General features: G+C 36.7%; 92 protein-coding genes (1 of these 92 running past the window's edge). 73 read left to right on the top strand and 19 right to left on the bottom strand.

Going from position 1 to position 115,343, the window contains the following annotated elements; translation table 11 throughout:
- Together lgt and yidD are read right to left on the bottom strand one after the other, a co-directional pair.
- Window positions 1-97, bottom strand: partial view of a prolipoprotein diacylglyceryl transferase gene (gene lgt / locus ACZ9HT_RS12910; RefSeq protein ID WP_476040901.1) — the 5' portion only. The gene continues 773 nt to the left of window position 1, outside the view; only the first 97 of its 870 coding nucleotides appear in the window; the start codon lies at window positions 95-97; the stop codon falls past the left edge of the window.
- Between the two features lie 78 nt (window positions 98-175).
- Complete coding sequence (yidD, locus tag ACZ9HT_RS12905) at window positions 176-418, bottom strand: membrane protein insertion efficiency factor YidD (protein WP_476040900.1); 243 nt, start codon at window positions 416-418, stop codon at window positions 176-178.
- A gap of 672 nt (window positions 419-1,090) precedes the next feature.
- On the opposite strand from yidD, the gene ACZ9HT_RS12900 reads away from it, so the two are divergent.
- Window positions 1,091-2,368 (top strand): replication-associated recombination protein A, encoded by a 1,278-nt coding sequence (locus ACZ9HT_RS12900; protein ID WP_476040899.1) that lies wholly within the window; start codon window positions 1,091-1,093, stop codon window positions 2,366-2,368.
- A 78-nt stretch (window positions 2,369-2,446) separates the two neighbouring features.
- Window positions 2,447-4,375 (top strand): M1 family aminopeptidase, encoded by a 1,929-nt coding sequence (locus ACZ9HT_RS12895; protein ID WP_476040898.1) that lies wholly within the window; start codon window positions 2,447-2,449, stop codon window positions 4,373-4,375.
- Window positions 4,376-4,427: 52 nt separating this feature from the next.
- Here ACZ9HT_RS12895 and ACZ9HT_RS12890 read toward each other — a convergent pair whose 3' ends face one another.
- The 4 genes from ACZ9HT_RS12890 to ACZ9HT_RS12875 form a co-directional block, all read right to left on the bottom strand.
- Window positions 4,428-6,590 carry a DUF2339 domain-containing protein gene (locus ACZ9HT_RS12890; protein WP_476040897.1) on the bottom strand — a complete coding sequence of 721 codons (2,163 nt, stop codon included), beginning with the start codon at window positions 6,588-6,590 and terminating at the stop codon, window positions 4,428-4,430.
- Window positions 6,591-6,619: 29 nt separating this feature from the next.
- The gene (gene pheA, locus ACZ9HT_RS12885) at window positions 6,620-7,459 is read right to left on the bottom strand and encodes a prephenate dehydratase (protein WP_476040896.1); all 840 of its coding nucleotides are present in this window, start codon (window positions 7,457-7,459) and stop codon (window positions 6,620-6,622) included.
- On the bottom strand, window positions 7,456-7,971 hold the full coding sequence (locus ACZ9HT_RS12880; protein WP_476040895.1) for a hypothetical protein: 516 nt from the start codon (window positions 7,969-7,971) through the stop codon (window positions 7,456-7,458). The genes pheA and ACZ9HT_RS12880 overlap by 4 nt, the downstream gene beginning before the upstream one ends.
- A 417-nt stretch (window positions 7,972-8,388) precedes the next feature.
- A complete protein-coding gene (locus tag ACZ9HT_RS12875) occupies window positions 8,389-8,832 on the bottom strand; it encodes a hypothetical protein (protein ID WP_476040894.1) in 444 nt (147 codons plus the stop codon).
- A 231-nt stretch (window positions 8,833-9,063) separates the two neighbouring features.
- Between ACZ9HT_RS12875 and pepE the strand changes: the two genes are divergently transcribed.
- A complete protein-coding gene (gene pepE, locus ACZ9HT_RS12870) occupies window positions 9,064-9,756 on the top strand; it encodes a dipeptidase PepE (RefSeq protein WP_476040893.1) in 693 nt (230 codons plus the stop codon).
- 2 nt (window positions 9,757-9,758) lie between these two features.
- Here the strand turns inward: pepE and ACZ9HT_RS12865 are convergent, their stop codons facing one another.
- Window positions 9,759-10,169 (bottom strand): acyl-CoA thioesterase, encoded by a 411-nt coding sequence (locus ACZ9HT_RS12865; RefSeq protein WP_476041004.1) that lies wholly within the window; start codon window positions 10,167-10,169, stop codon window positions 9,759-9,761.
- Between the two features lie 134 nt (window positions 10,170-10,303).
- Here ACZ9HT_RS12865 and dnaA point away from each other — a divergent pair, with 134 nt between their 5' ends.
- The 4 genes from dnaA to ACZ9HT_RS12845 all read left to right on the top strand — a co-directional run bounded on the left by dnaA (window position 10,304) and on the right by ACZ9HT_RS12845 (window position 13,562).
- Window positions 10,304-11,758 (top strand): chromosomal replication initiator protein DnaA, encoded by a 1,455-nt coding sequence (dnaA, locus tag ACZ9HT_RS12860; protein ID WP_476040892.1) that lies wholly within the window; start codon window positions 10,304-10,306, stop codon window positions 11,756-11,758.
- A gap of 91 nt (window positions 11,759-11,849) precedes the next feature.
- On the top strand, window positions 11,850-12,308 hold the full coding sequence (locus ACZ9HT_RS12855; protein WP_476040891.1) for a low molecular weight protein-tyrosine-phosphatase: 459 nt from the start codon (window positions 11,850-11,852) through the stop codon (window positions 12,306-12,308).
- Between the two features lie 113 nt (window positions 12,309-12,421).
- On the top strand, window positions 12,422-13,120 hold the full coding sequence (locus tag ACZ9HT_RS12850) for an SAM-dependent methyltransferase (RefSeq protein WP_476040890.1): 699 nt from the start codon (window positions 12,422-12,424) through the stop codon (window positions 13,118-13,120).
- A gap of 64 nt (window positions 13,121-13,184) precedes the next feature.
- Window positions 13,185-13,562: a hypothetical protein gene (locus ACZ9HT_RS12845; RefSeq protein ID WP_476040889.1), complete on the top strand. Its 378-nt coding sequence runs from the start codon at window positions 13,185-13,187 to the stop codon at window positions 13,560-13,562.
- A gap of 75 nt (window positions 13,563-13,637) precedes the next feature.
- Here ACZ9HT_RS12845 and ACZ9HT_RS12840 read toward each other — a convergent pair whose 3' ends face one another.
- The gene (locus tag ACZ9HT_RS12840; RefSeq protein ID WP_476040888.1) at window positions 13,638-14,111 is read right to left on the bottom strand and encodes an Mpo1 family 2-hydroxy fatty acid dioxygenase; all 474 of its coding nucleotides are present in this window, start codon (window positions 14,109-14,111) and stop codon (window positions 13,638-13,640) included.
- A 138-nt stretch (window positions 14,112-14,249) separates the two neighbouring features.
- Between ACZ9HT_RS12840 and ACZ9HT_RS12835 the strand changes: the two genes are divergently transcribed.
- Window positions 14,250-14,963, top strand: a complete 714-nt coding sequence (locus ACZ9HT_RS12835; protein ID WP_476040887.1) for a class I SAM-dependent methyltransferase — start codon at window positions 14,250-14,252, stop codon at window positions 14,961-14,963.
- Window positions 14,964-15,001: 38 nt separating this feature from the next.
- Here the strand turns inward: ACZ9HT_RS12835 and metG are convergent, their stop codons facing one another.
- Window positions 15,002-17,035: a methionine--tRNA ligase gene (gene metG, locus ACZ9HT_RS12830; protein ID WP_476040886.1), complete on the bottom strand. Its 2,034-nt coding sequence runs from the start codon at window positions 17,033-17,035 to the stop codon at window positions 15,002-15,004.
- Window positions 17,036-17,630: 595 nt separating this feature from the next.
- Between metG and ACZ9HT_RS12825 the strand changes: the two genes are divergently transcribed.
- The 9 genes from ACZ9HT_RS12825 to ACZ9HT_RS12785 all read left to right on the top strand — a co-directional run bounded on the left by ACZ9HT_RS12825 (window position 17,631) and on the right by ACZ9HT_RS12785 (window position 31,595).
- A complete protein-coding gene (locus ACZ9HT_RS12825; RefSeq protein ID WP_476040885.1) occupies window positions 17,631-20,357 on the top strand; it encodes a SusC/RagA family TonB-linked outer membrane protein in 2,727 nt (908 codons plus the stop codon).
- Between the two features lie 11 nt (window positions 20,358-20,368).
- A complete protein-coding gene (locus tag ACZ9HT_RS12820) occupies window positions 20,369-21,943 on the top strand; it encodes a RagB/SusD family nutrient uptake outer membrane protein (RefSeq protein WP_476040884.1) in 1,575 nt (524 codons plus the stop codon).
- Between the two features lie 11 nt (window positions 21,944-21,954).
- Window positions 21,955-23,067, top strand: coding sequence for a SusE domain-containing protein (locus ACZ9HT_RS12815; protein ID WP_476040883.1), 1,113 nt, complete (start codon window positions 21,955-21,957; stop codon window positions 23,065-23,067).
- 34 nt (window positions 23,068-23,101) lie between these two features.
- A complete protein-coding gene (locus tag ACZ9HT_RS12810) occupies window positions 23,102-24,532 on the top strand; it encodes a SusE domain-containing protein (protein WP_476040882.1) in 1,431 nt (476 codons plus the stop codon).
- 131 nt (window positions 24,533-24,663) lie between these two features.
- A complete protein-coding gene (locus ACZ9HT_RS12805) occupies window positions 24,664-26,820 on the top strand; it encodes a glycoside hydrolase family 97 protein (RefSeq protein WP_476040881.1) in 2,157 nt (718 codons plus the stop codon).
- A 94-nt stretch (window positions 26,821-26,914) separates the two neighbouring features.
- Window positions 26,915-27,514 (top strand): transposase, encoded by a 600-nt coding sequence (locus ACZ9HT_RS12800; protein ID WP_476040880.1) that lies wholly within the window; start codon window positions 26,915-26,917, stop codon window positions 27,512-27,514.
- Between the two features lie 50 nt (window positions 27,515-27,564).
- Complete coding sequence (locus ACZ9HT_RS12795) at window positions 27,565-29,475, top strand: glycoside hydrolase family 13 protein (protein ID WP_476040879.1); 1,911 nt, start codon at window positions 27,565-27,567, stop codon at window positions 29,473-29,475.
- A 137-nt stretch (window positions 29,476-29,612) separates the two neighbouring features.
- Window positions 29,613-30,134 (top strand): nuclear transport factor 2 family protein, encoded by a 522-nt coding sequence (locus ACZ9HT_RS12790; RefSeq protein WP_476040878.1) that lies wholly within the window; start codon window positions 29,613-29,615, stop codon window positions 30,132-30,134.
- 78 nt (window positions 30,135-30,212) lie between these two features.
- Window positions 30,213-31,595: an MFS transporter gene (locus ACZ9HT_RS12785; RefSeq protein WP_476040877.1), complete on the top strand. Its 1,383-nt coding sequence runs from the start codon at window positions 30,213-30,215 to the stop codon at window positions 31,593-31,595.
- A gap of 49 nt (window positions 31,596-31,644) precedes the next feature.
- On the opposite strand, the gene ACZ9HT_RS12780 is transcribed toward ACZ9HT_RS12785, so the two are convergent.
- Window positions 31,645-32,175 (bottom strand): RNA polymerase sigma factor, encoded by a 531-nt coding sequence (locus ACZ9HT_RS12780; protein WP_476040876.1) that lies wholly within the window; start codon window positions 32,173-32,175, stop codon window positions 31,645-31,647.
- 95 nt (window positions 32,176-32,270) lie between these two features.
- Between ACZ9HT_RS12780 and ACZ9HT_RS12775 the strand changes: the two genes are divergently transcribed.
- From ACZ9HT_RS12775 to ACZ9HT_RS12745, 7 genes are all read left to right on the top strand, one after another.
- Entirely contained in the window at window positions 32,271-33,365 is a 1,095-nt protein-coding gene (locus tag ACZ9HT_RS12775; RefSeq protein ID WP_476040875.1) for a FecR family protein, read from the top strand.
- 22 nt (window positions 33,366-33,387) lie between these two features.
- Window positions 33,388-36,942, top strand: a complete 3,555-nt coding sequence (locus tag ACZ9HT_RS12770; protein ID WP_476040874.1) for a SusC/RagA family TonB-linked outer membrane protein — start codon at window positions 33,388-33,390, stop codon at window positions 36,940-36,942.
- A 19-nt stretch (window positions 36,943-36,961) separates the two neighbouring features.
- The gene (locus ACZ9HT_RS12765) at window positions 36,962-38,353 is read left to right on the top strand and encodes a RagB/SusD family nutrient uptake outer membrane protein (RefSeq protein WP_476040873.1); all 1,392 of its coding nucleotides are present in this window, start codon (window positions 36,962-36,964) and stop codon (window positions 38,351-38,353) included.
- 26 nt (window positions 38,354-38,379) lie between these two features.
- Window positions 38,380-39,534 carry a redoxin domain-containing protein gene (locus tag ACZ9HT_RS12760; RefSeq protein WP_476040872.1) on the top strand — a complete coding sequence of 385 codons (1,155 nt, stop codon included), beginning with the start codon at window positions 38,380-38,382 and terminating at the stop codon, window positions 39,532-39,534.
- Window positions 39,535-39,638: 104 nt separating this feature from the next.
- Window positions 39,639-41,627, top strand: a complete 1,989-nt coding sequence (locus ACZ9HT_RS12755; protein ID WP_476040871.1) for a protein-disulfide reductase DsbD family protein — start codon at window positions 39,639-39,641, stop codon at window positions 41,625-41,627.
- Between the two features lie 190 nt (window positions 41,628-41,817).
- Window positions 41,818-44,748, top strand: a complete 2,931-nt coding sequence (locus ACZ9HT_RS12750) for a M16 family metallopeptidase (protein WP_476040870.1) — start codon at window positions 41,818-41,820, stop codon at window positions 44,746-44,748.
- A 212-nt stretch (window positions 44,749-44,960) separates the two neighbouring features.
- A complete protein-coding gene (locus ACZ9HT_RS12745) occupies window positions 44,961-45,683 on the top strand; it encodes a pirin family protein (RefSeq protein WP_476040869.1) in 723 nt (240 codons plus the stop codon).
- Window positions 45,684-45,913: 230 nt separating this feature from the next.
- Here ACZ9HT_RS12745 and ACZ9HT_RS12740 read toward each other — a convergent pair whose 3' ends face one another.
- The gene (locus ACZ9HT_RS12740; RefSeq protein ID WP_476040868.1) at window positions 45,914-46,777 is read right to left on the bottom strand and encodes a DUF808 family protein; all 864 of its coding nucleotides are present in this window, start codon (window positions 46,775-46,777) and stop codon (window positions 45,914-45,916) included.
- Window positions 46,778-47,082: 305 nt separating this feature from the next.
- Here ACZ9HT_RS12740 and purM point away from each other — a divergent pair, with 305 nt between their 5' ends.
- From purM to ACZ9HT_RS12710, 6 genes are all read left to right on the top strand, one after another.
- Window positions 47,083-48,072, top strand: coding sequence for a phosphoribosylformylglycinamidine cyclo-ligase (purM, locus tag ACZ9HT_RS12735; protein ID WP_476040867.1), 990 nt, complete (start codon window positions 47,083-47,085; stop codon window positions 48,070-48,072).
- A gap of 57 nt (window positions 48,073-48,129) precedes the next feature.
- A complete protein-coding gene (gene purN / locus ACZ9HT_RS12730) occupies window positions 48,130-48,699 on the top strand; it encodes a phosphoribosylglycinamide formyltransferase (protein ID WP_476040866.1) in 570 nt (189 codons plus the stop codon).
- Between the two features lie 442 nt (window positions 48,700-49,141).
- Window positions 49,142-50,659: a bifunctional phosphoribosylaminoimidazolecarboxamide formyltransferase/IMP cyclohydrolase gene (gene purH, locus ACZ9HT_RS12725; RefSeq protein ID WP_476040865.1), complete on the top strand. Its 1,518-nt coding sequence runs from the start codon at window positions 49,142-49,144 to the stop codon at window positions 50,657-50,659.
- Window positions 50,660-50,784: 125 nt separating this feature from the next.
- Window positions 50,785-52,023 (top strand): phosphoribosylamine--glycine ligase, encoded by a 1,239-nt coding sequence (gene purD, locus ACZ9HT_RS12720; protein ID WP_476040864.1) that lies wholly within the window; start codon window positions 50,785-50,787, stop codon window positions 52,021-52,023.
- Between the two features lie 146 nt (window positions 52,024-52,169).
- The gene (guaA, locus tag ACZ9HT_RS12715) at window positions 52,170-53,699 is read left to right on the top strand and encodes a glutamine-hydrolyzing GMP synthase (protein ID WP_476040863.1); all 1,530 of its coding nucleotides are present in this window, start codon (window positions 52,170-52,172) and stop codon (window positions 53,697-53,699) included.
- Between the two features lie 93 nt (window positions 53,700-53,792).
- The gene (locus ACZ9HT_RS12710) at window positions 53,793-55,439 is read left to right on the top strand and encodes an AarF/UbiB family protein (RefSeq protein WP_476040862.1); all 1,647 of its coding nucleotides are present in this window, start codon (window positions 53,793-53,795) and stop codon (window positions 55,437-55,439) included.
- Between the two features lie 57 nt (window positions 55,440-55,496).
- On the opposite strand, the gene ACZ9HT_RS12705 is transcribed toward ACZ9HT_RS12710, so the two are convergent.
- Window positions 55,497-56,051, bottom strand: a complete 555-nt coding sequence (locus tag ACZ9HT_RS12705) for a hypothetical protein (protein ID WP_476040861.1) — start codon at window positions 56,049-56,051, stop codon at window positions 55,497-55,499.
- Between the two features lie 138 nt (window positions 56,052-56,189).
- On the opposite strand from ACZ9HT_RS12705, the gene ACZ9HT_RS12700 reads away from it, so the two are divergent.
- On the top strand, window positions 56,190-57,542 hold the full coding sequence (locus ACZ9HT_RS12700; protein ID WP_476040860.1) for a DEAD/DEAH box helicase: 1,353 nt from the start codon (window positions 56,190-56,192) through the stop codon (window positions 57,540-57,542).
- A 55-nt stretch (window positions 57,543-57,597) separates the two neighbouring features.
- Here ACZ9HT_RS12700 and ACZ9HT_RS12695 read toward each other — a convergent pair whose 3' ends face one another.
- Complete coding sequence (locus tag ACZ9HT_RS12695; protein WP_476040859.1) at window positions 57,598-58,044, bottom strand: hemerythrin domain-containing protein; 447 nt, start codon at window positions 58,042-58,044, stop codon at window positions 57,598-57,600.
- Between the two features lie 558 nt (window positions 58,045-58,602).
- Between ACZ9HT_RS12695 and ACZ9HT_RS12690 the strand changes: the two genes are divergently transcribed.
- Window positions 58,603-60,333 carry a tetratricopeptide repeat protein gene (locus ACZ9HT_RS12690; protein WP_476040858.1) on the top strand — a complete coding sequence of 577 codons (1,731 nt, stop codon included), beginning with the start codon at window positions 58,603-58,605 and terminating at the stop codon, window positions 60,331-60,333.
- A gap of 58 nt (window positions 60,334-60,391) precedes the next feature.
- Here the strand turns inward: ACZ9HT_RS12690 and ahcY are convergent, their stop codons facing one another.
- A complete protein-coding gene (ahcY, locus tag ACZ9HT_RS12685; RefSeq protein WP_476040857.1) occupies window positions 60,392-61,705 on the bottom strand; it encodes an adenosylhomocysteinase in 1,314 nt (437 codons plus the stop codon).
- A gap of 229 nt (window positions 61,706-61,934) precedes the next feature.
- Here ahcY and ACZ9HT_RS12680 point away from each other — a divergent pair, with 229 nt between their 5' ends.
- Window positions 61,935-62,546: a 4'-phosphopantetheinyl transferase family protein gene (locus tag ACZ9HT_RS12680; protein ID WP_476040856.1), complete on the top strand. Its 612-nt coding sequence runs from the start codon at window positions 61,935-61,937 to the stop codon at window positions 62,544-62,546.
- Here ACZ9HT_RS12680 and ACZ9HT_RS12675 read toward each other — a convergent pair.
- The 3 genes from ACZ9HT_RS12675 to porU form a co-directional block, all read right to left on the bottom strand.
- Entirely contained in the window at window positions 62,522-64,783 is a 2,262-nt protein-coding gene (locus ACZ9HT_RS12675; protein ID WP_476040855.1) for an FUSC family protein, read from the bottom strand. The two genes, ACZ9HT_RS12680 and ACZ9HT_RS12675, sit on opposite strands and share 25 nt — an antisense overlap.
- Window positions 64,784-64,861: 78 nt before the next feature.
- Window positions 64,862-65,986 carry a type IX secretion system outer membrane channel protein PorV gene (gene porV, locus ACZ9HT_RS12670; RefSeq protein WP_476040854.1) on the bottom strand — a complete coding sequence of 375 codons (1,125 nt, stop codon included), beginning with the start codon at window positions 65,984-65,986 and terminating at the stop codon, window positions 64,862-64,864.
- Between the two features lie 25 nt (window positions 65,987-66,011).
- Entirely contained in the window at window positions 66,012-69,980 is a 3,969-nt protein-coding gene (porU, locus tag ACZ9HT_RS12665) for a type IX secretion system sortase PorU (RefSeq protein ID WP_476040853.1), read from the bottom strand.
- 162 nt (window positions 69,981-70,142) lie between these two features.
- On the opposite strand from porU, the gene gldJ reads away from it, so the two are divergent.
- Together gldJ and ACZ9HT_RS12655 are read left to right on the top strand one after the other, a co-directional pair.
- A complete protein-coding gene (gene gldJ, locus ACZ9HT_RS12660) occupies window positions 70,143-71,750 on the top strand; it encodes a gliding motility lipoprotein GldJ (RefSeq protein WP_476040852.1) in 1,608 nt (535 codons plus the stop codon).
- 62 nt (window positions 71,751-71,812) lie between these two features.
- A complete protein-coding gene (locus ACZ9HT_RS12655; protein ID WP_476040851.1) occupies window positions 71,813-73,087 on the top strand; it encodes a UDP-N-acetylmuramoyl-tripeptide--D-alanyl-D-alanine ligase in 1,275 nt (424 codons plus the stop codon).
- On the opposite strand, the gene ACZ9HT_RS12650 is transcribed toward ACZ9HT_RS12655, so the two are convergent.
- A complete protein-coding gene (locus tag ACZ9HT_RS12650; protein ID WP_476040850.1) occupies window positions 73,084-73,689 on the bottom strand; it encodes an NUDIX hydrolase in 606 nt (201 codons plus the stop codon). The genes ACZ9HT_RS12655 and ACZ9HT_RS12650 overlap by 4 nt on opposite strands.
- Before the next feature lie 33 nt (window positions 73,690-73,722).
- On the opposite strand from ACZ9HT_RS12650, the gene ACZ9HT_RS12645 reads away from it, so the two are divergent.
- Entirely contained in the window at window positions 73,723-74,109 is a 387-nt protein-coding gene (locus tag ACZ9HT_RS12645) for an SRPBCC domain-containing protein (protein ID WP_476040849.1), read from the top strand.
- A gap of 51 nt (window positions 74,110-74,160) precedes the next feature.
- Here the strand turns inward: ACZ9HT_RS12645 and ACZ9HT_RS12640 are convergent, their stop codons facing one another.
- A complete protein-coding gene (locus tag ACZ9HT_RS12640; RefSeq protein ID WP_476040848.1) occupies window positions 74,161-74,856 on the bottom strand; it encodes an ABC transporter ATP-binding protein in 696 nt (231 codons plus the stop codon).
- Between the two features lie 286 nt (window positions 74,857-75,142).
- Between ACZ9HT_RS12640 and ACZ9HT_RS12635 the strand changes: the two genes are divergently transcribed.
- From ACZ9HT_RS12635 to ACZ9HT_RS12455, 37 genes are all read left to right on the top strand, one after another.
- Complete coding sequence (locus ACZ9HT_RS12635) at window positions 75,143-75,553, top strand: hypothetical protein (RefSeq protein WP_476040847.1); 411 nt, start codon at window positions 75,143-75,145, stop codon at window positions 75,551-75,553.
- Window positions 75,554-75,868: 315 nt separating this feature from the next.
- Window positions 75,869-76,531, top strand: a complete 663-nt coding sequence (locus tag ACZ9HT_RS12630; RefSeq protein WP_476040846.1) for a DUF3347 domain-containing protein — start codon at window positions 75,869-75,871, stop codon at window positions 76,529-76,531.
- A 14-nt stretch (window positions 76,532-76,545) separates the two neighbouring features.
- Complete coding sequence (locus tag ACZ9HT_RS12625; protein WP_476040845.1) at window positions 76,546-77,829, top strand: efflux RND transporter permease subunit; 1,284 nt, start codon at window positions 76,546-76,548, stop codon at window positions 77,827-77,829.
- Window positions 77,830-77,831: 2 nt separating this feature from the next.
- A complete protein-coding gene (locus tag ACZ9HT_RS12620) occupies window positions 77,832-79,790 on the top strand; it encodes an efflux RND transporter permease subunit (protein WP_476040844.1) in 1,959 nt (652 codons plus the stop codon).
- A gap of 19 nt (window positions 79,791-79,809) precedes the next feature.
- Window positions 79,810-81,057, top strand: coding sequence for a TolC family protein (locus ACZ9HT_RS12615; RefSeq protein WP_476040843.1), 1,248 nt, complete (start codon window positions 79,810-79,812; stop codon window positions 81,055-81,057).
- Window positions 81,054-82,292, top strand: coding sequence for a heavy metal-binding domain-containing protein (locus ACZ9HT_RS12610; protein ID WP_476040842.1), 1,239 nt, complete (start codon window positions 81,054-81,056; stop codon window positions 82,290-82,292). The genes ACZ9HT_RS12615 and ACZ9HT_RS12610 overlap by 4 nt, the downstream gene beginning before the upstream one ends.
- Window positions 82,293-82,305: 13 nt before the next feature.
- Complete coding sequence (locus ACZ9HT_RS12605) at window positions 82,306-83,502, top strand: efflux RND transporter periplasmic adaptor subunit (RefSeq protein WP_476040841.1); 1,197 nt, start codon at window positions 82,306-82,308, stop codon at window positions 83,500-83,502.
- Between the two features lie 84 nt (window positions 83,503-83,586).
- Window positions 83,587-84,144, top strand: coding sequence for an AraC family transcriptional regulator (locus ACZ9HT_RS12600; RefSeq protein WP_476040840.1), 558 nt, complete (start codon window positions 83,587-83,589; stop codon window positions 84,142-84,144).
- A gap of 480 nt (window positions 84,145-84,624) precedes the next feature.
- Window positions 84,625-85,104, top strand: coding sequence for a hypothetical protein (locus ACZ9HT_RS12595; protein WP_476040839.1), 480 nt, complete (start codon window positions 84,625-84,627; stop codon window positions 85,102-85,104).
- Window positions 85,105-85,204: 100 nt separating this feature from the next.
- Window positions 85,205-85,423 carry an SHOCT domain-containing protein gene (locus ACZ9HT_RS12590; protein WP_476040838.1) on the top strand — a complete coding sequence of 73 codons (219 nt, stop codon included), beginning with the start codon at window positions 85,205-85,207 and terminating at the stop codon, window positions 85,421-85,423.
- Between the two features lie 17 nt (window positions 85,424-85,440).
- Window positions 85,441-85,740, top strand: coding sequence for a DUF5676 family membrane protein (locus ACZ9HT_RS12585; protein WP_476040837.1), 300 nt, complete (start codon window positions 85,441-85,443; stop codon window positions 85,738-85,740).
- Window positions 85,741-85,839: 99 nt separating this feature from the next.
- Window positions 85,840-87,189: an APC family permease gene (locus tag ACZ9HT_RS12580; RefSeq protein WP_476040836.1), complete on the top strand. Its 1,350-nt coding sequence runs from the start codon at window positions 85,840-85,842 to the stop codon at window positions 87,187-87,189.
- Between the two features lie 99 nt (window positions 87,190-87,288).
- Entirely contained in the window at window positions 87,289-87,546 is a 258-nt protein-coding gene (locus tag ACZ9HT_RS12575; RefSeq protein ID WP_476040835.1) for a heavy-metal-associated domain-containing protein, read from the top strand.
- Window positions 87,547-87,680: 134 nt separating this feature from the next.
- Window positions 87,681-88,694 (top strand): type II glyceraldehyde-3-phosphate dehydrogenase, encoded by a 1,014-nt coding sequence (locus tag ACZ9HT_RS12570; RefSeq protein WP_476040834.1) that lies wholly within the window; start codon window positions 87,681-87,683, stop codon window positions 88,692-88,694.
- 10 nt (window positions 88,695-88,704) lie between these two features.
- Window positions 88,705-89,766, top strand: coding sequence for a class I fructose-bisphosphate aldolase (locus tag ACZ9HT_RS12565; RefSeq protein WP_476040833.1), 1,062 nt, complete (start codon window positions 88,705-88,707; stop codon window positions 89,764-89,766).
- A gap of 70 nt (window positions 89,767-89,836) precedes the next feature.
- The gene (locus tag ACZ9HT_RS12560) at window positions 89,837-90,754 is read left to right on the top strand and encodes an alpha/beta fold hydrolase (protein WP_476040832.1); all 918 of its coding nucleotides are present in this window, start codon (window positions 89,837-89,839) and stop codon (window positions 90,752-90,754) included.
- A gap of 58 nt (window positions 90,755-90,812) precedes the next feature.
- Complete coding sequence (locus tag ACZ9HT_RS12555; protein ID WP_476040831.1) at window positions 90,813-91,556, top strand: HAD-IIB family hydrolase; 744 nt, start codon at window positions 90,813-90,815, stop codon at window positions 91,554-91,556.
- 31 nt (window positions 91,557-91,587) lie between these two features.
- Window positions 91,588-91,959: a phosphomannose isomerase type II C-terminal cupin domain gene (locus tag ACZ9HT_RS12550; RefSeq protein ID WP_476040830.1), complete on the top strand. Its 372-nt coding sequence runs from the start codon at window positions 91,588-91,590 to the stop codon at window positions 91,957-91,959.
- Window positions 91,946-93,016 (top strand): glycoside hydrolase family 130 protein, encoded by a 1,071-nt coding sequence (locus tag ACZ9HT_RS12545; protein WP_476040829.1) that lies wholly within the window; start codon window positions 91,946-91,948, stop codon window positions 93,014-93,016. The genes ACZ9HT_RS12550 and ACZ9HT_RS12545 overlap by 14 nt, the downstream gene beginning before the upstream one ends.
- An 80-nt stretch (window positions 93,017-93,096) precedes the next feature.
- Window positions 93,097-95,349: a glycosyltransferase gene (locus ACZ9HT_RS12540; RefSeq protein ID WP_476040828.1), complete on the top strand. Its 2,253-nt coding sequence runs from the start codon at window positions 93,097-93,099 to the stop codon at window positions 95,347-95,349.
- Window positions 95,339-96,526 (top strand): acetate/propionate family kinase, encoded by a 1,188-nt coding sequence (locus ACZ9HT_RS12535; RefSeq protein WP_476040827.1) that lies wholly within the window; start codon window positions 95,339-95,341, stop codon window positions 96,524-96,526. Before ACZ9HT_RS12540 ends, ACZ9HT_RS12535 begins: the two co-directional genes overlap by 11 nt.
- 12 nt (window positions 96,527-96,538) lie before the next feature.
- Window positions 96,539-98,923 carry a phosphoketolase family protein gene (locus tag ACZ9HT_RS12530; RefSeq protein WP_476040826.1) on the top strand — a complete coding sequence of 795 codons (2,385 nt, stop codon included), beginning with the start codon at window positions 96,539-96,541 and terminating at the stop codon, window positions 98,921-98,923.
- Between the two features lie 114 nt (window positions 98,924-99,037).
- Entirely contained in the window at window positions 99,038-100,033 is a 996-nt protein-coding gene (locus ACZ9HT_RS12525) for a 2-hydroxyacid dehydrogenase (protein ID WP_476040825.1), read from the top strand.
- Between the two features lie 68 nt (window positions 100,034-100,101).
- Complete coding sequence (locus tag ACZ9HT_RS12520; RefSeq protein WP_476040824.1) at window positions 100,102-100,395, top strand: phosphoribosylpyrophosphate synthetase; 294 nt, start codon at window positions 100,102-100,104, stop codon at window positions 100,393-100,395.
- Between the two features lie 18 nt (window positions 100,396-100,413).
- Entirely contained in the window at window positions 100,414-102,549 is a 2,136-nt protein-coding gene (locus ACZ9HT_RS12515) for a copper-translocating P-type ATPase (RefSeq protein WP_476040823.1), read from the top strand.
- Window positions 102,550-102,664: 115 nt separating this feature from the next.
- Window positions 102,665-103,354 (top strand): 2,3-bisphosphoglycerate-dependent phosphoglycerate mutase, encoded by a 690-nt coding sequence (locus ACZ9HT_RS12510; protein WP_476040822.1) that lies wholly within the window; start codon window positions 102,665-102,667, stop codon window positions 103,352-103,354.
- 77 nt (window positions 103,355-103,431) lie between these two features.
- Window positions 103,432-103,809, top strand: coding sequence for an HYC_CC_PP family protein (locus tag ACZ9HT_RS12505; protein ID WP_476040821.1), 378 nt, complete (start codon window positions 103,432-103,434; stop codon window positions 103,807-103,809).
- A 93-nt stretch (window positions 103,810-103,902) separates the two neighbouring features.
- On the top strand, window positions 103,903-104,373 hold the full coding sequence (locus ACZ9HT_RS12500; RefSeq protein WP_476040820.1) for a DUF3347 domain-containing protein: 471 nt from the start codon (window positions 103,903-103,905) through the stop codon (window positions 104,371-104,373).
- Window positions 104,374-104,666: 293 nt separating this feature from the next.
- Window positions 104,667-105,239: a DUF3347 domain-containing protein gene (locus ACZ9HT_RS12495; RefSeq protein ID WP_476040819.1), complete on the top strand. Its 573-nt coding sequence runs from the start codon at window positions 104,667-104,669 to the stop codon at window positions 105,237-105,239.
- Between the two features lies 1 nt (window position 105,240).
- The gene (locus ACZ9HT_RS12490; protein WP_476040818.1) at window positions 105,241-105,693 is read left to right on the top strand and encodes a heme-binding domain-containing protein; all 453 of its coding nucleotides are present in this window, start codon (window positions 105,241-105,243) and stop codon (window positions 105,691-105,693) included.
- A gap of 19 nt (window positions 105,694-105,712) precedes the next feature.
- Window positions 105,713-106,288 (top strand): DUF3347 domain-containing protein, encoded by a 576-nt coding sequence (locus tag ACZ9HT_RS12485; protein ID WP_476040816.1) that lies wholly within the window; start codon window positions 105,713-105,715, stop codon window positions 106,286-106,288.
- An 85-nt stretch (window positions 106,289-106,373) separates the two neighbouring features.
- Window positions 106,374-106,511: a hypothetical protein gene (locus ACZ9HT_RS12480; protein ID WP_476040815.1), complete on the top strand. Its 138-nt coding sequence runs from the start codon at window positions 106,374-106,376 to the stop codon at window positions 106,509-106,511.
- A 74-nt stretch (window positions 106,512-106,585) separates the two neighbouring features.
- Window positions 106,586-109,084, top strand: coding sequence for a heavy metal translocating P-type ATPase (locus ACZ9HT_RS12475; RefSeq protein ID WP_476040814.1), 2,499 nt, complete (start codon window positions 106,586-106,588; stop codon window positions 109,082-109,084).
- Window positions 109,085-109,094: 10 nt separating this feature from the next.
- Window positions 109,095-109,577 carry a DUF305 domain-containing protein gene (locus ACZ9HT_RS12470; RefSeq protein WP_476040813.1) on the top strand — a complete coding sequence of 161 codons (483 nt, stop codon included), beginning with the start codon at window positions 109,095-109,097 and terminating at the stop codon, window positions 109,575-109,577.
- Window positions 109,567-112,713 carry a multicopper oxidase domain-containing protein gene (locus tag ACZ9HT_RS12465; protein ID WP_476040812.1) on the top strand — a complete coding sequence of 1,049 codons (3,147 nt, stop codon included), beginning with the start codon at window positions 109,567-109,569 and terminating at the stop codon, window positions 112,711-112,713. The genes ACZ9HT_RS12470 and ACZ9HT_RS12465 overlap by 11 nt, the downstream gene beginning before the upstream one ends.
- 426 nt (window positions 112,714-113,139) lie before the next feature.
- A complete protein-coding gene (locus tag ACZ9HT_RS12460) occupies window positions 113,140-113,574 on the top strand; it encodes a DoxX family protein (protein ID WP_476040811.1) in 435 nt (144 codons plus the stop codon).
- Entirely contained in the window at window positions 113,571-114,836 is a 1,266-nt protein-coding gene (locus tag ACZ9HT_RS12455) for an APC family permease (protein ID WP_476040810.1), read from the top strand. Before ACZ9HT_RS12460 ends, ACZ9HT_RS12455 begins: the two co-directional genes overlap by 4 nt.
- The last annotated feature ends 507 nt before the right edge of the window (window positions 114,837-115,343 follow it).

Genomic DNA, 115,343 nt, shown 5'->3' with positions numbered 1-115,343 from the left:
AGGCTAAAATAAACATTAAGCTGTAATAGTGCAGCGTAACGGGGCCTAAATGTATTCCTGTAGATGGATCCCAGGTCGAGTAAAGTATTGTCAGCATATAATTTATTTCAAAAATTCAATAGTTAACGTCACACGTTCAAAAATCAATATTTCATGGATTTTATAAAATTCAAAATCAGTTTTTTACCTCTTTCTTTGGCACCGGATCGTAACCTTCGCCTCCCCACGGATGGCATCTTGCGATTCTTTTCGCGCCTAACCATAATCCTTTAATTGGCCCATAAACACGAAGCGATTCTACCATGTAACTGGAGCAGGTTGGTTCGTACCGGCAGTTATTTGGAAGTAAGGGTGAAATAAACCACTGATAAATTTTTATCAGAACAACCAGAGGAAATGTGATGATTTTGTTGAACATATTGCGTCATGTGCGGTGCAAAAATAATCCTTTTTATCTAACTGGAAATAATTTCTGTATACATTTGTTTTACAAGTCAATGGCAAAAACGTTCCCAAAGATTTGGCGCATCATCTGTTAAAAGCACAAGATTTGGGCGTGACCCTTTCCAAACCAGCGTTAACAGTGCTCGACGCACTCTTAACGCCCTCCAAAGCTGGGGTCGGTCTGCGGCAAGTCGCTTTTTTCCGCCAACGCATTTCCAGCCGCCAATAAAAAGAGCTCCAACAATTGCCTCCGCCCTCACGCAGATTACGATTTAGTACAAAAAGTATTTTTTAAAAAAGAAGAAATACTTCTCCCAAAAAACGGTTCTCAAATCATAAACAAAAGTTTCCAAATCTACTTCTATCATTCAAATTATTTAATACCATAAAAAAATTCCATCTGTGAAAATCTGTGCCATCTGTGCGAAAAAACACGCAGTAAATTTAACCATAAAATAGGATTTAAAATTCTGTATTCCTTTTGAATAAAGAGATCAAAAGAAATTATTTAGATAGAAATTACTGTAAAACATTACCAAAAAATAAAAATATTCGTGCATTCGTGGCAAAACTTAATTTAACGTATTCTCAGTTTTCTTTCCCATAAAGTTCCAACCAAGTCTGAAAAAAATCGCAATTTTGCAGAATGAATTCCAACACTCCGCTTGCCGAGAAAATGCGTCCGAAAACTTTAGATGAGGTTCTTGGGCAAGAGCATTTAACGGGAAAGACCGGCACCATTCGCAAAATGTTAGAGAATGATGCTATTAATTCGCTCATTCTTTGGGGTCCACCCGGAACCGGAAAAACAACGTTAGCAGAAATTATATCCGAAAAATCAGGACGAAAATTCTATAAATTGTCCGCAGTTTCAAGCGGTGTAAAAGATGTCCGCGAAGTTATTGAGGAAGCCAAAAAGCAAAATCTCTTTTCCGGAAAATCACCCATTTTATTTATTGATGAGATTCACCGTTTCAATAAATCCCAACAGGATTCTCTGCTTCATGCAGTAGAAAAAGGCTGGATCGTTCTTATTGGTGCAACCACAGAAAATCCAAGTTTTGAAGTTGTTTCCGCGCTTTTATCCAGAAGTCAGGTTTATGTTTTAAAATCTCTGACCTTCGAAAAACTGGAAGAGCTGGCAGACATTACCTTAAAAAAATACAATGAAGGCGAACAGACCAATTTCAAAATAAAAGATAAAGAGGCCTTTATTCAATATTCCGGTGGAGATGCGCGAAAGCTTATTAATTCTGTAGAAAATGTTTTAAACCAATTTAAAAATTCAGATAAAAAGGAGATCTCGAATCAAGATGTGCTCGATGTTTTGCAGGAGACAATGGCGCTTTACGATAAAAATGGAGAACAGCATTACGACATTATTTCGGCTTTCATTAAATCGATGCGCGGTTCTGATCCAAACGGTACGGTTTACTGGCTGGCAAGAATGTTGGTCGGTGGCGAAGATATTAAATTCATTGCACGACGAATGCTGATCTTAGCTTCCGAAGATATTGGTCTGGCAAATCCGAACGCTTTGATCATGGCGAATAATTGTTTTCAGGCGGTCAACATCATTGGAAATCCGGAAGCCAGAATTATTTTGAGCGAGACGGCGGTTTATTTAGCAGTTTCTCCGAAAAGCAATTCTACTTATTCTGCAATCAATGAAGCGATGTCTTTCGTAAAAAAAACGGGAAATCTTCCCGTTCCGTTACATTTAAGAAATGCACCAACTAAATTGATGAAAGATCTGGATTATGGCAAAAATTATGGATATGCCCATTCCCACGAAGGTAATTTTGTTGACTTAGAGTTTCTGCCGGAAGAAATAAAAGGCACTAAATTTTACGAACCCGGAAAAAATACGACCGAAAATAAAATCGCCGAAGAGTTGAAGAAAAAGTGGAAAGGCAAATATTAGTTCCCTGAATTATCAAAACAATGAAACATCTGACTGAGTGTCAGGTGTTTTTTTTATCTTTAATTTAAATTTCAGACCATGAAAAAGCTCTATTTCTTTTTAATTGCAATTTTTTTTTCCATTTCGGTAACTTCTCAAGTCTACTCAGAAAATAAAGATCTGGTCGAAAGAGAATTGGGGAATTACGAAAAAATGATCAATTATAATGTGAATCCAAACACGTTAAATTACGATCTCAAATACCAAAGAATGGAGGTGAAATTAGATCCCGCGGTTTTGCAGATTTCGGGTTCGGTGACTTCTCATTTTTTATCGAATCAGATCATGTCGGGAATTTATTTTGATTTTACCGACCAAATTCCTGTCTCCGAAGTGCTTTATCACGGAATAAATTTAAATTTTCAGCAATTATCAACCAAGGAATTAAAAATTGATTTTCCGGCTTCTTTGCCTGCGAACACGCTGAATTCTTTGACCGTGAGATACTCCGGCGTTCCCGATAATACGGGCAGAACTTCTTTCTATGTTTCTACCCACAACGGAAGTCCTGTTTTGTCGACTTTATCTGAACCTTACGGCGCCCAAAACTGGTTTCCCACAAAGCAAAGTATGAACGATAAGATTGAAAAATTCGATCTAAAAATTACAACGCCTGATCAATACAGCGTTGCTGCGAACGGCTTGTTGATGTCGGAGAATTTACTTCCGGGAAATAAAAAAATCACGTTCTGGCGGACGCAATATCCCACAGCAGCTTATTTAATTGCGGTGTCAATCGGTGATTTCATTAAAACAAATGATGTAATTGGAACTACCTCGTTTCCTTACGTCAATTACATTTACCCAGACACGAGCGCGAATCCAACGATACAATCCAATTTAGAATGGACAAAACAATGCATGACGGTTTTTGAAACTTATTTCGGACCTTATCCTTTCTCCAGCGAAAAGTATGGACACATGGAATTTGCTGTGAACGGAGCAGCGATGGAGCATCAAACCATGTCATCTATGAATTCTTTTGCCAGATCAACGATTGCGCACGAACTTTCTCACCAGTGGTTTGGTGATAAAATTACGTGTGGATCCTGGAATGAAGCCTGGCTGAACGAAGGTTTTGCGACGTTTGCGGAACAGCTTATTTTCGAGAAAAATATGATGACGCACGAAGAGTTTTTAGCCCATTTATCGAATCAGATCAACACGATCACAAGTCTGCCGAATGGAAAAATTTATGTGAGCGACATTGATTTGGGAAGTATCCCGACGGTTTTCAGCGGAAGATTGTCTTATATTAAAGGCGGTTATGTTTTGCGAATGATAAAGTGGATTTTGGGTGATGAGATTTTTTATCAGATGATGAAAGATTATACTTCAAATCCGGCATTTGCTTACCAGTATGCAACGACAGAAGATTTTAAAACTCAGATTCTCACTTCAACAGGAAAGGATCTTTCGGGCTTTTTTAATGACTGGATTTATGGCGAAGGTTATCCAACATACAACATTAAATGGAATCAGCCAGTTGACAATCAGGATGTTAAATTTCTGGTGTCTCAAACACAAAGCGATCCGTCAGTCATTTTTTTTGAATTGCCTTTGCCGATCAGAGTTACAGGAACCAATGGAGAAACCGCAGATTTAGTTCTGGAAAATACGTCAAACAATCAGTCATTTTCAAAATTGGTCAACTTTCAGGTTGCGGGTGTTTCGTTTAATAGAGAACTGGAGATCGTTCAAAAGAATTCTACCGTAACTTTTGATCCTGCTTTGGCGATCAGTTCAGCATTGAAGGATGAAATGATTTTATTCCCAAATCCGGTAAAAAATGAATTGAACTTCAAAGGAATATCTAGAACAGAAAGTTACCAGGTATTTTCAGTAGATGGAAAATTAATTAAATCCGGGAAATATATTCCATCAAAATCAATTGATGTTTCCAGTTTCACGAAAGGAATTTATATTATTAAAATCAGCGGAAAAAGTTTCAAATTCACTAAGAATTAAATAAAATAGATTTATTCTTTCAACGAAGATTTCTACACTTTCTCGATATTTTCTATTTCAAATTTTTAATAATTCCCTTTATTTTTTGGAAGGTAAATGAACTTGTGAGCAAAATTAATCCTAGAATAATAAAGGCAATAATTCTGGAAATATTATCCATTTTCCAGACATCGTACGTATATAATTTGAGCGCCATTAAGAGAATAAGGAAGAAACCAATTTTAGTAAGTTCCGGCAGGTTTTTCTTTAAGCCTAAAAATAGATAAAAGACCGCCATGATCGTCCAGATAATCGGTAAGAAGAAGATGGTGAAATATCTTTGAATTTCAGATATGCTCTGAATTTTATCCAGATTAATCCATTGATAGAGGTGCGAAAATTCAATACTAATAATAAAAACAAGTGTTAATGCAACGAACCAGAAATCACTTTTACTTTCAAATGATCTGTTTTTAATCAACCGGTAAACCGCAAAAATTAGGGGAATTAAATAGAGCAAATAATAGCTGTAAGAAATTTCTTTATTCGATAAAACTTCCGCAAAATCTGGAATTAAAATCATGAGTAACGATAATACGAGCGAAATATAGATCAAAACCTTTTCTTCATTTATTTTCAGTAAAAACCGATTCAGCAGCAGTAAAATAAAGATGAAATATAAGGCGTACAGAACTGAAGTTACAGAAATAAAAGACAGAGCGTTATTTTGCAGTTGATTTAAAATTTCGAATAAACCCACAAGAAAAATATTGCCCAAAACCAGGAATTTAAAATAATCGGCTTCAAGAAATAAAGTTTTTTTAGGTTCTTCAATTTTTTTAAGTTGAAAGTAATTGAAGGTTAAACAAATGCTTACCAAAATCCCCGTCAGAAAAACAGGATTCAGAATTGGATTTAAATTTTCTGAGTCTGCATATCTGGACCAGGTGAAAACTTCTGCAACAAGAACCAAAATAATCAGAACATTAAAAGACTTTTGAAAAATTTTTTGTTTAGTTTTCTTCCATAAAAATAAAATCAACACACTTTCTACCGCCCAAATAGTCGTGATCAAATGCATTTTAAATTGAAGCGCAATTGCAGCCGTAATCAAACTTAAAGAAAGACCCACAAAAATTGGATGATAAAGATTATTCCTGTTTTTTCTTTTTTCGAAAAGCCAAAGTAGAATGTTTATTCCCGAAAATAAAAGCGGGAATAAAGCCAGTGGCTGCAGCTGTAAACGGATGAAAATATAGGTTATTCCAATAATGCTGATGAAATTGATCAGCACTAACAAAAGAAGATCTTGAGAGTCTAAACTGGATCGTTTGAAATAATTCCGAAGCGCAAAAGCATAAAAAATGAGATAAAAGAGGACGAAGAAATAAATGGAACGGATTTCAATTTTATCCATCATCCAAAAACCTACGTACAGATAAGTGGCGAAAAATGTGACCCAGCCAATACTTTTCCAGTTTTTGAGATAGGCGATCGCAAGCATTCCTAAATTTAAAAGAGAAAGGTAAGAGAAGAGAAAAAGGTAATTAGAATGTCCTGTGCTGATCATTAATGGCGACGCAAAACCACCGATCAAAGCAAAAATGATCAGGACTTCGCTGTCATAAAAATAAGAGATCGCAACGGCGAGAATGGTGATGACTAACAAAAAGGTGAAAGCGATGTTTTGCGAAAATAAATGATATTCCTGAAACGAGATCGTAACACTTAAATAAAGCACTGCTAAACCGCCACCACTGAGGATCGCTGAAAATATTTTATTATTTTTTTTGAGGAAATATCCAAGGCTCAAGATTCCTAATCCGACGAAAATTCCGATGAGGAAACGCATGGTTTCTCCGATCCAGTTTTTATCGATGGCGTATTTTATAAAATATCCGATGCCAAGTACCAAAGTTAAAATCCCAATGATCGTAAGAATATTGTTCTTTATGAAATCAAAAACGCCATTAATCCAGTTTTCAGTTTCAGGAAAACTTTCAGTTTGTATTTCTTCTTTAGAAGTTGGAGTTTGTGTTTTTTGAAGAACAAATGTTTTCTGACCTTTTTCCAGAAAAGGAACGTTGGATTGAACAGATTTTTCTCCCGCTATTTCCAGACTTTGAATTTTCTTTTTTAAATCAAAAATCTCCTTTTCAAGATTTCTTAATTTGTTGTTGAAATAGACAAATGTAAAAAAAACTCCGATTAAAAAGAGGATAAAAATAAAGGTCATTCAATTTTTTTTTAAATTTAAAGAAATTGTTAGCTTTCTAATACGTATTCGTCGTAATGACCCAGAAATTTTACATGTGCACCAAAAGATTTCAATTCTTCCAGCGCATTTTCCGACAAAACCGGATGCCATTCATTGGCGACATTAATAAAGAAAAAGTAATTGCCTAAGCCAGTTTTTAGAGTACGGCTTTCAATTTTTGAGAGGTTCATTTTTCGCCAGGCAAAAACCGATAAAACCTGATGCAGCCCGCCTGCATGATCTTCCGGAAGCGTAATGATCAAAGAAGTTTTCTCCGAAGTTTTCGGAAAATCCAGTTTCAAAATATCTTTCTTTTTGGAGATGACAATAAACTTGGTGTGATTCTGCTCAAAATCCTGAATGTTGGCATTCATGATTTTTAAACCGTATAATTTCGCAGCATAAGAATTAGCGATCGCTGCCCATTTCTCCTGAGGATTTTCTGCAACTAATTTCGCAGAAGCAGAAGTGGAGCTGAAATCCTGTGTTTCAATGTTTTTAAAATGATCGTTTCTAAAATGGAAAGTTTGCGCCAAAGCTTGAGGGTGCGAAATGATCTTGTCGAAATATTCGTTGTTCGGGTGAACCATTAACTGATGTGCAATCGGCATTACCACTTCGGTTTCTATAAAGATATTTTTGAAGTCGTAGAGATAATCCAAAGTCATGGAAACCGTTCCTTCGATTGAATTTTCGAGGGGAACAACAGCTTTTTCAACTTCGCCAATGTCTACGGCATTAAAGCAGTCTAAAATGCTGGAGTGTGGAATAATATCGTGATCAGGAAAAATTTGGGAGCACGCCAACTGCGTGAAACTTGCGTGTGGACCAAGGAAAGCGATTTTCATTTCAGGTCTTTTTGGTTGCGCTTAATGCCGCCCGTTCGTTTTGTAATTCCATTTCTTTCGTCCTGAGAAATCGTCCAGATATTCAAAAATTTCTGACCGTTGTTTTCAATGATCTCCGTATCGATAATGGCGTCCTTTACAATTTTTACTTTCGTGTCTTTCAGTAAGATCGCGTTAATGTACACTGGATTTATTTCGTCTAATCTATGATGAATGTTGAGGCTTGATAAAGAAACAGTTTCATTGTTTTCGATCTTTGTCTTCAGAGAAATATCAATAATGCCTTCTGTAGAAAAATTGGTAAAATCGCCTAAGTTTTCCGGTAAATTATCGGATTTATAAATGCTTACCGAAGTGATTTCCGTGGAATGAATGAGCTTCATTTGAGTCTCGTTGGAAATAACTCCATCAACAATATATAAAGGATAAATCCCACTTTTCTCTTTTAAAGAGATTTCCTGTGCGAAACAGAACGTTGAAAAAAGCGTCAGTATTAAAAGGAGATTTTTCATCGTATAAAAATAGTTAATGTTTGCTAATAAACGCCAATTTTGGTCTTTAATTATTCTGCTTTAAAAATTTCGAGCGATCTGAGTAACCTTCCTGATTCTTAGAAAAAAGGAAAAGTTGGTTTGAAAATTAATAATCACAGGATTTGCTGTGGGCCATTGTTTCCCTTGAGAAGAGAAATTTTTGAAGGGCGTTTAACCGTGATCAATATTGATGCGATTGCAGTAGATCTTCTGCTGCGAAAATAAAAGATCGATAGTCAGTAGGAAAATTGCGGAAAAGAAGATCTGATTTTTATAGCAACTTTTTTGGAAGATAGTAAAGATAATACCTTAAATCGAGAAATTATTGGTGCGATTAAAGCAAAAAAAATCCATACAAAAAGTACAGATTTTATGATTCTGAAAAGCTGTGATGTTTTAACCAACCACCTCCGCATTAATTCCTGCGTGCATTGCACTGCGTGAAAGAGAGATTTGTGGCATCGCGTAGATCTGCGATTTTGCCCGTAACGCAACCACTTTCTTCACGTAATCTAAATTTTTTGCCTGCTCCAAAGTCATATTTGGAAACTCATAGATTTTTACGACATTATTTTTTTCAAAAGATTTTTTAATGGTCTGCAACTCTTCATCATTTCTACAAGCAACGCTGGTGATCAATCTTTCAACGCCTGTTTGCATTATCGGAGTGTTCAAACCTAATATCTTTTTCCAGAAATTTCTTTTTTCTTCTCTGGCGTTGCTGAGGTCTGTATTGTAAATAATATAATCTTCGTTTCTGATTCCTGATCTTTCTAAATCTGCAGAAATTTCTTTCGTAAATTCTTTGCTTGGAAATAATCCTACTACTGTATAATTCATCTTGTTGTTTTTTGTTGTTAATTTCACTGCAAAGATAAATCATATTAGTGTCATAAAAGTTAATATTTAATTAATTGGTGTGAAATTGATAAAAATCATGTAATATTTTACGAATATAATAATTATAGATAAAACATATTTAGTTTCTGCGCAATCTGATATAATTGGCGAAGGATTTTGCTTCTCCATATTAATAGTAATAACTTTGATTTTTAACAAATACTATTAATTATGAACGTACTCCTGGCTTCAACTTCTACGCTTTACGGCGGAAAATATTTAGAATATATCAAAAAAGAAATAGCTGAACTTTTTAAAGGAACCGATGAAATTATTTTTATTCCTTTAGCACGACCAGGCGGAATTTCCCACGAAGATTACACCGCCAGAGCGCGCGACTTTTTTTCTGAACTCCAGATTAAAGTAAAAGGACTGCATGAATTCGAAAATAAAATTGAAGCAGTTAATTCCGCGAAAGGATTTTTTACGGGTGGCGGAAATACTTTTGTTTTGGTAAAAACTTTGCACGAAGAAAATCTGATGCAACTTTTAAAGGAGAATGTAGAAAAGGGAAAACCTTATTTAGGAAGCAGCGCCGGATCGAATATTGGCGGCCTCAATATGAAAACTACGAATGATATGCCGATCGTTTATCCTGAAAGTTTTGAAACGATGGGATTGGTTCCGTTCGACATCAATCCACATTATCTGGATCCAGATCCGGAATTAAAACACAACGGCGAAACCAGAGAAACGCGGATCAAAGAATTTTTAACTCAGAATGACACCAAGGTCGTTGGACTTCGGGAAGGAAACTGGATCCGTAAAACCGGAAATAAAATCACGGTTGAAGGAAATGAACTGACCCGGATTTTCGAAAAAAATAAAGAGCCCTATGAAATTAAACCCGGAACAGAAGTTTAATTCTATTCTTGCCAGTTTTTTTTGATAATTTTCATTAAAAAGTCCGGACATTTTACAATCTTATTGGTTTTAGCATCCAAAAAGAAGAGCGTCGTTTTAGCTTCGGTTATTTTCTGTTTGGAACTGTTATAAATTTCATACTCAAATTCTACGCGAACTCCCGGAATTTTTTTAATGAAGGTATGAATTTCAAGAATTTCATCATACAAAGCAGGCTTCAAATACTTAATGCTGTACTCCGAAACAGGGAGCCAAATTCCCTGATTTTCAATCTCATCATACGATATTCCAAGGGTGCGAAAAAGTTCTACTCGAGCTACTTCAAAATACGTGGCGTAATTGCCATAATAGACGTATTTCATAGGGTCGGTTTCGGCGTAACGTACTCTAATTGAGTTGGTTGTGTGTATCATTTTAAGTTCTAATTTGGTCATACAAATATATTTTTAAATAATCAATAGGACAAAAATTTTTTTTAGAAATTTTAAAATTCCATCTTTGTCTTCCCGCCAAAATCAAATATTGCAGGACTAATTGCTGAAAGAAAATGAACGAAAATTTAACACTTATTTGGGAAAAATGTCTTCAGTTTATGAGGGATAACCTTAACGCCGCTGAAGATAATACCGACTTGAAAAAATTAGAAAATTCTTTCGATTTGCTGTTCGATAATGTGCAGCCGGTTTCCTTAATAAGTAACAATCTTACCCTTTTGGTCCCAAGTGATTTTTATAAGGAATACATTGAGGATAATTATTTGTCTCTACTTTCTGCAGCACTCAAGAAAAACATTGGAAAAGGCGTCAAACTTTGGTATTCCGTAATGGAAAACAGACCTAGCGGACAGGAACAGCCAATTACGGTGAACTTTAAAGGTAAAACTATTGCAACACCGAAAGTTCAGGAAACTTTGCCACCTTCATTTTCTCAGAATTTAATCAATCCTTTTGTGGTTCCGGGAATGAAGAAAGTGAATATCGATTCTAATTTGAAAGCCGATTTTTCTTTTGACAATTATGTAGAAGGGGAAAGCAATAAATTTGCTTCCACTGTAGCGAAATCTATCGCGAAAAGACCGGGTGCAACTGCTTTTAACCCTTTGTTTTTACATGGAGGTTATGGAGTTGGTAAAACGCATTTAGGTCACGCCATCGGTTTAGAAGTTAAAAATTCTTATCCGGATAAAGTGGTTCTATATTTATCTTCCGAGAAATTTATTCAGCAGTTTGTTTCAGCGGCGAAAGCTCATAAACAAACAGAATTTGCGAATTTTTATCAAATGGTAGATGTTTTAATTATTGATGATATTCAGTTTTTATCCGGTAAAAAATCTACGCAGGACAGTTTCTTCCATATTTTCGATTATTTGCACCAGAACGGAAAGCAGATCATTTTAACTTCTGATAAAGCACCGGTTGATATTTTAGATATTCAGGAACGAATTGTTTCCCGATTTAAATGGGGACTTTCTGCGGAAATTAAATCTCCGGATTTCGATACCAGAAGAAGAATTATCGTTGATAAATTAAGCCGCGACGGAATTGTTTTAACGGAAGATATGTTGGATTACCTGGCGTCGGAAGTAAAAACTAATGTTCGGGAATTGATCGGGGTTATTAATTCAGTGATTGCCTATTCGACCATATATAAGTCAGATTTATCACTGGAACTGCTAAAAGAAACCATCAGTAAGATCGCAGCGAACCAGAAAAAAGTTATCAACATTCCTTATATTCAGGATGTTGTTTGTGAATATTTTGGGATCGAAAGAGAGCAGCTTTTATCGAAAACACGTAAAAGAGAAATCGCTTTACCAAGACAGTTGGCGATGTATTTTGCAAAAGAGTTAACCAACGCAACCTTCACCAAAATTGGAGAAGAAATGGGTGGAAAAGATCACTCAACGGTGATGTATGCTTGCGATACGATTAAAGATGTTTCGAAAATCGATAAGGAGCTCAAAAAATACGTAAAAGAATTAGGCGAAAAAATTAGACAGTAATTTGCTCGTTAAATATTAAGATAAATAGAAGGGATTTTTTTAAATTCCTTTTTTTATTTGTATTTTTCGAACTTTATAAAAATAGTTTTATATGAAAATTTTAATGGTTTGTCTTGGAAATATTTGCAGAAGTCCACTTGCAGAAGGGATTTTAAAATCAAAATTACCAGATAATTTCACGGTAGATTCTGCGGGAACGCTGGAGAATAACGCAGGTAAAAGTCCGGATCACCGGTCTTTAGAAACTGCTAAAAATTATAATATCGATATTTCGTCGCAGAAGTCCAGACTTTTTGTTGCCGAGGATTTTCAGAATTACGACCGTATTTTTGTGATGGACCGCAATAATTTGAAAGATGTATTGTCCTTGACGAACGATGAAACTGAACGTCAGAAAGTTTCTTTAATTCTAGGAGATCAGGAAGTTCCAGATCCTTTCTGGAGTGAAATGGAAGATTTCGATAAAGTATATCAAATGCTTGATAAAGCTTCTGACAAGATTGCTGAAGAATTAAAAGAGTCCGTTTTGAAAGAGCCTGGTAAAAAGTAAAAAGAGCCAAGTTGATTTAGTAGTTTTAAAAAAAAAATTTATTCTAATTATTAAATTATCAAATCATCAAATCATCAAATCATCAAATCAAGTAATCATCAAATCAATTCATCATGCTTTTCCTTATTCCAGCTTATATCTCCGAAAACTCTCCTATTGATTATTTCGCACCTGCGATCAAAGAATATGTTTTAAAAACCGACTACTTTTTTGTAGAAAATGAAAAGACGGCTCGAAAAGTCATCAAATTTTTTGCGCCAGGAAAGAAGCAGGCTGATCTGAAACTATTTCTTTTGGATAAATATTCGGAAAGAAAGGATCTTCAGGAAGCGCAAATGTTGATGATCAAAGGTCAGGATTTTGGTTTGCTCTCCGAAGCTGGACTTCCCTGTATCGCTGATCCCGGAAATGTCATGGTAAAATGGTGTCATGAAAATTCGGTGCAGGTCGTTCCTGTTAATGGACCTTCATCTATTATTTTAGCGTTGATCGCAAGTGGTTTTAATGGGCAGGAATTTACCTTCCATGGCTATTTACCGATCAACCGGACGGAAAGGAAATCCAAAACTTTGTGGCTGGAAAATCAATTGAATTCAACAGGATATTCCCAGATCTTTATGGAAACTCCGTATCGCAACAATCCGCTTTTTGAGGATCTGTGTAAGTTTCTTTCCCCACAAACTAAGCTTTGTATCGCCGCAAATATTAACGATCCGGAAAATGAATTTATTAAGACCTTAACCATCAAAGAATGGCAGAAAAATAAACCGGAACTTCACAAAATTCCAGCAGTTTTTGTCATTGGAAAATAAAGTTTAACAATCATTAACAGCTTGTTTGCATCATTGTTGCCTTTAATCTCTGAAATAAATTATTATGTCAGAAAAAAAATTAGCAGGAATCTGGATGGATTCAGAAAATGCAGTTGTAGTTAAAAATCATGATATCGAAAGTGCCTTTAAATTCTTTTTGTGTGATCCTGTAAAGAGAGATGTACAGCACGGGAACTCCAGCGAGAAAAACGCAAATAATGTTGAGCAGACTAATACTGCAAAGTATTTCAAAGATCTGGAGCATTTGATCACCAATACAGAAGAATTGTATGTTACCGGAACGGGAACAATTCAAGAGCAATTTAAAAATCATCTGGCAGAAACTCCTCAATTCAAAAATTTGAAAGTGACTCTTGGTACAGACCAAAAAATGAGTGGCGAGCATTTTTTAGAAATGGTTAAAGAACATTTCAACGCTTAAGATATTTTTTTATAAAATAACAAACCGTTTCTTCACGATTGAAGAGACGGTTTTTTTTGCTTTGAAAACAAATTTTTAATATTTAATTCCAGATTTTTTTAATAAGAAATGTAAAAGCCAGATCGGACCAATTAAAAGAAATTGCAGATCTTTTAGAAAGCTTGGTTTTTTGCCTTCGATCTTATGTCCGTAAAATTGTCCGATCCAGGAAAGGACAAAAACTGCGACAAACAAAATCCAGGATTGATGTTCTAATTTAATGTTCACGAAGTAAACCAAATGTTCCATCAAAAGCAAGATAACAATCATTATTAAAGCGATTCTCCAGGATAATCTAAAATAAAAGACCGTTATCAAAAGTACTGCTACCAACGAAATGATACTTATTGCGCCAAAATAAAGCACGAAAATATGCGGTGCAGGAATTAGAGAAATGAGTCCTAAAATCGACCAAAATATTAAAGGAACACAAATCCAGTGAATCGTTTTATTGGTGTGGTTCTGGTGACTTTCGGCATATTCTGCGAAGAGTTGGTCAATTTTTCTCATGTTCTAAAACTTTAATCTAATTTATAAAATATCTTCCTGAAATCAATACTATATTTTAGTTGGATGACTTTTCCTGTAGACATCGCTTTTTTTAAATCTTATTTTGAATTTCCTTATTTTTGAAAAAATTTTATTGGAATGAAAGATTTAATGGGACAGGCAATTTGGGATTACTATCAGAATGGAACTGCAGAAAATATTTTGACAGAAACGTCTATTTCTGAAATTGATGATTTGCCGGTTGAGTATCTTTTCAGAGACTTCCAGGACATGAATTTAATTGAACAAAAAGCACTGCAATTATCGACAGGGAAAACCTTAGATATTGGTTCCGGTGCAGGTTCGCACAGTTTATATCTACAAAATGATAAAGGTTTAGAAGTTTTAGCTTTAGATATTTCTCCGAAAGCGGTGGAAGTTTCAAAATTAAGAGGATTGAAAAATGTTTTATCTTCGGACATTTTGAATTTTTCAGGAGAGACTTTTGATACTGTTTTGCTTTTGATGAACGGCACCGGAATTTTTCAATCGCTGGATAAAATTGATATCTATTTAGAAAAATTATATTCTTTACTCAACGAAAAAGGACAGATTTTAATCGACAGCACCGATATTCTTTACATGTATGATCGCGATGATGATGGTGGTGTGATGGTTCCGGCAGATCATTATTATGGTGAAGTCGATTATTTTATGCACTATAAATTAGACACCGAAAAGCCGATCAAATGGCTCTATCTGGATTTTGAAACGTTTGAAAGGGCCGCAGAAAATAACGGATTTAAGATTGAAAAAATATTGCAGGAAGAAGATTCTTTTTTAGCAAGATTAACAAAAAAAGACCTGAATTAATTTTCAGGTCTTTTTTTATGAAGTGTTTGAATTAAATATTATCCGATTTCAATACCGTTTTCAACAGTTTCGGTAGGCGTTACAAAAACTAATTTTCCTTCAGCGTTATTTGTTAAAAGCAACATTCCCTGAGATTCGATTCCTCTGATTTTACGTGGAGCCAGATTTAATAAAATCATGACTTGTTTCCCAACGCATTCTTCTGGTGTGAAACTTTCAGCAACTCCAGAAACTACAGTTCTTACATCAACTCCTGTATCTACGGAGAATTTCAATAGTTTATCTGCTTTCTCTACTTTTTCTGCAGTTAGAATTGTTGCAGTTCTTAAATCTATTTTGGTAAAATCATCAAATTGAATTTCTTCTTTCATCGGGTTGGCTTTAGAATTTGTTTTTTTGTTGGATTCTTTCGTATTCTCTAATTTTTGAATTTGAAATTCAATAGTTTCATCTTCAATTTTCGAGAATAATAATTCAGCCGGATTAATTAGATGTCCGGTTTTGATTAATACTCTTTCGTTTTTAATGTCTGTCCAGGTTAATTGAGAAACATTAAACATTTTCTGTAATTTCTCAGCGCTGAAAGGTAAGAATGGTTCGCATATTTGTGCTAACCCAACGGCGATTTGCGCTGCAACGAAAAGAGATTGTGCTGCTTTTTCAGGATTATCTTTAATTGTTTTCCAAGGTTCTTCAATTTGAAGGTATTGATTTCCGAAACGCGCTAAATTCATCATTGCAGTTAAAGCATTTCTGAATTCGTAATGTTCCAGAAAATTTTCAACTTCGGTAGCAGCTTTTGTAATTTCGTTTAATTCTTCAGCATTTTCATTTCCGGCCGGAACAACTCCGTCGTAATATTTGTGAATCAGAACTGCAACTCTATTAATAAAATTTCCGAAAATTCCGACTAACTCTGAATTATTTTTGGTCTGGAAATCTTTCCACGTAAAGTTATTGTCCTTGGTTTCCGGTGCGGAAGAAAGAAGAGAATAACGCAAAACATCTTGCTGTCCCGGAAATTCCTGAACATATTCGTGCGCCCAAACCGCCCAGTTACGGGAGGTTGAGATCTTGTCGTTTTCTAAATTTAAAAATTCAAAAGCAGGAACATTCGTTGGCATAATATAGTCGCCATGCGCTTTCATCATTGCCGGAAAAATAATGCAGTGGAAAACAATATTGTCTTTTCCGATGAAATGGACTAAATCAGAGTCTTTATTCTGCCAGTAATCTTTCCAGTCTTTTCCTTTTTTTTCTGCCCATTCCTGAGTGAAAGAAATATAGCCAATCGGTGCATCAAACCAAACATAAAGCACTTTTCCTTCTGCATTTGGAAGTGGAACAGGAACGCCCCAGTTCAAATCGCGAGTCATTGCTCTTGGTTTCAAACCATCGGTTAGCCATGATTTTACTTGTCCGTAAACATTCGGTTTCCAATCATCTTTATGACCTTCAATGATCCAGTCATTCAAGAAATCTTCGTATTCATTTAAAGGAAGATACCAGTTTTTAGTTTCCTTCAAAATCGGAACATTTCCACTTAACATGGATTTGGGATTGATCAATTCGGAGGGAGAAAGGGTAGAACCACATTTTTCACACTGATCGCCGTAAGCGTTTTCATTGCCACAATTCGGACAAGTTCCCACGATATAACGGTCGGCTAAAAACTCATTAGCTTGTTCATCGAAGTATTGTTCTGAAACTTCTTCGATAAACTTCTCTTTATTATATAAGGTCTTGAAAAAATCCTGACTCACATCGTGATGCCTTTTAGAAGTCGTTCTAGAATATTCATCAAAAGAAATACCCAGATCTTCGAAAGATTTTTTGATAATTCCATGGTATTTATCTACAATATACTGCGGAGTTACGCCTTCTTTTTTTGCACGAATGGTAATTGGAATTCCGTGTTCATCGGAACCACAAATAAAAGCAACGTCTTTTCCCAATCTTCTGTTGAATCTTGCATAAACATCTGCAGGAATATAAACTCCCGCTAAATGGCCAATATGAACCGGACCGTTTGCGTAGGGCAAAGCTGCGGTAATTAATTTTCTATCTGACATTTTTCTGTTCTAATTTTTGCAAAGATAAGGGTTTGAAGACTTAATTAAAAATCAATGTTTTCGTATTTAATTTTTTGTAAAATATCTTATTTCATCATAAATATTTACAGCGTTTCTGTTTTTAATTTTAATCTCACGCAAGTTCAAATAGTATTTTTCTGTGATTTAGTTTCGTGGTATTTCACACTTCTAACACCTTTTATTAAATATTTATAGTGCATCATATCTGTAGACACTGGAGTGGATCTAAATGCTATTAATTTGAAATAAAGTCTTAAAAATGGTTAAATTAAGCTCACCGAATTGAATAATATTCTTTATTTTTAAGTACTTATAGTCTTTTCAATGCTAAAATCGCTAAACGAATGTTTAACTAATTGTTAAATTTTTATAGTCTCCAAATGAGGAAATATGTTTTTAACTTATTCTTTTTCAGTATTTTAAATAAAATTGACCTTTTTAAGATATGATTTTTATCAGAAGAAATTAACAATTTTAATAAAAAATTAATAATAATTGTTTTTTTGATTAAATTGCGATACTTCCATTGATGAAGTAGTTATGTATTGAATATTAATTCTTAAATTTTATTTTTGTGAGAAACTATACTACAGTTTTGAAAATTGCGCCGGCCTTTTTACTTTTTGCCGGAACAATGTTACACGCACAAACAACAGATTCAGTTAAAACTGCTGAAATTGAGCAGGTTGTTTTGATTGGTTACGGTAAGCAGAAAAAATCGGATCTCACAGGATCTATTACCTCTGTAACCGCTAAAGATTTTAATAGTGGAGCAAATAGTCCTGCTCAGCTGATCCAAGGAAAAACGCCGGGGGTTACTATTGTTAATAATAGTGGAGCACCTGGAGCTGGAGCGTCTATTCGAATTAGAGGTATTGGATCACTTAATGGATCGCAGGCTCCGTTAATTGTTATTGATGGTGTTCCGCAGGATTTCAGTGGGATCAGTGGTGCTTCGGATCCTCTTTCATTAATAAATCCAAATGATATTCAAAGTTTTGATATCCTGAAAGATGCATCTGCAACCGCAATTTACGGGAACAGAGCTTCTAATGGTGTTATCTTAATTACTACAAAACAGGGATCTGCTGGAAGATTGAAAATTAATTTCTCTACAATGATGTCTGTATCTACGAAGATGGGAAATGTTCCTGTTCTGGACGGTGATCAGTATCGTGCTTTTGTAAACAGTTTTGCAAGCAGCACTTATAAAGCGCAGTTAGGAACTGCCAATACAAACTGGCAAGATCTCATTTACCAGGAAGCTTGGGGTACCGACAATAATTTGGCGTTGAGTGGTGGTATTAAAGGTTTGCCTTATAGATTATCGATCGGGTACAACGATCAAAATGGTATTGTAAAAACAAATTCATTTAGAAGATCGTCTGTTGCATTAAATTTAAATCCAAAATTTTTCGATAACCACTTAACTGTGAATGTTAACGCAAAAGGAACTTACACCGATAACCGTTTCCCGGCCGGTGGAGTGATTGGAAGTGCAACTTACTTTGATCCAACACAATCCGTTTACTCCGGAAACAGTAATTACGGAGGTTATTATGAGTGGCTTTTGAACGGTACTCTAAACGTGAATTCTAATGCAAACCCTTTAGCTCAGTTAGATGCTGTTAGAGATATCTCTTCTGTATATAGAGGATTAGGAAATATTCAGCTTGATTATAAATTACACTTCCTGCCTGATTTACACATTAATGTAAATGCTGGTTATGACTATGCAAAAGGCGATGGTTTTACGAGAATCAGTCCGATCTATAAATCTGGATTTAATATTTTAGGGTCTAATAGAGAATACACGATCGAGAAGAAAAATAAATTGCTCGAAACTTATTTAAGTTACACGAAAAACATTACTGCTATTGATACCAATTTGGATCTAACTGCGGGTTATTCTTATCAGGATTTTCAAACCCAGGCACCAGTAGTTAAAACTATTCAGGGGAATGGGCAACCGGGTAATATTACGCCGGAAATTGATAGAAAAGCGGTATTGCTCTCTTATTACGGTAGAGGGATTTTTACTGTTGCCAATAAATATATCCTTTCTGCATCAATAAGAAGAGATGGATCTTCAAGATTTTTTAATGGAACGAGAGATAATATTTGGGGTAATTTCCCGGGAGTCTCTGTAGCGTGGAAAGTTAATGAAGAAAATTTCTTAAAGGATAGTGGAGTAAACACTTTAAAAGTTAGAGCTGGTTGGGGAAAAACAGGAAATCAGGAATTAGGCGATAATTATTATCCCGCATTTGCTAATTATTCGGCAAGTGTTCAGGGAGCGGAATACCAGTTTGGGAGTCAGTATTATTACATGCTGAGACCCGATATTTATAATCCGCTTCTTACCTGGGAAACTACTACTACACAAAATATTGGAATAGATTACGGTTTTGCTAAAAACAGAGTATTCGGTTCCATCGATATCTATCAGAAAAAAGCTGAAGATTTATTAGTACGAGCTAATATTGCTGCGGGTGATTTAAGCAATGTAAACGTACTTAATGCCGGTGACATGGATACCAAAGGGATTGAGGGTTCAATTACTGTTGTGCCAATAAAAACTGAAAGCACTAACTGGGAAGTTTCCTTTAATGCAACCCATTATAATTCTAAAGTGACCAACCTTGTTCAGGGTGCTGATGATTCTTTTAATCTACCAGTTGGTGATATTACCGGCGGAACAGGAAATAAAATTCAGGCGCATGCAGTTGGATATAATCCGTATTCTTTCCGAGTATATCAACAAGTTTACGGTGATAACGGGAAACCGCTAGACGGTGTTTATGTTGATAGAAATGGGGATGGAATTATTAATTCAAAAGATCTTTATTTCTATAAATCCAGCCAGCCGGATCTTACACTAGGATTTAATACCAAAGTGGCGTATAAAAACTGGGACGCAAGTTTAAGCGCGAGAGCAGTTTTAGGAAATTATGTCTATAATAATGCGGCTTCTAACAGTTCATTGCAATCGGCAGCTACAAACAGTTATTTGCAAAATGTTTATTCTTCAGCAGCTGATTATCGTTTTGCAACACCAAAATATTTCTCAGACATTTTTGTGGAAAACGCCTCTTTCTTGAGATTAGACAACGTTAATCTGGGTTATAATTTTAAAGATATTTTTAATAGCGGCAGTGCATTAAGAGTTTATGCAATGGCACAAAATGTATTTGTAATTACAGATTACACCGGCGTAGATCCGGAAGTTTTCGGCGGTATTGATAATGGATATTATCAGTCACCAAAAATCTATTCTTTGGGACTTAATTTTAATTTTTAATAACAGAAAAAATGATACGTAAAAATTTTAAAATACTAACAATAGCAGCAGTCTTCGGATTAGTTTCTTTGACTTCTTGCGTAAGTGATCTCGAACAGGAACCTCGCGTAGGAATGACCTCCGCAAGTATTTTCGGTGATTACAATAATTACCCAAATGCTTTAGCAAAAGTTTACGGTGGTTTTGCAAATGGTGGACAGCAATCCAACGGGGGAGATTCTGATGTGAACGATATTGACGGTAACTTTTCGCAGTATACCAGAATGTTATTTACCATGCAGGAAATACCAACCGATGAGGCAGTAATTGCCTGGAATGATGGTAATCTTACGACTATTCATAAAATGACCTGGGATTCGTCAAATGAATTTATTGCTGGATTATATTATCGAATATTCACTCAAATCGCTACATCAAATGAGTTTTTGAGAAACGTGACCGATGAAAAATTAGCAGCTAACAATATTAGCGGAGATAATCTTACCGAAGCGAAATACATGCGTGCTGAAGCAAGATATCTACGGGCATTATCTTATTATTATGCTTTAGATTTATATGGGAATGTTCCTTTTGTTGATGAATCTTATTTGCCTGGTTCTGTGACGCCGCCAGCGAGAATTACGCGGGCAGATCTTTTTAAATTTGTAGAATCGGAATTACTGGCTGTTGCTGATCAGCTAAAAGCTCCCAAATCTAATTCTTATGCGAGAGCAGATCAGGCTGCAGCATGGTCTCTACTGGCTAAACTTTATCTTAATTCCAAAGTTTACACCGGAGTTGAACACAATAATGATGTAATTACATATTGTAATAAAGTCATTGGTGCAGGATATTCTTTGAAAGGTAAATACGGAGATTTATTCCTCGCAGATAACGATCAGAATAATCCAGAAGTTATTTTCCCGATTGCTTTTGATGGCGTTCACACTCAAACATCTGGTGGGTCAACTTATATGGTTCACGCTGCGGTTGGTGGAACAATGCCGGCTGAAGCTATGTTTGGAATCGCTGGTGGTTGGAGTGGTCTTAGAACTACTTCTGCTTATGTTGGTTTGTTTAACTCAAATGATCAAAGAGGAAATTTTTACAAAGATGGTCAAACCCTTGAGATCAATGATTTAGGAAGTTTTACTGATGGATATGCCTTTGTGAAATATAAAAATTTAACAAGTACCGGAGCTTTTGGAAGTGATGCTGCTAAAAATTATTGTGATGCCGATATCCCGGTATTTAGGCTTGCAGATATTTACTTAATGTATGCAGAAGCAACTTTAAGAGGTGGTAATGGGAATTTATCAACAGCATTAGGATTTGTAAATTCTCTAAGAACAAGAGCCGAAGCTACTCCTGTAGGTTCTATTAATTTAGATTTTATGCTGGATGAAAGAGGAAGAGAGTTAGGTTGGGAGCTAACCAGAAGAACAGATCTTATTCGTTTTGGTAAATTTACAACCGGAGCATACCTTTGGCCTTGGAAAGGTAATGTAAAAGATGGAACAGCCGTTGGAGAGTACAGAAACCTCTATCCAATCCCGGCAAAAGATATTGTCGCAAACCCTAACTTAGTTCAGAATCCTGGCTATTAATTATTAAACAAATGAAAACAAATATTTTAAATAAAATAATTTTTGCTTTTATCGCTATAATCGGTTTAATTGCCTGTAGCGACAGAGAGTTAGTAACGGTGAACAGTACCGGCGCCCCGATGGTGATGGACCTTTCTGCCGAGAATTTATTTCTGGATCAGAATTTTCCAGATAATCCAGCTTTAACCGTAACATGGACTGCAGCGCAATACTCCGTTCCTGTAGCAGTAAGTTATAACGTTGAAATCTCCGCAGACGCAGCATTTACTGCACCTTCGCAGATGAGCGTTGTTACAGAATCACAAAGAAATGTATCTTTTACGACGAGGCAACTAAATGAAGCTGCAAAAAGAATAGGATTAACGCCTAATATTGCACAAAACATGTATTTTAGAGTAACATCTTACATTGGTGCAGCAGATTTACCTGCAGTTTCGAACATAACGAGCCTAAGCATAACTCCATATGCAGCAAGCCCAACTTACGATTTCCAGGATTTATTCATCATCGGAAATGCAGCAGTAGGAAACTGGGATAACAACGCCGATAATATGACATTGGTACCCGTGTTAAAAACAGGTAACCCAAATCAATATACTTTCACCGGGTTTTTTAAAGAAAAAAGTGGTACTGAAACTGCAGGTTTCAAAATTATAAAAGTAAAAGGATCTTGGGATGCGCAATTTGGAAAAGGAGCCACAGAAGGCCAGTTGAGTACGGATGGCGGTTCAGGTAATTTTTCAGTTCCGGCAGACGGTTATTACAAATTTACTGTTGATACCGCAGCGCTTACCTATACTTTGGTTCCGGTTGCTGCACCTACAGCTGTTTACACCAGTATGTCAATAATTGGTACTGTAAACGGAGATGATTTTGTTACCGACAGACAGTTAACGCAATCTGCTTTTGATGCCCATTTGTGGTATGTTTCTGGAGCTGCATTATCGGCAGGTGAATTTAAATTTAGAGCAAACAATGCCTGGGATGATAATTGGGGCGGAAGTTCTGAATATTTCGGAACTGCAACCAAAGGTGCTGGGAATATTCCTTTAGCGTCCGAATGGATTTATGATGTTTATTTCAATGATGCAACAGGTGCTTACACGATAATTCCTGTTAAATAATCATTATGATCTTTTAATCATTAATAAAAATAAAATGAAAAATATATTTAAAATTATAGGGCTGCTAATTTTGCCATTGCTTTTAGTGCAGGCATGCAGAGATGACGCAGATAGAAACTGGACCAATCCGGAAGCGTCGTTTAAATTATATGACACCACATTAGGTGCCACCACGTTATATCCGACAATGGAGGCAAATCCCTTTATTCTTACGTGGGATAAGGTTGAAGGTGCCGGTAATTATTCTGTAGTAGTTTCTGCTACCGAAGATTTTGCAGCCAAAGCAGAGATCGGAACTTCTACAGCCAATACGCTTAAAACGACGATCGGAAGTCTTAACATGGCAATGCTGCAGGCAGGTTTAAATCCTTATTCTGCGCAAAAGGCTTTTGTGAGAGTTGAAAATGGAACGGCAGTTTCTAATGCCATATCTTTCACAGTAACTCCTTATCCATCGGCAGTACCTGTTATCACTAGTCCAACAGCAGGACAAGCGATTGTTTTAGATGCTGCAAATCCAACAGTGGTTGCAACTACCGTTACATGGACTGATTATGCTTATGGTGTTGATGTTAACTACACCGTTGAAATCGCAGCCAAAGGTTCAACTGATTTTAAAACTGCAGGTACTACTTTAAATACTAAATCATTAAGCTGGACGAATTTCGTTCTAAATGATGCAGTTCTTAAATTAAGATTTCCCGTTGGTGTTGCTTCGGATGTGGATGTTAGAGTTACTGCTACTACAGCATCTACGGGAGGTACCATTACAAAAGTATCAAAACTGACTACATTTTCTGTAACTCCATATCAACCGGCGTTTGTCAACTTCTACTTAGTTGGTGGCGGAACTTCTGTAGGTTGGGATGCTCCAAATGCGCAGCTTTTACATAACAATAACGAAATTTCCGAGATCTATACTTATTTGCTGAATGATGGTGAGTTCCGATTCCTGGGTCAACAGGATTGGAATCCAATTAATTACAGTTTAAACAGTGATGGAATTAAATCAGACTACAAATTTTTCAATACGTGGTCCAGCAATTTGGTTCCTTCAGGATCTGAAAATATGAAATTTACAGGAAACTCCGGAATGTATAAAATTACCATCGATCAAAATTCCCGTGACATTACTGTAACTCCGTCATCGTCGCCAACTTTACCGACAGATGTTTATCTGGTAGGTTCACTACAGGGCTGGAATGCAGGTACAGCAATTAAAATGACTCAGGTCAATGATGGATTGTATGAGTACAATATCGCAATTCCTGATGGTGCTGAATTCAAATTTTTGGGTCAGCAGGACTGGTCAGGTTTGGAATGGGGAAATATCCACAGTGCAGGAAACACAGGATTTTTAGGTCCTAATGGCGACAACAATAATATCCAGTTTAGTGGTGGCGGTAATATGTATAAAATTACAGCCAACGTTAAAATGGGAACTTATACCCTTACTCCTCAGTAATCAAGTATAAAATAATAATGAAACTGTTGCTTTTAGCAGCAGTTTTTTTTGTTTTTTTGAGAATAAACACCGCTGAAATCCTTGGTCAGTACTGCTATTTTCTTTAAATTTAATAATTCGAAAAAATCATTATGAAGAATTTCAAAATATCTGCGCTTTTCCTTTTGATGGGAAGTTTCGCACTCAACGCACAAACTTTAAAATCCCCCGACGGAAAATTCGAAATGAACTTTCAATTAAAATCCGGCGTGCCTTATTATAATTTAAAATATGAAGGAAAGACCGTTGTCGAAGATTCAAAATTAGGATTGCGATTGCTTAAAGATGGCGATATCCAGTTTGCTTCCGAGATCGAAGGTAAAGATCAAAAAGGAAAAGATCTGGACAATGGATTTACGAAAACCAGTGAAAAATTTGATTCCAAAAATGAAAGCTGGGATCCGATCATGGGCGAGAAAAAATCCTACATCAATCATTATAATGAACTGGCAGTTACTTTAGATCAAGCTGCGAGCCAACGGCATATCGTGGTAAAATTCCGTTTGTTCGACGATGGTTTAGGTTTCAGATATGAATTACCCGAGCAAAAAAATCTGAATTATTTCGTCATTAAAGAAGAAGATTCCGAGATCGATTTGCCAACCGATATGAAAGCTTGGTGGCTCGCCGGAGATTATGATACCGAAGAATATCAAACCCAAACTTCTAACTTGTCCGAAGTTCCTGCAAAGTGGCCAACTTCTTACGATGGAAACGCCTCTCAGACTCCAATCAAAAATGCGGTGCAAATGCCTTTAATGTTAAAAAAAGAAGGCAAAGATCAGTTATACATGAATATTTCAGAAGCTGCCGTGATCAATTATGCAGCCGCAAATCTGGAATTGGATGCAACTAACTTCAAATTTAAAACCCATTTAACTCCCGACGGACAAGGCGCAAAAGGATATATGCAAACTCCCGCAGTTTCTCCGTGGCGAACTATTATCGTTTCTCCAAAAGCCGAAGAAGTTCTGGCTTCTAAAATGATTTTTAATCTGAACGAACCGACGCAATACAAAGACACTTCCTACATTCATCCCACAAAATACATGGGCGTTTGGTGGGAGATGATCATCGGAAAATCCCAGTGGGCGTATTCAACTGCGAATAATGTCCATATCGGGAAAACAGATTTTTCTAAATTAACACCGAATGGAAAACACGCCGCCAACAATACGAAAGTAAAAGAATACATCGATTTCGCTTCAGCAAACGGTTTCGATGCTTTATTGATCGAAGGCTGGAATACCGGTTGGGAAGATTGGTTCGGCCACAGCAAAGAATTCGTCTTCGATTTTATCACGCCTTATCCAGATTTCGATATCAAAATGCTGAACGATTATGCGCATTCAAAAAATTTGAAATTAATGATGCATCATGAAACTTCGGGTTCCGCAACCAACTACGAAAGATGGGCAGATGACGCCTTTAAACTCATGAATAAATATGATTACGAATCTGTAAAAACGGGTTATGTCGGAAATATTATTCCGCGCGGCGAACATCATTATTCCCAGTGGATGATCAATCACTATTTAAGAATTGCAGAGAAAGCCAACGATTACAAGATCATGGTCAACTCTCATGAATCGGTTCGTCCAACGGGTTTAAGCAGAACTTATCCAAACTGGATCGCTGCAGAAGCGGCACGTGGAACAGAGTTCGAAGCATTCGGTGGAAATAATCCTGATCATCAAACCATTTTACCGTTTACCCGATTTATGGGCGGACCGATGGATTACACACCGGGAATTTTCCAGACCAAATTCGATTATTATTTTCCTGGCGATACCAGATTTGTGAAAACCACGTTGGCGAAACAGTTGGCGTTGTATGTGGTGATGTATTCGCCGCTTCAAATGGCAGCCGATCTACCGGAAAATTACGCTAAACATATGGACGCTTTTCAGTTCATCAAGGACGTTGCTTTAGATTGGGACGATACTAAAATTTTGTCGGCCGAACCTGGAGATTACATTCACACCGCGCGTAAAACAAAAGGAAAGGACGAATGGTTCGTGGGTGGAATCACGGATGAAAATGCCAGAACTTACACCGTAGATTTTTCTTTCCTTCCAAAAGGTAAAAAGTACGAAGCAACCGTTTATGCAGATGGCGACGATGCCGATTATATCAACAATCCGCAGTCTTACAAGATCTATAAGAAAACTGTTACCAGCAAATCCAAACTCCCAATGAAGTTAGCCAGAAGCGGTGGTTACGCGATTTCCGTAAAAGTGATCCGATAGTGGAAAAGAAATTTTAGATAAAATAAGAGATGGAATGAATATTAGGAAACCTCATAGGTTTTTAAAACCTATGAGGTTTATAAATAATTGAATCATGAAAACGAATGAACCACCTTATGAAAATTTTGAATTTGAACAAATTTATCATTTGTACACAAGGGTAAGTGGAAATGAAAATGTTTTTAGAAATGATAATAACTTCAACTTTTTCTTGAGTAAAGTTAGAAAATATTTATTGCCTATTTTAGAAATTCACGCTTATTGTTTGGTTCCAAAAAGATTCAGTTTTTTAATTTCATTTCGCTCGCAAGATGAAATATTTAAGAATTTAAAATTGGAAAATATAGAAATTTCAGAAGATAAAATTCATAAAACCCTGATGCAACCGATTAGTAATTTACTCAATTCATATTCGAAAGCGTATAATAAAATGTACGGAAGAAAAGGGGCGCTGTTTATCGATTATATCAAGCGGGAAAAAATTGATGATGTTGAACTTTTGAAAAATATTTTTAGAAAAATTCATCAAATACCAACTGAGAGTTTTTCAAATGTCGCCTTCGAAGAATGGAAGTATTCTTCAGACCAATCATATATTGATGACCAGAAATTCAGCAAAATTAATCGTGAAATGATGATGCAGTATTTTTCGGGTAAAGAGGAATTTATTTCATTTCATCAAAAATTCATTTAAAAAAATAATCCTTACAGGTTTCGAAAACCGGTAAGGATTCCTAACTTATTATGAAAAAATATTTTACATTTCTCTTTCTTTTATTGGTGGCGCTTTCTTTCGCTCAAATCCAAAAAGTAGAACCCGCTTTCTGGTGGCACGGAATGAAAAATCCCGAACTCCAAATACTGGTTTACGGAAAAGACATTTCAAAATATCAGGTTGAACTTTCCGACAATATCAAGATAAAAGAGCTTACGAAAACTGAAAATCCAAACTATGTTTTCATCACCATTAACACCGATGAAGTTCAGAAACCTTCCTTTAAAATCAATTTTAAAAACGGAAAGAAAACTGCCGATTCTTACGCTTACGAACTTAAAAATAGAAATCCAGATTCTGCCAATCGAAATTCATTCTCTTCAAAAGATGTCATGTATTTAATAATGCCTGATCGATTTGCAAACGGCGATTCTTCCAATGATTCTCAACCTAACCTCACCGAAAAAGCAAACCGTAATTTACCGAGCGGAAGACACGGCGGCGATTTACGCGGGATCATTAATCATTTAGATTATCTCCAGAATTTAGGAGTTACGGCACTTTGGTTGACTCCAGCAAACGAAGACAACGAAAAGCAAACTTCTTATCATGGTTACGCCCAAACAGATTTATACAAAATTGATGGCCGTTACGGAACCAACGAAGAATATTTAGAACTTTCCCGAGACCTTCAAAAGCGTGGAATGATGCTGATTCAGGATTATGTCACCAATCACTGGGGAATTTCACACTGGATGATTCAGGATTTACCCACTAAAGACTGGATTCATCAATTCAAAGATGGCGAAGGAAAATATGGTTTTAAAAGATCAAACTACAGAACGACTTCGCAGTTCGATACCAATGTTTCAGAAGTCGATAAAAAAGAAGCTTTAAACGGTTGGTTCGATACGACGATGCCCGATCTTAATCAAAGCAATCCTTTGGTTTTAAAATATTTAACGCAGAATGCAATCTGGTGGATCGAATATGCAGAACTCGGTGGTTTGCGCGTTGATACTTATCCGTACAATGACAAAGTTGCCATGGCAAAATGGGCAAAAGCGATTACAGATGAATATCCAAAGTTCAATATTGTCGGTGAAGCCTGGATGTATAATCCGGCTCATATTTCTTACTGGCAAAAAGATTCTAAGATTTCAGCCATCGAAAATTATAATTCTAATCTTCCCTCTGTAATGGATTTCACTTTGTTTACTGAGTTGCCAAACGCTTTGAAAGAGGAAGAAACCTGGGACAAAGGAATGATCAAGATCTATAATTCCTTTAGCAATGATTTCCTGTATCCGGATATTAATAATATTCTCGTCTTTTTTGAAAATCACGATACCGAAAGATTCAATGAGATTTTTAAAGGGGATGTTCGGTATTATAAAATGGCAATGACTTTAATCGCAACCGTTCGTGGAATTCCTCAATTGTATTACGGCTCCGAAATCGGAATGCAGGGCGATAAAAATAAAGGGGGCGACGCAGATATCCGCAGAGATTTTCCCGGTGGTTGGAAAGGCGATGCTCAAAATGCCTTTAACCCGGAAACGCAGACTTTGGGACAGAAAGAATTTCACGATTTCACACAGAGATTACTGACATGGCGAAAAGGGAAAGAAGTTATTCGTAACGGAAAGACGAAACATTACATGCCGAAAGAAAAGGTTTATGTCTATTTCAGATATATTGATAAAGTAGGGACAAGTCGCGACTTGTCCAGTCAAAATGGCGATTTACCGAATGAAAAAGTAATGGTCATCATCAATAACAATGAAAAAGACCAGACTTTTGATTTAAGCCGATTCGCTGAATCTTTGCAGGGAGTTTCCAAAGGAAAAGACGTAATATCCGGTAAAGAAATTCCGATTTCTATCCAAAATAAAATCACCGTTTCAGGAAAATCTTCACTAATTTTAGAACTTCAATAATTTAAAATAATTAATAATTATTTTCCATAAGGGAAGTAGGTTTCGACAGGCTCAAACTGACACAGTTGAAAATTATTCTCGTAGTTTTAGCGGTGTCATGCTGAGCTTGTCGAAGCATCTTTAATAACAAAATACCAATGAAAAAAAATACAGTATTCGCCGTAATCACCTTTCTTTTACTTTTCTCCAATTCCCTTTTCTCGCAGAAAAAAGGTTTTTATGAAAATGTACAGAAAAAAAATGTCAACAAAGTTTTAGATGATCTGAATTTATATGCTTCAACTGCAGATTTTAAAAATTACTTTAATCTTTACGCGGAAGAATCTACTTTCATAGGAACCGATGCCAATGAAGTCTGGAACAAAAAAGAATTCATGGATTATTCTAAACCACATTTTGATAAGGGAAAAGCCTGGACTTTCACTTCTTTAAAAAGAAACATCTCTTTCAGCGCCGACGGAAAATATGCCTGGTTTGACGAATTACTCGATACTCAAATGAAACTCTGTCGCGGAAGTGGCGTTCTGGAAAAAATTGGAAACCAGTGGAAAATTAAGCAATACGTTCTCTCCATGACCATTCCAAATGAGGTCAACAAAGAAATTATCAAAATAAAAACACCCATCGAAGATGCAATAACTTCTGATTTAAAGAAATAATTTTCATCCAACATCCAACATCCAACATCCAACATCCATCATCCATCACCCAACATCCAACATCCAACATTCAAAAAAATGGCTAAAAAAATAAAACCAAATCTCTCCATTCCGCAGATCATCAATATGAGTATGGGTTTTCTCGGAATCCAACTGGCTTTCGGTTTGCAAAACGGGAATGCAAGTAGAATTTTTGCGAATCTTGGGGCAAACGTTGAAAACCTTTCTCTCTTTTGGTTGGTCGCACCAATTATGGGTCTCATTATTCAGCCAATTATTGGCCATCTTGGTGATAACACCTGGAGTCCGCTCGGCAGAAGAAAACCTTATTTTCTCATCGGTGCAGTTTTGTGTGCGATCGGTTTAGTCTTACTTCCGAATGCACCATCAATGTCTCATTTTCTTGCAGGAAATGCATTAATGTTAGCAGTCATTTTTATGGCAATGATGGATGGTTCTGTTAATATCGCCATGGAACCTTTTCGCGCTTTAGTCGGTGATATGTTACCGAAACATCAGGGAACCTTAGGCTTTTCCATACAAACCATTTTGATCGGAATCGGAGCGGTAATTGGATCTTATCTGCCGAGTATGCTTACGAATTTCGGGATTTCAAATGTGGCGCCAGAAGGTTTTGTTGCAGACAATGTGATCTTTTCATTTTACGTCGGTGCGGGAATTTTGATCCTCTCCATTCTCTACACCATTTTTACGACCAGAGAATATTCTCCCCAGGAATTTGCAGATTTCTCAGATGATGAAGCACCTCTGGAACATTCTAAATTCTCCGATATTTTTGCCGATTTTGCGAAGATTCCTTCTAAAATGAAAAAATTAGGAGTTGTACAATTCTTTTCCTGGTTTGCCTTATTCACGATGTGGGTTTTTACAACAAGTGCTTTAGCAACACATCATTTTGGACTTTCTCCCGAAGATACGCACTCAGAAGCTTTCAATAAAGCAGGTGATTTAACGGGGAAACTTTTCGGGATGTATAATTTTTGGGCAATTCCTTTCGCTTTTCTGTTAACGCCGATCGCAACGTATATTGGTAAAAAGCAGACGCATGCTTTAGCACTTTTGTGTGGAGGTTTAGGTCTGATTTCTATGTTTTTTATTAAAGATATTAATATGCTCTGGATCTCCATGATCGGACTCGGTTTTGCTTGGGCGAGTATTTTGGCAATGCCTTATGCAATGTTGATCGACGTAATTCCTCAAAGAAAAATGGGCGTTTATATGGGAATTTTTAATTTCTTTATTGTGATCCCACAAATTGTGAATGGCCTTTTCGGTGGGATGATCGTTTCTAACGTTTTCGGGAAAATGGCAATCGATTATGTGGTAGTCGGTGGAGTTTGTATGCTGATCGCTGCTGCAGTGACCATGTTTCTCATCAAAAATGATAAAGATGAAACTCCGCAGGAATTGGGAGAAGAAATTAAGACTGTTCACTTTTAAAGATAACTTTTCATCAAAAAATTTAAAACCCCAGATCTGATTTGGGGTTTTATTGTTTTAGCGCTTGACGAATCGATTTCAGAGCTTTTGTCATGTGAACTTCGATTGTTTTGGTGGAGATATTGAGTTCCTCTGCGATTTCTTTATATTTCATTCCTTTCACTTTACTGAGGATAAAAACTTCACGGCATTTTGGGGGGAGTTTATCAATTTCCTGTCGGATTTTTTCTAATAAGATCTGATTGTCCTGTTCATCCTCGATCTCATCAATGGCCTCGATCACCGTATTTTCGATATTTGGGAATTTGCTTTTTTGCCGCAAATACATTAAATACTCGTTGTAGGAAACCTTATATAAGTAGGCTTTTAAAGAAGTAGTTAAAACAATTTTATCCCGCTGTTCCCAAACTTTCACCATAGTACGCTGCACAATTTCTTCCGCAAGATCTTTATCATGCGACATTCTGGCTACAAATTGAGTGAGCTTAAAAAAATACTCTTCGTAGACCACTTTGAATGCAGTCTCGGAATTGTTCTTTATCGCGTCAAATAGCTTTTTGTCGTCTACTATGCCAAACAAAATAGGAAAATTTTAAAAAAAAATTAAAAAAATTGCAAAATGACTAGGGGATTGATAAATGTTATGCATCATACCAATAAGCAAATGTACTTCTTATGAGCGAAAATCCTGAAATTTTTAAAATTATTACCGATTATTTCTCCGGTGAAATTTCTGAGAGCGACAAACAAAAACTCGATGAATGGCTGAAAGAGCCTGCAAACAAAAGGGAATTTAAAGCCTATGCGAAAGCGAATTATCTTTATATCGCAGAACCAAATTACAAATCGGAAACGCGAAGAAAAGACATTAAGTTGTTTAACCCAACCTTATTAAAGATCGCAGCCATCTTTATTCTTTTGTTAGCAGTTGGAACTATTTGGAAGTTTAATTCTCCAGACAAGACGTCGCCAAGTTCGGAATTTATCAGCATCGCGGTGAATGGTGATTATAAAGTTTTTGAAAATCTTGCGCCGCAAAAATTTCTGACGAATAATGATGATGTGCAGCTTGCAAGTTTAGAGAACGGAACGCTTCGTTTGCTTAAAAACACAAGCTCCAATAATTTGATCATTAACGTCCCGAACGGTAAAAATTTAAAAGTTCTTTTAACAGACGGAACTGAAATTTTATTGAACGCGGGAACACAGATCAGTTTCAATTCGGATTTTATTAAAGATCATTCGAGAAAAGTAGATTTAAAAGGACAGGCTTTCTTTGAAGTTGCAAAAGATAAAGCAAATCCCTTTTATGTAATTACAGATCAGTTTACGACCAAAGTATTGGGAACTAAATTTAATATTTCGTCTTACAAAAACGAAGATCAGGCTTTTGTAAATCTTGTAGAAGGTAAAATTGAAGTGAGCGGTACAAAAATTCCGGCTCATAAAATTTTAACACCGGGACAAAAAATCAGTTTCAGTTCAGAAATTAAAACTCCGGTGATAGAAGCTGCAAAACCCAATCAGGATATGGACTGGCTGAATAAGGAGATCGCTTTCGAAAATAATACAACCGACGAAGTATTAAGTAAGATCGAACGGGTGTACGGATTACAAATCATCAGAAATAGGGTAGAAGTTGAAAATTTTCACTTTTCCGGAACTTATAAGATCGAAAATCTGGATCAGATCACGAACAGTCTCGAAATTCTGTTGAATTGCAAGATCCGGAAAGACGGGACGAAACTTATTCTTATTTCTAAAAATTAAACCAAAACTTACCAAGTATATCATGAAGAAAAACAAACTTTGTATCAAAGGCTTTCCCAACGTGCGTTTGGGTATTGCCGCCAGTTTTTTAATCTTTGGGCTTTCTCAGGCGCAGGTTTCCGGCTCCGAGCGGACCATGACGATTGAAAATGCTTTTAAAACCATCGAACAGAAAACAGGTTACAATATTTTTTATAAGAAAGAACTCCTTAATACTGATACTAAGATCAATCTTGAAAATCAGGATGATAACATTCAAACTTATCTTACAGAATTAACGCGGAAAACTGGTTTAAAATTTACGGTCGTTGGTAAGCAGATCATTGTAAGCGAAATTGCAGAAATGCAGGTTTCGGGAAAAATTTCTGAACCCGGAAATATTACCGCTGCAAATGCACAAATTAGCAATCTGAACAGAACCGCTACCGCAGTTGCAGATGAGAATGGAAATTTTACGATTGCTGCTAAACTGGGCGATATTCTTCAAATTACAAGAGGACCGCTTTCCGAAAAAGTGACCGTTCAAAGCAATACTTTAAATTTTACTTTAGAACCACTAGTTTCAGATTCCACAAACGAAGCCATTATTGATGCCGTGTTGATCACAGGTTACCAGATCGTTGATCCAAATAAAGCTGCAGCTTCTTTCACCAATGTGAATATGGAAAATTTCCAGAGAAGGGGAAACAGCGATATTGTGAGTTCGTTAGAAGGTCTTACGCCGGCACTTTTGGTGTACGCAGATCCTTCAAATCCAGGTTCTAAACTATTTAATCTTCGTGGAGTTGCCACACTTTCAGGAAATACAAAACCTTTGATCGTTGTTGATGGATTTCAATATGATGGCGATATCAACAGTTTAAATCCTTATGAAATTGAAACGATCACCTTGTTAAAAGATGCCGCTTCTGCCTCAATTTACGGTGCAAAATCCAGTAATGGGGTAATTGTTATCACCACGAAAAAAGGAAGGAAAGGAGAAACGGTTTTCCGTTACACCACCAATTATTCTATGAGTCAAAAGGTTGATTTAGATTATGCGATGAACCGTGTAAATTCTTCTCAATTGGTTGATATTCAAAGCGTTTATCCTAAATCGATCATTGATTCTGGCGGTTTACTTTACGATTATCAGAGTGATGCTCAGGATCCGTATAGCTTTTACGGTAATTTATTTTCTTATTCTAAGAATGAGGTTTACTTGTTACACGCAGATTTTCAGCAGGGAAGAATTACGCAGGAACAGTTGGATTCTAAATTAAATATGCTTCGTGGTTATGATAATACGGAGGATATGCGAAGACTTTATCTTCAAACTCCGATGATTTCTCAGCATAATATTTCTGCATCTGGCGGGAGTGATCAGTTCAAATACAGAACCTCTTTAAATTATACCAAAGAATACGGAAATATTAAAGGCACCGAAAATAATAAAGGAATTTTTGATTTCGTAATGGAAGCCAAATTAACTCCAAAATTAAAACTGGAGTTGCAGACGAATTTTACCTTAAGAAATGACGAAACAACGCCGATCGATTTCTATAGTGATAATCCGAGCGATTTAAGCAATGTCTTTAAAATAAGTTCTTACCAGAAATTTTATGGACCAAACGGAGAGGCTTTATCAGTTTACAAACCATTAAATTACGATTATACCAACAGTTACGGTGGTAAAGAACCTTACGAAATTCAGAGATTAAAAGAACTGGGTCTTTACGACGAAACTTTTTATCCTGTAAATGACTTTAATAAATATTCCAATACGACCGACAGCTGGATCTCCAGAGTTCAGGGAATGTTTACCTATAAATTGACTTCGGATATTAATTTGAAATTTGGCGGTCAGTTTACAAAAAGCAGTGTCGACAATCAAAGAATTGCAGATGGCGATTCCAACGAAATGTTTTCATTCCTTAACAACACCACTTCTCTTTTTGAAACGACGGGTGGTGTTCGAAAAAATTTAATTCCATTAGGAGGTAGAAAGATCGAAAACAAAACCGATTACACAAATTATCTATTAAGATTTCAGGCCGATTACGACAAAAAATTTGGCGATCATTTTGTTAACGCAATCATAGGTGGCGAGGTTCAGCGAAACCACACTGTTGGTTCTGTTACAGATTTATTTGGTTATAACAGAAACAGCAACACTTTTGTACAGGCAGATAAATTATTTACAAATTCACTTTTGTTTGATGTTTATAATCCAGGTGGTTTTCTGGAAGGGGTGAACTTTTTTGATGAATTAACGGATATTGATGACCGATTTGTTTCTATGTATTCAAACATTAATTATTCCTTCAAAAATAAATATATCCTTACCGGAAGTGCGAGAATTGATCAGTCGAATTTCTTCGGAACCGATCCTCAATACCGTTTTAAACCTTTCTGGTCAGCTGCTGCAAAATGGCGTGCCGGAGCAGAGGATTTCTTGGGTAATAATGAAAGAGTCCTGGATTTACGGGCTTCTTACGGAGTTAATGGTAATATCGCCAATAAATACGGTCCATACGATGTGGGTCGAATTGTTCAGGGTTATGTCACCGATTACAACGCCGGACTGTCTATAGAAAATTATAAAGTTGCCGATCTAAGATGGGAACGTACGAATATTTTGAATCTTGGTGCAGATGTTTCTTTCTTTAAAAAACGCGTCAATTTAAATTTAGATTATTATAAAAAAGATTCTCACGATCTGCTTTCTATCATTGCTTCTGATCCTACTTTGGGTGCGCCAACTTTAATTAAAAACAGTGCATCGATCATTAATAATGGGTACGAAGCTTCATTCACCTCCCGAAATATCGATAAAGATGATTTCCGTTGGGATACGCAGATGAATTTCCGTTACAATAAAGGGAAAGTAACAGAATCTTATAGCGATCAATCCTCTGTAAATCAGATTTTAGGAAGAGTTCAAAATATTGAAGGATTTGAACCGAATTCAATTTTAGTTCTTGATTATGCAGGATTAGATGCTGAAGGTTACGGTTTGATCAGAAAAAATGACGGTTCACTTGTTCAGGTGAATAATGATTCTTTCAGTGTTAAATTTTCGCAAGCTGATTTGGTTTCCGGTGGAACAACTTTACCGAAATACACGTCATCTATCAATAATAATTTCTACTACAAAGGATTCGGACTTTCATTCATGTTTATTTACCAGGGCGGTTTCTCTTTATTAAAAGACAGTTATAATGGCGAATCTTTGATGGATGAGATTTCATTGGTGAACAGTGATGCGGCTCAAGCGTGGCAAAATCCTGGCGATGAACTGACTACCAATATACCAAGAATCAACAGTACAAGTCCTTATTCCTATGTGAAATATTCCACAAAAAATATTATCGACGGAGATTTTATCAGACTTCGGGATGTGATTTTGAGTTATACCATTCCACAGCAAATGAGTAAAAACTTTGGCTTTAGTGAATTTACATTGAACCTTAGAGCCAATAACCTTTATTTATGGACGAAAAATAAAGAAGGGATCGATCCTGAAGCGCACGGTTTAGGTTTCAGATATTACAAAACACCGAAAACGGTTAGCCTTGGACTTAATGTTAGCTTTTAATCAAAATAAATTTAAGAAAATGAAAAAATATATGTTAATGCTGGTAGGCGCTCTTTTGCTTTTTTCCTGCCGCGATTATTTAGATGTGGTGCCGAAAGGCTATATCATTCCTTCTACAGTTGCAGATTACGAACTGTTGCTGATCGGTGGCGATTCCGGTCCCAATGTTACTGCGAATGAGCAGTTATTGCACTTAAGTAATGATAATTTCTTCTTCTCTGCTGGAGAAATCGGAAATGTAAATAATAATTTGAATCTGAATTTTGCACTGTATTCCTGGAGTCCTTTCCGGTATTCGGATCAAACAGTAGCTTGCTCTGCCTGGAATAATGCGTACAGAAACATTTACACATTCAATAAAATTATCGAGGAGATCGATGGAGCAGCTTTAGCAGCAGGCGATACCGAAGCTACCCGTAAAAAAGTGAAAGCACAGGCTTATTATGGCAGAGCTTACGAATATTTATTTCTGGTGAACACTTTTGCGAAACAGTACAAAGAATCTTCAGCCGGAACAGATCTCGGAGTGCCATTGGTTTTAAAAGCTGATGTTACGCAGACATTACCTTCCCGCGGAACAGTTGGTTCAGTATACTCTCAAATTCTTGAAGATTTAAACATAGCAATACAAGATCTGCCTGAAACAGCTTCTATCCAGGCTTTACCAACAATGGGTGCTGGTTACGCACTTTTGGCAAGAACGTATATTTATAAAAGTGATTTCGAAAAGGCTAAGACAGCTGCCGAAAAAGCTTTGCTTGAAAACTCTACTCTTGTTGATTATACAGATCCGGGATTTTCAAATTCAACACTTTCCATGAAAGCTAATGAGCAGTATGCCGTACATTTTATGTCACAACCTGGAAATGGTTTTTTAAGTGATGATGCGGTGGCTTTGTTCCCTGCAGATGGCAGTGATATTAGATTAACTGAACAGTTTAAGAAAAATCCGGTGCTCGTTGATGGTGAGGTTGTAGGTTACCGATTTCAAATGGGTTCTAATGATTACAGTTTCAAAGGAACAACTTCGGTTTCTATCGGAGAAATGTACGTGACATTGGCAGAAGCTGAGGCCCGACTTGGCAACAGCGGAGTTGCAATTAATCTGCTTAACACCTTGCGTGACAAAAGAATTCTGGATAACGTTGCGCTAACCGATGCAGATTTCGCAAGTCAGAATGCATTGATCGCCTTTTGTTTAAACGAAAGACGACGGGAAATGATTTATACCAACACGCGTCTTTTCGATAAGAAAAGAGAGAATCTGGAAACTGCTTTTGCTAAAACTGCGGTGCATCAGGTTCAGGGTATAAACACCATAACATATACCGCAGAACCGAATTCAGGTAAACTGGTACTGCCAATTCCGGCGCAGGTTTTAAAATTTAATCCGGGAATGCCTCAAAACTAAAATTAAAAATTATTTAAAGAAGAAGTATGAAAAAATTAATAGGAAGTGTGATCCTTTCCATGGCATTTGCCGCCACGTCAATATCTTGCTCTAAAGAGAAATCTGAGTATAAGGTAACGGTACAATTACCTGTAGAAACAAAAGTAGACTCACTTTATCTTTTAGATTACAAAGGTGATAAACTGATGGGAGTTAAAGCGGATAAAGAGGGTAAATTTACTTTCACAGGAAAAGCTACAGAAGCTTCTCCAGCAGGTGTTAGCAATGAGAAAGCGCACTTGTATATTCCCTTTATTTTAGAAAATGACGACATCGCCATCAATGTAAAAGACACCGATATGAATACCGATATCAAAGGTGGGGAAATTCAAAAAATCGTTTACGGTTACGAAAGCGATCCTAATTATGCCAAATTAAATATCGAACGCAGAAAAATTTCAAAAGAGCAGTTCACCAATTTAGATATGACCGATGAACCGAAAGTGGAAGAAGCGCGTAAAATCGTAAATAAAGTGGGTGATCAGGTTTATAAAATTAAAAATGATTATCTGAAAAAAGTCGTGGCAGATGACAATCCACCCATGGCAAAAGCGATCGCATCGACTATGATCAGCGATAAAGATTATACCGCAGAAAAAATTCTTACGAGATTAGATAAGTATAAAAAAGAAATTGGCAAAAGCGATTACATCACATACTACGAAAAAATGATGAATGAGTTTAAGACGATGGAAGATAACGCCAAAACTGTAACTGTTGGCAGCACTTACAAAGACATCATCGGAAAAGACAGAAATGGTAACGACATCAAATTATCTGATCTGGTAGCGAAAAACAAATACACCATTTTAGAATTTTGGGCAAGCTGGTGTGGACCTTGTCGTGGTGAGATCCCAAATTTGAAAAAAGCCTACGCTAAATATCATGGTAAAGGTTTAGAGATTTTTTCGGTTTCTTTAGATGCGAAAGATCCTGCCTGGTTGAAAGCAATGGATGATGAGAAAACAATCTGGCCTAACGTAAAGATCGATGGTGAATTCCGAAGTCCTCAAGTTGTGAATTATGGAATTACAGGAATTCCTGCTAGTTATCTAATTGATGCAAATGGAAAGATCGTAGCCTCAAACTATGAACTTCGTGAGTTCGATTTAGACAGAACGCTTTCTAAATTTATAAAATAAATATATTAAAACTGCTGGTAGTTTACAGATCTGGTTTCCTTCATATCAAATTTTTTATACCGGTTCTTCGCCAGCAGTTTTTTTAAAATAAGTTCCTCCACTTTATGAAAAAGTTTTTTTTCCTATTTATAGGACTTTTCAGTCTCTTTTTTACCGCTCAGGTTAAAGATCCCGTAAAAGTTGATTTTAAGATCAATGCGTTGGGCGATAATGTTTTCGAAGCCGTTTTTCATACGACGATCGATCAAAACTGGCATATTTATTCCAAAGATCTTCCTCCAAACTCCGGTATTCCCACTGAAATCAAGGTTTCTGGTGAAGATGTTGAGATGATCGGAGATGTTGTAGAAGTAGGCGAGAAGCACGATGAATATTCGAAAGCTTTTAAAGCACGAATTATTTATTACTCTGAAAAAGCTGACTTTAAACAAAAATTTAAGGTTAAAGATCCTTCGAAATTAGCCAAAGTAGAAGCTGAAATTTACTACCAAACATGCGACGATAAAATTTGTTTAGCGCCAAACACTTTAAGTTTCGAAAAATCAATCGAAAACGGAAAAGTTTTAGAGGAGGCAAAAACCGACGTGCAATCGTCCGCTTCAGATCAAGGCGACCAGTTAAAAGTGGCGACCATCGATTTACAAAATCCTTTAACAGATTGCGGAATTGCGGCAGAAACACCGTCCGAGAATTACTGGTCTTATCTTTTACTCGGATTTATTGGTGGATTAATCGCGTTATTGACGCCCTGCGTTTTTCCAATGATCCCCTTAACCGTTTCTTTTTTTACAAAAGGAAATAAGGACAAATCAAAAGGAAAAAGAGATGCATTTATCTACGGATTTTTTATTCTCTTGATCTTCGTTTTGCTAAGTATTCCTTTCCATATTATCGATGGAATTGCGGGAAATATATTTAATGAGATCTCGACTTCAGTTTGGCTGAACGTTGCGTTCTTCATCATTTTTATATTTTTTGCCGGAAGTTTCTTCGGCTATTACGAGATTACTTTGCCGAGTTCCATCGCCAACAAATCTTCCAAAGCAGAAGAAGCAGGCGGAATGATCGGTATCTTTTTTATGGCTTTAACTTTAGTCATCGTGTCCTTTTCTTGTACAGGTCCAATTTTAGGAAGTTTACTCGGAAGCGCCGTAACAGGTTCTGCAAATGTTCCCATGTTATTGACTTTCGCTTTAGCCGGATTTGGTTTTGCCTGGGCGATCGTTTTCGGACTTCTCGCATTGTTTCCACAAGCTTTACAAAGTTTACCAAAATCTGGTGGCTGGATGAATACCGTGAAAGTTGTTTTAGGTTTCATCGAACTGGGATTGGCTTTAAAATTCCTTTCCAAAGCAGATCTCGTAACCAAAACATTCTTACTGAAAAGAGAATTGTTCATTGCTTTATGGATCGTTATTACAATCGGTTTAGTTCTGTATTTATTCGGAATTATTAAATTTCCGCATGATGATAAGAAAGCGAAAATTTCCTGGACAAGAAAAGGTTTCGGAGTTTTAGGATTGGCGTTTATCGTCTATTTAATTCAGGGTTTAATTCCTTCTGAAAGACCGCGACTTCAATTACTATCAGGGATTTTGCCTCCCGTAAATGTGAGTTATTTCCACAAAGAATCAGACGGGATTTATGGAATGCATCCCGAACATGATTTCTTCACCGCCTTGGAATTAGCCAAGAAAGAAAACAAACCAATTTTGATCGACTTCACCGGTTATGGTTGTGAAAACTGCCGTAAGATGGAAGAGTTTGTCTGGAACGAACCCGATATTTTACCAACGCTTCAAAATGAATTTATTCTTGCGTCCTTGTACGTTGATGATAAAGAAGCTTTGCCCGCAGATCAGCAAAAAACAATCGATATGGGCGCCGGCAAAATGAAGAAAATTAAAACCATCGGTGACAAGTGGAGCATGTTCCAGCAAGTCAACTTTAATAACAATTCCCAACCGCATTATGTTTTAGTAACGCCGGACGGACAAATTATTAACAATCCTGTTTCAGGCTACATGCCAAAACAAGATTTCAAAGACTTCCTCGAATGTGGTTTAGATTATTTTAAAAAGAATAAGAAATAGAAATTTTCCGTGGTAGATTTTAAGAAATTTACTCTAAAGCATTGGCTAAGTGAACGCCTTTGCGCCCTTAAATAGCCACAATGTTTACAGTAAAAGTAAAAGACTTTGCGTCTTTGCTTTAAGAATTTTCATTTTAGTTACCACAGAAATTTAATAAAGAAATTAAAAATAAAAATAAATAAAAAGTTAAATGAAAAGAAGTAAGAGTTTATTTATTCTACTGTGTGCACTGGGAACTTCGGTTCTCAGTAACGCGCAGGAACATGTTTGGAAAACGGAAACCGCAAATGGTTACACTTACAAATATGTCACAAATGATCCGATGCAGGCACGTTTTTATACTTTGAAAAACGGTTTGACGGTGATCTTAAGTCCAACCCCAAAAGAGCCAAGAGTTCAGGCGTTCATCGCAGTAAAAGCCGGAAGTAAAACTGATCCTTCCACGAACACAGGTTTAGCGCATTACCTCGAACACATGATGTTCAAAGGAACCGATAAATTCGGATCCCTGGATTATGCGAAAGAAAAACCGGAACTCGATAAGATCGATGCGCTCTACGAAGTCTTTAATAAAACAAAAGATGAAGCGAAAAGAACAGCCGTTTATCATCAAATTGATTCTATTTCTGGCGTAGCGTCGAAATATTCGATTGCGAATGAATACGATAAAATGATGAGTTCTATGGGAGCGCAGGGAACGAATGCCTTCACCAGTTTTGAAGAAACAGTTTACACTGATGATATTCCTACGAATTCTCTGGATAAGTATTTAGCGGTTCAGGCAGAACGTTTCAGAAATCCGGTTTTACGAATTTTCCATACGGAACTGGAAGCAGTTTACGAAGAGAAAAACAGAAACTTAGACAATGACGGCGCTCAGGCTTTCGAAACTTTACTGGCAAACCTTTTTGTCAATCATAATTACGGAAAACAAACCACAATTGGAACGGTTGAAGATTTAAAGAATCCTTCCTTAGTAGAAATCCGTAAATATTATAACAATTATTACGTGCCCAATAATATGGGATTAATTCTTTCGGGAGATTTTAATCCGGATGAAGTCATTAAAAAAATTGATCAGGATTTTTCATATTTAAAGAATAAAGAAATTACGCCTTATAAATTTGTTCAGGAAACTCCGATCACAAAACCAATTATCAAAGAAGTTGTTGGTCCAAATGCAGAGAAAGTAATGATCGGTTACCGTTTGCCAAACAATAAGAGTAAAGATATTTTGATCGCAGAATTGGTTGGTGATATTTTAAGCAACGGTAAAGCTGGTTTACTAGATCTGAATCTGGTTAAAAAACAGAAATTATTGTGGGCTTCAGTTAGCGTTTTACCGTTGATTGACTACGGAGTTTTCACTGTTTCAGCCGCACCAACTTCCGGACAAACTTTAGAGGAAGTGAAAACTTTAATCTTCCAGCAAATGGAACTTTTAAAGTCGGGTAAATTCGATCAGGAATTGTTGACTTCAATTATCAATAACAGAAAGAAGGCTGAAATTATGCAGAGTGAGCGTTATGGCGAACGTGCAGATATTTTGATGGAGGCTTTTACTGATGAATTAGATTGGCAAACCCAGGTTGCAGCAACGGATGCTTTATCTAAAATCACCAAGCAACAGGTCGTAAATTTTGCAAATAAATATTTTGCCGATAATTACGTGGCAGTTTACAAGCGAAAAGGAGAATCTCCGGAAACCGCAAAAATTGTAAAACCAGTGATCACACCAGTAGAAACAAATGCCGATAAGCAAAGTGGTTTTGTAAAAATGATCGACGAAATGCCTTCGAAAGAAGTTAAACCCGTCTTTTTGAATTATGATAAAGATATTCAGCGAGCGAAAATTGGTGGAGCAGAAGTACTTTATGTTCAGAATAAAGACAATCAGTTATACAGACTTCGTTACCGTTATAAAATCGGAAAGAATAACGATCTTAAACAGGAACTTGCGGCGAAATATTTACAGTTTTTAGGAACAGATAAAAAATCGTCGGAAGATATTTCGAAAGAATTTTATGAGATCGCAAGCAGTTTCAGTATTGGTACGGCCGAAGATTTTACCATGGTGACCATTGAAGGTTTGCAGGAAAATTTCGATAAAGCAGTAAAGTTGTATGAAGATCTTGTCGTAAATGCAGTTCCAAATGAAGAAGCTCTTACCGCATTAAAAGCCAGGTTAACGAAATCCAGAACGGATATGAAGAATAACAAAGGCGCGATTCTTCAGGGATTAATAAGCTACTCATCTTACGGAAAAGACAATAAATTTAATTATAATTATTCTGATGAAGCTTTGAATAAAGTGACAGCGAAAGAATTGTTAGAGACCATTAAAAAATTGAATAGCTATGATCAGACGATCATTTATTATGGTCCGGAAAGTTTGAATGCTTTAACTTCAAAATTAAAGAATCTTCATGCAATCCCGAAAAAGTTTGCAACGCCACCAACTCCAAAAGTTTTCACTCAGATCATGACTGAAAAACCACAGGTTTTGTTTGCTGATTATGATATGGTTCAGGCAGAAACGCAGTGGACAAGAAATGCAGGAGTTTATGATGCGAAAAATCAACCGTTGATCACTGTTTTCAATAATTATTTTGGAGGTGGAATGGGAACGATTGTGAATCAGACTATTCGTGAGAGTAAAGCTTTGGCTTACAGTACTTACGCACTTTATGTAAGTCCACGTAAAAAAGACGATCATTATTTTGTGACGGCTTATGTCGGTTCGCAGTCTGATAAGTTTACCGATGCGACGAAAGCGATGAATGAATTATTAACAGACTTGCCAAAATTCCCGGAGAATCTTTCCCTAGCGAAAATTCAAACTAAAAAAGATATCGAGAACGAAAGAATTATGCAGGATGATATCATCTTCGATTACATGGCAGCACGTGATCTTGGAACGAACAAAGATATTCGTGAGGATATTTATAATCAAGCCGGAACTCTCGAATTTAGCCAGCTGAATGATTTCTACAAAAAGAATATTTCCGGTAAATCTTATACTTATTCGGTGGTAGGTTCAGAAAAGAATCTGACCGAAGCCGATTTGAAAAAGCTCGGAGATTATAAAAAATTAAATCTGAAAGAAATTTTCGGATATTAATTATTGAGGAATTTAAAAAACTTCATATTATATAATTGTTTTTTAGTTGTTTGTGTTAGAAAAAGTTCGGTATTTTACTGGACTTTTTCGTTTGTTTTAATGATTTCATTTCTAAATTTCAGTAGTTCACTTCTTATCTTAAATCAATGTTTTTCAATCGGTAACGCCCTACTTTTGTTTAATAATTAAAGACTTAAATAATAACAAAAGATATGAAAACATTTATTCACAAATCAGATTCCAGAGGTTTCGCAGATCACGGTTGGTTAAAATCTCATCACACTTTTAGTTTTGGAAATTATCACAATCCTGAGAGAATGCATTTCGGTGTTTTGCGCGTTTTGAATGATGATCAGGTCGCCTCCGGAATGGGTTTCGGAACTCATCCGCACCGCGATATGGAAATTATTTCTATTCCACTGGAAGGTGATTTAGAACACAAAGATTCCATGGGAACAACGTCCGTCATCAAGAAAGGGGAAATTCAGATAATGAGTGCTGGAACCGGAGTAAAACACAGCGAATACAATAAAAATAAAGAGGAGGTCGTAAAGTTTCTTCAGATCTGGATCATTCCAAATAAATTGAATGTTGATCCTCGTTACGATCAAATCAGTATTAAAGAAGGTGAAAAGTTAAATGATTTTCAACAGATCCTTTCTCCAAATCCAGATGATGAAGGAGTTTGGATTCATCAAAACGCCTGGTTTAATTTAGCAAAATTCGAAAAAGGCAATGCAAAAGAATATCAATTACACGATCCGAAAAATGGCGTTTATTCATTTGTTTTGAAAGGTTCCGCAAAAGTAGGTGATCAACATTTAGAAACCAGAGATGGCTTCGGAATATGGGAAACGGAAGCTTTCACTTTAGAAGCAACAGAAGATTCCGAAATATTAATAATGGAAGTTCCAATGGATCTACCAAAAATGTAACATCAATTTTTTTGTCGAAAATTACGAGCAGAAGAAACTGAATCTTTGCTAAGTGAAAAGCCTTTGCGTCCTTAATTATTCAAAGTAATAAGAATAGTAACTTCGCGTTCTCCGCGTTTAAATTCTTCAGTTTTTTCTATAATTACAAAGTTATCCTTACGACTATAAAATTATCCAAAAAAAAAAGGGTTGCAGTTAATGCGACCCGTTTTCTCTATGATTCTAAAATTTTATTTTTTTACTAAGCTCCATACTTTTTTTCCACCTAAAACTATCGCAACCATTATCAATCCTGCAATGATCCCGTAAATAAACTGCTTTGGCATTTCAGGAAATGTTGGTAAGAAGTGATGGATCACTTCAATATTATGATCAAAAATTCCGCCTGAAACCAGCAATAAAGCAAGAGTTCCAATGATTGATAGTGCTTTAATAATGATCGGTAGAGACTTTACCAAGACTGTTCCAAGCATTTTCAAGAATCCTTTATCGTTTGATTTCTTGATCAGTTTATAACCGGCATCATCCATTCTCACGATCAGTGCTACAATTCCGTAAACACCTACGGTTGCTATAATCGCAACGATCGTAACGGTTATGATCTGAATAGGCAAGCTTTTTTCAAGAACAGAACCTAAAGCGATGATCACAATTTCTAAGGACAAGATAAAATCCGTTGTGATTGCAGATTTCACCTTAATTTTTTCAGCTTCTGCGTCATCTTTGATCTCTTCGATGATTTCTGCATGTGCATCTTTTTTATGAAAGAAATATTCGATGATCTTTTCTACACCTTCATACGCCAGATAAAGTCCACCAAGAATCAAAATAATTTTAATAGCCGGCGGAAAGATAAACTGTAACAAAAAAGCGATCGGAATAATAATTAATTTGTTGATAAACGAACCTTTCGTAATCGACCAAAGCACCGGAATTTCCCTGGAAGAAAGAAAACCTGTGGCTTTTTCGGCATTTACAGCCAGATCATCGCCCAAAATTCCCGCGGTCTGTTTGGTTGCTACTTTCGATGCAACTGCTACATCGTCCATCAATGCTGCAATATCATCTAAGATCATAAAAAATCCGGAAGCCATATTTTATTATTTGTCGCAAAAATAGAGAATTCCGCAACATGTTATTGGAAAAATTTAACGTCAATGAATTTCTATTGCTAAAATTGTGGAAAAATTATGGTTTATAATTTTAGAGTCACCTTAAAAATCATTATTTTTGCACAACAAAATTTTCAAAGTGAAACTGCATCAATTACATTCACCAAAAAAGGTAATCCAAAAATTTGGAAATGTAAACGACGCTGAAAAATAAAGAAAAAGCCGCCGGTCCGTAAGACTGTCGGCTTTTTTATTAACCGAAAGTCATAGTCCAGAAAAATAAAAAAATGAGCAATACCTACAAATCCGCCGGAGTTGATAAAGAAGAGGGTTACAAAACCATCGATAAAATAAAAACTGCCGTTGCAGAAACGCATAATTCAAATGTCCTGAACAATTTGGGAAGTTTTGGAGCTTTTTACGAGATCGCTGGTTACAAGAATCCCGTTTTAGTGAGTGGAACTGATGGCGTTGGAACAAAATTGAAAGTCGCTTTAGATGCGAAAAAATACGATTCTATCGGTGTTGACTGTTTTGCAATGTGTGCAAATGATATTGTTTGTCATGGCGCTAAACCTTTATTTTTCCTTGATTACTTAGCGTGTGGAAAACTGGATTCCGATATCGCTGCAGAAATTGTAATGGGAATGGTGAAAGCCTGTAAAGACAACAACTGCGCATTAATTGGTGGCGAAACTGCTGAAATGCCCGGAATGTATAAACCCGGCGATTATGATGTTGCAGGTTTTTGCGTCGGTATTGTAGAAAAAGATCAGATCATCGATGGTTCTGGAATTAAGAAAGGTTGTAAAATTATTGCCATTCCAAGTTCAGGATTTCACTCCAACGGATTTTCCCTGGTTAGAAAAATCTTTACTGATTTTAACGAAGAATTTGAAGGGAAGCCTTTGTACGAAACATTGCTCGAACCAACACGATTATATTATCAGCCGATTCACAAGATCTTAGAAGAAGTTGCATTGTGTGGAATTGCCCATATTACAGGTGGTGGAATCATCGAAAATATACCGCGTATTATTCCGGAAAATCTTTGTGCGACTATTGATGCTTCAAAAATTAAAATCCCTTCCGTTATGCTCGAATTAGAAAAACGCGGAAATATTGATAGAATGGAAATGTACGGCACTTTCAATATGGGAGTTGGAATGGTAGTTGTGATCGACGATAAACATGCACAAAAAGTGCTGAATCTAGTTGATGACGCTTACGAGATCGGAGAGATTACAGAAGGACCAGAGAAAATAAATTTAATTTAATATTTTAAAATATCGATAAGCAGATTGCTCATTACTCATTATGAATTGTCAGTATAAATGAAAAATATTGTTGTTTTAGTTTCGGGAAGCGGAACCAATTTGCAAAGAATCATCGACTGCATCAAAATTGGAGAAATTCCCAACGCACAGATTTCTATGGTTATTGCCGATCGCGAATGTTTCGGTTTGGAACGTGGAAAGAATCATAATATCAAAACGCAGTTGATTCCAAGAGGAAAATCTTTTTCTACAGATTTGAAAAATAGTCTTCCAGAATATACCGATTTAATGATTCTTGCAGGATTTCTATCAATTTTGTCTAAAGAATTCTGCGAATCATTTTCAGGGAAGATCATCAATATCCATCCTGCTTTATTGCCCAAATTTGGTGGAAAAGGAATGTGGGGAAGTCATGTTCACAACGCGGTTTTAGAAGCAAAAGAGAAAGAGAGTGGTGCGACTGTTCATTACGTAACTTCCGGAATTGATGAAGGGGAAATCATTCTACAAAAATCATTTCCAATAGTTGAAGATGAAACCATAGCAACATTAGCCCAGAAAATTCACAAAACAGAATTTGAAATTTTCCCTCAGGCAATCAACATCATCCTAAATAAAATCCAGTAATAAAGCCCTGAAATGGCGCAATCAAAAGCACAGGGTAAAGTCCTATGAAAAGAGATATAAATATCAAAAAACGAATTCCGAAGGAATTCAACAATAATAACCGTCGGTGAAACCTACGGAATTCTAGTATCAAGCCACAACGTGGCGCAATCAAAAGCACAGGGTAAAGCCCTACGAAAAGAGATATAAATATCAAAAAACGAATTCCGAAGGAATTCAACAATAATAACCGTCGGTGAAACCTACGGAATTCCAGTAATCAAGCCATGAAATGGCGCAATCAAAAGCATAGGGTGAAGCCCTATGAAAAGAGATATAAATATCAAAAAACGAATTCCGAAGGAATTCAACAATAATAACCGTCGGTGAAACCTACGGAATTTAGAAAACAAAAACCGTTGGTGAAAGAACGGCATCTAATAAAAAGTAAAAAAGAAAGAAAATGTCAAAAAAAAGAGCGCTCATCTCCGTTTCCGATAAGTCCGGACTCACAGATTTTGCTAAGTTTTTAGAAGCAAATAATTACGAATTGGTTTCTACAGGCGGAACATTTAAACATTTAAAAGGAGCAGGTTTAAATCCTATTCAAATTGATGAAGTTACCGATTTCCCGGAAATGTTAGATGGACGTGTAAAAACGTTGCATCCAAAAGTGCATGGCGGTTTATTGGCTGTTCGTACCAATGAGGAACACATGAAAACCGTTCAGGAACATGGAATCGGTTTGATCGAAATGGTGATCGTCAATTTATATCCTTTTTTCGAAAATGCAAACTCCGATATTTCTTTAGATGAAAAAGTAGAGTTCATCGATATTGGCGGACCTTCCATGCTTCGATCTGGCGCGAAAAATTATAATTCGGTAACCGTTCTTACGGATGTTGAAGATTACGCAAAAGTTCAGCAGGAAATTTCTGAAACTGGCGACACGACTTTAGAAACAAGAAGAAAACTCGCCGGAAAAGTGTTCAACTTAACTTCTGCTTATGACGGAGCGATCTCTAAAATGCTTTTAGAAGATGAATATCCACAATATTTAAATGCTTCTTACAAGAAAGTTTCAGACTTAAGATATGGCGAAAATCCTCATCAAACCGCAGCTTATTATGTTTCTACCACAGACAATGGCGCGATGAAAGATTTCGAAATTCTGGGTGGAAAAGAATTGTCGTACAACAATCTACGTGATATGGATCTATGTTGGAAAGTAGTTAACGAATTTAAAGAAGAAATGGCGTGTTGTGCGGTGAAACATTCCACACCTTGTGGAGTTGCAGTTGGAACTTCAGCTTTAGAAACGTACAAGAAAACTTTCGAATGTGATCCGGTTTCCATCTTTGGTGGAATTATCGGAATGAACTTCAAGGTAGATGCATCAACTGCGGAAGAACTCAATAAAACCTTCTTAGAAATTGTCATGGCTCCGGATTTCGACGATGATGCCTTAGAAATTTTAAGAAAAAAGAAAAATTTAAGAATTATCAAAATTAAAAATCCTGTATCCGACGCTCAAACCTGGGTGAAAGTAGATGGTGGGATTTTAGTGCAGGATAATGACAATCAGTTTTCAGAAAAAATAGAAACCGTGACCGTTTTCAAACCAACCGAAGAACAGGAAAAAGCTTTATTGTTTGCGCAACGTGTTGTAAAATATGTGAAGTCAAACGCAATCGTTGTTTCCAACGGATATCAAGCTTTAGGAATCGGCGGCGGACAGGTAAACAGGATTTGGGCAACAGAACACGCCATAGAAAGAGCCAAACAAAAATTCTCCGGCGATCTGGTTTTAGCTTCAGATGCATTTTTACCTTTCCGTGATGTTGTAGATTTCTGTGCAAAAGAAGGTATCAAAGCCATCATTCAACCCGGCGGAAGTATGCGCGACGAAGAAAGTATCGAAGCCGCAAATGAACACGGAATTCCAATGATGTTCACCGGTATGCGTCACTTTTTTCATTAATTAAATTACCGGAAGTTCAATTCATCTTAGTTTTAACTTTAATTAAGAAAATTTTCTTCCAACAAAATTTGAAATCCATTTACAAATCAGTAATTTTGTAAAATTCTAAATAAGCAAAAAAAACAATGAAAATATTAATCGTAGGAAACGGCGCCAGAGAATCTGCAATCGCTTTGAAATTAAGTGGTGATCACAGAATTTCTAAAATGTACTTTGCAAAAGGCAACGCAACCACCGCAAAATTGGGACAAAATGTATATGAAGACAGCGTAGAAGGTTTACGTGATTTTGCGATCAACGAAAGAATCGATCTTACTATTGTTGGCCCGGAAGCGCCTTTGGTAGAAGGTATCGTAGATGTTTTTAAAGATAACGGTCTTAAAATTTTCGGTCCCCGAAAAAGAACTGCAGAACTGGAAGGCAGCAAAGCTTTCTCTAAAAAATTCATGCAGACCAACAATATCAAAACTGCCAAAGCCGTTGTTTTCGACGCTTATCAGGATGCGATGGATTATGTAAAAGTTCAAAATTTCCCTATCGTGATCAAAGCCAGCGGACTTGCCGGTGGAAAAGGAGTGGTGATCGCCGATGATTTAGCAGAAGCAGAATCTACGATCCACAAATTTATGATCGAAAGGATTTACGGTGATGCCGGAATTCAGTTGGTGATCGAAGAATATTTACGGGGTTTCGAGGCTTCCATTATCGCTTTTGCGAATGGCAAAAAATTATTCCCTTGTATTCCTGTAAAAGATTATAAAAAAGTCGGAACGGGAGATAAAGGAGCAAACACTGGTGGAATGGGAAGTGTAGCGCCAAGTCCGGAGTTTACAGATGCGCATTGCAAAGATTTCGAAGATCATATTTTAGCCCCAACTTTAGAGGGTTTAAACGCTGCCAATATTCACTTCAAAGGATTTATTTTCTTTGGTTTAATGGTGACGAACGAGGGAACTTACCTTTTAGAGTACAATATGAGACTGGGCGATCCCGAAACTCAGGTGATTCTTGCTTTGATGGAAAATGAGCTCTACGACGTGATCATGGACTGTATCGAAGGAAAAGAGATCGAACTAAAATTCAAAAACGAAAAAGCAGTTTGTCTCGTAATGTGTTCCGGCGGTTATCCACACCGTATAGAAACCGGATTTCCCATCAGAAACTTAGATAAAGTAAAAAACAGCCAGGTTTTATTCGCTGGTGCAAAATATTTCGGCGATAAAGTTTTAACAACGGGCGGCCGCGTTTTGAGCGTAGTTGCCACGGGCGAAACTTTAGAGGAAGCACGTAAAAAAGTGTACGAAGATGCTTTGAGTATCAAATTCGACTACGGATTTTATAGAGAAGACATCGGCAAATTTTAAATAAATAAAGGGCGTGATTTTTCACGTCTTTTTTTTTAGGAGCTATTTCCCGCTTTCCACTGCAATCTTTTTTTTCAAAAAAGGATTTCCGTTTCAATCGGGGCTAGTATAGACTCCTTTTCATCCCAAACCTATAACATACAAAAATGAATAACGGTATAATTATTTTAGATTTCGGTTCCCAGTATAATCAGCTTATTGCAAGGCGAATTCGGGAGCATGGCGTTTATTCGGAAGTCATTCCTTTCAATACGCCGCTCGAAGAAATTTTAGCCAGAAATCCATCCGGGATTATTCTTTCCGGCGGACCAAGTTCTGTAAATACGGAAAATGCCAATCTTGTAGATAAAGCTTTGTTCGAACAAAATATTCCAATTCTAGGCATCTGTTACGGAATGCAGCTGATCACGCATTTATTGGGTGGAAAAGTAACAAAAGGCATCAAAGGCGAATATGGAAAAGCAAAACTTGAGATCCAAAAATCCAACGCTGTACTTTCTGGGGTTAGTCGTTTCTCTACAGTTTGGATGAGCCATTTCGATGAAGTAGAAACTGTTCCCGAAGGATTTTATGTGAATGGAATGACCGACGTTATTTCAGCGATTTCCAATGAATCCAAAAAAATATATTGTGTTCAGTTCCATCCCGAAGTTTCCCATACTGACGAAGGCGCTAGAATGCTCGAAAATTTTATCTTCAACGTTTGTAAATCTCCAAAAGACTGGAAACTGACCAATTATATCGATGAAACCATTGCGGGAATTAAAGAAAAAGTGGGGGATCAAAAAGTGATCTTAGGACTTTCCGGTGGCGTAGATTCTTCTGTTGCTGCGGTTTTAATTCACCGTGCGATCGGCGATCAGTTGCAGTGCATCTTCGTTGATACCGGACTTTTACGAAAAGACGAAGGCAACAAAGTAATGGAAAACTACGGCGAACATTTTAATTTAAAAATTAAGATGATCGATGCATCCGAACGGTTTCTGTCTAAATTAAAAGGAATTTCTGATCCGGAACAAAAACGAAAAGTCATCGGTAACGAATTTGTAGCTGTTTTCGATGAAGAATCTCATAAGATTGAAGGCGCTAAATTTTTAGCTCAGGGAACCATTTATCCAGATGTTATTGAAAGCCAGTCTGTAAAAGGACCGTCTTCTGTCATAAAATCTCACCACAATGTTGGCGGATTGCCGGAAGAAATGGGTTTTGAATTATTAGAACCTTTGCGCGAACTTTTCAAAGATGAGGTTCGTAAAGTAGGAGAGGAACTAGGAATTCCACATCATTTAGTACATCGTCATCCTTTTCCAGGTCCTGGTTTAGGCATCAGAATTTTAGGTGAGGTTGATGAAGATAAAGTCAGAATCCTACAGGAAGCCGACGATATTTTTATTGAAGAACTCTACAAAAATGATTTATACGATAAAGTTTCTCAGGCATTCGTCGTTTTACTTCCCGTGAAATCTGTTGGCGTAATGGGCGATGAAAGAACCTACGAATATACCGCAGTAGTCCGTTCGGCAAATACGACCGATTTTATGACGGCAACGTGGAGCAGACTTCCGTACGAATTTTTAGATACGATTTCGAACAGAATTATTAATGAAGTGAAAGGAATTAACCGCGTAGCCTATGATATTTCGAGCAAACCACCAGCAACGATCGAGTGGGAATAATTTAGAATTCTCGATATAAAAATTACCAGATAAAAATTCCCCTTTTTTAGATAATTGGGGAATGCTTTTTGCCAAACCCTCTAAAACTATTTTATGTTTAATAAGCAGCAACGGAAATTAAAACGGTCAGCAAAATTGATCTCTATTTTTAGTAAATATGGTTTCAAAGATATTTTAGCACGAATGAATCTTGCGAAAAATAACGAACCTTCCGTTGACGAAAATGAAGTTGTTCTAACGAATTCTGTGTATGAAAGAATCAGAATGGCTCTGGAAGAATTGGGACCAACTTTTGTGAAATTAGGTCAAACATTCTCCAGTCGCGAAGATCTGCTTCCACCGGAATTAATTACAGAATTACAGAAGCTTCAGGACAATGTGGAAGAAGTTGACCTGAATGTAGAAGAAATCTTAGAGCAGGAATTCAATATTTCTCCGAAGGATCATTTTCAGGATATTCAGAAAAAACCGATGGCAACGGCTTCAATTGCGCAAGTTTATAAAGCCGTTTTGAACGATGGTACGGAAGTAATTTTGAAAATCAAAAAACCAAACGTTCAGGAAAATATTCAGGATGATCTGTTGTTGCTGCATGATTTGGTAAAGGTCATTACGAATTATTCAGAAATTGGTGGAAAACTCGATTTAAAGCAGGCGATCTCGACCTTCGAAAAATCTTTGCTGGAAGAGATCTCTTTGATCAACGAAAAAAATAATATTCAGCAGTTTGCCTTAAACTTCAAAAATAATAAAGAAACTTATGTTCCAAAAGTCTACGAAGAGTTTTGCAGCAATAACATTCTTTGCATGGAATTTATTGATGGCATAAAGATCACCAATAAGGAAGCACTTTTAAGCCATGGTATTGATCCCGTAAAAATCTCAGAAGTTGGTTTGCGGGTCTTTGTTTCTCAGATTTTAGATTATGGATTTTTCCACGCTGATCCTCACGCGGGAAATATTTTGGTGAAGAAAGATGGTAAAGTCGTTTTCATTGATTTTGGTGCCGTCGGAAAGATTCAACCCAACGATAAAGAAATTCTGGAACAGTTGATCGTGGCTTTTGTTTCCAAAAACGCCCCGAAGATCGTAAAGAATCTGAAAAAAATGGCGGTGAGTTATGAAATTCCAGATGACAAAGCTTTTCTAAATGATGTTGAAGACGTGCTTGATTTTGTGCACAGCGGTTCGCTTCAAAATATTGATATTCCGAAACTCGTAGCAAAAATGGCCAATACTTTAAAGAACAATCGGATCAATATGCCTGAATATCTCTATCTGCTTTTGAAAGGAATTAGTTTAATTGAGGGCGTTGGCAGAAGTATAAATCCAGATTTAGATATCGTAAAAAGTCTGCAGCCGTTCACTAAAAAGATCATCTTTAATAAAATTTCACCCAAAAAATTAATGAAATCCGGCTCTCAGAAATTGCTCGAATTGACCGATCATATTGAAGAGATCCCGAAAGAGTTGCGTTCGCTACTTCAGAAATTAGATGACAATAAATTTACGGTGACGAGCGAAATCAAAAATATGGATAAGACGCATCAGCTCATTAAATCGAGCATTGTGAATCTGATCTTAACCATGGTTTTGTGCGCGAATATTATTTCCACCGCTATACTCTGGAATATGGAAAGTGACTTTAATGTAGCAGGAATTCCCGTTTTGATCCTCTTCAGTTTTAGTTTTTCAATCCTTCTGGTTATCGTTCTTTTTTTAAGACTATTGAAAAGATAGTTACGCTGAAATCTACAAATTATCAATCTGGAGGTCTTAATGTTTGCACTTCATCTTTTACTCCGCTTTAATTCCTTTGCTTTGCAATCTTATTTTTGAATACGGAGTTTCAAATTTTAAGATATCCGGATAAGTAAAGTTCTTCTTTGTGTTTTTTTCAAAATTGTATTCCAGTATAAAAGGAACTTTTTCGTATGTGTTTCCCAGTAGAACTGCGACAGAGTCTCCTTTCCAGTAAGCATCTTCAATCCAGAACGATGGGCCGAAAAAGGCGATTTGTTTTGCAGATTTCTTTCTTAAATCAACAAGGATTACGGCCTGATCAGCTTCAAATCCGGCACTTCCATCAGGAAGCAGATCCCACTGATAACTGTCGAAATCCAGATACTGGTTTCCACTTTTATTAAAGACGAGGAAAGGTTTATAGATTTCGTTAAATCCCTTTTCATTCATAATAATAACTGTAGTTTTTTGATAGGTAATTGGTGATGTTTGCCCCAGTTCAAATTTCCCCCTTTCAAAGCCCGGGTTTTCATCCTGATAGTATCTGAACCAGGAATGAGTATTTTCAGTATCATTTTTATCAGCTTTTGCAGAAATTTCCTTATTCATCTCTTGATTCTGTGGTGAAGAAACTTTTTATCGTTTTCCCCGCAGGAAAAAAGTGATGTAAGAAGGACAAAAAATAGACCTTTCATTCTTCCAAATTACAACATATTCTAATCTTATCAAAAAACCTATCTTTGCAAAATGGAAAAAACCACTTTTGCCGATTTTGATTTACCTGAAAAAATTCTCGATGTTTTAGCAGATTCAAATTTATTTGAACCAACTCCGATCCAGGAGAAAAGTTTAGGTCCGATCCTTTCTGGTCGCGATGTCATGGGAATTGCTCAAACAGGAACCGGAAAAACATTGGCGTATTTGTTGCCGGTTTTAAAAAGCTGGAAGTACAATAAAAGTGGAAATCCTACGGTTCTAATTCTTGTTCCAACAAGAGAGTTGGTTGTTCAGGTTGCAGAAATAGTGCAAAACCTCACCCAAAATATCACCGCCAGAGTTATTGGGATCTATGGTGGTAAAAATATCAAAACGCAAAAACTTCTTTTTAACGATGGTTGCGACATTTTAGTTGGAACTCCCGGTAGAGTAATGGATCTGGCGATTGATAATGCAATTTCCCTGAAAGAAGTGCAGAAATTGATCATTGATGAGTTTGATGAAATGCTGAATCTTGGTTTTAAAGCACAACTGACGCATATCTTCCAGATGATGAAAGAGAAAAGACAAAACATTCTTTTTTCTGCAACCATGACAGAAGCTGTTGATGCTTTATTATATGAGTACTTTTCCGGACCAATGGAAATCTCTCTGGCAAAATCAGGAACGCCGCTTGAAAAAATTGAGCAGGTTGCGTACAAAGTCCAGAACTTTAATACCAAAATTAATTTACTGGAACACTTGCTTAAGAAAGATGCAGATTTTTCTAAAGTATTAATTTTCTGTAATAATAAAAGACACGCCGATCTTCTCTACACTAAAATTGAAGAGCTTTTCCCCGATGAGTTTGATGTTATTCACTCCAATAAATCTCAGAATTACCGTTTGAATGCGATGCGCAGTTTCGAAAAACAAGAAGTTCGCGGATTAATTACGACCGATATTATGGCAAGAGGTCTGGATATTTCAGACATTACACATGTTATTAATTTTGAAATCCCTGAAGTTCAGGAACAGTATATTCACAGAATTGGTAGAACCGGCCGTGCTGACAAAGAGGGAATCGCAGTTTCATTCGTGACGAAACTGGAGGAAACGTTATTGTTGGATATTGAACTTTTGATGAACAAGGAAGTTACCTTCAAAGAATTCCCGACAGGCGTTAAAACCAATCCTGTAAAAATTGCTTCGGAGAAAGATGAAATAGTGATGAAAAATGCGAACGTCATCAAGTTAGAAGAAGGTGGCGGTGCATTTCACGAGAAAAAAGACAAGAACAAAAAAGAAAACTGGGGTGGTCCACACGCTAGAAAACTTCCGAAAAAAATCGGAGCGAACAGAGCACAGGAAAAAGCAAAATCAAAAGCAAAGCGAAAAAAATAAAAATAATCCGGAATACATTTCCGGATTATTTTGTTTTATGCAATTCAGGATTTTTTTATTTCCAGAAAATATCGTCGTACTCCGGTTCTTTTAATTCGGGATGATCAAATTTTAAAAGCTCCTCTAACTGTTCATCAGTTGCTTGTTTTTCAATTTCGGGAAAAATTTCTCTTTCCTCTTTTCGAATATGAAGTTCTAATAAATCCTTAAAAGTTTCGATTTCTGCCGGAGTTTTAAAACCATCTTCGATCATCTTGCGAAAAGTTCTGTGCTGTGAGATCGCTTCCTTTATTAAAGGATGATCTTCTCCCAAAACTTTAAAAATAGATTCCTCTTCTTCTAAAAAATGAGGTTTTAAATTCTGAAGATAGAAAAGTCCAATATATTTTGACATCCTTTCTACGGAGATTTCTCTCTTTAATCCTTCTTTTAATTTCCAGCAAAGGAGCAAACCAAAGTGATGGTCGCGACTTAGCTGGACGAGTGCTTCATGTCTTTTCATTAATTTATTTTAAATAGATTTCAGATCATTATTTACTGCTTATTTTCAAATTACAATAAGACTGAGATCTTGTTAATACAAATTTACAAAATAGGGTCAGTTATCTCTTTAAATAGGTGCTAAAAATTAACAGGATTAGTTACTAAAAAAAAGCTCCCCAAACTTTCGTTTGAGGAGTAAAAAAAAATCATTTGTGTTTTTAAGTCTGGTGAACCTTCCGTTTAATTTGAAGTTTCAGGGTATTACCATTTTTTTTCTATAACAAATGTAGATCTTCCCTGGAATGAAAACGAATTTAAGGGGTGGACAAAGGGAGGACAAATCAATAAAAGACACTTTAAAAAGTACCAACTAAAAGTCTGTTATGTATAAGTAGCTGACAAACAAATATTTAAAATTAAAACTTTGATTCTTACTCATTTTGAAAATGACAAGTTTTATTGATGCATATTTTAAAATTAAAAAATAAATGGGGGCGTCTTTAATAAATATTACATGTTATAATAGCTTTAAATTTAAAATTGTTACCTTCATATCAGTCATTTCTTAAAAGAATTTATGCAAATAAAAAACTATTTTTTTTCTTTCTTTTTACTTTTCTCCCTGTTAATTTCGGCTCAGCAGATCAAGATAGGATCCTCTGCAAATACGATCTCTGAGTGGGAAAGTATTATTCGTCAGCAAGATAATAGAGCAGGAGATATTATCTCATCAAAGCATTTTTTACAACCCTTAATAAACCGGAATTCTAACACCGATAAAATTTTATACGATGTGCTTCTTGCGAAATCGTATGCTTTTGATTTAGATCGTGTTAATGAAAACAGTAATCAACTTTACTCGCAGTCAATCCTCAATGCTAAAAATTTAAAGAATGAAAGTTTAGAGATCTGGGTCCTTCTTAGTTATGCAGAATATCTTTACCATTTCCGGCAAATTACAAAAGCCTTACCTCTTTATATTTCGGCGATTGATAAGATCGATCAAGCAGGTTCGCAGCAGATGTTATTTCCTTCGACTTCATTTATGATCATTGGATTCTACATGGGAACGATCGGAGATAATGATGAAGCCATTAAATACTTAAAAAAAGCCCTTCAATTCACCGAACCTGGGAGTAAACAGTTTGCGAAGGTGAGTGATAATATCGGAATGTACTATTTGAAAATCGGAGAAATTGAAAATTCTAAAATATATAACGAAGAGGCTTCTAAAGTTTCAAAAGCGCTTGGAGATAACATTCGGTATGCGAAAACACTAGGTAACCTGGCGCAGATCTATGAAAGAAATGAGGATTATGCGACTGCGATCAAATTGCTGCTTCGGGATATAAAAATTTCAGAACTGGAGGAAGGTCAACAAAATACGATGTATGCCTACACTGTTCTTGCACGGATTTATATCGCAGACGGACAGATCAGTAAAGCCAAAGAATCAGTAGAAAAAGCGGATGAAATCGCAAAATCGAGATCTTATTTTAAAATTAATGAATTAGAAATTTTAAAACTTAAATTACAGATCATCAATAAAGAGCAGAAAGATAGCGATGAGTTAGGAGTGAGAAGGCGAATTGGAGTTCTGGAGGATTCTTTGAACAAGACAGATGGCGTTCTTCCGCTTAACCAGGCGAACTGGATGATGCAAAAGAAGAGATATCAACAAAATATTGCCGCCACCAATCAAAAATTATCTAGGGAGGCTTTCTGGAGAAATATAATTTTTGGTGCTGCAGGTTTCTTTATTTTAGTGATGATTATAATTTTTTTGCGATCAAAACATAAAGAGAAGAAGAAGCAAATTGAAAACGAAAGAATGCTTTTGGAATATGAAGATGCAAATTTTGAAATAGAAGAGCAACTCCTGAACGCTACACGTGCGATGGATTCGCAGATCAGCTTTTTAAAGAAGAAGAATATACAGATCCAAAAGTTATATCGGGAAATTGAAAATGTAAAAGAAACAAGATCAAGTTCAACCGAAGATGAGCATGGCAAACTCGATGATCTGCTTCAATCCCATTTAATGACGGAGGAGAACTGGCTCAATTTTCGGCGGGAGTTTCGGAGAGAATATCCAGATTTTTATCAGACTTTAAAGGAAAGTTTCCCGGAAATCACCGATTCTAATCTTCGGATTATCTTGCTTCAAAAATTAAAATTTACCAATACCGAGATCTCGGGATTATTGGGAATAACGGTTGACGCTGTAAAAAAATCCAAACAACGTTTAAAGCGGAAGTTAGGGGAACGGTATGATCTGCTCTTTTCGATGCTATTATCGGAAAAATAAAAACGCTCTGGGTTTTCAGAGCGTTTTATTAAGGATAAAATTCAGGTTCTGAATTCTATTAGTATCTGTAATATTCTGGTTTGTAAGGTCCTTCAACCGGTACACCAATATATTTAGCTTGTTCCGGTGATAAAGTTTCTAACTCTACGCCTAATTTTGCAAGGTGTAAATAAGCTACTTTTTCATCTAAATGTTTTGGTAACATATACACTTCATTTCCGTAAGCTGCTGAATTAGTCCATAATTCAATTTGAGCCAAAGTCTGATTGGTGAATGAGTTACTCATTACAAAACTTGGGTGTCCTGTTGCACAACCTAAGTTGACCAAACGACCTTCTGCCAAAATGATGATCTCTTTTCCGTCGATATTGTAAACATCAACCTGTGGTTTTACTTCATATTTGGTATCACCGTAATTTCCGTTCAACCAGGCCATATCTAACTCATTATCGAAGTGACCGATGTTACAAACAACTGTCTTGTCTTTCATTCTTTTGAAATCCTCTCCTTTAACAATGTTGAAGTTACCTGTTGTAGTAATTATAATATCTGCATTTTCGACTACAGAACTTAGTTTTTTAACTTCAAAACCATCCATTGCAGCTTGTAATGCACAAATCGGGTCGATCTCTGTAACGGTAACGATTGATCCAGCTCCTTTGAAAGAGGCCGCAGTTCCTTTACCAACATCGCCATAACCACAAACTACGACTCTTTTTCCGGCCAGCATTAAATCTGTCGCTCTTCTTACTGCATCTACTGCAGATTCTCTACAACCGTATTTGTTATCGAATTTTGATTTTGTTACCGAATCATTTACATTGATTGCAGGCATTACCAAGGTTCCGTTTGCCATTCTTTCGTACAATCTGTGAACTCCTGTGGTCGTTTCTTCAGAAAGACCTTTAATTCCAGCGGTTAATTCAGGATATTTATCAAAAACTAAGTTAGTTAAATCGCCACCATCATCTAAGATCAGGTTTAATGGTTTTCTGTCTTCACCGAAAAATACGGTTTGCTCGATACACCATTCGAATTCTTCTTCAGTCATACCTTTCCATGCATAAACAGGAATTCCTGCTGCTGCGATCGCTGCTGCTGCGTGATCTTGAGTGGAGAAAATATTACAGGAAGACCAGGTAACATCTGCTCCAAGCGCTACTAAAGTTTCAATTAAAACTGCAGTTTGAATCGTCATGTGAAGACAACCTGCGATTCTTGCTCCTTTTAAAGGTTGAGACGGACCGTATTCTTCGCGAATAGCCATTAATCCAGGCATTTCTGCTTCAGCTAAATTAATTTCTTTTCTGCCAAATTCTGCTAAAGACATATCCTTAACTTTATAAGGAATGTATTGTGTAGTTGTTTCCATTGATGTGAATAAAAAATTTTTACAAATATACAAAATCTCTTTCTTTAAGTCGAAAGGCCAGTGAAAATACCTGTGATGGAATCCATCTATTACTCAAGATCTATTTGCGAATTTCTAAAAAAATAAAAAAGTGTAATTAAAACTTAGTGATTTTAGAGACATAATGTATGAACCAAATAAATATCATCTAATCAAAGAATTGCTTAATTTTACGCTATAATAATTTTGAATGCCACTTTACAGAGATTTTTCTGATGACAGCGCCACGATTCTTCTATGGAAGTTTGATGAGAAGGAAGAATTAAACCCGGAAATTCTGCTGGAAAAAGCAAATTACGAAAAGGTAAAAGATTATCATCCGACAAAATTGAAAGAACTGTTACTCGTTCGAAAAATTTTAAAATCTGTGCTTCCCGAACATCAGATCCTTTATAAAGAAAGAGAACCTTATTTGTTTCCACAAGATTACGAAATTTCGGTCACCCATTCTTTTCCATACGCTGCACTGGCGATCTCGAAGCATAAAATTGGGATCGATATTGAACCTTTCAACGATAAAATAGTAAGAATTCAACATAAATTCCTGCAGGAAAATGAAAAGGATTTTATCGAGGAAAGTAAAAAGGTAGCTTATCTCACCATCATCTGGTCGCTGAAAGAAAGTTTATATAAGATTCATCATTCGAATTACTGGTCGCTGAAAAAACATTACGAAGTGAAACCTTTCAGTCTGGATTTTCCATTTAATATTCAGTGCAGAGTGCACGATGAGAAAGTTTCTGATCTGTTCAGCGCCAGAGTAGAGTTTTTCGAAAATTACTGCTTTACCATCGTGGACTGAATGTCCAGCTCCAGTTTTTCAGCAACTTTTCGCTGTTCTTTTGCCACGTCATAAATTAGTTCCAAAATTTCCTGCAAATTCATTAACTCTGTTAAATGCGTTACTCTGTTTGGGTCGCGACGGTCAGAAATTTCATTCTCCAGAATTTCTTTTTTACGGATTTCGATTAATTTCTCTACAACATCTTCTGGCTCCAGTTCACTTTCTTCTTCGATATTTTGGATGAATTTTTCCTGATCCAGAATTAAACCTGTTCGCATTAACTCCGCAGAGATTTTTCGGTTCCACCGTTCGAAATTAATTTCCGGGTAATCTGTTGCCGATCTGGAGTATTGAGAAAAAGAAGCAATGTAAGCCGTTATTAAATGGGCAGTATTCACGAACTGATGAATGTGCTGCATTTTTTTCTGCTGATTTTTTGGATCCGAGATCATTCGCTGAAAATTATCGGACAGGTTTGCCAGATCGATAATGGCGTCTTTTCTTTTCAGTTTATATTCTTCCAGAACCCGATTTTGATGGGTGAAGAAATTCATCACCGCTTCAAAATATTTTAAATTGCTTTTTGCGGCTCTCTTCATTAGATCTAAATTCTGCGTATGTTCCCAAACGGGTAAAATAAAGTAAGAAACGCCGAAAGCCACAATTCCGCCAATGATCGTATCCAAAATTCGATCTTTAAAAATCATGTTTACATTTCCCGGTTTCAGGAAGTTGAAACTCAAGAAAATATAAATGGTCATAAAGAAGACGGCCCAAAAATAATTGGCCTTCAAAAAGCTGAAGCACAAAATCATACTCAGCATTAGAAATGCAAAAAGCACGGCGCTGCTCGTTATACCAAACAAAAGTAAATAGGCTACGACAGCACCGGTAACGGTTCCGTACAATCGTAAAAGATTACGGTGCTTGGTCGTGGAGTAAGCCGGACGCATAATCGCGAGAACTGTAATTAAAATCCAGTAGGAGTGACCGATCCCCAGAAATTCTAATTTTGAAAATAAATACCCGATGAGTAACGCCAGAACAATTCTGACTGAATGCCGGAACTGCGATGATTTTAAGGAGAAATTATTCCAAAAAACTTTGACATTTAATTTCTGATTATTCGGTAAAAATTTTTCCAGATCTAATCCTGTCGAAAGGCTTTTTGCCAGTTTCTGATCCTGAATAAAAACTTTGTAGATGGTCTTAACTTCATCTGTAATATGCGTGATACGAACTAAGATGAGTCGCATTACCATGAAATTTTCCAGATTTTCCGGATTAAGTTTTCTGTTTCGCAGATCGAAATATTCGTCAAAAAGTTTATTAAGTTCCGCTTCAATATTTAGAATTGGTTTTGCTTTGGAACCACTTTGTAATGCGATTCCTATGTTGCTGAGTTCCTCGGAAAGCTTTCCGAGATATTCGCTGATCGATCTTAAAAAACCAGTGTCACCGAAACTTTCCTGAATTTTTTTGTAATCACTGTCTGAAGTCATTAATTTTTCGTGCAGATCAATGGAATTCAGAAACATCAACATCAGCAACCGACTGGTGGTCGTAGATTCATTTACAATTTTCCGGGTTTTGAAAACCATTTCCCGCGTATCTTCCTGCAGATTTTTAATTTTGATCTGCTGCGCAATAACCTGGGAATAAAGATTCGGAAAATCTGGATTCTTAAGGTAAAATTTAGATTTTATATTGAGATAGTCTGCGAGCAATAAGTAATTTTCGCCGATCATTTGTCCGGCCAGTTTATAAGGCTGAATTCTGGAAACGACGAGGAAAATAAGAAGGTAACAGATAGAACCTCCTAGAAAGATCAGGGAACTTTTAATAATATTCGTTCCGGTTAAATGACCATCAATAAAAATGGCCATTACCACGAGTGACAGAGAACCAACTGCAGCTAATCGCTGTCCGTAAACGCCAAGCATTGAGAAAAAAAGTCCGAAGACAATAATTTCAACATAAATCAGAGGCGGATAATCTTTGATAAAACTCGCAATAAGTGCGACAGAAAAGAAACAGACGATCGCTAAAATTAAAGAATTACGCCGTCTGATAAAAGGTCCGGGTTGATCTGTAAGACCCACAAAACTCGTGGCAAGTGGGAAAAGGAAAAACTCTTTCAATAACCCGAAATGCACTAAAATAATGCTGGGAACTACAATAGCCAGAGTAATTCGCACTGCCGAGAAAATGTATTGGCTGGTTGCAAATTTTTTAAGTTCTGTAGCGTAGTTCATGTCGTAAATTTACGGGAATTTTTGCATTAAAAAAGTCTCAATTTCTTGAGACTTTGTGATATTTTTATTAAAGAAATATTAATAATCCTGTGCATTAGAAGATTCCTCTCCAATATTCCAGGTTAAGCCGAAACGTAAAGTGTTATCTAAAGCTGAATTCACTTTGGAAGTGTTGATCAAATAAGACATATCCAAACCAAATGACTGGTATTTTAATCCAACACCAACAGTTGCATATTGTCTTGCTCCTTGCTCTTCACTTTCATGAAAATAACCACCTCTCAGTGCAAATGCATTATCGTACTCATATTCTACAGCACCACTTAACATCGTACTTTTTTGATTGCTGAATGATTTTCCGATCCCTTCGATCACGCCAACATTTGGAACATTTCCTGTATTGTCTGGTCCTGGAACCAAAATTTTAGATGCTTCAAAGTTTAATCCAACACGGTTAAGATCATCAATAAATAAATCGTAACCTGCACCAAGTCTCGCCATTGTTGGAAGATAAGATCTGGATTCATCATCGCCGGTATAATCCAGTCGCGGTCCTAAGTTTTGAATTGCAAAACCACCTCTTGCACGACCTTCAAAATCATTAATACTGGTGTGTTTAGGAGACATGAAATATCCGGATACATCTACTGCGAAAGAGTTAGCAGGTTTCAGAGTGTTATCGGAGTTAAAACCTCCAGACAAATCGGAACGGATAAATCTACCGGTAACAGCCATGGAGTAGGTGTCTGTAAGTTTTAAACCGTACGCAACATCAATGGAAAATTCGTTAGGTTTTGCAGTTCCTAATTGTACTACTTCATTACCAACATAATCGGTAAGATCTACAGATCCCATATTAAAATAATAGATACTTGCAGAAATTGTTGCTCTTTCTTCATCGCCTAAAAATTGATGATAAGCACCGTAAAGCAAAAATACATCATTGGTTAATTTCCCCATGTATGGAGTATAATTAACTCCAATTGCCGAAGTTGTTTTGCTGAAAGGGTATTTTGCAGCATTCCAAAATTGAGAAAAAGCATCTGTAGTTGTGGCTACACCTTGATCTCCCATTCCGCCCGCTCTTGCGTCTGGAGAAATCCTTAGAAAAGGAGCGCCGGTAAGTACGGGCTGAATCTGCGAATACGCGGCCATACTTATTCCCAGGCCTAATCCTAAAAATAGTTTTTTAGTCAATGTCATAAAGTAAATTTTTTATCGTTATTTATTATTTTAATAATACCATTTTTTCTACTGCGGTCGCGCTTCCTTTGCATTTATCCTGATTCTGGCTTTTTGCAAATATTTTGAAGATGTAAGTTCCTTTTCCAACTGCATCGCCGAAATCATCTTTACCATCCCATTCAATCGCTGTTCTTGGTGTGCGAAAACCCTGGAAGAAAGGTTCTGCAGTTACCGTAGTGCTTATTGTTTTTACTAATTTCCCGGTGATGGTGTAGATTTGCACATTCACATCTAACATATCATCGCAGTTGTGTTCAAACTGAACGTAAGTCTTGTTGGTGAAGGGATTTGGCCAGTTTAACAGTTTAGTTACTATTAAGTTTTGGTCAGTTTCGTCCTTAACTATAAAGTTTAACGTTTCTGTTGTTGAATTATTGTTGATGTCCCAAACTTTAAAAGTAAGCTGATGAGCACCTGGTTCTAAATTGCGGAAGGGATAATTTACATTTCCTTTTTGATAATCTTTTAAAGTAGAATTGGAACACCCATTTCCATCGCCGGAAAAGTAAAAATCGTTCAACACTGTAGTATTGATGATTTTACCATCCAGAATTACGGTAATGTCGTGACCAATACCGGAACCGGTTGAATTGATTCCTTTATCATCTGTCACGCAGGCCAGAAGTAAAGGGTTTTGATCGGTAATTCCGCCATCAGCAAAATTAGTGTTGTTCATGTATAATTTCACCGTTGGTGGCGTATCATCATTAATTCCGTCTGGATTAATACCACCAACTTTTTGAATTTGATTATTGAAAACATCAAAAACCTTATTATCTGCATATACTAAAACTCTACCTTCGCCCAGTTCGTAATTGATATCTTTCGGAACATAAAATTCTACGGAAAACACTCCGTTTACTGCTAAACCGGACGATTTTACGATGGGTCCGTTTTCTTCAGTATAATTCAGGACCGGATTCATTTTCGGCTGATTATCATTATTGAGTGTCTTTTTGTTAAGACGCTTATCAAAGATATTAATGGCAACTCTTCCGTTGAAGGTTTCATCAATTGATCCACCGGCTTTATTAATGTGACCTTTCACAGTCACAAAATCCAAAGCGCGAAGCTGTCCTGAAACCGGAGAGTCGATTGCATCGATGTTAAGCAATCTTTTTGGACGGCTCAACTTTGTGGCGGGATCACCTAATAAGTTAACTTTAAGATGGTTTGCGTCTGCCTTTTTTTCAATTTTTGCTTTAAGAAATGCATCACCAAAATTAATAAAATCGTCGTTCACCAGCTCAAATACATGTTTTGTGAAAATTTTGGTAAACTCTTCACCATAACCAACTCCAATTGCACGGCTAGATGTTAACATCATTGCAGCACCACCTTGCTTCGATTTAATTACTCGCTCGCCGGCTGAAAAAGTAGCAGGATCATCCCACAAAGTAAATTCACAAGTAATTGTAGATATTAAAGGGAAACGGGTATAAACATTATTGAAATTATTAAAATTTTCAATTTGATCAATTGTTAAAACTCTTTCCTGTGCCCACCCATTGATTCCACCATGACCAAAATAAAATAAATACAAACTGTTTCCTACATCATTCGAAATCGCCTGATTTACCTGTGGATATCTTTGTCCACCCGCCGAGGTTTGAGCTGTGAATGAATCTAAATATAACTTCCGAATGTTATATTCTGGTTTATTATTTTGATACAGCGTCGTGGATGGTGGAGTATTTGGCGGAACAGTTATATAACCTTTTTCCATATTTGCCGATATGATTGCATTGTTCATGGTGTTATGAAAAGGAACAACATTATCTGCATCATCATCTACCACAAAATCCAGTTTCATCCGCCATTCACCAAAAGGCGTCGACTGTCCCGGAAGTGCATTATTATAAGCGAGCGTTTTATCAATTAAAATTTTTGCTTCAGAAACATTTGCAGCGGGTAATCTGCCAATTGGTAAATCGGGTAAAGTTGCAGACAAAGATGTGGCCGAAATACTTTGTGGCGCTGTCATTACATAATAATCATCGCTAACGAATGAGGAGGCATAATCGCCGCTTTCTTCGCTTTCGAAGGAGGGTACAATGTCTGAACCCGGGTGATTCTTGCCTTTATAATCATAAGAGGTATCGCCCAGAATAAAAACATATTTTAATTTTCCAGACGGAGTATTTAGTTTGGTTGCAAAGTCCCGAATTGCCGTAATGTCTTTACTACCGCTGCTGAATTCATTATAAATTTTATTTACATCAACAACCGCAACATTATATTTATCCTGATAAAAATTCGCGAGCCTCTGTGCATTTCCCATCATCTGGGGAACAGTGATCATTAAATAATCGATGTTTTGAAGACCCGATAAATCCTGATTTTCAATTTTACCTACAAATAAAGGGGCAAAAGCTTCACTGCTTTTAAAGGCAACAAATTCGTTTACGAAAGTGTTATTATTAGCAATATAACCAAAAGTAAAATTGGAGGTGCTTCCGGATTTATTTACTTTTTTAGTCACATTCGTTATGTCTGAAACTTGCCAGATTTGGTCAACCGAAGTCGCATCGGCAACGTTAAAGGTGTAGGTGTTTCCGCCACCTTCTTCAATTCCATAACTCCGAAAATTCATTTGAGTATTATTGAATTTCAGATCTTCTTTATACTGAACTTCGGCAAAATCAAAATAGAATTTTCCATTAGGATTGCTTCCACTATTTGGAATATAGTTGAAACTAAGGGTATTTCCCTGTAAATTTGTTGCGGTACCGGAATTATTAGGGTTTGGGTAACTTATCGTGATAAATTCTTTTTTTGAATCGGCCGCAACTGAATATGTACCGGAATTTGTGTTGTTGAGATTGATGGTGATACTGTTACCATTACCCTGATAAGCAATAACTCGGGTCTTATACCTGATTACATCGGTAGGCTGAATGGGTGACTTTGTTGTAAAAGTAACCGTTTTGTTATCAGAAAAGGAATCACCAGTCCAGATTCTTCCAATTTTTATTAAATTAAATTTTTCTTCATTAATGTATTGATATTCATCATATCTGTTGATCACCGTCGCATTTACTCCTTCATCAACTTCCTGAATTCTTTTTCCGGGACCCAGATCGAAATTGATAAAATAATAGGCAAAATCATCATATATATTAATGAAGTTGTTCGATTTTTCGGTTCGCGTTTCTATCCTTCTGTTTCCATTTCCGTTTGGATCACCGGAACTTTTATAAAGATTGTAACCATTTGGACCTTGCGCATAAAAAAGGGCGTAATCTTCTTCATTCCAGATTCCATCATTTTCTCCGATCACCTGAATCGCGTTCTCCTGAAGCGCAGAAAATCGGGTGTCGCGATTATGTTCCGGCAGCATTAAACCACCATTTCCGTAAATTCTAAAATTTTTCGGATTAATATTGGAGGGATTGATACCGTTATCCCGAAGAAATTTAGCAGTGATCTTGAAAACTCCGCTTTTGTCGACTTTAATCTTGTAGAAATTTCCTGATTTCAAAGGATTGTCTGTTGTTCCAACCTTTCCGCTTACCTGCAGAGAAGTTGGGGCAGTTCCCGCATTAACGATGCTGAAAGATACCAGTCTGTAAATATTATCTTTCTCCAGTTTTAAAGCAGAAACTCTTAAATTGGTACTTTTTTCCTGAGTATATGGATTGGTATAGTAACTTATCTCACCTTTTTCCTCTGATGGAATACTGTAAGTATTAACATCAAAAATTTCTTTCGGGGAAATCTTTTCCCAAACTAAATTGGAAATTTTTTGATTTGTGCCAGAATATTTCTCGGTAGAGCGAAAATAAACCGAACCTTCTTCGTAAGCAAAGCCCTCATTTGTAAAAGACGGAACAGTAGTTTTGTAACTTCCAAAATCAATTATTTTACTGCCTTCCCACTGTATGTTAGTAGTTTGCGCTGAAGTAATTGTAAAAAATAAATTGATTAGGACAAGAGTTAAAATGCGTTTCATTTGGTATAAAATTTCACGGTTACAAATTAAACGAAAAATAATATATAATAATATGATACAATAAAATTTAATTGTTAACGTTTTCCAAAAAAATCAATATTTTAATTTGATTTATTAGATTATTTCTTTTTTCTTTGTACTTTGATAAATTCTTGATAGACTATGAACAAAATTAAGTTGTTTTCGATAATATTGCTGAGTTCTACCCTTTTACTTATGAGTTGCGGCGGTGGCGGTAACAGTAAAAAAGGTGGTGGCACAAAGCGTTTCACCAGTAAAACAGGGTGGAAGCCAAATGATCAAAAAGGTTGGTTTTTTACCGGAAAGCAACAAAAACAGAAAGGCTGGCCCGGAATGGTTTACGTTGAAGGCGGAACCTTTACAATGGGCGCGGTAAAAGATGATGTAATGCATGACTGGAATAATACGCCAAGAAGAATGCAGGTCAGCTCATTTTTTATTGGAGAAACCGAAATCACCAATTACGAATACAGAGAATACGTTACCTGGTTGAAATTTGTATTTCCTCCATCTGACCCTAGCTTTAAAGACATCTATAAAGGCGCGCTTCCAGATACTTTGGTTTGGAATAATAAATTGTCCCGAAATGATTTTGCAGAAACTTATTTTAGAAGACCGGAATATGATTATTATCCGGTAGTTGGAGTTTCCTGGTTGCAAGCTTCAAGATATTGTGACTGGTTAACAGACCGCGCCAATGAAAAAGCCTTAATGGAACAAGGCGTGATCTCGAAAGATTTCTATAGCAACGATGCTAATAATCAAGGTGCTAATTCATTCAGTCTTGATAAATTTAAGGCCAACGATCCGGAAATGGAAGCTTATGTAAATACCCAGAGATTACAACAGAAATCAGGCATCAAAACTTCTAACCAAAGAATTATTTCGGCAAACCGAAATGCAGCAGCTGGTGTTGTAGAAAAGTTTAGACTTCCAACAGAAGTTGAGTGGGAATTTGCAGCTTTAGGAATGCAAAAAGAAAGAGAATATAATCTTTACACTAATAAGCAACCTCAAATACAGCAGCTTAAAGGTAAGAAAGGACGGGATCGCGGAATGTATCTTGAAAATTTCAAACAGGGTAGAGGCGATTATTCCGGTGTTGCAGGTTGGAAAAACGATGGTTCTCCTACCACTGCCGATGTTAAACAATATCCTTCTAATAATTTAGGAATTTATGGAATGTTCGGTAACGTTGCCGAATGGACCGCAGATGTTTACAGACCAATTATTGATGAAGAAGGAAGTGATTTTAATTACTACAGAGGAAACATGCCACAGGAAGTTGTGAAAAATGCCGATGGTACTTCTAAGAAAATTGAAGCAGCTAAATTTGATACGCTTGCCGATGGAAGGTTGGTTTATAAAGGTCTTCCTGGACAATATGAAAGAGAGACAGTTGAAGATAACAGAAACTTTAGAGACGGAGATTTCCAGTCTTCACTTGATGCAGGATATGGCAGAGCAGAAGACAGCAGTACTGCTGGATACAACATGTATAACTCTAAAACAAAACGATTTATCGTTGACGGAAGAGGTAGAGTAGTAATGCAAAAAGATCCTGTTTCCAGAACAACCCGAATTTCTAACGAGGTTAGAGTAATTAAAGGAGGTTCCTGGTTAGATGGAGCTTACTGGTTGGATCCGGGCCAAAGACGATTCCGCGACGAAGCGAAAGCTTATGGTTGGGTTGGATTCCGGGTTTCGCAAGATGCTAAGTCCACCGGAAAAGGCCGAACAAAAAGATAATTTAATTTAAAATATTCCTATAATCCTTCTGTATTTGCAGAAGGATTTTTTATTTTTGAAGAATGAATGCAGCCTCCTTTTATCCGCTTTTTTTACAATCCGAAAAAGTAACCATTGATCACAGAAAAGTTGAAAGAAATGACCTCTTTTTTGCCTTCTCCGGAGAGAACTTTAATGCTGCTGCTTTCGCGGGAGAAGCCATAAAAAAAGGCGCATTGGCCGTAATTGTGGAGCAGAAAGAATTTGAAGAGGTAGAAAAAAATATTTTTTATGTTTCTTCTACTTTAGTATTTCTGCAGGAACTAGCTGTCTTTCACCGCGAGCATCTAACGATTCCAGTAATTGCCTTAACGGGCAGCAATGGTAAAACAACGACCAAAGAGATCATTCACGCTGTTTTATCCCAAAAATATAACGTTCAGTATACATTCGGAAATCTTAATAACCATATCGGAGTTCCATTAACATTGCTTTCTATAAAGCCTGAACATGAAATTGCAGTCATAGAAATGGGTGCAAATCATCAGAAAGAAATTGAACTGCTTTGTAAAATAACTCAGCCCAATTTAGGCTACATTACCAATTTCGGAAAAGCGCATCTTGAAGGATTTGGAGGGATTGAAGGTGTTATTAAAGGAAAATCGGAGATGTATGAATATTTGATCAAAAATTCAGAAACTATTTTAGTGAATGAAAATGATCCAATTCAGGTTGAGAAGACAGAGAACTATTCGAAGAAAATTTCTTTTGGGACAGAAATTTCTAATTATTATTTTCAGGAGTTTTCAGATCAGAATTTTGTAGGATTTAGTTATCAGGGAAATAAAGCACAGTCTAAGTTAACAGGAAATTATAATTTTACGAATCTTTGTGCAGCTGCAAGTTTAGGATTTCACTTTAATATTGAATTTGAAGACATTAAAAAAGCAATCGAAAACTACGTTCCTACCAATATGAGATCACAGATTTTGGAACAGAATGGGCGGGTTTTTGTGCTTGATACGTATAATGCAAATCCGAGTTCTATGGCGGAATCTCTCAAAAACTTCAGTCAGTTTAAAGGCGATAAAACAATAATTATTGGCGATATGCTGGAGTTAGGCGAGGAATCTGAAATGGAACACCAAGCCATTCTCGAATTGGCAGAAAGTCTTAATTTTGATGAAATTATCACGGTTGGAATGCATTTTAAAAACGTAAACAGGATTCACCATGCTTATAAGAATTCCGCGGAACTATCGGCTGATCTGCAAAATTATAGAATAACGTCAAAAAATATTTTATTAAAAGCTTCCCGTGGAATTGCGCTGGAACAGATTTTAGAATTTATCCATTAAGCCAGATCCCAGTAATCGTGAAGAATAAGTTTGATGTTGTTGAAAGTCATGGGAAAAACATCGGTTCTAACTTCTTCAACGGTTTTCCAGGCAACCTCCGAAATTCCTTCCTCAACCTGCGGTTTCGGCGTTTCGTTACCCACATAATTAATTTGAAACCAATATGTTGTTTTTAGAATTTTCTCTCCGTTCCGTTCTGTATAAATGTGAAAAGTATTGTTTAAAAATTTTTCAAGGATCAGCTCTTTTAAACCGGTCTCTTCTTCAATTTCCCGTAAAGCGGCATGTTCCAGAGAATCTCCTAATTCCACTTTTCCTTTCGGTAAATCCCATTTACCCATTCTCCGAATAAATAAGAATTCTTCTTTTTGATTTTTCACAATTCCACCGGCAGCTTCGATTACTGTAAACATGTGCGTAAAATCTTCCCACATTTCATCAATGTTATCAGCATAAACATTCATTTGGGGACAAGAAGTATTCTCTAAAAGATCAACCGCAATCTCCAACGTAGCAAATCCCTCGAAACGCATGTTTTTTTCTATGTCTTCGGGATATTTACTTAAACTTAATTTTTTTTCATTCACAAAAACTTTATACATTTGTAACGTTTTAATTAATACAAAAATATAAAAATGAATTTAGAAGGACGCAAAATTGTTGTAAATAAATCTGTAAATGAACTGGTTAATTTGTTAAAAAATCCCGAAGATTATAAAGCATTAATGCCGGAGTCCTTGCAAAGTTTTGAAGTTCGTGATAACGGCTTTAAATTCAGCTTGAAAGGAATGCCCGAAATTGCTTTAAAAATTGAAGAAGTAACAGAGAATCAAGTTCTTTTAAAATCAGCAAGTAGCAGTTTAGACTTCACTTTGAAAGGCGCAATGAATGCAATAAACGAAAAACAAACTGAAGTTCAGTTGCTTTTTGACGGTAATTTTAACCCTTTTATAAAAATGATGGTTGAGAAACCATTGCAGAATTTTATTAATTCACTTACGGATAATATTGAGAAAATTTAAAATTCTTAATCGATCTAAAAGCCCTGAAACATTTCGTTTCAGGGCTTTTTATTATTGGGTGTAACTGGCAAAAGCTTCTTCTAAAGTTCCATACTTCCCTTTAAAATCTTCGATATTGGAGTCTTGTATGATATTGCCCTCATGGATCAAAATGACTCGGGAACAAAGGGCTTCGACTTCCTGCATAATGTGAGTAGAAAGAATAACGGTTTTTTCTTTGCCAATTTCTTTAATTACGTTTCTAATTTCGATAATCTGGTTAGGATCTAAACCATTTGTTGGTTCATCTAAAATTAATAAGTCGGGAGCGTGTAAAATTGCCTGCGCCAAACCAACCCTTTGTTGATATCCTTTTGATAATTCTGATATTTTCTTTGATTTTTCTGGAGTAATTCCAACCAGCTCTATCACTTCAGTAATGCGTTCTTTTGAGATCTGATGAAGATCTGCTACGAAATTTAAATATTCCTTTACATACATTTCGCGGTATAAAGGATTGTTTTCCGGCAGAAACCCCATTTTTTTCTTGACTTCTATTTCGTCTTCGCGAATATCTTTTCCATTAAATAGAATTTGGCCTTCATCAATTTTCAAGGCACCAACAATAGATTTCATCAGCGTCGATTTTCCCGCTCCGTTTGGACCTAACAAACCGATGATCTCCGTTTTATTGATTTCAATATTAATATCGTTTAAAGCAGTTTGCGCTCCGAATTTCTTCGATAAATTGATGATGTGTAATGACATGATTTTATTTGATAGACTGCAAATCTAAGAAATTAGAAAGAATTTAGTGGAAGTTTAAGATCTCTGGAAATATTTTTGAGAATTGAGTAATAAATAAACGGGAAGTGCTCTGAAACAAACCTGACTAAAATCACGATGCTTGATTAGATTGATATCTACAGTTTGTTGAGCATCATATTTTTTTTTTTTATGTTCTCATTTCAATTGTTTACAGAAATAATAAACACCCAATAACTTATTTTATCCAAGTTTATTAGTAGCTTTGTAGAACTATTGACTGTAAAAGGTGGCAAATTATTACAAAATATTAGCGTTTTTCTTCGCATTAGGATTATTCCTTGTGCCGGCTTCTTATGCTGCGTGTTCCACCACTGATAAAAAGATTGACCTCACCGAAAATACGGATGTCAAATTTACCTATACATTTTCTAAAATAGAAGATTCCTGCAAAAGCGGAGACTGTGAAAATAAGTGTTGTCAGAAAGAATCCACAAGTTGTACTCATGAAAATTGTAATGGCAACTGTAATTCAGCTTCTTCCAACATAGGTGGATCTACCTTTCTGGGTAATTTGCCACTTTCAGAAGTTAAAAGTAACCTGCTTTTTTTAGCATCGAAGAAAGATGGTTTCTATTATTTAAATACCAATTATTCTTTTGGTTTTTATCCCATTTGGCAACCGCCAAAAATAGGTTAAATTTCTTTGTACAGCCGTACTTGTGTTCTTTCGAGATTACCAAATTTTCATCTTACATTTTAGGATAAAAAGATATTTCAAATATTTATTTGAATGTTATTTTCATCGCATGTTAAAAAGAATATGAAGAAGCAATCCTTCAAAAAAGGCTGTCCTCGAAATATCAAAATCCAATTATCAAACTTTTACGTTCCAATTTCCTATTCATTTTCACAAAATTGTGTTTACGATTGGAACTAGAAATCCGTAAAAATTTATGAGGTGGAATATCCTAACTCACTTTTTTAGAAAATTAATTTTATAAATTCAATCGAAATGAAAACGCTCTTTTCAACACTCTTCGTCCTTTCTGCCCTTTTTCTAACCTCGTGTAAAGAAAATAAAGAATCCAGAACAGAAACCGCTATGTCGTCGGACATGCAAGGTATGGATCACAAAAGTTCTGATAGTACCGATATGCAAAACATGCAGCCTATGGGAAATAACGATATGAAGAACACCAGTTCTTCGGCAGTTTCGGTAACTGATTCCCCAAAAAATTCGAAAGCAGATTTTTCGGATCTTTTTGCTAATTATCAGCAGATGACCAATGCTTTATCTTCAGATGATGATAAGAAAGCAGCGACTTTCGCCACCAGTTTGTTGACTTCTTTAAATAAAGTAGATAAAACTACAATTCCTGCTGATCAGAAAAAAGATTACACACATATGGAAGCAGATATAAAAGAACATGCTGAACATATTAAAGCAAATGCAGGAAATATAGAGCACCAACGGGAACATTTTGATATGCTGAGTAAAGATTTTTATGACTTAACGAAATCATTTGCATCCGCTAAACCGCTTTATAAAATTTATTGCCCAATGTACAACGATAACAAAGGCGCCTATTGGTTAAGTGCTACGAAAGAGGTGAAAAATCCGTACTACGGAAAAGCAATGCTCACCTGTGGAGAAGTGCAGGAGGAAATTAAGTAAACTGATACAATATCATGATTCAAAATTTAATAAAATTATCTCTTAAAAACCGATACTTTGTACTGCTGATTGCAGCCGGTTTATTTATCTGGGGGATTTTTGCCGTCCGAAATAATCCGATTGATGCGATTCCTGATTTGAGTGAAAATCAGGTTATCGTCTTCACTGAATGGATGGGAAGAAGTCCGCAGATTATCGAGGATCAGGTTACTTTTCCTTTGGTCAGTAATCTGCAGGGAATTCCAAAAATTAAAAACATTCGGGCGACTTCCATGTTTGGGATGAGTTTCGTCTATGTCATTTTCGATGATGATGTCGATATTTATTGGGCACGAACCAGAGTTTTGGAACGCCTCAATTATGCACAACGATTATTGCCGCAGGATGTTACCCCAACTCTCGGACCTGATGGAACTGGTGTTGGTCATGTTTATTGGTATCATCTAGACGCACCGAATATGGATCTGGGAGATCAGCGCGCTTTACAGGATTGGTACATAAAATTTGCTTTGCAAACCGTTCCCGGTGTTGCAGAAGTCGCCTCTTTCGGTGGCTTCGAAAAACAGTATCAACTCGTAATTGATCCTATAAAATTGCAGTATTACAATATTTCTTTACTGGACGTGATGAAGTCGGTAAAAACCAATAATAATGATGTCGGCGGCCGGAAATTCGAAATGGCAGATATGTCTTACATCATTCGCGGTCTAGGTTACATTAATAATATTGAAGATATCGAAAATATTGCCGTGAGTAATAATCAGGGTATTCCGGTTCGTGTAAAAGATGTTGCCTCCGTACAAATGGGTGGCGATTTGAGACTGGGTATTTTCGATGTTGATGGCGAAGGTGAAGTGGTCGGTGGAATTATTGTTGCGCGCTACGGAACAAATGCTGATAAAGTCATTAACGATGTAAAACGGAAAATGAAAGAGGTGGAAAAAGGACTTCCGGAAGGCGTAACCTTAAAAACTTCCTATGACAGAAGTACCCTCATAGAAGCCGCCATAGATAATATTAAAACCAAACTGGTGGAAGAAATTATTGTGGTCGCAATTATTGTTATTCTTTTTCTTTTTCACTGGCGCAGTGCTTTGAGTATCATCATTCAAATTCCGGTAACTATCGCCATTGCCTTCATTTTGCTCAATGCATTCGGACTGTCCTCCAACATCATGTCCCTTACAGGAATTGCCTTAGCAATTGGAGTCATCGTAGATAACGGAATTATCATGTCGGAAAATGCGTACAAAAATCTGTCGGATTGGCAGAATCACAACCAAAACAAAAACTCCTAATAATGAAGACCAATTGGTTCAGAAATATATTCCGGAAGAAAAGCGACAAGCCGGAAAGCTATAAAAAAATACCCGAAGATATTCGGATGAGTATCATTGAAAAATCGTGTAAACAGGTATCAAGAGGAGTGTTTTTTTCTACAGTGATTATTGTGGTTTCATTTCTTCCCGTATTTATGCTGACCGGACAAGAAGGAAAACTTTTTCATCCTTTGGCTTATACCAAGAGTTTCATTTTGGTAGTTGATGCATTTTTGGTCCTTACTTTGGCACCGGTGCTCATTTCTTTTTTCATGAAAGGAAAGTTTAAAGATGACAATAAAAATCCCATTAACAGAGGTTTGGAAAGATTTTACGAACCGTTGATCCGATGGTGTATAAAATGGCGAAAAACAACACTAGGCATCAATCTTTTGGCGCTTGTCATCAGTATTCCGCTCGTGCTTAATCTTGGCCGGGAATTTATGCCACCTTTAGATGAAGGTTCCATTCTTTTTATGCCGGTAACGCTTCCCGATATTTCAAATTCGGAAGCCAAAAGACTGTTGCAGGTTCAGGATAAAATAATCAAAAGCGTTCCAGAAGTAGATCATGTTTTAGGAAAAGCCGGAAGAGCGAATACGGCTACCGACAATTCTCCGATTTCGATGATCGAAACCATAATTTTATTGAAACCTCAGAAAGAATGGCGCGATGGAACGACCAAAGAAAGTTTGATCAATGAACTAAACGCTAAACTTCAGATTCCGGGCGTAACCAATGGCTGGACAATGCCTATTGTCAATCGGATCAATATGCTTTCCACGGGAATTAGAACTGATGTCGGTGTGAAGGTTTACGGTGAAAATTTAGACAGTATTTATGCCTTGTCTCAGCAAATTAAAAATGAACTCGTCGGTGTTGAAGGTATTAAAGATATTTACGTAGAACCGATCACCGGTGGTAAATACATCGATATTGAGGTAAAAAGAGATGAAATTGGCAGATATGGTTTAAGTGTAGATGATGTGAACGCCGTAGTAGAAAGTGCTTTAGGTGGCATCAAACTCACCACAACCATTGAAGGAAGACAGCGTTTCTCCGTGAATGCACGCTACGGCCAGGACTTTCGAAATAATATAGAATCGCTCCGTAGATTGCCTTTACAAACCATGAAATTTGGGTCGATCCCTTTAAGTACTGTTGCAGATGTGAAGCTCTCCGAAGGTCCACCTATGATTAATTCAGAAAACGCCATGTTGCGTGGTGCTGTTTTATTTAATGTGCGTGACCGTGATTTAGGAAGTACTGTAGAAGAAGCCAAAAAAAGACTGGATAACAAAATGACCAAAATGCCAAAAGGATATTATGTGGAGTGGAGCGGTCAATACGAGAATCTCATCCGCGGCGAACAAACCTTGAAAATGATCATGCCGATCGTGCTGATCGTTATTTTTCTCTCCATGTATTTTGCCTTTAACTCTTATCGCGAAGCCTTTTTCAATCTGATCAGTATTCCATTCGCCTTAATTGGCGGCGTCTTTATGATTTCGATTTGGGGCGTAAATCTTTCCGTCGCCGTTGCCGTTGGATTTATCGCACTGTTTGGTCTGGCTGTAGAAACAGGAATTGTAATGGTCATTTATCTGAACGATGCTATGGTGCAATTGGTAGCTGCGAAAGGGAACTCCCGGGAAACCATCACCAACGAAGATTTGCGTGAATACGTAATTTATGGTGCGGCTAAACGGTTGAGACCAAAAATAATGACGGTTTGTGTAACCCTATTTGGATTAGTCCCGATTCTTTGGAGTCATGGAGTCGGAAGTGATATGATGAAACCCATTGTTTTACCAATGGTAGGTGGAGTTTTCACTTCTGCGATTCATATTCTTTTGGTAACGCCGATCATTTTTTTAATGCAGAAAGAATGGGAATTGAATAAACTGGGGAAAATAGATGTGCTTGATGCTTCCCATTAAAACTTTAATGATATTTAAAATGAAGAAAATAACACTCCTAATAATAAATGCAATTTTTTCCGGGAATTTGGGAGCACAGCAAATGCCTTTGTCTGAAATTTTAGACAGTATTGCCGCAAACAATCCGGTGGTAAAAATGTATGATGCAGAAGTGAGGTCATTGGATGCTGCTGCCAAAGGTTCCAGAAGTTGGATGCCTCCGACTGTGGGTGCAGGTTTTTTAATGACCCCTTACAATGTTCAACGGTGGAGCAGAGATGGAGACATGCTCGGAATGGGATCTTTTGCAGTTTCGGTAGAACAAATGATGCCGAATAAAAAAAAGCTGGATGCCAATGAAAATTTGATGCTTGCGATGTCCTCTGTAGAAAGAGAAAAATTGACTTACACTTTAAATGAAAATTTTCAGGATGCAAAAAAGCTCTACTATGACTGGATCGTTTTGGACAAAAAAATCAAAGTAGTTAAGGATAATAAAAATATGCTCGACTTCATGATTCGGAATGCAGAAATCAGATATAAAAACGGACTCGGAAAAATTTCCGCCTACTACAAAGCCAAAGCAGCACTGGGTTCAGCAGATAATATGCAACTCATGTATGATAATGATATCCGCGTAAAAAGAATTCGCCTGAATGCTTTGATGGGAAGAAACGCAATGGAGGAATTGGATGTGCAACCTGATTTCACTTTAAATGAATATGGAATAGAACTTTTCGATCCAGAACTTTTTTATCAAAACAGGAGCGATCTGCGTGGTATTAATAAAGAAATCAATATCGCAAAATTAAAACAGGATCTGGAAAAACAAAATGTGCGACCCGAATTCGGCGTAAAATTCGAAAACATGTTCGGATTTGGAGGAAAGCCTATGGAGTTTACATTGATGGTGATGGCGAAAATTCCGCTGGTTCCCTGGGCTTCAAAAATGTACGACGCCAATATCGAAAGTTTACAGATCAAAGAAGAAGCGCTGCTTGCCAAAAAAGCCGTGATGGTGAATGAATACAGTGGTCGAGCTTATGGAATCCGCAATGAACTGGAATTGAATAAAAAACAAATTCAACTGTATGAAAACACCATTATTCCGGCTTTGAAAAATAATTACAAATTAATGCAGTTGGGCTACGAGCAAAACACAGAGGATCTTTTCACGCTTTATGATGCCTGGGAAAAACTCAATACAACACAATTAGAGTACTTTGATATTTTGACAAAAGCGCTCCAGGCTCAAACCGAATTAGACCGATTACTTGAAAGAAGATGAAAAAAATAATACTATTCACGATGATGCTGTTCACTTTATCAGCGTGTGAAAAATTAAAGTTCTGGGAAGACACCAATTCGCAAGCAGCAGAATTGCATACTTATACGTGCCCGATGCATCCTGAAATAATTTCGGATAAACCCGGAAAATGCCCGAAATGCGGGATGGATCTGGTGCTGAAAGAGGCGCCTGCAAAAAAAGCAGAGGGCATCAAGCTGGAAGATCTTTTACAACCTACCAATAATTTTGTGGTTTCTCAGTTGCCCGTTATCCGTATATCAAAGGAAAATGTCCCAACAATGGTAGAAGCTTTAGGAATTGTAGATTACGACACGCGGCAGATCGGAACTATTTCTTCCCGAATTTCCGGAAGGATCGAGAAACTATACGTCAGGTATAAATTCCAGAAAGTTTCCAAAGGTCAACGTATTTTAGATATTTATAGCCCGGAACTTCTTACAGCACAGCAAAATCATTTGTTCCTGTTGAAAAATGACCGTTCCAACGCCATGATGATCAATGCCTCCCGTCAAAAATTATTGCTTTTGGGAATGCCATCTTCCCAGATTCAAAGCATCAGCAGAAATGGCAGACCAGATCTGATCGTTCCGGTCTTTAGCAATTATAGTGGATATATTCAATCAGCCGGAGGTATGGCGAACTCATCACAACCGAATGAAGTAATGCAGGCGAGTTCCGTTACGGCAGAATTGCCGCTCAAAGAAGGCATGTATCTTCAAAAAGGAGAAAATATTTTCACCATTTACAATCCCAGCCGAAGTTGGGCGCTTCTCAACATTTTTGCCGAAGATATTGCTTTGGTGAGCAAAGGGCAGTCGGTTGCAGTTATTCCACAAAACGATCCATCAAGTAAATTTAAAGGAACCGTCGATTTTATTGAACCCTTTTTTCGCCCCGAAAGTAAAACGGTTACCGCACGAGTTTATTTTGACAATAGCGTAGCAAAAATACCGATTGGTACTCAAGTTAACGCCGAAATTGCAAGCCATTCCAAAGTAGCCGAATGGCTCCCAAAAACAGCCGTAGTTTCTTTGGGTATGGATAAAATTGTCTTTAAAAAAGCACCGGGAGGTTTCACGGCACACAAAGTCGGAACCGGCGCTATTGTAAAAGATAAAATTGAAATTACAAGCGGGCTAAAACCCGAAGATGAAGTTGCAGAAAATGGCCAATACCTAATGGACAGCGAAAGTTTCATTAAAGTAAGCAAATAAAAAAAAGAGAAAAATGAAATATAATATTTTAATAATGGCGCTTTTGGTTTTTCTTTTTTCCTGTAAAAAAGAAGAAGATCCACACGCGAACCACGATATCTATTACACCTGTTCCATGCATCCACAAATTGTGGCAGACAAACCAGGAAAATGTCCTATTTGTCACATGGATCTGGTGCCTGTCGAAAAGAAAAAAAATGCAGACCCGAACGCTCTTGTCCTAAATGATGAGCAGATAAAACTGGGCAATATAAAAACAATCAGTCTCACGAATGATGACCTTTCAGACAAACTGACGATCACCGGAACACTTAATTTTGATCAATATAAAATGCATTCCGTCAGTTCACGCGTCATGGGCAGAGTGGAAAAATTGTATTACAAAAATATCGGAGAATACGTTCCGCAAGGTTCACCGCTAATTGAAATTTACAGTGAAGAACTGAACAATTCAAAACAGGAATATCTTTTGGCTTTAGAGCGGCAACATCTTTTTAAAGGAAATACGTCCATCGATTTTGATCAGTTACTGCAAAGTTCCCGCAATAAACTTTCATTGTGGGGAATGACTAAAGGTCAGATCAGCCAGTTGGAAAGAACCCGGAAAGCACCGTTGACCACAACAGTTTTTAGCACTGGCTCTGGATATATCACTGATTTAAATATTTCAGAAGGTGCTTACCTTTCAGAAGGTGGAACAATATTAACACTCGCTGATCTTTCTACGCTTTGGGCAGAAGCACAGGTTTATTCCTCTCAAATGGCACTGATCCATCGGGATACAAAAGTGGTTGTTTCCATTCCTGATCTGGACAATTTGAAAATTGAAGGAAAAATCGATTTTACCAATCCCGAAATAAACTCCGCCAGCAGAATAAATCTGGTGCGGGTTTCCATTCCCAACAAAGACAATTTGCTAAAACCCGGAATGCCGGTTTATGTTTTAGTAGAAAATGAGTCCCGTAAGACGCTCATTTTACCAACAGATGCGGTGATCCGCGATGGAAAAATGGCGACGGTTTGGGTAAAAACTGCAAAAAATACCTTCGTCAATAGAATGGTAAAAACTGGCCTGGAAACGGACGACCGCATCGAAATTTTATCGGGTATAAAAGAAGATGATGAGATCGTAATTTCAGGAACTTATCTGCTCAACAGCGAATATATTTTCAAAAAAGGAGCCGATCCAATGGCGGGTCACGATATGTAAAGTTGACCAGCATTAAACGTTAATTATCACCGTGGAAAAAAATTATAAAAAACTATTAAAATTACTAACTATTAAAACACCAAAATGAAAACAACTTTATATATAAAAAATATGGTCTGTGATCGCTGTAAATCAGCGGTGATGCGGGAATTAAATGCTTTAGGCTATCATGTTGATTCTTTAGAATTAGGGCAAGTTGTGCTGGATCAGGAAATCCCGATTGAGATTTCTAAGCTGGAAAAAATTCTAAAAGAACTTGGTTTTGAACTCTTGATCGAGGACACCGAGGTTTTGGTTGAAGAAATTAAAATAGCGATCATCAATAAAATTGAAAGTCAGGATCATTCTAATCTTCCGGCTTTTTTAACGGGTACTTTTAATAAATCCTATTCAGTTTTAAGTAAATTATTTAGTTTAAGTGAGGGAATAACCATCGAAAAATACAGGATCAATTTACAGATGGAAAAAGTGAAAGAATTGATACAATTTGGAGAACTGAATTTCTCCGAAATCGCCTATAGTTTGGATTATAATAACAGTGGACACTTGGCAAAACAGTTTAAACATGAAACAGGAATGTCGATGACGGAATTTAAAAATTTGCGGAAATGGGAAAGAAAATCCATAGACGATATTGTGTAAGTAATAAACCGAATTCTACCAAGGATTGGGAATTTGAGTTCCTACATTTGTGTAGTAAGAAATAGTTATCCAAAGACTTAAATATTTAAATTTCAAGGGTTTCCCTTCAAAGCAATGTAAAAAGTCTCTGCATTATATTTTTGCAAAGTCGATTTTGTTTTTAACAAAAGTAAATCTTGGAAGTAATAAAACCCAAGTTACATTGAGCATTTAAGCTCCGACATTTTTTAACAAATTTTTACGAAGGAATGTGCATTACCGAAGAGATAATGCAATATTTCAAACCTAAAAGTTTTCTTCAGAATTGATAGAATAAGTTATTGTGAGCCGCAATTCTATCATTAGTCTTTTTAATCGTGACATCATCATTAGTGATATTCTATACTGTAATCAAATTGCAGTTTGCATCACTGTGCTTTTACTTCAAGTTTTTATCGAATTTAAATTTGAAAATTACTAACAAAATCTAAAACAACTATTATGAAAAAATTAGCAATCACTTTATCTGCATTTGGACTTATCGTCTTAAGCAGTTGTGCGGAACAGTCTTCCGTAAAATCAATGCTCGAAAATCCTGCTAAAAGACAGGAAGTTATTAAAACCATTGCCCAAAATTCCGAATACAAAAAAGAGTTTATGGGAATTGCGATGGGAAATGGTGGTACAATGCCAATGATGCAGGGAAAAGAAAATATGATGGGTTCAATGATGAACGGAGATCAAATGAAAATGATGATGAAGGACAGCACAATGATGCACTCTATGATGGACGGAATGATGAAAGATACTAAAATGATGGGAACAATGATGAGCAAAATGCACGATAAAGGCATGATGAGCAAAGATTGTATGAAATCCTGCAAAACGATGATGGAAGGAAAAGGAATGGAAATGAACGGAATGAAAAAGATGAATTCTACAGACTCGCCTGTGAAAGATGATCATAGCGACCATCATTAAGATAGAAGTGAACAGATTAAAAATAGAAAGTGCGAAATTAATTTCAGCATTATTAAGTACAGTAACAAAAACAAATTATTAACGAATAAAATTTAAAATTATGCATTATTACGAAGGAAGTTTTGGAGGTATGCACCTGATATGGTGGATCCTATGGTTTTTATTTTTAGCCTGGATATTCTTTATTCCAGCAGATATCCCTTATCAAAAAAGCAAAAAAGAAAGTCCCTTAGATATTCTGAAAAAGCGTTTTGCGCTGGGTGAAATAAGCAAAGAGGAATTTAATGAGGCGAAAATACTCATCAATTCGGCTACTTAACCTTTAAAAACAAGATTATGTACAAATTAAACGTAAAAAAACTCGGATTTGCTTTAGGGCTTACTGGTGCAATTATTTATCTGGGCTGTGTCCTGGTAATGGCAACTGCTGGAAAAGAAGGCTCAATTCTTTTTTTCAACAGTTTACTACACGGTTTGGATGTCACCACGATCATGAGAATGAATGTGTCAGTACTCGAAGCTTTGCTTGGAATTATTCAAACTTTCATTTTAGGATTCATTGTGGGTGCTTTCATTGCGGCATTTTATAACGCGCAGATCAAAACGCACGATATAAAATCAGCAGAGAGTTTTTAACTTCTAATATTTAGAAGGACTAAAATTCTTATTCTGCGACTTTAAGGAAAACTCAATTGTTTTCAACTATTCATTAAATTAAAAAAAACAGATTCCAATATGAAAAATTCCCAAGCCGAAAAAAACAAACTTTCACTCATAGGTTCCATATCATTAGGAACAGGAGTGATGATCGGGGCGGGAATATTTGTATTGATGGGTCAGATCGCAGAATTAGTGGGAGATCTTTTTCCCATAGCGTTTATCGCAGGTGCAATTGTGGTGGGATTTAGTTCTTATTCTTATGTGAAATTTTCCAATGCTTTTCCCTCTTCGGGCGGTGTTGTAAAATTTTTAAATAAATCTTATGGACCGGGAACAACTACCGGAGTTTTTTCATTGCTGATGTACGTTTCGATGGTGGTTTCAGAAAGTTTGGTCGCCGGTACTTTTGGAGCTTACACACTTCGTCTGTTTCCAGATAGTTTTTCGGGATACGCCTCAATTCTTGGAATTTTACTTTTGGTGACAGCGTACATCATTAATATTTTAGGTAATAAAGTGATTGGTGCAACCGCCACTTTTACAGCAATTATAAAGGTTGCAGGGATTGCACTTCTTGCTATTGCCGGACTTATTGTTTCAGGAATTGCAGATATTAAAGGCGGTTATATTCCACAAAATGCTGCAGAATTACCACAAGGATTTGGTTTTATAGCAGCATTGGCTCTAGCGATTCTGGCTTACAAAGGCTTTACAACAATTACGAATCAAGGTGGAGATATTGTAAATCCGCATAAAAATGTCGGACGATCAATTATAATCTCAATTCTGATTTGTACTTTTATATATGTCACCTTGGCTCTTTCTGTAGCGGGAGGATTAAGTATTCCGGAAATTATTGAAGCAAAAGATTATGCTTTAGCAGCCGCCGCAAAACCGGTATTTGGAGTTTGGGGTTCCTGGATCACCATTTTACTTGCCATCATCGCCACATTTTCCGGAGTGATCGCCAGTGTTTTTTCCTCTTCAAGATTATTAGGAATGTTGAGCAATATGAAGCAAGTTCCTTCTTTGGAAAAAATGGGAAATTTTAAAAATCCTGCGCTGATTTTTACGGTGGCTCTCGCGATTTTACTCACGATGCTGCTCAATTTAACGCGGATCGCATCAATCGGAGCTATCTTTTATTTAATTATGGATATTGCGATCCATTGGGGATTATTTAAGCATTTAAGGAAGGAAGTAAAATTTCAACCTGCCATTCCAATAATAGCAATTATTATGGATGTGGCGATATTATCGGCTTTTCTCTACATAAAATATTTAAGTGATCCTTTAATATTAATTGTAGCGGCGGTTGGGATTGTCCTAATATTCATTGCCGAGCGATTATTTATGGCTTCTCATACCAATGATAAAGGGAAAATGGCGATGGGAATGGAAGACGAAGCAGACGCAGAAAAATAGTTACCAACAGAACAAAACTGAAATCGTAGAGATTTCTTTAATCAAATTAAAAAGACAAATTATTTAAACACAATTTTTTAACAATTTAAATTTAATATTATGAACCAATTAGTAGAAATTAATGGCATGACCTGCGGCGGTTGTGTAAAAACTGTAGAAAAAGCGCTTCAAACAATTGACGGCGTAGAATCAGTGAATGTTACTCTAAATCCACCAGTAGCGAATTTAGAGACCAATCACAATATCAGCAACGAGCAACTAAAAGAGGTGCTCTCAAAAGCAGGAAGCTACAGTATTGCAGGGAGCTCGGAAGGTGACAGCGCGCCAAAAAAATCCGGTGGCTGTGGTTGTGGCTAATGACAATTTGCTAAAATTTTAAAAGTGTATAAAGTAAGTAGGTTGAAGAAGTTTTAGATTTCTTTTTCCTGTTTACTTAATATGCTTTTTAATCAGATCAAATTATTGTCCAGTTAAATTTCAAATACAACTAAATGAAGAATATAGGATTAATAGGATACGGCGTCATCGGTAAAAGAGTGGCTGATGCGATCAACAAGCAAGATGATATGAATCTTGTCGGCATTTGCGATGTGATCAGTGATTGGCGCATTCAAAATGCCGTCAGAAAAAATTACCCCATTTACGCCGCAACACCGGAAGCAGAAAAAACAATGAAAGATGCCGGCATTTCTGTGGCAGGAGATATGCAGGAACTTCTGGCCAAAGTAGATCTGATCGTAGATTGCACGCCAAAGAATATTGCTGCACAGAACGTCAAAATATACAAAGAGAAAGGCATCAAATTTATTGTTCAAGGTGGGGAAAAGCACGAAACTACAGGCCATTCTTTCAGCGCTGAAAATAATTACGATTCGGCTCTAAATTTAGACGCAACAAGAGTTGTTTCCTGCAATACCACTTCTATTTTAAGAACGTTAACGGCGCTAAAAAAAGCCGGATTATTAGAATATGCCCGAGGAACTTTACTTCGTAGAGCAACCGATCCGTGGGAAAGTCATTTAGGTGGAATCATGAATACAATGGTTCCCGAAAGAGATATTCCAAGCCATCAAGGTCCCGATGCGCAAAGTGTAGATCCAGAATTGGATGTGATTACAGCAGCGGTAAAAGTCCCCGAAACTTTAAGCCATCTGCATTATTGGAATGTGAAATTAAAAAAGCCAACCACCAAGGAAGAAGTTATTGAGGCTTTCAAAAAATCGACGAGAATAAAACTCATCCACTATGATCAGGGTTTAGTTTCCAACAATACCATAAAAGAAATGTATCTGGATATGGGAAGACCGTGGGGAGATATGTATGAAGTGGCTCTTTGGGAAGATATGCTGAAAGTTGTTGGCGACGAATTATTCTACGCTTATGTGGTAGATAATCAGGCAATTGTGATCCCTGAAACTATCGATGCGATTAGAGCATTGACGGGAATTGAAACTGATGCTGCAAAATCCATTGCGAAAACAAACGAAAGTCTTGGAATAAATTAATTCTAAAAATATGAAATCACCCAATAATATATTTGCAATTTTAGGAGATAAAGCCTCCTTTTATTTGGATCACGTCTCTGAAAAAATTAAAAAAGAAAGACTGCAGATCCCAAGCAAAGGCAGTCTGTACAATGTGTTTGCCGACAGTAACAGAAATCCACAGGTTTTGCGAAGTCTCGCTCAACTATATAACCATGGAAATCTCGGCGGATCCGGTTATTTAAGTATTCTTCCGGTGGACCAAGGAGTGGAGCACAGCGCCGCATTTTCATTCTACAAAAATCAGGACTATTTTGATCCCGAAAATATTATCAAATTAGCACTTGAAGGCGGCTGTAATGGGGTCGCATCAACGTTTGGTGTTCTGGGATTGCATGCCCGAAAGTATGCTCATAAAATTCCCTTCATTGTTAAAATTAATCACAACGAAATGCTTACCTATCCAAATAAATATGATCAGACTTTATACGGAAAAGTGCAGTCTGCATGGGACATGGGTGCAGTTGCGGTAGGTGCAACAATTTATTTTGGATCCGCAGAAAGCGACCGGCAAATTAAAGAAATAGCCGATGCCTTTGAAGAAGCGCATAATTTGGGTATGGCAACTATTTTATGGTGTTATCTGCGCAATGATTCATTTAAGAAAGGTGATGAAGATTTTCACGCTTCCGCAGATCTTACGGGACAAGCCAATCATTTGGGCGTAACAATTCAGGCAGATATCATCAAACAGAAATTACCCACCAATAATTTTGGCTTTAAAGAAATTGGATTCGGGAAGTATGATGATGCCATGTATGAGGCACTTTCCACAGATCATCCAATAGATTTAACCCGATTACAGGTTGCAAATTGCTATATGGGAAAAATAGGTCTGATCAATTCCGGCGGAAGTTCCAACGGAGATTCTGACCTTCAGGAAGCCGTGATAACCGCAGTAGTAAACAAAAGAGCAGGTGGCAGCGGATTGATCATGGGCAGAAAAACTTTTCAAAGACCGCTTAAAGAAGGTATTGAATTGTTAAACACCATACAAAGCGTCTATCTGCAGGAAAGCATCACTGTCGCATAAAAATTTGCATTTCAATTGTTGCGGTATTTGCCATGTTAAAATAAAGAGATTAAAATATTAAATTATTATAATGATTTTTTTACTTATTTTTTCGATAATCATTCTTTCCATTGCAGGCATTGGCTTCTATAATTATGTCAGTGTTATGAAGTCGCCAGTTTATGAACCGGAAAGTATGCCTTTAAATTATGAAATTGCAGGTTCGGGATCTAAAAAACTCGTACTACTTCACGGTTTGACTGGCTCAAAAAATTATTGGAAAACGGATTTAGAATCAATCAGTCAAACACATCAATTGCTCTTGATCGATCTGTTGGGATTTGGGGATTCACCGAAACCAAACTGTACTTATTCGCTCAATTTACAGATGGCTGCAATTGAAAAGATTTTGATAAAAGAAGGATTTAATGATGGCAAAACTATTATTGGTGGACATTCTATGGGTGCAATTATCAGTATGGCATTGCTGGAAAAAAATCCAGAGTGGTTCAGCGCCGGAATATTTATTAGTTTGCCTTTTTACCGGAATGCTGATGAATTTAATAAAATAATGTCTTCACATTCAATGATGGATAGGCTTACCACTGGCAAATATTCAAAATATTTATGCATGTTTCATCCAATTTTTATGAATAGATTTTTTAAACCGGAAAACCTTTCAGAAGAAGTTTATATAGAGGCGAAAAAACATCATTGGCAAAGTTATTTTTACTCGCTCAAAGAAATCATTTTAAAGACAGATTTATTAAAAATTGTCGATAAAATTAAAGACAAGAAAGTTCTTTTTATTCATGGCGAACAAGATTTTACGGCGCCTAATGAAAATGCAAAAATACTTTCCAAAGAATTTACAGGTGCACGATTTTTGAGTTTTGAAGAAGGTGACCATCAGTTCTTTTTAAAAGAAGCATCTTCTGTGTGGCAGACCATTCAGGATTTTAGCAATTCATTAGAAGTTCACCAAAAAATTCTTTCCACGCATTATTAGAAAATTTAAATAAGGAAAGAATATATATTAAAAAAAATAGAAAATATAAAGTTAAAGCATGATGAAAAAACTGGTCATATTCGATTTAGACGGAACTCTTGCAGAAAGCAAATCTTCATTGGATGATGAAATGGCCGTGCTGTTAGAAAATTTGATCACAAAAATAAAGGTTGCGGTTATTTCTGGCGGCGACTGGCCACAATTTAAAAAGCAACTTTTATCACAAGTTCCGGAAAACGAAAGCCTTGTTAATCTTTCAATTTTACCAACCTGCGGAACTAAATTTTATGAATATTCCAATGGCTGGACTAAAAAATATTCGGAGAATCTTTCGCAAGAGGAAAAGAAAAAGATCACAAATGCATTTAGTGAAGTTACCAAAGCCCTAAATTTTAACATCAAAGAAACCTGGGGCGAAGTGATCGAAGATAGAGGCAGCCAGATCACTTTTTCGGCACTTGGTCAGAAAGCAGATTTAGCAGAGAAAAATAAGTGGGATCCGGATGTTGCAAAACGGAAGAAAATGAAAGCAATTCTGGACGATCTTATCCCGGAATTTTCCGTTAAATTGGGAGGCAGCACTTCCGTAGATGTTACAAGAATTGGAGTGGATAAAGCCTATGGTATAAAAAAACTGCAGGAGATGCTTTCCATTAATATAAACGATATGTTATTTATTGGCGATGCCCTATTCCCGGGTGGAAATGATTATCCCGCCAAAGAATATGGAGTTACTTCGATTCAGGTTAAAAATGTCGAGGAAACAAAAAAAATTATTGAAGCCATAAGTGCTTTTTTGTAGAAAAGAAAATTTCAATCAAAAATTTAAGATTATGAACAAATATAAAGAAGAAAGACCTTGGGGAAACTTCGAGCGTTTTACCCACAACGAGATCAGCACTGTTAAAATTCTCACCGTAAATCCAAACGAAGAATTAAGTCTGCAATACCATCATGAGAGAGAAGAATTTTGGAAAGTGATCGATGGGTCTGGAAATTTCACTGTTGGCGATGAAACAAAATGTGGCAAGCCGGGCGACGAATTTTTTATTCCAAAGGAAACTCTGCATCAAATAAAAACTACTGATTCTGAAGTTAGGATTCTGGAGATCGCCTTTGGAAATTTTGACGAAAATGATATCGTAAGAATCGAAGACAAATATAACCGCGAAGTATCAACAAGAACTCTGGATGATGGAATATAATTTTGAAACCGGCATTTCTGCACAGGTAGAAAAACTTGGGATAATTTTGAGCCCCACAAAAAACCTCTTTGAAAATAACGGCGTTTTAAATCCCGGAATTTTTCAGGAAGGCGAAATGGTACATCTATTTTATCGCGCCGTGGAAGAAGGTAATTTTTCTACTATCGGTTATGCTAAATCCAAGGGACCATTTGAAATTATTGAGCGACTTGACCATCCGTTGATCACCAGAGATTTTGAGTATGAAAAACATGGCGTGGAAGATCCAAGAATTGTAAAAATTGAGGATCTCTATTACATGACGTACACCGCTTATGATGGCGTAAATGCGATGGGAGCAATTGCAGTTGGAAAAGACCTGCAAAATTTTGAAAAATTGGGGATCATAACACCACCTTTAAATTATAATGAGTACAGATACCATCTGGAATGCTGTACCCAGGAATTGCTGAACCCAAAATATTACCATTACAACAATCTTTTTGATACCATCGGGCTTACAAATGAAGACCATCGACTTTTGAGAGATAAAGATATTGTGCTTTTCCCCAGAAAGATCGATGGCGATTTTGTAATGCTCCACCGCTTATGGCCAGGAATTCAAATTGTCCGATTCAAGAAATTTGAAGATCTGACGAAAGAATTCTGGCAGAAATACATACAGGATCTTACTGCTCATATTGTTTTGGATCCGCTGCATGATTTTGAAGTCAATTACCTTGGAGCCGGTTGTCCACCCATAGAAACAGAATTGGGCTGGCTCTTAATTTACCATGGTGTGTGCGAAACTACTGTTGGAAAAACTTATCATGCTGCGGCTGCACTTTTAGATAAAAATGATCCTACAAAAGTGATTGGACGTTTGCCTTATCCGTTGTTTACGCCTTCAAAAAAATATGAAATGGAAGGCGTCGTAAATCATGTGGTTTTTCCGACAGGAACGGCTTTGTTTGGTGATGATCTTTACATCTATTATGGCGCCGCAGACAAATATATTGCCGCTGCGAAAGTGAGTTTAAAAATGCTTTTGACTGAATTACAACATTATAAAATGTAAGATTTAGAAAATTTGTCCGGCAATCAATTGATAAAAATTATCAAGGTTTAAACGCATACATTAAATTAAAAACAGGAATTATGAAGACGAAATTAAAAATGATACTCATTTCTTCCTTCCCGCCAAGGGAATGCGGAATTGCGACTTTCTCGCAGGATCTTTCTAATGCGATAAGCAAGATATACGGACAAACTTTGCCTGTAGAAATTTACGCTTTAGAAAATGATCTGGAAAAATGTGGGAAAAGAGATAATATCACAGAAACTTTGCATACCCCTACATTAAGCGAATACCGACGGGTTGCAAATGCTATAAATGAACGCGATGATGTGGGCATGATCTGCATTCAGCATGAATTTGGTCTTTTTAGCGGCGACTATGGCGAAAATATTTTGTCCTTCATGCTCGCTCTTAATAAACCAATTATAACGGTCTTTCATACCGTTCTTCCCAATCCGGAAATCAAATTGAAAAGTGTGGTGACGGTTCTTTGTGATCTTTCCGAAAAAATAATTGTGCTCACAGAGAATTCCCGAGAAATTTTGGAAAACGAGTACAATATATCTACAGAAAAGTTAGAAGTGATCCCGCACGGAACGCACAGTGTATTATGGAAAGATAAAGAAAAATTAAAAGCAAAATATGGATTTACAGAGAACATTATATTATCTACTTTCGGACTTTTAGGCGAGAATAAAAATATTGAAACCGTCCTTTATGCTTTACCGGAAATTGTAAAAAAACACCCAAATGTTATTTATCTCATTTTAGGCAAAACGCATCCTGAAGTTTTCAAAAATGAAGGTGAAAAATACCGTCAGAAACTAACAGAAATTATAACCAACCTTGATCTTACCGCAAACGTTCAATTTGTAAATAAATATCTGGAACTTGAAGAAGTGCTGGAATATCTAAATCTTTCAGACCTATATCTGTTTTCTTCCAAAGATCCTAATCAGGCGGTAAGCGGAACATTAGCCTATGCCATGAGTACCGGTTGTCCCGTTATTTCTACGCCTTTTCCGCATGCAAAAGAATTGATAAATGATTCTAATGGTATTCTGCTAAACGATTTTAATGATCCAAAACAATTTCAAAATGCCATTATCTGCCTGTTAGAAAATAATGAAAAAAGAACCGAAATGGGTAGAAATGCATTCTCAAAAATGCGCGCAACCTGCTGGGAAAATGTAGCAATAGGATATGGAAGAATTTTCGGCAAGATCACCAACAAAAATGAAGACTTGATCTATCAATTACCGGATATAAATACCTTGCATTTCGAGGAATTGACTACCGATTTTGGAATGCTTCAGTTTTCTAAATTTGATACGCCTGATCCTGCTTCCGGCTATACTTTAGATGATAATGCTCGTGCTTTGATTGCGAACATTATGCACTATGAAAAATTTAATGAAGAAGATTCTTTGCTTTTGGCAGCGAGATATTTAAATTTTATGGATTTCGTTCAACAGGATAATGGCTGGTTTCAAAATTATGTAAATATTAAAGGTGAGATTACCGCACAAAATTTGGAGGTCAATCTGCAAGATGCAAATGGCAGAGCACTTTGGAGTTTAGGCTATATTTTGTCTAAAAAAGATTTGCTACCAATTAATATCATTGCAACGGCTGAAAATTGTTTTGTAAAAGCCCTGCCAAACATCGCCGCACTTACCTCGCCGAGAGCAATAAGTTTCGCTTTAAAAGGACTTTATTATTTCAATACCACTTCTGATAAAAGCATTAAAGAATTAACAGAAATACTGGTGCAAAAATTATTGCGCTATTATGAAGTCACCTCTGATCAGGACTGGAACTGGTATGAAGATTATCTTACTTACGCCAACAGTGTTCTGCCGGAAGCCATGATGTACGCTTACTTAATTTTAGGAAATAAAAAATACAGGGAAATAGCAGAAGTCACTTTTGATTTTCTTCTGTCTCAATATTTCATGAAAGGAAAAATTCAGGTAATTCCCAATAAAGGTTGGTTTCACAAAAGAAATGAACGTACATTTTTTGGCGAACAGCCCATAGAAGTTGCGTACACCATGTTCACCCTTGAGTTATTTTATAAGGTGACAAAAAAAATTAAATATAAAGAACAGTTGCAGATCGCATTCAGTTGGTTCCTGGGCAATAATCATCTCACGCAGATCATGTACAATCCTGTTAATGGAGGAAGTTACGACGGTTTGGAAGAGGGAAACATCAATATTAATCAGGGTGCAGAATCAACCGTTTGTTTTCTTCTGGCGAGATTGGTTATTGATAAATGGGCGAATAAAAATACATTGGAATCCATTAAAATGATGAATAATGGATCCTGAAAATTCACATATTCTTACTATTAATGGTGGCTCTTCCAGCATTAAATTTTCAATGTATCAAGTTGGCAAACCTCTTGAAAGAATGTTTTTTGGGGAGATAGAAAAAATAGGAACCAAAGAGGCAAAATTTAATTTTACCACATCACAAAGTCCACAAAAAAATAGTACAGAAATTACCGCAAACGATCACGATGAAGCGATCAACTATTTAGTAGACTGGCTGGAAAAACAACAGTATTTTGCTACACTTTCCGCCATTGGGCATCGCATTGTGCATGGAATGCAGCATACTGAACCGGAATTAATTACAGACGAGTTGTTGGTTGATTTAAAAAAAATCAGCGATTTTGATCCTGAACATTTGCCGGAAGAAATTAAATTGATCGAGGTTTTTAAGGAAAGTTTTCCAGCGATAAAACAAATCGCCTGTTTCGATACGTCTTTTCATACTACAATGCCTGTGATCGCAAAACTTCTATCAATTCCGCGCCGCTATTATGAAATGGGAATCCGGCGATACGGTTTTCATGGACTTTCTTACGCTTATCTTCTGGAACAACTTACGCATACGGAGGAAATTGACGTAATAAAAAACAAAATTATTTTAGCACATCTCGGTAACGGTGCAAGTCTCGCTGCTGTGAAAGAAGGAAAAAGTATCGATACTAGTATGGGATTTACGCCAACATCCGGTTTGCCGATGTCAACACGAACCGGCGATCTGGATCCGGGAGTTGCGTGGTATCTGATGAAACATGAAAAATTTACCCCAAAAAAATTCAGGGATTTGATTAATCATGAATCCGGTTTGGTTGGTATTTCAGAAACAAGTTCAGACATGCGGGAACTATTGGACTTAAAAGATAAGGACAGCCGTGCAGCGGAAGTGATCGAATTTTTCTGCTACCAAACAAAAAAATGGATCGGCTCATTCACCGCTGCGCTTGAAGGTTTAGATATACTGGTTTTTTCAGGCGGCATCGGGGAACATTCGCCACAAATCAGAAGTAAAATATGTGATGGTCTGGAATTTCTGGGGAGCGAACTGGACGAGGTTCATAATATGAACAATGAAAAACTTATTTCCTCGGAGAAAAGTAAGATAAAAGTGTATGTCATTCCGACCAATGAGGAATTAATGATTGCCCAGTTAGTAGATAATTTTTTAAATAATTAAAATGAAAATATCATGCAAAAAGAAACGATAAATACAACTGCTGAAACCCTTTCACCAGAATTATTGCAAAAAACAAATGCTTACTGGCGCGCTGCGAATTACCTTTCTGTAGGGCAGATTTATTTGCAGGGAAATCCACTGTTAAAAGAACCGCTGAAACCCGAAAATATCAAAAATATGCTTCTCGGGCATTGGGGAACGACACCCGGACAAAATTTTATTTATGTGCATCTTAACCGCATTATAAAAAAATATGACCTGGATATGATCTACATTTCAGGTCCCGGTCATGGCGGTCCTGCCATTGTTGGGAATGTATATCTTGAGGGAACATATACGGAGGTTTATCCAAATATCAGTCAGGATGAGGAAGGTTTACAAAAGTTGTTTAAGCAATTTTCTTTTCCGGGCGGAATTCCAAGTCATGTTTCCCCTGAATGTCCCGGTTCCATACATGAAGGCGGCGAACTTGGTTATTCCTTAAGTCATGCTTTTGGGGCAGCGTTTGATAATCCGGAATTAATTGTGAGTTGCGTCGTAGGCGACGGCGAAGCAGAAACCGGTCCTTTAGCCACGGCATGGCATTCTAACAAATTTTTAAATCCTGTAAGCGATGGTGTGGTTCTGCCTATTTTACATTTGAACGGTTATAAAATTGCCAACCCTACAATACTTGCGCGCATCGGCAACGAAGAACTTGAACAGTTATTTAAAGGTTATGGCTGGAAACCTTATTTAGTTGAAGGCGATGATCCTATGGAAATGCACCAAATTATGGCGCAAACGATAGACAAAGTAATTGAAGAAATAAAAGGCATCAAAAAAAATGCAGGTGAAAACCCTGATGGTGAACGTCCGGTTTGGCCCATGATCATTTTGAAATCCCCAAAAGGATGGACGGGACCAAAGTTTGTTGACGGAATACCGATCGAAGGCACTTTTCATGCGCATCAGGTTCCAATAACAGATCCTAAAACAAATCCTGAACATTTACTACAACTGGAAGGCTGGCTAAAAAGTTATAAACCAGAAGAATTATTTAATGAACAAGGACATTTTCTGCCTGAATTAGAAGATTTAGCCCCAAAAGGAAACCGAAGAATGGGCGCTAATCCTCATGCCAATGGTGGACTGCTACTGAAAGGTTTGCGGTTACCGGATTTTCGAGATTACGGCTTGGAATTAAAGGAACGCGGTGAAACCGGTCCCGGTGATACTAAAGTTTTAGGCAAGTTCGTAAGAGATATAATTCTGGAAAATAATGAACAAAGGAATTTTCGCTTGTTTGGTCCCGATGAAACTTTATCAAATAAACTCGATGCAGTTTTTGAAGTAACGAACCGCCAATGGGAAGCCCCGGTTATTGATACAGATGAGTTTTTGAAAAAAGACGGTCGCGTTATAGAAATGTTAAGTGAGCATCAGTGCGAAGGCTGGCTGGAAGGCTATCTTTTAACTGGACGACATGGATTATTTAATTGTTATGAAGCATTTATCCACATCATTGATTCCATGTTTAATCAGCATGCGAAATGGCTGGAAGTTACCTCAAAACTTCCGTGGCGCAGAAAGATCGCTTCCCTAAATATTCTTTTGGCTTCGCATGTTTGGCGACAGGATCATAATGGATTCACGCATCAGGATCCCGGATTTCTTGATGTGGTAATGAATAAAAAAGCATCTGTAACCCGAATTTATCTACCGCCGGATGCCAATTGTCTGTTATCTGTGATGGATCATTGTTTTCGAAGCAGGAATTATGTGAACGTCATCATTGCGGGGAAACATCCAGCTCCGCAATGGCTTTCTGTCACGGAGGCTGTTATTCACTGCACAAAAGGAATTGGGATCTGGACGTGGGCAGGAAATGATGAAGGTGTAGAACCTGATGTAGTAATGGCTTGTGCAGGTGACGTTCCTACCTTGGAAGTATTAGCGGCAGTTTCAATTTTAAAAGAAAAATTACCTGAAATAAAAATAAGAGTTGTCAATGTAATTGATTTGATGAAATTACAACCGGAAAGTGAACATCCTCACGGATTAAGTGATGAGGATTTTGATACTTTCTTTACCAAAGACAAGCCTATAATTTTTGCTTTCCATGGTTACCCGTGGCTAATTCACCGATTAACTTACAAGCGTACAAATCATATCAATATGCATGTGCGCGGCTATAAAGAAGAAGGTACTATTACGACGCCTTTTGACATGACAGTTTTAAACCAGATGGATCGTTTTGATCTCGTTCAGGATGTCATTGATCGTTTGCCACAGTTGGAGAATAAAGCAGCATATTTGAAACAGGAAATGCAGAACAAGTTGATAGAACACAAACATTACATACGTGAGAATGGTATGGATATGCCGGAGATAAGAAATTGGAAATGGAAAGAATAAGACAGCCCAAATAAACAAAAGAAAAGTAATGTTTAGTGCGCCGTAAAGAATTCGATCATCGATTCCATGTAAGATTGTACTTCAATTACATTAATGCACTACAAATTTAAAATCATGAAAACAACCGTATTCAGCATCCACCAATTTGAAGAAACCCAAATTCAAAAGGCAAATAATGGGAAGCATGAACTAAAATTATTAGAAAATCGCCTGACTATCGATACTGCTATTCTCGCTGCGGATTCTGAAGCCATAAGCATTTTTGCCGGTGATGATGCTTCGGCAATAGTCCTTCAAAAATTAAAAAAAATTGGAGTGAAATATATTGTTTTAAGAACTGCTGGTTTTAATAATGTAGATGTGGAGGAAGCGTTTAAATTAAATATTAAAGTTGCGCGGGTTCCTGCTTATTCTCCTTATGCAATTGCAGAATATACGATGGCAATGATTCTTGCCCTGAACAGAAAATTAATAAAAGCACACAGTAGAATTCGGGAACAGAATTTTTCACTCACCGGTCTCACTGGATTTGATCTTCATGGGAAAATAGTTGGCGTTATCGGAACGGGAAAGATAGGGGCAGTTTTGATAAAAATACTTCATGGTTTTGGTTGTAATATTATCGCCAATGATATTGCAGAAGATGAAGATTTAATTAAAAAATATAAAGTAAAATATACAGATTGTGAAACGCTTTGTCGCGAAGCAGATGTTATCAGCCTGCACGTTCCATTGACACCTTCAACTAAAAATATGATCAATGAAAAACATATCAGGTTAATGAAAAAAGGCGTCATGCTGATCAATACCAGTCGTGGTGGATTGATTGAAACTAAATTGATTATTAATGCGCTAAAATCAAAAAAAATTGGCTATTTCGGGATGGATGTGTATGAGGAAGAAGAGGGATTATTTTTTGAAGACCATTCGAAAGATGTAATTTACGATGATGTAATATTAAGATTAATGACTTTCAATAATGTATTAATATCAAGCCATCAGGCTTTTTTAACGGAAACAGCCTTAACCAATATTGCCGAAACAACGATTTATAATTTGGACTGTTTTGCAGAGGGTAAAGATTCAGAAAATGAAATTAAGATCAATTGATTTTAACGTAAAAAAATATTTACAGGGAAAAGCCGATTATTTTTAAAGCAAATTTTAAGTAAAAAACAATGAGATATTACGACACCCTTTCAGAGGCGATTAATGATTTAAAGACAAAAGAGTACACCTATGATTTCAACCTAAAAACTGAATCCTTGCATTGTCCTGCGCTGAAGATTGAAATTCATCCGGAAGATTTTGAGGTAGATCAATCTTACAGATTTGAAGGAATGAGCAGCACCGATGACAACAGTGTTTTATATGCAATATCATCTAAAAATGGTATGAAAGGATTATTGGTGGACGCTTACGGTGTTTATGCCGAAAATATTTCTGAAGAAATGAGAAGAAAATTACGATAACATTTAAACAATATAACTATGGATAATCACGACGAACACGAGGAAAAAAAGACCGATCATTCGAAGATGGATCACTCAAACCTGCCTGCCGGCAAGGCAGGAATGGATATGTCTAAAGAAGACCACTCAAAAATGAACATGAGTAAAAAAGACCATTCAAAGATGGATCACGACAGTATTCCTATGGGAAAAGAAGGGCACGATCACCACCAGATGATGATCGCCGATTATAAAAAGCGCTTTTGGGTCACTTTGGTGCTTACTGTTCCAATTCTGATTTTCTCGCCAATGATACAAACATTTTTTGGCTACAATTTATTACTTCCGGGGAATCCGTATATATTATTTGCACTATCTACGGTCGTCTATTTTTATGGAGGCTGGCCTTTTCTAAAAGGCTTCTTTTTAGAATTAAAGGATCGTTCAGTGGGAATGATGACCCTTATTTTTATGGCCATAAGTGTCGCCTATTTTTATAGTTCCGCAACCGTTTTCGGATTAAAAGGAGTCGATTTCTTTTGGGAACTCGCCACGTTGATCGCGATCATGCTTATTGGTCACTGGATCGAAATGAAAAGTGTTTTAGGCGCTTCCAAAGCACTGCAACTTTTGGTAAGTATGATGCCTGCAGAAGCACATCGGGTTACTGATAATAATGTAGAAGATATTAAACTCGCCGATCTTTTAAAAGACGATGTGATACTGGTAAAACCCGGCGAAAAAGTTCCGGCCGATGGTATTATTATAGAAGGAAGTAGTTATCTAAATGAATCAATGCTGACGGGAGAATCAAAACCTGTAAAAAAAGATGAACAGGATAAAGTGATTGGTGGTTCTGTAAATGGCAATGGTTCATTAAAAGTAAAAGTAGAACATACCGGGAAAGACAGTTATCTCAACAAGGTTATTACCATGGTTGAAGATGCGCAAAAAACCAAATCAAAAATGCAGAATCTTTCAGACCGTGCTGCAAAATGGTTAACTTACATTGCTTTACTTATCGGTTTCGGAACCTTGGCAGTTTGGCTGCTTTTAGGATTTCCCTTTGTATTTGCATTAGAAAGAATGGTTACGGTTATGGTAATTGCTTGTCCACATGCATTGGGTCTCGCAATTCCTTTGGTAGTCGCGATTTCAACGGCAGTTTCTGCACAAAATGGTTTATTGATCCGAAACAGAACTGCCTTTGAAGAATCCCGTAAAATTTCCGTCTTGCTTTTTGACAAAACAGGAACATTAACGAAAGGCGATTTTGGGGTTACTCGAATTGAATCTGTTGATAAGTCTTTTTCCCCGGAAGAAATTTTGCGTTTGTCCAGTGCTTTAGAGCAAAGTTCCGAACATCCAATTGCCGTAGGAATATTAAAAAAAGTGAAAGAGGATAAAATAGTAATTCCAAAACTCGAAAATTTCAAAGCCATTACAGGTAAAGGCGTTGAAGCCAGTGTAGAAGAGAAAGATATAAAAGTAGTAAGTCCTGGTTTCTTAAAAGATGAAAAAATAAACGTTCCGGAAGATGCTTTCAGCGATGCCGCAGAAACGGTCGTATTTGTTTTAGTTGATGGAAAATTAGCCGGTTATATTGCGCTTGCCGATGAAATTAGACCGGAATCTGCAGAAGCCATCAAAGTTTTTAAACAGAATAATATCAAAGTTTTAATGGCAACCGGCGATAACGAACAAACCGCAAAAGCCGTAAGCGATAAACTGGGATTAGATGGCTATTTTGCAGAAGTTTTACCAGATCAAAAAGTAAAAATTGTAAAAGATCTGCAGGCTAAAGGTGAATTCGTAGCAATGACCGGCGATGGTGTGAATGATGCACCCGCATTGGCACAGGCAAATGTCGGAATTGCCGTAGGTTCCGGAACGGATGTAGCGGCCGAAACTGCCGATATTATTTTGGTCAACAGTAATCCACAAGATATTGCAAATCTTATTTTGTTTGGTAAAGCAACTTATAATAAAATGATCCAAAATTTACTTTGGGCGACAGGTTATAATGTGGTAGCGATTCCTTTGGCTGCCGGAGTTTTATATTCTTCCGGTTTTGTATTAGGACCTGCGATCGGAGCGGTTTTTATGAGTTTAAGTACCATTATTGTCGCAGTAAATGCACAATTATTAAAGAGAAAAATTGGTGCACATAATTAAGAAGTAATGACATTCCAGAAGCATTTTCTATAATAATACAAAAAGTCAGGTCACGTCTCGTTTTTAAATAATAATAATTAATTTCATGGAAAGCGACAGACCAAAAATACAAAAAATGGGAAAATTAATTTTAGTAAGACACGGTTTAAGCGAGTGGAATTTAAAAAATATATTTACGGGCTGGACGGATATAGATCTTGCTCCAGAAGGCATCACCGAGGCAAAGAAAGCCGGGGAAATTTTGAAAAGAAATAATTTTGAAATTGATATTTGCTTTTCTTCCTATTTAAAAAGAGCGATCCGAACGGCCTGGATCATGTTAGAAATAGCCGATCAGATGCATGTTAATACTGAATATTCCTGGAAACTAAACGAAAGACATTATGGCGATTGGCAGGGTAAAAGTAAAGAAGCCATACTGCACGAAGTTGGGGAAGAATATTTTTCAAATGTTCGAAGAGGTTATTCCACACCGCCACCATTTCTTTCAGAAGAAGACAGTCGGAATCCAAAATTTGATTCAAACTATAAATTAATTTCTTCTTCATTATTACCATTGGGAGAATCTCTGCAAGACACCTCAAACAGAGTGGTAAACTATTTTTATGAGGCGATCGCTCCGCAATTGGCAAAAGGTAAAACTATTTTGGTTTCAGCGCACGGAAATTCTTTGCGTGCTTTAATAGGACATCTGGAACATATTTCTCATGGCAACATAGAAAAGGTAGAGATCGGAACCGGGATGCCGCTTTTATATGAGTTCGATTGTTGTCTCAACATACTACAGCATTCCCATTTAAAATAAAAGAAGAGGAATTATACCAATATTTTTTATAATTGTATAAATACTTTTCCTCTCATTTTGTATCTTTGTACAAGTTTATGAAAAAGTATTTAGCCATAATGTTCACAATTTTCTATTTCGGATTTTCATCCGGAATGGTTTATAATGTTCATTATTGCATGAATAAGGTTTTCACAACGTTTTCAACTTCCACCAATACTTGCGGACTTTGTGGTAAAGAGAAGATGAAAGACTGCTGCAAAAATGAGGTAAAAGTTTTAAAAACGGATGTTGCTCAAAAGGCAGATATCAGCTTTATAAATGATTCTCCTGTCGTAGCAATTCTTCCGGAATTATTCTATGCAGACTTCTTAACACCTGTTCTAGAACGCAATCAAAATTCTGTTCATGTAAAAGCACCGCCGAACAAGGCAGAATTACCTTTATTTATTTCGTACTGTAATTTTAGAATTTAAAATAAAAACCTCATTTTTCATTTGAAAAATGGTTAATTATTATGTCCAGTTTTTTGGACGATCCTTTATTTAAAACAATCTAAAATTATTACAATGAAAAAATTAATTTTCACAGCATTATTCTCAATATTTTCAATTCTAAATTTATCAGCGCAAACAACTGATGCCTCAATTTCTAAACTGTACCAAAACTACATCATTATAAAAGATGCTTTGGTCACAGATAATTCAGATGGCGCCTCAAAAGCCGCAAACGAATTTCTAAAATCTGCTTCTATGGTAGATTACAAAGTTTTGTCTGAAGGCAATTTAGACACGCTTCGACAAGATGCTTCCACCATTGCAGAAAGCAGAAGTATAGAAACCCAGCGGGAATCTTTCGCAAAATTATCTGCAAATATGATCGAATTGGCGAAAAAGTTTAAAATGGCAGATTCTTCTGTATTTGTACTCTATTGCCCGATGCAGGATGCCTCTTGGTTAAGCGCGCAAAAAGAAGTTAAAAATCCTTTTTATGGTAGCTCAATGCTTACTTGTGGAAGTATGAAATCCGAATTAAAATAATTCAGTTGAGGTCTTTTTTGCAACATTAGTACAAAATTCCTTCTTCAATTCTTAATTAAAGTAGAATGATATTCTTAATGAGTTAGTTCTACTTTAATCTCGAATTTACTGGACTATATTTTGATCAATTTCTGATTTTAATTTCTCCAAATCACAACTTTCACTGCTTTACTTTAAGCCTCTGAAAATAATTCTTTAACCGAATTGTATCAATCTTAAACCAAATTATTATATGAAAAATAGTATTCATACGTTAATTTTACAGATAAAATCAATTCATAAAATATAAAAAAATGACAAATCTAAAAATCACAGCAACAGTTGCTACAGCAGTTTTATTAAGTTTTACCGCGTTTTCCTGCAATGATAACAAATCTTCTAAAGTAACCACAATGGATAATACCATGATGAAGTCCGGCGAAACGGCAACAAATGATTCCCAATCTACAAGTGCGAAACAGGTTGTAGCAGATTACATGACGATTAAAGAAGCTTTGGTAGCGACAAATAAAGACGATGCCGCAAAAGCAGGAGTTGCGATGGGCGTTGCGTTGAACAGTTTCGATATGAGTAAATATACTGCGCCACAGCAAAAGGATTTAAAAGACATTATTACAGATGCAAAAGAACATGCAGAACATATTTCTATGAGTGAGATCGAACACCAACGTGAACATTTCAAAGCATTAACAAAAGATGTTACAGATATGATCGCAATTACCGGTGCAGATGCCAAAGTTTATCAAATGTCCTGTCCAATGTATGACGGTGGAAGCAATTGGTTGAGTTCCAGCAAAGAAGTGAGAAATCCTTATTACGGAGATAAAATGATCGATTGCGGAAAAATGGAAAAGGAATTAAACTAAAATGAAAATTGTCAAGATCATAGCACTGGTTTTATTGATCGCCTTGGTTGGAATACAGTTTCTACCAAAGCAGATTAATGAAAGCCAGACCACTTCAAAAAGTGATTTTTTGGTTGTCAATAATGTGCCGCCAACTATTAAAAATAAGTTGCTCCTATCTTGCTATGATTGTCACAGTAATAACACCCGTTATCCTTGGTACAATAAAATTCAGCCAATCGCCCTATTTTTAGAAAATCACGTGAAGGATGGAAAAAAAGAACTGAATTTCAGTGAATGGGATTCCTTATCGGTGAGACGCAAGAAAAGCAAATTCAAAGCAATCATCGATCAGATAAAAGATGACGAAATGCCCTTAAGCTCTTACACCATTATCCATAACGATGCAAAATTTTCGAAAACGGAAAAGCAGGAAATGATACAATGGATGACTCAAAAAAAAGACAGTTTATAAAAATTTAAAAAAAAATAAAATGAAAAATTTAAAAGGAAGTATAGCAGCACTATTTTTATTCGCAATATCTTTTGCCAATGCGCAGCAGAAAGGCACTATGGATCACAGTAAAATGGATCATAGTAAAATGGATATGAAGATGGACCATGGTAAAATGATGGCGATGAAAAGCGATGCAAAAGCAGAAGCAATTCTGAGCGACTATTTTAGTTTGAAAGATGCCTTAGTTGGAGACGACAGTAAAAAAGCAGCCGCTGCAGGATCTAAACTTGCAATCTCGCTAAAGGCTTTTAATTCTGCAAAATACTCGAAAGAAAATAAAAAAAATTTGGCAGATATAATAGATGATGCGACTGAGCATGCTGAACATATTTCAAAAAGCCCGATTGATCATCAAAGAGAGCACTTTAAAACATTAAGCAAAGACATTTCAGATCTCGTTGCAATTACAGGAACTAAAGAAAAATTATACGAACAGTTTTGTCCAATGTATGAAAAAGGAAGCACTTGGTTAAGTACAAGCAACGAGGTAAGAAATCCATTTTACGGCAGCAAAATGCTAAAATGTGGTAAAGTGCAGAGAACAATTCAATAAGAATAATTGAAGTCCTAATGAGAGAAAAAGTCAGTATCCTTTTAGATAATTTTAATTAACTTTCTTAGGCACAAAAATGTAAATTATGAAAGATTGTTGCAAAACAGGAAATGAAAACGCACAGAAAAAGAGCGGTTTAAAAAAATGGTCTAGTTACGGTCTGTACGCATTTATAGGTGCAATTATTATTGGAGTGATTGTCCTACAAGTATTAGGGAAGTAGTTCCCCCAAATGAATCGGTATTTGATAAAACTGATCAAATCCCGATAAATTAAAAATTTAAGTAAAGTAAAATTATGAAACACACCTATCATATACAAGGAATGTCCTGCGATGGTTGCCGGAAACACGTAGAAGAAACACTTTCAAAAGTAGAAGGAGTATCTAAAGTTACGGTCAATCTGGCGAAAGAAGAAGCCGTTATCGATACGAATGATCATCTTCACATCGAGAAATATCAGGAAGCTCTAAAAAAAGATGGTGGAACCTACAGCATTCATAATATTAATGACCTGCCGAAAAAAGATGCGATTCCCGTCTCAGTTAAAAAGGAAAAAGGAAATGGCACTTTCTACTGTCCGATGCATTGCGAAGGGGAGAAGACCTACGACAAAGCGGGCGATTGTCCGGTTTGCGGAATGGATCTGGTCGAAGAACAAAAATTAACTACGTCCAATTCTGAACAATGGACTTGTCCGATGCATCCGGAAATTATCAGAGATGAACCTGGAGCTTGTCCGATTTGTGGGATGGATCTCGTACCGATGCAACCTGATATTTCTGCGGAAGAAAAAACCTATAAGAAATTACTCCGCAAATTATGGATTGCTGCTGCTTTTACTTTACCCATTTTTTTAATGGCAATGAGTGAAATGATTCCAAACAATCCTTTGTATAATTTGATGGCGCAGAAATACTGGAACTGGGTTCAGTTTGCTTTATCAATTCCGGTCGTATTTTATGCAACCTGGATGTTTTTTGAACGTGCATATAAAAGTATCAAGACCTGGAAGTTGAATATGTTCACACTGATAGGAATTGGCGCTGGAGCCGCTTTTCTTTTCAGCGTTTTTGGAATGTTATTTCCAGATATTTTTCCAAAACAATTCAAAACCCATACTGGTGCAGTTCATGTTTATTTTGAAGCCGCCACGGTGATTTTGACTTTGGTTTTATTGGGACAGGTATTGGAAGCCAGAGCGCACAGCAAAACAAATTCTGCCGTAAAGGAATTATTAAAACTCGCACCAAATCGAGCCATCAGAGTTAAAGACGGTATTGAAGAAGAAGTAACGATCGAGCAAATCGTCATAGGTGATATCCTTCGGGTAAAACCAGGCGAAAAAATTCCGGTTGATGGCGCAATTACAGAAGGTGAAACTTCTGTGGACGAATCCATGATCACCGGTGAACCGATCCCTGTGACCAAAACAATTGATGATCAGGTGAGCAGCGGAACCATCAATGGCAACCAATCTTTTTTAATGAAAGCAGAGAAAGTGGGATCAGATACTTTACTTTCTCAAATTGTTGAAATGGTGAATAACGCCAGTCGCAGTCGTGCACCAATCCAAAAGTTAGCCGATACCGTATCTGGTTATTTTGTGCCGATCGTAGTTTTTATTTCTTTATTAACGTTTGCAATTTGGGCAATTTTTGGTCCACAACCAGTTTATGTTTACGCTTTCGTTAATGCAATTGCAGTTCTGATAATTGCTTGTCCATGTGCTTTAGGATTAGCCACACCAATGTCTGTAATGGTCGGTGTTGGTAAAGGTGCTCAAAATGGGGTGCTCATAAAAAACGCCGAAGCATTGGAAAAAATGGACAAGGTAGATACTTTGATCATCGATAAAACAGGAACCATTACGGAGGGAAAACCAACCGTTGAAAAAATAGGAGTTTTCGAAGATAGCTTTACAGAAAAAGAAGTTTTGCAGTTCATTGTTTCTTTAAATAAATTGAGCGAACATCCATTGGCAGACGCGACCGTAAAATATGGAAAAGAGCAAAATATAGAAATTATTAATGCTGAAAATTTCAGCGCAGTTACAGGAAAAGGTGTTGAAGGAAAGGTCAACGGCAAAAAAGTGGATTTGGGTAATGCCAAAATGATGCAATATGCTAAAGCTGAAATCACCTCTGAAATGGAAACTGAAGCCCAGAATTTTCAAAAGCAGGGAAAAACGGTTTCCTACTTATCTGTGGACGGAAAAGTTTCCGGATACGTTGTTATAGCTGACAAAATAAAACCGACGAGTGTAAAAGCAATTAAAGCTTTAATGGAAAAAGGGATTGATGTGATCATGCTCACCGGAGACAATCATGAAACTGCTCAGGCGGTCGCAAAAGAACTCAATCTTGTTCATTTTAAAGCCGGGATGTTACCTGAACATAAACTTCAGGAAGTTGAAAAACTGCAGAAAAGCGGAAAAATCGTAGCAATGGCGGGAGACGGAATTAATGATGCACCTGCTTTGGCAAAAAGTGATGTTGGAATCGCCATGGGAACTGGAACTGATGTCGCCATTGAAAGCGCGATGATCACTTTGGTACAAGGCGATCTGCACGGAATTGTGAAAGCAAGAAACTTAAGCGATGCCGTGATGAAGAATATTAAGCAAAATTTATTTTTCGCCTTGGGTTATAATATTTTAGGAATTCCAATTGCAGCGGGCGTCTTGTTTCCTGTTTTCGGAATTCTGTTATCACCAATGATTGCAGCCTTGGCGATGAGTTTCAGTTCTGTATCTGTGATCGGTAATTCATTACGTTTAAAAAACATTAAAATTTAAAAATAAACTTATGGAAAATTCAATGGACCACTCAAAAAGCAACAGTTACACCACTTTTATGTTAATGCTTGCCGCCTCATTTGTGGCGATGTACATTACAATGTATTTAAACACTTATCAACTGGATCACGTTTATTTCAGCTTGACCAGATTTTACATGGTTTGTCTTGGAATCTCCGCGATGGCTTTGATCATGTTTTTCTTTATGCGCAAAATGTATAAGAATAAGCAGAAAAACTTGGGAATAATAGTGGGAAGTATAGGATTGTTTTTTGCCGCGCTCGGTTTGGTTCGCGCACAAAGTCCCATCGTTGGAGATGTACTTTGGATGAAAGCAATGATTCCTCACCATTCGATCGCCATTTTAACAAGTGAAAGAGCCGACATTAAAGATCCTGAAGTAAAAAAATTAGCGGAAAGCATCATTTCTGCGCAAAGAAAAGAAATAGAAGAAATGAAAACAATGATTAAAAGATTAGAGAATGAAAAATAAAATACGCCTGTCAAAAGGATTTTTAATACTTACTTTTTTTTTAAGTGCAATATTTGTTTATTCTCAGAATACCCAAACCTATTACACTTGTCCAATGCACCAGGAAATACGCTCTTCAAAACCTGGAGATTGTCCTAAATGCGGAATGACATTGGTAAAAAAAACAATAGCAGTCGTTAAAAAAGATAAACCAGCTGTTAAGAATTTACCAGCTTCGAAAATAATCACAAAGGAGGTCTCAAAACCTGCGGTAAAGCCTGCGCCGAAAAAAGTGACTTTAGTTTCTCCTGCTAAACCAAGAATAGTTTCCACCAATGCGAAAGTATCTCCTAAAATGTCGAATGATATAAAGAAGATAGGCATTTATTCCTGCCCAATGCATCCGGAAGTGACTTCCGATAAACCGGGAAAATGTCCGAAATGTGGTATGTCATTAGAAATGAAACAATCAGCAGAAGATTCTCATGAAGATCATAAAATAATGGGTGCCGCTCGCGAACGTGAATCTGTTTCTTTTGGTGGAAAGAAGGTTCGTTATGATTTATATGTAAAAGATACACTCGTAAATTTCAGCGGAAAACCAGCCAGAGCAATTGCCATCAATGGAAAACTGCAGGCGCCCACTTTATATTTTACAGAAGGCGATACTGCAGAGATTTACCTTCACAATCAGTTAAAAGAAAACACCGGTCTTCACTGGCATGGAGTAATTCTACCCAATGAAATGGATGGAGTTCCTTATCTAACCACGAAAGAAGTTAAGCCTGGTGAAACGCATTTGTACAAATTCCGGATTTCCCAAAATGGAACCTATTGGTACCATTCTCATGAAGGAACTCAGGAGCAAATTGGGATGAATGGAATTTTAGTTTTTAATAAAAGAGACAGTCAGCCAAGCAAAAAGTTTGCTGCAGATATTCCGGTTATTTTGGGAGAATGGACAGATGAGAATCCAAAAGATATCATGCGCCGTCTTCACATGGATCAAGGAGATTATTGGACCATCAAGAAAGGAACAACGCAAAGTTATTCAGAGGCTATTAAAGCCGGACATTTCGGTACCAAACTTTTGAATGAATGGAAAAGAATGGAAGCCATGGATGTGAGCGATGTTTATTACAATAACTTTCTCATCAACGGCGCAGTTTCTACTGATTATAAAAATTTAAAAGCGGGTGATAAAGTTCATCTCAGAGTAGCAAATGGTGCGTCATCATCTTATTTCTGGCTAAATTATGGGGGTGGAAAAATCACCGTTATTGGTACCGATGGTAATGAGGTAGAACCTGTAGAAGTAGATCGTCTCATTGTCGGCGTTTCTGAAACCTACGATATTGAAGTAACCGTTCCTGAAAATAAAAGTTTTGAATTTCGTGCAACTTCCGAAGATCGACAAGGTCACGCCTCACTTTATTTGGGAGATGGCGCAAAAGTAGATGCTCCAAATTTACCGAAACTGATGCTTTTTGAAGGTATGAAAATGATGAACGACATGATGTTAATGAGCGGTGATATGAAACCGATGAGCATGACGATGGGAAATCAGGTGATGGATATGAATGAAGTGATGTATCCGGAATTATCCGAAAGCCAGCGCATGAAAACGATGCAGCATATGATGGAAATGATGGGAACTAAATCTGACATGAAGATGAAGGATGATAAAATGGACATGGATCACAGCAAGATGGACATGAAATCCGACATGAAAATGGGAGATGGAAAAATGGAAATGGATCACAGCAAAATGGACATGAAATCCGATATGAAGATGGAGGACGGAAAAATGGATATGGATCATAGCAAAATGGACATGAAATCCGATATGAAAATGAAGGATGATAAAATGGAAATGGATCACAGCGAAATGGACATGAAATCCGACATGAAAATGGGAGATGGAAAAATGGAAGTGGATCACAGCAAGATGGACATGAAATCCGACATGAAAATGGAGGACGGAAAAATGGAAGTGGATCACAGCGAGATGGACATGAAATCCGACATGAAAGTGGAGGACGGAAAAATGGACATGGATCACAGCAAGATGGACATGAAATCCGACATGAAAATGAAGGATGGAAAAATGGACATGGATCACAGCAACCATGACATGGGAACTGCAGATGAAAAAACAATTAAGCGTCTTAACTACAATATGTTGAAATCTCCTTTCAAAACTATTTTGCCTAATGATAATGTAAAGGATTTGAAGTTTACTCTGGAAGGTAACATGCGTAATTATCTCTGGACTTTAGATAATAAAACGGTGGCTGAAAGTGATAAGATCTTAATCAAAAAAGGGGAAGTCGTGAGAATTACCATGTACAATAATTCTATGATGCGTCATCCAATGCACCTTCATGGTCATGATTTCCGCGTAATTAATGCTAAAGGCGAATATGCACCTTTGAAAAATGTGATTGACATTGCGCCCATGGAAACTGTGACCATAGAATTTGCCGCAAACCAAGATGGCGACTGGTTTTTCCACTGCCATATTTTGTATCATATGATGAGCGGAATGGGAAGAGTTTTCAGTTATGAAAATTCTGCTCCGAACCCTGATCTACCAAACAAAGAAGAATCTTACAAGCAGTTTATAAGCAAGAACCGAATGATCAACACCACAGCAATGTTGGATGTAGCATCTAATAAATTTCATTTTGAAAATATGACGATGTTAGGAGCAAGATGGTTAAATGTGAATGAATTACACAGTAATTATGATTTTACACATTACGAAGGAAGTTTGAAAGTTGGAAGATTTTTAGGAAAATACCAATGGGCAATGCCTTATGTAGGTTTCAGAAGTAATAAAACACACGATATGGCAAAAACCTGGTTCGGGCAAAATGTAATGCCGCAGAATCAAAATGTAGCCATTGCCGGAGTTAGATATCTTCTTCCATTTTTAGTGATTGCCGATGCAAACGTTGATCACAATGGGAAGGTACGTTTGGAATTAAGCCGTGAAAGAATTAAAATTTCACCCAGAATCCGCGCAAATTTTGCCGTTAATTCTGATAAAGAATTTGATGTCGGACTGAAATATGTGGTACAGAAATGGGTTTCTGTTTCAACCAACTACGACAGTGAATTTGGTTTTGGAGCAGGGCTGACTTTTATGTATTAATTTCCATCATATAATTATAATTGACCTCTCATGAAAATGGGAGGTTTTTTTTATAAAAGCGAAAAAAGAAACTGTGATTATTTTTTTAAGTTTTATTGCTGGTTCAATTATTCTTGAATATTCTTCAATGAACAAGTTTTTGCCACTACTTTACACCAACTAATAGCAAGCGAAATTTCTTCCAAACTCAATTTTAAGAATGATTTCTGTTTTTCCGAATATTTCGAAAGAGATTTTTAAAACATTTCAATTAGTTTTCGAAAAGAACTCGAATTAGAACGATTAATTTTTTAAATAAACCATTAACTTATATTTTCATTATATATTTTTGTAGTGCAAAGTTGATAATCATTCGAAAGAATTGCAGAATCAAAATATTAACACAAAAATTAACTTTACCAATCAAAAGTTCAAAATAGTTAAATAATGATGTTTCAAAAAATTCTAACAACCAACCAATCAAAAACCACGATTCTCATCCGATTGATGGTGGGAACTATTTTTCTGTCTGAAGGAATTCAAAAATTTATTTTTCCTGCAAGTCGGGGAGCAGGTCGTTTTGAAAAAATAGGACTTCCCTCACCAGAAATTCTTGCCTCATTTGTTGGCGTATTCGAGATTGTTTGCGGCGTATTAATTTTAATTGGATTGTTGACCAGATTAGCAGGTATTCCCTTACTAATTATTATGCTGGTTTCCATTACAACCACAAAATTGGAAATTTTAAATAACGAAGGGTTTTGGAAAATGCTTCACGAAAGCCGAACCGGTTGGGCAATGCTTTTGGGTTGTCTATTTTTGATCATTATGGGAAGTGGTAAATTTTCAGTAGACCCTTATTTAGAAAAGACGAAAAAATGAAAAACTCGGAAGACAAAGGCCTTTTAAGATCCCTAACTTTAAAAGACGCCGTAGGCATTGGTTTAGGAGCCATAATCGGAGCGGGTATTTTTGTGGTAACAGGAATTGCGGCCGGAGTTTCGGGTCCAGCTTTTCTGGTGGGTTTATTAATCGCCGGAATTATTGCCACTTTTAATGCCTTAAGTTCTGCACAATTAGCCTCCAAATATCCACAGTCGGGCGGTACATATGAATACGGCTATATCTTGATCAATCCTGCTTTTGGATTTTCTGCAGGATGGATGTTTTTAGTCAGTAAGCTTGCAGGTGCAGGTTTTGTTGCTTTAGGATTTGGGAGTTATTTCTACCAATTATTTCCCATAGTTTCCCCATTGACCTATTCTGTTTTAGCGGTTGTTTTTGTGACCGCTGCCAATTATTTCGGTATTAAAAAAGCCGGCGTTCTCAATCTTGCCATTGTTTCTGTGACTTTATTTTCCTTGCTGTATTTAGCGTTTAGTGGGATTCCAAAAGTGAATTTTGATAACTTTAAACCTTTTGCGCCCTTTGGTATTTCAGGAATTGCGGAAGCTGCGGCGCTTTTATTTTTTGCCTTTACGGGCTATGGAAGAATAGCTACACTTGCCGAAGAGGTCAAGGAACCCAAAAAGACGATTCCTAAAGCCATTATCATCACTATTGTAACAGCAATACTACTTTACAGCGTAATTTCCGTAGTGGCGATCGGTGTTATAGGAACAGAAAGAATGGCAAACAGCACCTCTCCTTTACAAGTCGTTGCAGATTCTTTGAACACTCCTGCAATCAGCAGCATTATAACTATTGGTGCATCTGCTGCAATGTTAGGGGTTTTGTTGAGTCAAATATTAGGAATTAGCAGAGTAATGTTGGCAATGGGCAGAAGGAACGACTTACCACCGGTCTTTAAAAATATACACGGAAAGCACCGTGTTCCGCACGTTGGAATACTTTTTACAGGTCTGATCATTTTGATCCTTACGCTTATAGGTTCCTTCGAATTTATTGTTAGAGCGGCGACTTTTACTATTCTGCTTTATTACAGCATTACCAATATAGCAGCATTAAAACAGCCTGCAATCGATCGAATGTATGGCAGATTGATTCCTATATTAGGTTTAATTGGGTGTTTAGCAATGTCGATTTCCCTCCCTTTAAATGTAATATTTTCCGGTGTTGGACTTCTTTTAGCAGGGTTTTTAGTGAGGTTTTTATTTCATAGAATATATGGCAAACAAGAATGATAAAGTTTTTTTTGCCACTGTTAGCTTTAAGCAATCATTGACTAAAAAAAACTCCACAAAATAAATTTGAAGTTTAAGTGAGCGCGACAGGATTCAGGATTGTGATCGTCCCGATTAAAATCGGGATGCTCACTCCAGCAATCTTCTTTAAATAAAAAAAACTCCACAAATAATTGTGAAGTTTAAGTGAGCGCGACAGGATTCGGATTGTGATCGTCCCGATTAAATCGGGATGCACTCCAGCAATCATCTTTAAATAAAAAAACTCCACAAATAATTGTGAAGTTTAAGTGAGCGCGACAGGATTGTGATCGTCCCGATTAAAATCGGGATGCTCGTTTCAGCAATCTTCTTTAAATAAAAAAAACTCCACAAATAATTGTGAAGTTTAAGTGAGCGCGACAGGATTCGCGATTGTGATCGTCCCGATTAAAATCGGGATGCTCGTTTCAGCAATCTTCTTTAAATAAAAAAAACTCCACAAATAATTGTGAAGTTTAAGTGAGC

The sequence above is a fragment of the Chryseobacterium sp. UYP7 genome (assembly GCF_056279225.1).
Note: the sequence above shows the minus strand (reverse complement) of the source record. Positions and strands in the feature narration are given on the sequence as shown.

Coding starts and splice junctions, on each gene's coding strand:
- ACZ9HT_RS12460 (WP_476040811.1), top strand. CDS start 113,140: ATGATGTTTCAAAAAATTCTAACAACCAACCAATCAAAAACCACGATT.
- pepE (WP_476040893.1), top strand. CDS start 9,064: ATGAACGTACTCCTGGCTTCAACTTCTACGCTTTACGGCGGAAAATAT.
- ACZ9HT_RS12755 (WP_476040871.1), top strand. CDS start 39,639: ATGAAAAAGTTTTTTTTCCTATTTATAGGACTTTTCAGTCTCTTTTTT.
- ACZ9HT_RS12605 (WP_476040841.1), top strand. CDS start 82,306: ATGAAATATAATATTTTAATAATGGCGCTTTTGGTTTTTCTTTTTTCC.
- ACZ9HT_RS12655 (WP_476040851.1), top strand. CDS start 71,813: ATGAATGCAGCCTCCTTTTATCCGCTTTTTTTACAATCCGAAAAAGTA.
- ACZ9HT_RS12790 (WP_476040878.1), top strand. CDS start 29,613: ATGAAAAAAAATACAGTATTCGCCGTAATCACCTTTCTTTTACTTTTC.
- ACZ9HT_RS12890 (WP_476040897.1), bottom strand. CDS start 6,590: ATGACCTTTATTTTTATCCTCTTTTTAATCGGAGTTTTTTTTACATTT.
- ACZ9HT_RS12750 (WP_476040870.1), top strand. CDS start 41,818: ATGAAAAGAAGTAAGAGTTTATTTATTCTACTGTGTGCACTGGGAACT.
- ACZ9HT_RS12515 (WP_476040823.1), top strand. CDS start 100,414: ATGGATAATCACGACGAACACGAGGAAAAAAAGACCGATCATTCGAAG.
- ACZ9HT_RS12815 (WP_476040883.1), top strand. CDS start 21,955: ATGAAAACAAATATTTTAAATAAAATAATTTTTGCTTTTATCGCTATA.
- ACZ9HT_RS12530 (WP_476040826.1), top strand. CDS start 96,539: ATGCAAAAAGAAACGATAAATACAACTGCTGAAACCCTTTCACCAGAA.
- ACZ9HT_RS12700 (WP_476040860.1), top strand. CDS start 56,190: ATGGAAAAAACCACTTTTGCCGATTTTGATTTACCTGAAAAAATTCTC.
- ACZ9HT_RS12540 (WP_476040828.1), top strand. CDS start 93,097: ATGAAGACGAAATTAAAAATGATACTCATTTCTTCCTTCCCGCCAAGG.
- ACZ9HT_RS12575 (WP_476040835.1), top strand. CDS start 87,289: ATGAACCAATTAGTAGAAATTAATGGCATGACCTGCGGCGGTTGTGTA.
- ACZ9HT_RS12600 (WP_476040840.1), top strand. CDS start 83,587: ATGAAAACAACTTTATATATAAAAAATATGGTCTGTGATCGCTGTAAA.
- ACZ9HT_RS12805 (WP_476040881.1), top strand. CDS start 24,664: ATGAAGAATTTCAAAATATCTGCGCTTTTCCTTTTGATGGGAAGTTTC.
- ACZ9HT_RS12695 (WP_476040859.1), bottom strand. CDS start 58,044: ATGAAAAGACATGAAGCACTCGTCCAGCTAAGTCGCGACCATCACTTT.
- ACZ9HT_RS12590 (WP_476040838.1), top strand. CDS start 85,205: ATGCATTATTACGAAGGAAGTTTTGGAGGTATGCACCTGATATGGTGG.
- ACZ9HT_RS12545 (WP_476040829.1), top strand. CDS start 91,946: ATGATGGAATATAATTTTGAAACCGGCATTTCTGCACAGGTAGAAAAA.
- ACZ9HT_RS12525 (WP_476040825.1), top strand. CDS start 99,038: ATGAAAACAACCGTATTCAGCATCCACCAATTTGAAGAAACCCAAATT.
- ACZ9HT_RS12745 (WP_476040869.1), top strand. CDS start 44,961: ATGAAAACATTTATTCACAAATCAGATTCCAGAGGTTTCGCAGATCAC.
- ACZ9HT_RS12820 (WP_476040884.1), top strand. CDS start 20,369: ATGATACGTAAAAATTTTAAAATACTAACAATAGCAGCAGTCTTCGGA.
- ACZ9HT_RS12535 (WP_476040827.1), top strand. CDS start 95,339: ATGGATCCTGAAAATTCACATATTCTTACTATTAATGGTGGCTCTTCC.
- dnaA (WP_476040892.1), top strand. CDS start 10,304: ATGAACGAAAATTTAACACTTATTTGGGAAAAATGTCTTCAGTTTATG.
- ACZ9HT_RS12475 (WP_476040814.1), top strand. CDS start 106,586: ATGAAACACACCTATCATATACAAGGAATGTCCTGCGATGGTTGCCGG.
- ACZ9HT_RS12455 (WP_476040810.1), top strand. CDS start 113,571: ATGAAAAACTCGGAAGACAAAGGCCTTTTAAGATCCCTAACTTTAAAA.
- ACZ9HT_RS12710 (WP_476040862.1), top strand. CDS start 53,793: ATGTTTAATAAGCAGCAACGGAAATTAAAACGGTCAGCAAAATTGATC.
- porU (WP_476040853.1), bottom strand. CDS start 69,980: ATGAAACGCATTTTAACTCTTGTCCTAATCAATTTATTTTTTACAATT.
- ACZ9HT_RS12680 (WP_476040856.1), top strand. CDS start 61,935: ATGCCACTTTACAGAGATTTTTCTGATGACAGCGCCACGATTCTTCTA.
- ACZ9HT_RS12765 (WP_476040873.1), top strand. CDS start 36,962: ATGAAAAAATATATGTTAATGCTGGTAGGCGCTCTTTTGCTTTTTTCC.
- ACZ9HT_RS12625 (WP_476040845.1), top strand. CDS start 76,546: ATGATTCAAAATTTAATAAAATTATCTCTTAAAAACCGATACTTTGTA.
- ACZ9HT_RS12565 (WP_476040833.1), top strand. CDS start 88,705: ATGAAATCACCCAATAATATATTTGCAATTTTAGGAGATAAAGCCTCC.
- ACZ9HT_RS12690 (WP_476040858.1), top strand. CDS start 58,603: ATGCAAATAAAAAACTATTTTTTTTCTTTCTTTTTACTTTTCTCCCTG.
- ACZ9HT_RS12560 (WP_476040832.1), top strand. CDS start 89,837: ATGATTTTTTTACTTATTTTTTCGATAATCATTCTTTCCATTGCAGGC.
- ACZ9HT_RS12845 (WP_476040889.1), top strand. CDS start 13,185: ATGTCAGAAAAAAAATTAGCAGGAATCTGGATGGATTCAGAAAATGCA.
- porV (WP_476040854.1), bottom strand. CDS start 65,986: ATGACATTGACTAAAAAACTATTTTTAGGATTAGGCCTGGGAATAAGT.
- ACZ9HT_RS12795 (WP_476040879.1), top strand. CDS start 27,565: ATGAAAAAATATTTTACATTTCTCTTTCTTTTATTGGTGGCGCTTTCT.
- ACZ9HT_RS12520 (WP_476040824.1), top strand. CDS start 100,102: ATGAGATATTACGACACCCTTTCAGAGGCGATTAATGATTTAAAGACA.
- ACZ9HT_RS12610 (WP_476040842.1), top strand. CDS start 81,054: ATGAAAAAAATAATACTATTCACGATGATGCTGTTCACTTTATCAGCG.
- ACZ9HT_RS12580 (WP_476040836.1), top strand. CDS start 85,840: ATGAAAAATTCCCAAGCCGAAAAAAACAAACTTTCACTCATAGGTTCC.
- ACZ9HT_RS12470 (WP_476040813.1), top strand. CDS start 109,095: ATGGAAAATTCAATGGACCACTCAAAAAGCAACAGTTACACCACTTTT.
- ACZ9HT_RS12555 (WP_476040831.1), top strand. CDS start 90,813: ATGATGAAAAAACTGGTCATATTCGATTTAGACGGAACTCTTGCAGAA.
- purH (WP_476040865.1), top strand. CDS start 49,142: ATGTCAAAAAAAAGAGCGCTCATCTCCGTTTCCGATAAGTCCGGACTC.
- purN (WP_476040866.1), top strand. CDS start 48,130: ATGAAAAATATTGTTGTTTTAGTTTCGGGAAGCGGAACCAATTTGCAA.
- ACZ9HT_RS12785 (WP_476040877.1), top strand. CDS start 30,213: ATGGCTAAAAAAATAAAACCAAATCTCTCCATTCCGCAGATCATCAAT.
- ACZ9HT_RS12645 (WP_476040849.1), top strand. CDS start 73,723: ATGAATTTAGAAGGACGCAAAATTGTTGTAAATAAATCTGTAAATGAA.
- ACZ9HT_RS12505 (WP_476040821.1), top strand. CDS start 103,432: ATGAAAAAGTATTTAGCCATAATGTTCACAATTTTCTATTTCGGATTT.
- purD (WP_476040864.1), top strand. CDS start 50,785: ATGAAAATATTAATCGTAGGAAACGGCGCCAGAGAATCTGCAATCGCT.
- ACZ9HT_RS12490 (WP_476040818.1), top strand. CDS start 105,241: ATGAAAATTGTCAAGATCATAGCACTGGTTTTATTGATCGCCTTGGTT.
- ACZ9HT_RS12615 (WP_476040843.1), top strand. CDS start 79,810: ATGAAGAAAATAACACTCCTAATAATAAATGCAATTTTTTCCGGGAAT.
- ACZ9HT_RS12810 (WP_476040882.1), top strand. CDS start 23,102: ATGAAAAATATATTTAAAATTATAGGGCTGCTAATTTTGCCATTGCTT.
- ACZ9HT_RS12585 (WP_476040837.1), top strand. CDS start 85,441: ATGTACAAATTAAACGTAAAAAAACTCGGATTTGCTTTAGGGCTTACT.
- ACZ9HT_RS12495 (WP_476040819.1), top strand. CDS start 104,667: ATGACAAATCTAAAAATCACAGCAACAGTTGCTACAGCAGTTTTATTA.
- ACZ9HT_RS12840 (WP_476040888.1), bottom strand. CDS start 14,111: ATGAGAAAAATTGACCAACTCTTCGCAGAATATGCCGAAAGTCACCAG.
- ACZ9HT_RS12855 (WP_476040891.1), top strand. CDS start 11,850: ATGAAAATTTTAATGGTTTGTCTTGGAAATATTTGCAGAAGTCCACTT.
- ACZ9HT_RS12465 (WP_476040812.1), top strand. CDS start 109,567: ATGAAAAATAAAATACGCCTGTCAAAAGGATTTTTAATACTTACTTTT.
- ACZ9HT_RS12880 (WP_476040895.1), bottom strand. CDS start 7,971: ATGAAAAATCTCCTTTTAATACTGACGCTTTTTTCAACGTTCTGTTTC.
- ACZ9HT_RS12650 (WP_476040850.1), bottom strand. CDS start 73,689: ATGTATAAAGTTTTTGTGAATGAAAAAAAATTAAGTTTAAGTAAATAT.
- ACZ9HT_RS12595 (WP_476040839.1), top strand. CDS start 84,625: ATGAAAAAATTAGCAATCACTTTATCTGCATTTGGACTTATCGTCTTA.
- ACZ9HT_RS12675 (WP_476040855.1), bottom strand. CDS start 64,783: ATGAACTACGCTACAGAACTTAAAAAATTTGCAACCAGCCAATACATT.
- ACZ9HT_RS12850 (WP_476040890.1), top strand. CDS start 12,422: ATGCTTTTCCTTATTCCAGCTTATATCTCCGAAAACTCTCCTATTGAT.
- ACZ9HT_RS12900 (WP_476040899.1), top strand. CDS start 1,091: ATGAATTCCAACACTCCGCTTGCCGAGAAAATGCGTCCGAAAACTTTA.
- ACZ9HT_RS12480 (WP_476040815.1), top strand. CDS start 106,374: ATGAAAGATTGTTGCAAAACAGGAAATGAAAACGCACAGAAAAAGAGC.
- gldJ (WP_476040852.1), top strand. CDS start 70,143: ATGAACAAAATTAAGTTGTTTTCGATAATATTGCTGAGTTCTACCCTT.
- ACZ9HT_RS12895 (WP_476040898.1), top strand. CDS start 2,447: ATGAAAAAGCTCTATTTCTTTTTAATTGCAATTTTTTTTTCCATTTCG.
- yidD (WP_476040900.1), bottom strand. CDS start 418: ATGTTCAACAAAATCATCACATTTCCTCTGGTTGTTCTGATAAAAATT.
- ACZ9HT_RS12775 (WP_476040875.1), top strand. CDS start 32,271: ATGAGCGAAAATCCTGAAATTTTTAAAATTATTACCGATTATTTCTCC.
- ACZ9HT_RS12500 (WP_476040820.1), top strand. CDS start 103,903: ATGAAAAAATTAATTTTCACAGCATTATTCTCAATATTTTCAATTCTA.
- ACZ9HT_RS12740 (WP_476040868.1), bottom strand. CDS start 46,777: ATGGCTTCCGGATTTTTTATGATCTTAGATGATATTGCAGCATTGATG.
- metG (WP_476040886.1), bottom strand. CDS start 17,035: ATGTCAGATAGAAAATTAATTACCGCAGCTTTGCCCTACGCAAACGGT.
- ACZ9HT_RS12630 (WP_476040846.1), top strand. CDS start 75,869: ATGAAAACGCTCTTTTCAACACTCTTCGTCCTTTCTGCCCTTTTTCTA.
- guaA (WP_476040863.1), top strand. CDS start 52,170: ATGAATAACGGTATAATTATTTTAGATTTCGGTTCCCAGTATAATCAG.
- ACZ9HT_RS12485 (WP_476040816.1), top strand. CDS start 105,713: ATGAAAAATTTAAAAGGAAGTATAGCAGCACTATTTTTATTCGCAATA.
- ahcY (WP_476040857.1), bottom strand. CDS start 61,705: ATGGAAACAACTACACAATACATTCCTTATAAAGTTAAGGATATGTCT.
- ACZ9HT_RS12510 (WP_476040822.1), top strand. CDS start 102,665: ATGGGAAAATTAATTTTAGTAAGACACGGTTTAAGCGAGTGGAATTTA.
- purM (WP_476040867.1), top strand. CDS start 47,083: ATGAGCAATACCTACAAATCCGCCGGAGTTGATAAAGAAGAGGGTTAC.
- pheA (WP_476040896.1), bottom strand. CDS start 7,459: ATGAAAATCGCTTTCCTTGGTCCACACGCAAGTTTCACGCAGTTGGCG.
- ACZ9HT_RS12550 (WP_476040830.1), top strand. CDS start 91,588: ATGAACAAATATAAAGAAGAAAGACCTTGGGGAAACTTCGAGCGTTTT.
- ACZ9HT_RS12770 (WP_476040874.1), top strand. CDS start 33,388: ATGAAGAAAAACAAACTTTGTATCAAAGGCTTTCCCAACGTGCGTTTG.
- ACZ9HT_RS12835 (WP_476040887.1), top strand. CDS start 14,250: ATGAAAGATTTAATGGGACAGGCAATTTGGGATTACTATCAGAATGGA.
- ACZ9HT_RS12800 (WP_476040880.1), top strand. CDS start 26,915: ATGAAAACGAATGAACCACCTTATGAAAATTTTGAATTTGAACAAATT.
- ACZ9HT_RS12865 (WP_476041004.1), bottom strand. CDS start 10,169: ATGATACACACAACCAACTCAATTAGAGTACGTTACGCCGAAACCGAC.
- ACZ9HT_RS12875 (WP_476040894.1), bottom strand. CDS start 8,832: ATGAATTATACAGTAGTAGGATTATTTCCAAGCAAAGAATTTACGAAA.
- ACZ9HT_RS12640 (WP_476040848.1), bottom strand. CDS start 74,856: ATGTCATTACACATCATCAATTTATCGAAGAAATTCGGAGCGCAAACT.
- ACZ9HT_RS12760 (WP_476040872.1), top strand. CDS start 38,380: ATGAAAAAATTAATAGGAAGTGTGATCCTTTCCATGGCATTTGCCGCC.
- ACZ9HT_RS12705 (WP_476040861.1), bottom strand. CDS start 56,051: ATGAATAAGGAAATTTCTGCAAAAGCTGATAAAAATGATACTGAAAAT.
- ACZ9HT_RS12570 (WP_476040834.1), top strand. CDS start 87,681: ATGAAGAATATAGGATTAATAGGATACGGCGTCATCGGTAAAAGAGTG.
- ACZ9HT_RS12620 (WP_476040844.1), top strand. CDS start 77,832: ATGAAGACCAATTGGTTCAGAAATATATTCCGGAAGAAAAGCGACAAG.